Here is a 115,343-nt window from a genome sequence, read left to right on the forward strand (position 1 = left end):
AGGAGTTCGTGGACGACGGCACCGGTCAGGTGCGGGCGGTGCGGATCGCCGAGGTGACCGTGGAGAAGCGCGACGGCCGACGGGTGGTCACCGCGGTGCCGGGCTCAGAGCGGGAGCTACCGGCGGACCTGGTGCTGCTGGCGATCGGCTTCGAGGGCACCGAGGAGCAGCCGCTGTTGGCCCAGTTCGGGGTGACCCGTAACCATCGGGGCGCCATCGACGCCCGGGACGACTGGCAGGCCGACGCCGACGGGGTGTTCGTCGCCGGTGACATGCACCGGGGCGCCTCCCTGATCGTCTGGGCCATCGCCGAGGGGCGTGCGGCGGCCGCCGCCATCCACGGCTACCTCGGCGGTGCCGGGGCGCTGCCGGCCCCGGTCGCACCGGCCGCGCAGCCGCTCGCCGCGCGCTGATCCGGGGGCGTTAGCCGGCGGCTCCACTGAACCGACTGGGATGTCCGGCCGGCAGGGCAGCTTGCTGCCCGCCGGCCGGCTGTCCCAGTTCGGTGTCCGACGCGTGGTGGGGCCGGTGAGACCGCTCACAGATGTAGTCAAATCGGTTTAAGTCGGCAAGACTTGCCGGCTGCTGAACCGCGCCTGAGTGGGCGCGATGATCATGCCGTCGATCGTTCGGGAGATTCGTCGTGGCCAAGGGTGCCACCTTCGCCGCGCTGCGCCACCGCAACTACCGGATCTGGGCCTTCGCCGGCTTCGTCTCCGTCATCGGGACGTGGATGCAGGTACTCGGTGTCAACTGGTACGTGCTGAAGGAGACCGGCTCCGCGACGTCCATGGGCTTTGCCGTGCTGCTCCAGGCGGCGCCCACGCTGCTGCTCAGCGTCTGGGGCGGTGTGCTGGCCGACCGGCTCCCCGCCCGTCCGCTGCTGATCACCGCCCAGGTGGCCCACGCCGCACTGGCCGCGGGGTTGGCAGCGGTCGCCCTGACCGGCGTCGGCGGCCTGCCGGTGATCTTCGCAATCTCCCTGTGCACCGGCGCCGTCTCGGCGATCGAGGGCCCGATGATGGGGCGCTGGGCATCCACGCTGGTGGACCGGGAGACGCTCGGCAACGCGCTGGCGCTCGGCTCGCTCACCAACTCCGCCGGCCGCATCCTCGGCATGAGCCTCGGCGCCGTCGTGGTGGCCGCCGTCGGCCCCGCGCTGCTCTTTGGCATCAACGCGGCGAGCTTCGCCGCCGTGGTGGTGGCGCTGTTCGCCGTACGCCCGGCGAGCCTGCAGGATCAGCCGGAGGCGGTGCCGGACGGTGGTTCGAGCCACCGGGGCGGCGCACGGGCCGGGTTCGCCTACCTGCGCCGGCAGCCGGTGCTGCTCCTCGCGCTCGCCCTCTCTTTCGTGCTCGGCAGCCTCGGCCGCAACTACCAGGTGACGATGGCCGCGATGAGCGACGGGCCGCTCGCCGCCGGGGCATCCGGCTACGGCTTCCTGTCGACCGTCTTCGCGGTCGGGACGGTGGTGGGTGCGCTCGTCGCGGCCCGCAGGCGCACCCTGGGCTACCGGACGCTGGTCGCCGCGGGCCTGCTGGCCAGCGGGCTGCAGATCATCGCCGGCCTCGCTCCGGGAACCTGGAGCTTCGCCGCCGTGATCCTGCCGATCGCCGCCGCCGCCGTGGTCATCGACACCACCGTCGGCACCCGCGCCCAACTCGACACCGACGCTGCGATGCGCGGCCGGGTACTCGCCGCGTTGGCGGTGACCGGCTCGGTCTCCGCCGCGGTCGGCGCGCCGCTGCTCGGCTGGCTCGCCGAACACGCCGGACCCCGGCAGACGCTCGTCCTGGCCGGATCCGTCGCGGCGATCGCCACGACGGCGGCGGCGGTGGCCCTGGACCGGCAGCGCGGTCGCCGACTGCCCGGACGGGTCGCCCAGGTGCTGGTCGCGCCGCCGCTGCGGCGTCCGGTACGGCAGGTGGCGCGGACGGCGGCCCGCATCGTCCGGCCCGCCGGGGCGTTCGGTGGCGTCCGGTCGACGCCACGTCCGGTGCCGGCGAGCCTGGGTCGGTCGATCCGGCTGGCCCGGGAGTGCCCCGTCTGCGCATCGTCGCCCGCTCCGAGTCGACCGGCGCAGCCGCCTCGGGACGTCCGGCACGCCGCCGGCTGCGCCAGCCTGTGCTGACCGGCCCGGCTCGCGGGCGTTGCTGCCCCTGAGACAGCGGTCACCCCGGGCGGGCGGTCCACGGGACCGAACGATACGAAGATCATCGTTACGCTGCGATCATGGACATCGAGGAGCGGCTGCGGCGGACCCGCCGGTGGCTGTGGATCGTGCTGATCGGGCTCTTCCTGAGCGGTGTGACCGCGTTCCCGCTGGAGATCGAGGTGCGCTGGCTGCTGCGCGCGCTGGACCCGCTCGCCGGCCAACTGCCGGCGCTGGTCGACTGGATCGAGCGCGTCCACACCGGGCTCGTGACGGCCGGCGAGGACTACCCCTTCCTGCTCTACGGCACCGACTGGCTGGCCTTCGCCCACCTGGTGCTGGCGGTGGCGTTCTGGGGGCCGCTGCGCGACCCGGTGCGCAACGTCTGGGTGGTGCAGGTCGGCATGATCGCCTGTGCGGGGATCATCCCGCTGGCGCTGATCTGCGGCCCGATCCGAGACATCCCCTGGTTCTGGACGCTGATCGACCTTTCCTTCGCGGTCGGTGCGTTCCCGCCGCTCTGGTTCGCCTACCGGCACATCCGCGCCATCGAGGCGAGAACGGCCGAGACGGCCGGTGCCGCCCCGGTGCCGGTGCCCGCCTCACCGGGGCAGGCGTCCTGAATCCAGCGAGCGCCCGGCCTGTTTAGCCTGCGCTACCGCTGGCTGCGCCCGCGTCGGCACATTCCTGAGGGCAGCTGCACCGGAGCGGGCCCGGCTCGGCTCGGGTCGGCTCGGCTCGGCCCGGCTCGGTCGGCTGGGCTCGGTCCGGCCCGGTGGGCTTGGCTGGGCTGGGCCCGGCCCGACTCGGCTCGGTCGGCTGGGGTCGGCTGGGGTCGGCTGGGGTCGGCCCGGCCCGGCTCGGGTCGTGCCTGTCGAGCTGCCCCATATCTGGACCGACGATCGCCGCGCATGAACGCGATGGGACGCCGCCCGCCATCCGCCGGCGCCATCCATCCGCCGCCAGTAAGCCAGCGATCGCACCGTGTCAATCAAAGGCGATGGGACGGCGTCCGCGTCGCCGGTCCGGCCGTCGCAAGAGACCGGTGCAGTTGCCGGTGCGTGCGGTGCGGTGCCGGTGCCGGCAGGCGCGGGGGCGCCCCATTTTTGGGGCAGCTCGACAGGCGTGTAGGGGGTGGGTTGGACTCGCTGTGCCAGTGCAGCGAGGTGGCCGGGGCTGGCGGGAGGAACGCCGCGCGGGCGGACGCGGGGATGCCCCATTTTTGGGGCAGCTCGACAGGCGTGTAGGGGGTGGGTTGGACTCGCTGTGCCAGTGCAGCGAGGTGGCCGGGGCTGGCGGGAGGAACGCCGCGCGGGCGGACGCCGGCTGCCCCGTTATTGCGGCAGCTCGACAGGCACGCTGTGCGGTTCGGGGAGGCCCGCCGCGCGTGGGCGGCGGGCCTCCCATCCGATGTCGGAACTCAGTGCATCAGTTCGTGGGCCTCACGGATCTTGGCCCAGGACTTCGGTTCGGCCGGCGGGGCGGCCTTGCGCGCGGCCGAGGCCACGTCGGGCCGGCCGGCGGTGAACAGCCAGGTGGTGAAGAGATCGTCCAGGTCCAGCCCGGAGATCCGCTCGGCCAGGGCCTGGAACTGCGCGATGGTGCCGTTGCCGTACCGGTGCTCTGCGGTCCAGGCAGGCAGGATCTCGAAGAACGCGTCGTCGCCGACCGCCAGCCGCAGCTGGTGCAGCGTCATCGCGCCCCGGTCGTAGACGGCGTTGTCGAAGACCCGACCAGCGCCCGGGTCACCCGGCAGCACCTGCCAGAACTCGGAGTCGGCCGGGTAGCTGGCATAGGTGAAGTCGAACACCTCCTGGGCGGTGCCCTCGCCCTGCTCCTCCGACCAGAGCCACTCCGCGTACGAGGCGAAGCCCTCGTTGAGCCAGATGTTGCGCCAGTCGGCCACCGAGACCGAGTCGCCGAACCACTGGTGCGCGAGTTCGTGCGCCACCACGTACGTGTTGGCGCCGCGCCGCCAGAAGCCCGGGCCGTACACCGGTCGGGTCTGCGTCTCCAGCGCGAAGCCGATGCCGTCCACCGGCCCGGCCACGCCGCCCTGCGCCTCGAACGGGTACGGGCCGAAGATCCCGCTCTCCCAGTCGACGATCTCGGCGGTGCGCTCGATGCTGGCCCGCGCGGCCGGCCCGAGCTCGCCGAGCGAGGTGCTGTACGCGTTGATCACCGGCTGGCCACCCGGCGTGGTGTCGGTGACGATGTCGTACTGGCCGATGGCCATGAATGCCAGGTAGGTGGCGGTGGGGGAGGTGGTCCGCCAGATCCACCGGGTGCGGTTGCCGGCCTCGGCCAGCGGCGGCCGTGGCTGCACGCCGTTGCTGATCACCTCGACGCCGGTGGGCACCGACACGGAGATGTCGAAGGTGGCCTTGTCCAACGGGTGGTCGTTGCTCGGGAACCACCACCACGCCGACTCCGGCTCGTTGACCGCCAGCGCCCCGTCGTCGGTACGCGTCCAGCCGGTGTAGCCGTTGACCAGGGTCTCCGACGGGATGCCGTCGTAGCGCACCACGATGGTGAGCTGCTGGCCCCGGGTCACCGTGCGAGCCGGGGTGACCACCAGCTCGTGCGCGCCCGCGGTGCTGGTGCTCGCCGCCCAGCCGTTGACCCGCACCGACTCGACGCCGAGCAGGAAGTCCAGGTTGAACCGGGAGAGGTCCTGGGTGGCGGTGGCGAGGATGGTGGTGGTGCCGGTGAGCCGGTCGGTGGCCGGGTCGTAGCGCAGCCGGACGTCGTAGTGCGAGACGTCGTAGCCGCCGTTGCCGTAGTCGGGGAAGTAGCTGTCGCCCAGGCCGGGCGCGCCGGGTTGCGGCGCGACCGTGACGACGGGCCGGCCCCAGCCCGTCGGGGCGGCCTGGCCAGGGGTGCCGGCGAGCATGGTGCCGGCGGTGGTGAGGGTCAGGGCGGCGGTGGCCGCCCTGAGGACTCGTCGCACGAGGTGGACTCCCTCCATCGGGGTGTTCGCCCCGCCAACCTAATCGACAACTGTGAACGTCGCCGGCCCGCCGCGCGGTGTCGTCGCGCTATTCCATTGATCTGAATGTTTCGATAGCATTACCGACTAGTAACAAGAGACCCACCCCTGGCCACGCGCGCGGTCGCAGGATCCCACCCCCCTGTCCTGTGGAGGTCCGTCATGCCCCACCGCCCGCTGGCCCGCGCACTGGCCGCGCTGGTCGCACTCTTCACCGCCGCCCTCGGCGCCGTGCTCGTCCCTGGCACCGCGCAGGCCGCTGCCGTCAACTACGTCGCGCTCGGCGGCTCGTACTCCTCCGGCGTCGGCGCCGGCCCGTACGACCTGTCCGGCTGCCTCCGCAGCCAGAAGTCGTACGCCCCGCTCTGGGCGGCCGCCCACGGCGTGACCAGCTTCAACTTCCGGGCCTGCGGCGGTGCGGTCACCGCCGACGTGCTCAACGACCAGGTCAGCGCGCTCAGCGCCAGCACCACCCTGGTCACCATCACCATCGGTGGCAACGACGCCGGCTTCGTCAACGTCATCACCAGTTGCCGGTTCGGCAGCACCTCGTCGTGCACCAACGCGGTCAACACCGCCAAGGCCTTCGCCACGTCGACGCTGGCCGGCCGGCTCGACGCCACCTACGCCGCCATCCGTAACCGGGCTCCCAACGCCCGACTGATCGTCCTCGGCTACCCGCGACTGTTCGAGACCAGCTCCTGCGGATGGCTGGCGATGAGCACCTACAAGCGCACGATCCTCAACGAGGCCGCCGACGTGCTCGCCTCGGTCACCGCCAGTCGGGCCAGGGCGGCCGGCGCCACCTTCGCCGACACCCGGTCCACCTTCGCCGGGCACGGCGTCTGCGCCGGCGACCCGTGGATCAACGACATCTCCGGGATCATCGAGGCGTACCACCCGGACGCCGACGGCTACCGCTACGGCTACCTGCCGGCGCTGAACGCGGTCACCGGCTGACCCGCACACCCCTCCCTGACGGCCGACGGTCCACCCCGGACCGTCGGCCGCCGCGCGCCGACCCGACCCGGTCGCGTCGGTACTGTCCCGGTGCCACCGCCGTCCGTTAGGGTTTCCGCGAACCGGACAGCCGTGGCGTGGGAGGCAGAGCGTGGGCAGGCTCGCGTCGGCGTACGGGCAGGCGGTCAGCGCCCACCGGGCGGCCCGGTCACACCTGGACACCGCCCGGGGCGCGCTCGGCGCGGCACCGGCTCCCGTCGCGCCGGTCGGCGCCGACGAGCTGGTGGCCCGACTGGCCCGGGTCGGCGGCGCGCTGGCCACCCCCACCCCGGGCGCCACCCCGCTGACCGACGTGCCGACCGCGGTCCGGGTCGGCGAGGCGTCCACTCCCGACGGCGGTTTCCCGGTGCTGCTGCCGCTCGGCGGCGGCCACCACCTGGCGCTGGACACCGACGCCCGGGATCCGCGGGTCGCGGGACTGCTGCGGGCGCTGGTGCTGCGCCTGGTCGCCACCGCCCCGGCCGGGCAGGTCCGGGTCGTCGGCATCGACACCGCTGCGCTGGGCGCCACCTTCGGCCCGCTGCGCCCGCTGCTCGACGCCGGGGTCCTCGACCCGCCAGCGACCGGTGAGGGCGAGGTGGCGGCACTGCTGGACGCCGTCGAACAACACGCCCGCGCCGCGCAGCACGCCGAGCCCGACACCCGGCAGCTCCTGGTGGTCGTCGCCACCGCGGCCCCGCCGCCGCGCGAGCTGGCCCGGCTCGCCGCGCTCACCCACGCCGGCCCGTCCGCCGCCGTCTGCGTGCTGCTCGCCGGTCACCCGTCCCGGCTGCCCGGCGAGACCTCGCCACCACTGGGCGGCACCACCGCGGTGCGGCTCACCGAGCGGTACGCGTACGTCGGCGATCCGCCCGGCGTCCCGTTCAGCGCCGACGGCAGTGGCCTCGCCGCGCCGGTCCTGCTCGACGGCGACCCGCCGCCGGCCTCGGTGCGCGCCCTCGCCGAACACCTGGGCGCCGCCGCCCGTCGCGCTGACGCGCTGCACTTCGCCGAGCTGCTGCCGGAGCGACGCTGGGCCGAGTCCGCCGGCAACGGCCTGCGGACCGTCATCGGCCGGGTCGGCCGCGCCCCGCTGACCGGCGACACTTCACCGACGGGCGCCTTCGACTCTCCACTGACGGGCGCCTTCGACTCTCGGCTGACGGTCGCCTTCGACACTGCAATGACGGTCGCCTTCGACGACGCCACCCCGCACTGGCTGGTCGGCGGGCGCACCGGCGCCGGTAAGACCGTCTTCCTGCTCGACGTTCTGTACGGGCTGGCCGCCCGCTACTCGCCGGCCGAGCTGCAGCTCTACCTGCTTGACTTCAAGGAGGGCGTGAGTTTCACCGAGTTCGTGCCCACCGGGCGGGACCCGTCCTGGCTGCCGCACGCCCGCGCCGTCGGCATCGAGTCCGACCGCGAGTACGGCCTCGCCGTGCTGCGCGAGCTGCGCCGGGAGGCGCAACGCCGGGCCACCGCCCTCAAGCGGCACGGCGTCACCAAGCTCGCCGACCTGCCCCGGGACAATCCGCTGCCCCGCATCGTGGCGGTCATCGACGAGTTCCACGTGCTGCTCGCCGGCAACGACGCGCTGGCCCGCGAGTCCGTCGACCTGTTGGAGGAGTTGGCCCGCAAGGGCCGCTCCTACGGCGTACACCTGGTGTTGGCCAGCCAGAGCATGACCGGCATCGAGGCGCTCTACGGTCGAGCCGAGGCGATCTTCGGGCAGTTCGCGCTCCGCGTGGCGCTGCCCGGTGGTGGCGGGGTGCTCGACCCGCTCAACGACGCCGCCGCGGCCCTGCCAATCGGCTCCGCCGTGGTCAACACCGCCGCCGGCGCGGTCGGCGCCAACACCGTGCTGCGGTTCCCCGACGCGCACGCCGCCACCGCCGACCTCGCCGCGCTGCGCCACGAGCTGTGGCAGGCCCGCCCGCAGGGCTCGCGCGCGCCGGCGGTCTTCAAGGGGTACGAGGCGGCGCGAGTCGAGGACGACACCACCTTCGCCGGCCTACGCCCCGGTGGCCGACGCCCGATGGCCCTGGTCGGCCGGACGGTCGACGTGCACGGCACCACCGCGCTGTTCCTGATGGACACCACTCCCGGCCGGCACCTCGCCGTGGTGGGCACTGCGCCGGCCGGCGCGGACGTGCTGCGCGCCGCGACGCTGAGCCTGGCCCGCCAGCACGCCGCCGGCGACGCCCGATTCCTGCTGGCCTCGCTGGTCACCGCCGCCGACCCGGTTGCCGACGAGACCGAGACCGCGCTGCGGGCCGCCGGCCACCAGGTGCAGCGCCTCGACGCGGCGGGGCTGCGCGACCGGATCGCGGCACTCGCCGAGGCGCCCGACGGGCGCGAGTACCTGGTGGTGTTCGGGATGGACGCCGCCGCGCCGGTGCTCGGGGCGGCCGACCCGGTCACCTTCCGCTCGGGCCTGGACGACCTGCGTACCGTGCTGCGGCAGGACCCCGGGCAGGGGGTGCACCTGCTCGGCTGGTGGCGCGGGCTGCGTCGGCTCGCCGACGACCTCGGCGGCACGCAGAACCGCGACGACGTCGCCTGCCTGGTCGTGCTCAACGTGCCCGGGGCCGAGCTGGCCCTGCACCTCGGGGTGCACGACCTGGCCTACACGCCGCGCGCCGACCGGGCGCTGCTGATCGACCGGCACGACCAGCGCACCCGGCTGATCGTGCCGTTCGCCCGGGACGGGCACGAGCTGGACGGGGAGCACTGACGGTGTCCTTCGAGGAGTACGCGGCGCTGGCCCGACAACTCGCCGAGCAGCGTCGAGTCGGCGAGCGGAATGCCGCGGCCGAGTCCGAGCGCCGCCGTGACCTGCACGCCGCCGTCGACTACCTGCACCAGCGGCTGACCGCCCAGGGGCACCGCCTCGACCAGCTCGGCCGGGCGATCGGCATCGACCAGCCAGCCGCTGTCGCGAGGCCCCAGCAGGGGCACCCGGGCTCCGGGCCGGGTGCGGCCGGTACCTGGCCGAGCCCGCCACCCGGGACCGGGTCACCCGGCGACTCCGCTGTGGTGTCCGGCCCGCCCGCCGGCCCTGGACCTGGGGGCGGCGGGCCCGACGGCGCAGCCGGCGCGCCGGGGCGGGCGGATGTCGGGGCGTACCCCGAGCTGCCGGTGGGTGAAGCGCGGCTGGCGCTGCCGACGGCGGTGAGCCCGGCGGGCGCCGGGGTGCCGGCGCAGCGTGCGGCGGCGGTCGACCCGGCGGTGGAGCTGGAGTTGGCCCGGCGGATGGCCGACGAGGCGGACCGGCACGGGCACCAGGCGGAGCTGCTGGCCCAGCGTCCGGCGCTGCTGCCGACGTGGTCACCGCTGGCGCGGGCGGTCGCTGTCTACGCCGGGTGCGGGGCGGCGGCGGGAGTGCTCATGCTGACCCTGGTGCTCGCCTCCGGGGTCGGCCTGGTCGACGGGTTCACCCTCGGCGCGTGGATCTGCGCCGGGTTGCCCGCGCTGGCGTTCTTCGGCGGGTACCTGGTGCTCGGCCGGTGGGGGCGGCCCGCCATGGTCGCCGGCAACCCGCCCCGCTACCTGCCGCTCGGGTTCCTGATCTGTTTCCTGCTGGTCCCGATGGGCTACTGCGCGTACCTGCTGCTCTTTCGCACCCTGCGCTGACCCGTCGGCGGCGTGCGCGGCGGCCGCGAGGATCTCGTCCCGTTCCCGGTCGGTGAGGCCCTCGTCCTCCAGCAGCCCGAGCAGCAGCACCGTCCGGGCGACGATCGCCGCCGCGCTGTCCGGCACCGATGGGTGCTCGCCCAGCGCCGCCCAGACCAGCGCCTCGGCCAGCGCCGGGTCCACGTCCTGTCCGGAGGCGTCGTAGCGTTCCCGGGCGGACGCCACGAACCGGATCACCGGCGCCCGGTCCTGCCCGGCCACGAACCGCCGCCGCACCGCCACCAGCAACGCCCCGGCGAGCAGGTCGGCGTACCGCCGCCAGTCCGGCTCGCCGAACCGCCGCAACCGCCGGTCGTGGCCGCGCAACCGGCCGGACAGCAGGCCGCGTAACGCCTGGTGAGGGTCCGTCAGCATCGTCGCTCCCTGATCATCGTGAATCGGGTGAGTGCCCGCCTATTTCGGCGTCTCCTGGTCACCAGTGCGCTCGCCGCGTGGCAGCCGCGTGCGATCTCCTCGGTGGTGGTGCTTACGAGCCGGTTGGGTGCGGGTGCCACCGGCTCGCCGGTCAGCGCCGCCACCGAGCGGTCGATGCGGCAGCCGCCGACCGCGAGCCGAGCGGCGACCAGGTCCAGTCGGGTGATCGCCGCCGAAAAGTGCCGGGCCGCGACCGCGTCCGCCACTTTTCGGGTACGTCGGAGCCGGTCCTCGGTCACCGCCAGCCGCCAGCGGACCCGGGCAGCCAGCGCGGCGGCCCGGTCCGCGTCGGCGCGGGCCGTGCGCAGCCCGGCGATCAGCTCGCCGGCCGAGTTGCCTTCCAGGGGCGCGCTGGTTGAGTCACGGGTCGCGGCCAAGCCGGCGTAGACCAGACTCAGCGCTCGCCAGCACTCGGTGACCGCGTCCTGCCAGGGCAGCCGCCGACCGGGCGGCCCCGCGCCGTGCGGGTGTGCGCTGGCACGATCGGCGGCGGCGATCGTGGCAAGCCAGGCGTCGCGCAGGTCGTCCACCGCGTCTGCGTTCATTCACCCGCCTCGGCGGTGGACTTGACCAGGAGGGCGAAGCGCACCTCGGGGCAGGGGTAGTCCGCGCCGCACTCGCAGAGCCAGCGCCGCACCACGCGGGGCGGATGGGCGAAGAGGATGTCGTCGGCGTCCTCGACGTCCTGATCGGACACGAGGCGATGGTCTGGCCCCTGTCGGGCGGGTGGGTCGTCGGGTCCTTCGTCGGGTTGATCGGCCATCGGCTGGCTCCCGTCGGGTCGGTCTCCTTGCTGCTCATGGCGTTGCGTCGGGGCGGCGTGCGGGCGCGCCCCGGCACGCCCGGCCGGACGGGGGGACCGGCCGGCCGGGCGCTCTCTGCGCGGTGGGGAAGAACCAACTCCGGGTTTGCAGACCTGGGAGCCGGTCGATTGGAGCTTTACACAACTAGTCACAGATAGCAAGCATGACAACACGTTACTTGTCATGAGTAGTTGCGCGTGATCAAATGGCGGGGCAGACCTGGGAGTCCACATGCCCGTCAAACCGAAGTGGGAACAGCTCGCGGATCACATCCGGGGCCAGATCGAGTCGGGAGAACTCGCACCGGGGGACCAATTGCCGTCCACGGTGCAGCTCAAGACTCAGCACGGCGTTTCAACGACCGTGGTCCGGCAAGCCATCCTGGTTCTTCAGACTCAGGGTTGGGTGCAGGGCGTTCACGGGCTTGGCGTGTTCGTCGCCGACCGCTGAATTCGCCCATGCCGTCAGGCATCGCTCCAGATCTTGGAAGGAAACTGGCCTCTGAGGGGCCGAAACCCTTCCAAGATTCACTGCCTCAGGGTCACGAGTGAGCGAGCGGGCGGTCGCGGAGGGTGCGCGGATCTCGTACGCTCCCTTGTGGTCTCCGCCGGTGCGGTGGTGGAGGCGATGGTCGACCACGGGGAGGATGCGCGTGAGCGCAGCACAGATCATCGCGAGGTTGGCGGCGGCGTCGCAGAAGCTGGACGAGGCGAAGGCCAAGACCGCAGCGGCAGCGCAGGACGCCGCCGAAGCGCGGGCGCTCGTCGCCGGCGCGCTGGAGGGTGTGGCCGCCGGCCCGCTTATCGGCATGATCGACGCGTACCGTCAGGCACTCGCGCAGGCGTCCCAGGGCGGCGACCCGGCCAAACAGCACGTCCAGGAGACGATCGCCAAGGTCCGAGCGCTGGGAAACTGACCACGGGTGGTGGTAGCACAGCCCACCAACCACCCGTGGCCGCCGACTTCACATTGCGACCAGCGATTCCAGGGACGGAATCAGCGCTGCCCAACCGAGAAGCCAGACGCGAGGCGCGGAGCCGAGAAGACTCCGAGGCTCCACCGCCCGCACGGCGCAGGAGCGTCAGGCCGGAGGCAATTGCTGTTGGCGGGTCAGCGGCAGCAACAGCGTGGGCGACTGTCGCAGAGTTTTTACCGGCTCTGCCGAAAGCGGTAGCCGGCGTCGTCCTCGGTGTCGTGGCAACCTGGGGATCCCTCAAGGCTTACAAGGCAAGATCGCAAGATAGCGGAGGTTCCGTTGAAGATCGATGAGCGAGTTGAGCAACTCGTCCGAGATGCGTTGCACTGGGCCGTCAAGCGGCAGCCGGTTGAGTTTGATGAGGCGCTCAAAGCGTTCTCCGACGAATCAACGCGGCAGTCGGCCATGGAGTTGCTCGTTGCTATCTCGACCTTCGTCAGTGCTGACATCTGTGGAGGCAGGCCATCGCCCGGGCAGGTCCAGGAGTTGGCCACCGAGGTCGCCGAAGCGGAGACCTGGAGTTCGGCAACCTCTCCGGAAATCGAGACTTTCCTCAGCACGATTCTGGCCGGCCGCCCGCTGTCGGGTGTCCTACCCGCCAGCAGCGCAGTTGTCCTTGCCTTCGTTGTGGCCGCAAGCCTGTTGTCCGCACGCCCAAAGAGTGAGGGGGAGTGGTGGTTCAACTACCTGGACAAGGTGGAGGCGGCGATCGAGGCGGCGGGGTGACGGGCGTACCTGATCCGGCTGATCGGAGCGGCGGCGAGCTGGACGGCTACCACATCGGCCATCTGCCGGCGGGCATCCGCGATCTGGTCTCGGACTTCGCCTCCGAGTGGGAGGGCGTCAGTTTCGCCACCCGGGTCTGGGAGCGCCGAGTCGAGGGTGGCCATCGGGTCGACCTGCGCGTGCACGTGCTCCGGGGCGACCGGCTGGGCACTTTCGTCGAGCTACGCGACTTCTTGGCCGAGTACCACGAGCGCGATCCTGCCGACTGGGCGCAGGCTGAGTTTCGCCACGGTGAGGCTCCCGGCCTCATCGGTGCCGCCGAGGCGTTCTGGCTCGACCGGCCCGGCCTGGCTGTCAACGTGCTGATCGACTCGGAGCGCTTCGTCTCGGGCGACCTGTCGACGATTGTGCAGTCAATCACCGCCGCTCACGGAGGCGCGGGCGTTTCCGCATTGCCGTAGCGCAGCGTCAGCTCAGACGGCGGACGACCGGCCGCAGGACGGTGACAAGAAGGCTCGTGTCGGTGGTAGTCAGGTGGGCGCGGCACGCAGCGATGTTGTCAGTCTCGTTGAGCTCCGACCAGTCGAGTAGATAGCCCGCTGCGGCACCGAACTGTCGGAGGAACGACCGTGTTGTCCGGCCGTTGCCCTCACGAAAGGGGTGACACACGTTCAACTCGCCATAGTAGTGGGCAAGTGTATCGACGAACGCTTCGGGCTTCAGGCCGAGAAGGAAGCCGTCGGTGCTAAGTCCACCGAGGATCGTGCTGACTTGATCGTCGATGAACCGCCAGTGACAGAAGCGTGCTCCTGGCTTGCCGATATCGACGGGGCTGGTTTGTCCGGCCCACTCGTAGAGATCGCCGAAGAGCTTCTGGTGAAACGTCTGCAGATGGCTAAAGCGACGTGGTCACCGCCGACCTCCATGTCGGCCGGGCTTCGCGGCGGCGGATCCACCCGAGTCGCACGGATCACGTACGAAGATGTGGTCCTAAGTGGACGAATACCGATTAGGATCTTGACCCGTGACAGTTGTCGAACCATCCCTCGCGAAGGTCATCGCCGCGCACCGTACGTGTGAGTTCACCACCCTCGCCCGCGATGGCACACCGCTCACCTGGCCCACCGCGGTGTGGTTCCGGCCGGACGGTACGTTTCTGGTCACCACGTCGTTGGGCTTCCCGCAGAAGGCGTTGAATGTACGCCGGGACGGGCGGGTCGCGCTGCTCTTCTCCGACCCGACCGGCAGCGGGCTCACCGATCCTCCCCAGGTACTCGTGACCGGTACGGCCGCCTGCCCGGACGAGATCGTGACCAGCCCCGAGGGGATCGAGCCGTACTGGGCGACGATGTTCGAGCGGCAGCCGGACAGCCGCTCCTACCTCCGGGCGTCGGCGCGCTGGCTGACGGACTGGTACTACCTCCGACTACTGATCACCGTGACGCCGAGCAGCATCCGGTCCATGGCCGCGCATCCGGCAGCCGCCGAGGCCGCTCCGGCCGGTACGTCGGCTGCGGCCGGCCGGATCCTCGGGTCGGAACTGCTCGCCGAATTTCCCAGCGCGGTGCTCGGCGCACGGGACGTAGACGGCGCTCCGATCCTGTCGCGCACCCGCCCGGTCCCCCGCGCCGGCGGGTACTCACTCGACGTTCCCACCGACGCCAAGATCGCGCCGGGGCCGGCCAGCCTGCTCGTGCACCGTCATGACGACCGGCTCGGCAACCTGCGGAACGCGCTGGTCAAGGGTGATCTGGTACGCGACGACGGCGGCTGGCTGCTGGTGCCCCAGCGGGTGGTGGAACCGTCCCCCGGCAATGGCGCACGGGCGGTCCTGCGTACTTTGCGCGCGACCCGCCGGAGCACGCGATCCTACTTGGCACGCCGTGGCCTCGCCCGGCCACGCGTGCAATGGGACCAGTTCCAGAATATCGTCGACAGCCGCCCGTCCTGACCGCTCCCCCGCCACCGACCGTCCGGCCCGCGTGGCGCCGATTGCCGATGCCGCCGACCGGAGCGGGACGGGGCTCCGGCTCGAGGTCCTGATCAAAGTGGAGATCCGGGCGTGCCGGAGACCGAACTGCCCCCGGACCACGAGCCATTCGATCTCGGCCGGCTGTTCAACCGGGGTGCCGACGAGCCACTGACACCGAGACACCGTACGGAGCCGCCGAACGGCGGTGGCCGCCGAACCCGGGTAGGGTCCGACGGCCACCGCCATCAGCCAACGACAACCGCCGCCAGGGTGATCGGGCAGGATCCGGGCCGGATGGTCAGATCCCACCGACCCGCGTGTCGCAGGGCGAATCCGGATCCAGCGTGACGTCGTGCGTCAGCGTGAGGCCGACAGCGACCTTCTGTTGCTTGACCTTCGGGGTCCAGCCCTCCCGGCTCACCACCGCCTGGTAAGTCCCGGCCGGCAGCCAGTAGACGTAGTGTCCCTGGCCGTCGGCCCGCAGGGTGTATCTGGTCTTGCCACCCGTGCCGGCATCGGAGTGGACGCCTATCTGCGGAAACCGTAGCTATCGATGTCTGCGGGGTGCACCAGCCGGAAGCGCTTGGTCAGCACCAACGTGTCGTCGTTCACGGTGAAACCAGGGTCGCCCAGCTCCGCCCGAACCTCCGCACTGTGCCAGAACCTCTCGTGACCGGCCCGCCACTGTGCCACTGTCTCATCACCCTCACCCTCGTCGAGGGCGTGCTGAAGGTCCACATCCGCGAGCCGGACCACCCGCACCTCGGTCACCTCGATCGCCGCGACCCGCCGTTCCTGCGAGTCCACCACCGCCATTCGCTGGCCGACCCGGGGCAACGGCTCATTCTCGCGCTCGTATCCGAGCAGCAGCCCAGAGGTCGTGGTCTTCGCGCCGGACAGGATCGCGGCCACCAGTTGATCCCGTAGCGGCCCGGGGAACGCGAACTCCACCAATGGCAGATCATCGAGTTTCATGCCGTACATGCTTCCCCGGCCGGTCCGCAGAGGTGGCCCCGGGTCACCTGCCGACAAGCTCAGCGAGTCACGCGGATCGTTTCGTCGAACTGCAGGAACTCACAGTTTTCCTGGGCACACAGTTCGAAGGATCCGGTGGCCAGCGCCACGCCCTTGTTGAAGGCGAAGCCGCCCGCCTCCGCAAACACCCGTCCCGTCACAGCCTGAGGCTCGCCCGTGCAGGAGACAGGCGCCCAGCCCGACCCGTACGCCACCCGGTCGCCCGACCGCTGCCTGAGGATCAGCTCCGAGCCGCCGGACATGCCGTTTTGGCATGTCACGGTAAGGGTGAGGTCCACGGCGACGCCTCGCGCGACCAGAGTCGCCGACGTGACATCGACGGTACTCGCCGCGCTCGCCGGCGTCGGCGCAAGCAACACGAACAGCGACAGCCCGAGCAGTGCGATGGTGGTTGCGATGCGGCGCACAGTCGTTCTCCTTGTCGGAGTGGGTGCTTACCTGCGGTCACCATAGCGCTCATCGACGCTCTTGTATCGACCCTTGTCGCGCGGGCGTCTTCATCACCGTCCAGATCGGCCTCAGGAGGCCGTGCGGATGACCGGCGTCAGGCGCGTTCGACGATGACCACGGGGATCTCGCGGTCGGTGTCCTTTTGATAGCGGGCGTACGTCGGGAAGACCGCCGTCATCACGGGCCACAGCCGGGCGCGTTCCTCGGCTGTCGCGGTGCGGGCGCGCCCGGTGAACCGCTCGGCGTCGACCTGGATCTCCACCGCGGGGTCGGCGTTCAGATTCAGGTACCAGGCGGGGTGCTTCGCCGCGCCGCCGGCCGACGCCGCCAGCAGATAGCTGTCGCCGTCACGGCCGTAGATCAGCGCGGTCCGGTGCAGCCTCCCGGACCGGCGGCCCCGCGTGGTGAGCAGCAGTGCCGGGTACCCGTGGTATTTACCGCCGTCGGCGCCGTCGGTCTCCACGTAGCGCCGGATGTGGCTGGCGACCCAGCCGACAGGGCTGTCCTCGATCGTCTCGTCCTGCTCAGCCGCGGTCACGGGACCACCTCCTCGGCGGAGCCTAGCCGTCCAGGGAGTGTCGGGGTGGCCCCGCGAAGGGCGGCTGAGCGCGGGGCGGGGCAGTGACAGCAGCCCTCTGACCTCAGACCGCGTCGTAGGCGTCAAGGCTTACATCCGTAAATATCGACAGTGCTGCGCGTGCAGGTCGTCGCGGTCGGAAACGGGGCAGGCAGCATGAGCTGCCTGCCCCGTTCCGACCCGGGGGCCGGTGCGGTTCAGCGGGTCGACGGCATGGTGGCGAACTCGCCGGCTAGCTCCGACTCGACGATCGTCGCGGTGGACGGCCGGCGACCGGACGTCGCCCGCCGGGCGGACGGGACGGCCAGGGCCGCGAGCGCGGCGGCGAGGGCGATCGCGGTGAGGACCAGAAAGCCCATCGTGAAGCCGGCCTCCCGGGGCAGGCCGTTGGCCTGCGGGTGGGCGGTGATCACGCCGCTGACCACGGCGGCGCCGATCGCGCCGCCGATGGTGCGGATGTTGGCGTTCATGCCGGTCGCCACGCCGGTCTGGCTGGCGGGCACGCTGCCCACGATGAGGTTGGCCATCGAGGCGAAGGCCAGGCCGATGCCGAGGCCGACCAGGCCACCGGCGATGGCGACCTCCCAGCGGGTGTCGTGCGCGAGGGCCAGCATCGCGGAGGCGGCCACGTTGAACGCGGCACCGGTGGCGAGCTGCGCCTTCGCGCTGAAGACCGCCTGGAGCCGGCCGGCGACCAGGCCGGCGATGAACATCGCGACCAGCATCGGCAGCATGAGCAGGCCGGCCTGGCTGATGGTGGCGCCGAAGCCGTAGCCCGCGGCCGTCGGGGTCTGCACGAACTGCGGGAGGAACGCGTACACGGAGAACATCGACGCGCCGTAGAGCAGGGCGACCAGGTTGGTGGTCCAGACGCCGGGCAGCCGCATCATCCGCATGTCGATCAGCGGGTTGGTCGACCGAACCTCGGCGACCAGCCAGCCGACCAGCAGCACCACGGCGAGCGCCAGCAGGCCGAGCACCCGGCCGGAGGTCCAGCCCCAGGCCGCGCCCTGGCTGATCGGCAGCAGCAGTGCGACCAGCCAGCCGGAGAGCAGCAGCGTGGCCCGCCAGTCGATCCGCCCGGGGGTACGCACCGGCGACTCGGGCACGAACAGGTGGGCGGCGACGGCGGTCAGCCCCACCACGACCATCGGGATCCAGAACAGCCACCGGTAGTCCAGTGCGGCCACGATCGGGCCCGCGAGGACGACGCCCAGGCCACCGCCGGCGGCGACGATCGCCGAGATGGCGGCGACGGCGGAGGAGACCCGCGCGGCGGGGAACTCGTCACGGATGATGCCGAACGACAGCGGGAATACCGCCCCGCCGACACCCTGCACGACCCGGGCGATGATGAGCACGCTGATGTTCGGCGCGATGGCGGCCAGCAGACAGCCGATGGCGAGCGCGGCGAGCGAGACGACCAGCATCCGCTCCTTGCCGACCATGTCGCCGACCCGGCCGAGGATCGGCGTGAAGATCGACGCCGACAGCAGGTAGGCGGTCAGTACCCAGGTCACGGTGTTCTGGGAGGTGTGCAGGTCGTGCTGGATGGTCGGCAGCACCGGGGTGATCAGCGACTGGAGCATCGCGAAGAACCCGGCGCCGGCGGCCAGCACGGAGAAGGTGAGCCGACGCGAGCCGCGTCGGGAGGTCACTGCCACGAAAGGAAACTCCCTGATTGGCGTACGGAAGGAGGTTTTGACGCCCGTCGTGCGCGGCGGGCAGGCTGTCGGGTCCGGGCGATCGGGTGGCCAGGCGGATCGGGCGGTCCCGAGGTAAGCTAACCGGAGGTATGCCTCCGGGATTCCGGAGGGGTGCCTCCACTAAGCTAGCGGAGGGTTCCCTCCGGATGCAACCAAGGTGAGGTGACGCACGTCATGACCAGCGCGGGGCAGGTGCCCGAGGTCTTCGCCCGGCGGCCCAAGCGGGCTGACGCGCGGCGCAACTACGACGCGCTGGTGGCCGCTGCCCGCGAGGCGTTCGCCGAAAACGGCGCGTCCGCATCGCTGGAGGACGTGGCCCGCCGAGCCGGCGTCGGCATCGGCACCCTCTACCGGAACTTCGCCAACCGCCAGGAGCTGTTCGAGGCCGTCTACGTCGAGGAGGTCCGGACACTCTGCCGGTCCGCCGAGGACCTGGCCGAGCTGCCCCCGTGGGACGCCCTCGTGGCCTGGCTGCACCGGTTCGTCGCGTACGTGGCCACCAAGCGGGCGCTCGCCGAGGAGCTGCTGCGCGACTCCGAGGTCTTCCGGAGCTGTCGGACGGAGATCTACGCCGCCGGCGAGCCGATGATGCACCGTGCCCAGGCGGCCGGGACGGTCCGCGAGGACGTCGGCTTCGACGACGTGGTGCGGCTGATCAGCGGCCTCACCATGGCCCAGTTCCCGTCGACCGAGCAGCGTGACAGGGTGCTTGGCGTGGCCCTCGACGGCCTGCGGCCTGCGCCCGCCGCCCACTGACTCATCCGCCGCGCTGGCGGCCGTGCCGGGCTGACCGGCGACGTGTCGAGCTGACCGGCGGCGCTCGGTGCGCCATCGTGCCGGCGTCAGCGGTCGACGAGCAGTAGCCACTCGTCGTCGAGTCGTTCGACCGTCGTCCCGGCGGGCCAGGCGTGTCCGCCGCCGGCCACCGCCCGCGCCTGGTCGACCTGCGGCGGCTGGCCGAACTGGGCGCCGTCGAACCTGCCCGCGCCGTGGAACCGGGCCCGGCCGAAGTTCGCCGCCCCCTCGAAACGCGCCTGCTCGAAGCACGCGTCGGCCGCGAACACGGTCCACCGGAAGAGGGCCATGTCCGCGAAACGGACCGAGCGGAACCCGGCGTACCCGGCGAACTCGGTGTGCTCCATGGACAGCCCGCCGAGGAACGTGGCCTGCCGGAACCTGCTCCCGTCGCCGAAGCGGGTCGCGTCGAAGCTGGTCGGCTGGTGGAAGGTCGCCCGGTGAAATGACGTCGGGCCGGCGAAGCCGGCCCGACGGCAGGACAGGCCGGCGGTGAAAACGGCCCGGTCGAAGCTGGCTTGACCGTCGAAGCGGGCGTCGTCCAGGACCACCTCCGCCTCGGCGGTGAGGTCGTCGAACGTGACGGCGCCGAAGACCGCCCCGAGGCGGAGCCGCCCCCGGGCGGTCGCACCGGCGAAGCTGGTGACACCGGTGAACACCGCCCCGGTGAAGTCCGCGTCGACCAGCGTGCAGCCGGCAGCGTCGAAGTCGACCAGTCGGGCCCCGGTCAGATCAAGCGTGATCTGCGGCCAGTGGGCCGGGTCGTCCGCGCGCAGGTGCCGGGTGAGCACCCGCTGCGCGGTGCGTCGGACCTCCGTCTCGCGCGGCTCGTCGTCCGGCGCCGGCATGCGCAGGTACGCGCAGAGCACCGCCGCGATCGTCGGCCGCTGCGCCGGATTGTCCTGGCCGAGGCGTTCCAGCGCGTGCAGCCCGCCGAGGCGTACCGCGGCGCTGTCGTTGCCGAGCAGCTCGACAGCGCGGGTGTAGAGCTCGGTCAGCCGGCGCTCGGCGGCGTCGTGCTCGGCCGCTCCGGACTGCCGGTCCTGGTGCCGCTGCGCGACCTCGGCCGCCGACTCGGCGTGCGCCTGCACCCGGTCCCGGTGGGCCTGGTCCCGGGCGGCGACGCTCTCCTGGTGCCGCTGGGCGCGTTCGGTGATCCACTGCCGGCGGGCGGCCAGCAGGAGCGCCAGCCCGCCACCGGTGCCAGCGACCACGGTCAGGCCGGTGCGGATCGCGTCGATGCGCAGCGTGGCGCGGGTGTCCGGCTGGGTGGCCCGGTCAGCCTCGGTGAGCAGCAGGTCCAGCACCAGCCAGCCCAGGGCGGCAGCGAGGAGCAGGCCGACCAGGACCAGCCACCACGGCATCACCCGCAACTGGCGCTCGGTGAGTTCGTCGGCGGCCACGGCCACAGCATGCCATCCGCCGTTCCGAGCCGGGGTACGCGCGGCCGGCCGGGGGTCCGATGTGGAGTCCGCCGATTTGCCGGTTTGCGCCCCCGCCGGAACAACGGGTTACCGGCGCGTAACAAGTCATTGACGTTTCCAAATTGTTGCGCGCATCATCGTCGCACGGTCGATCGGACACCCCCACCCACCTGCCCGGCTCGCCGGGTGCCTCCCCCCGGAGGTGCAGCCATGCTGCTCCGAAAGACCGCCCTCGTCCTGGCCCTCGCCACCGCCGCCCTGCTTGCCACCACCGCCACGGCCACCGCCGCCCCCGCTGAACCCGCCGCACCCGCGGCCGCCCCGGTTGCCGCCGCCGCGGCGGCCAACCCCGTCATCGTGGTCGGCGGGCTCACCGGCGTCGCCGTCGCGTACGAGCCGATCGCCGCCCGACTGCGCGCGGACGGCTACCGGACCTTCATCTACCAACTCCCCGGGCTGGGCTTCGGCGACATCCCCACCTCCGCCCGGGCGTTCGCCACCTACGTCGGCCAGGTGCGCGCCAGCACCGGCGCGGCCACCGTGGACGTCGTGGGTCACTCCGAGGGCGGCCTCGTCGCCCGCTACTACCTCAAGCGGCTCGGCGGCACCGCCAACGTCGGCCGGTACGTCAGCCTGGGCTCGCCGCAGTACGGGACCTACGTGGCGAACATCCTGGCGTTCCTGGGTCTCGGCAGCTGCGCCGGCGTCGTGGCCTGCCAGCAGATGACCATCGGCTCGGCCTTCCTCGCCGACCTCAACGCCGGCGACGACACCCCGGGCGCGGTGCGCTACACCACCATTCGCACGCTGCAGGACGAGCTGGTCCGGCCGACCGGGAACGCCGCCGTCAACGACGGCGCGACCAACGTGCTGATCCAGGCGTACTGCCCGGTGCGGGTGGTCGGGCACCTCGGGTTGGTGCTCGACGGCACCTCGTACACCATCGTGCGCGGCGCCCTGGCCGACGGCCCGGTGCGACCCAACTGCCTCGCGCTCTGACCCGGTCCGCGCGGGTGGCCCCGGCCGGGACCACCCGCGCGCCGCACGCCACCGGCGTCGGTCGGGTTTTCAGCTCGCCTTGGCCAGCGCCTCGAACTCGTCATCGGTGAGCCGCACGTCGCCCGCGGCCACGTTCTCCTCCAGGTGCGCCACCGAGGACGTACCGGGGATCGGCAGCATCACCGGCGACCGGCGCAGCAGCCAGGCCAGCGCGAGCTGCGCGGGCGTCGCGCCGTGCGCGGAGGAGATCGCGTCCAGCGGGCCGCCCGGGCGGGCCAGCTCACCGGTGGCGATCGGGAACCACGGGATGAACGCGATGTCGTTGCGCTCGCAGTACTCCAGCACGTCCTCGGCGCTGCGGTTCGCGAGGTTGTACAGGTTCTGCACCGACGCGATGGTGGTGATCGCGCGGGACTCCTCGATCTGCGCGACGCTCACCTCAGACAGTCCGATGTGCTGGATCTTGCCCTCCTGCTGCAACAGCGCCAGCTCGCCCAGCTGGTCGGCGAGTGGCACCTGCGGGTCGATCCGGTGCAGCTGGTAGAGCGGGATGGTGTCCAGGCCGAGGTGACGCAGGCTCAGCTCGCACTGCTGGCGCAGGTACTCCGGGCGGCCCACCACGCGCCAGTCGCCCGGCCCGGCCCGGGTGAACCCACCCTTGGTCGCGATGACCAGATCATCGGCGTACGGGTGCAGGGCCTCGCGGATCAGCAGCTCGGAGACGAACGGGCCGTACGAGTCGGCGGTGTCGATGAAGGTCACGCCCAGCTCCACCGCCCGGCGCAGCACCCGGAGCGCCTCGGCCGGGTCCTTCGGGTCTCCCCAGACGCCCGGCCCGGTGATCTGCATGGCCCCGTAGCCGAGCCGGTTGACGGTGACGTCGCCCCCGATCCGGTACGTGCCGGAAGCCTTCGCGGGCTGCTTGCTGATGTCGGTCGCCATACGCGGATCCCCAATCGTTGTCGTCGTGGCGGGATGGAAACCTCCACCACCAGGTGATCATCCCCCGGAATCCGACCGTCATACCGGGTGTCGGCCGACTGTGTGCGGCGACACGGCACGACCGGATCCGCGTCGCCTTACCGCTAGCGCCCACCGTGTCCGGTCTGCTACGCCTGATCCCAATCGGTGTGGCCGGTCGGGGGAGGCACGATGTGGCGACGGTTCAGGTCGGACCCGGTGGATCGGCTGCGGGCGCGGCTGGACCGCTTCGGCACGACCAGGGACGCTCGCGCGGTGCTTGACTCCGGGGCGATGCGCGACGCCGAGGCGGTCAAGGAGCTGGTGACCTCCACGCCCCCCGACGGGTCGATGTCGGAGTCGGTCGTCGAGGGCCTCTTCCTGCTCGCCTGTCTGCACTGGTACCGCTACCAACTGCTGCCGCCCGGTGAGGACGCCGACGATCTCGGCCGGGCGGTCACGCTCACCGAGATCCTGCTGCGCATCGCCCCGGAGCTGGTACCGCCGTCGCTGCTGGCGCTGCTGCACGCGCACCGACCGCCGTCGGACACCGGCCGGGTCCCCGGCCCACGCGTCCCCGGCCGTCCGGCGTCCGCGCCGACCCGTTCGGACCGGGGCGCCGGTCCCGGTCGCGGCGGGCGTACGGCCGGGTCGGCCTCCGGCGAGGCCGGCGCGCTGTTCCTCGAGGCCGTCATGCTGATGGGCGGCGCGGAGACCAACCGCGACTACCGGGTTGCCGACCGGGCGGCGGCGCTGCTGCAACGAGCGGTGGACGGCACACCAGCGGGCGAGCCGGAGCGGCTGCACTACCTGTCCGCCCTCGGCAAGGTGCACCGCGACCAGTTCCGGCACCTCGGCCGGCGGAGTGCCCTGCCGCCCGCCATCGAGGCGCACCGGGAGAGCCTGGAGTCCACCCCGGCCGGTGACCCGGAACGTCCGACCCGGCTGTTCAACCTCGGCAACGTGCTCGGCGACCGGTACGAGGTCGACGGCGCGCCGGCGGACCTGGACGAGTCGATCACGCTGCTGCGCGACGCCGCCCGGGCCGCCGGCGTCAGCCCGTCGGTGCGTGCCATGGCGCGGGCCAACCTCGGGCAGCGGCTGCGGGACCGGTGGCGGCTGCGGAGCCGACCGGCCGACCTCGACGAGGCGGTCGACGCGTTCGCCGCGGCCCGAGCCGGCGGCGATCCCCGGGTCGCCGCGCTGCACGGCACGGCGCTTGCCGAACGGTTCCTGCGTGACCAGGCGCCGGCCGACCGGGATGCCGGAATCGAGGCGTACCGGGTGGCGCTGACCGGGTTCGGCGGGCTCGAACCGGAGCTGGCCGGCACCGCACAGGCCGGCCTGGCCACCCTGCTCGCCGAGCGGCACCAGGCCGACGCCGACCCGGCCGACCTCGACGCGGCGATCGAGGCGTACCGGGCGGCCGCCGGTTCCGGCTCGCCACACGGCGGCTTGGATCCGGCCGAGATCCGGCGCGCGGTGGGCGGCCTGCTGGTGAGCCGGTACGAGCAGCGGCGGCGGACCGAAGACATCACCGAGGCGGTGCGGCTGCTGCGCGACGCGGTCACCGTCGCCAGGGAACCGGGTCAGCGGGCCCGCCGCCTCGCCGACCTCGGCTACGCGCTGGGCCGGGGGTACGCCGACCTGGGCGGGGTGACCGCGCTGCGGGCCGCCCGGGAGGCGCTCACCGAGGCGGAGTCGCTGGTTCCCCGTACCGACCCGCTGCACCATCAAGTGCTCAACAACCTGGGCAACACCCTGCGCGAGCTGTCCGACCTGGCGGGGGAACCGGCGCTGCTGGAGCCGGCCGCCGTGGCGCTGCGGGCCGCGGTCGCCGCCGTCGCGCCGGACGCCGTCCTGCTGCCCCGGTACCGCTCGAACCTGGGCCTGGTGTTGCAGGCCCTGTTCGCCTCCACCCAGGACCTGGCCACCCTGACCGAGGCGATCCAGGTGCTGGCGCAGGTGACCGAGATCGCGCCGCCCGGGCACCCCGACCGGCTGCCGGCGTTGACCAACTACGGCTCCGCGTTGAACCGCCGGGTGGAGCTCGCCCTGGACGGCGCGCTGCCCGCCGGTGGCGAGCCCGCCGACCAGGTCGCGGCCGGCGTCGCCCGAGACTCCGAGGCCGCGGTGACCGCGCTCCGCGAGGCGGCGGAGCTGGCCGAGCGGGAGGCCGAGCCGGCCGAGTACGTCCAGGCGCTCGCCACCCTCGCCCTGGCCCACCTGCTGCGACACCGTCTGCACGACAACCCGACCGCCCTGGACGAGGCGATCCGGCTGCTGCAGCAGCTGAGCGAGCGCCCGCCATCGGTCGACGGGGAGCGGTACCGGGTCCTCACCAACCTCGGTAACGCGCTGGTGCTGCGCTACCAGGCCGGCCGGGACGACGCGGACGCCACCGCCATGCTCGCGGCCTACCGGGGAGCGGTCGAGGAGCTGCCGGCCGAGCATCCCGCCCGCACCATGTGCCTGAGCAACCTGGCCACCGCCCTGGAGGCGGTCGCGTCCTCCGCCGACGACCCGGTGACCGGCCCCGCCGCCGTCGCCGTCGCCAACTCTGCTGTCGCCGCTGCTGCCGTCAGTGATTCGGCCATACTGGCCGAGGCGACCGCCGCGCTCCACGCCGCCGCAGCGGTGGAGTCCGCGCCGTCGCTGCTCCGGGCGAGTGCCGCCAGCCGGTACGCGGAACACGCCGCGGCGGCCGGCGACCTGCCGGCCGCGCTCGACGGGTACGCCACCGCGATCGAGCTGATCGACCTGGTGGCCTGGCACGGCATGGACTCCGACGACCAAACCCGCCTGCTCGGGCTGTTCCCCGGGCTGGCCAGCGACGCGGCGGCGGTCGCCATCGACCTCGACCGCCCGGAACGCGCCGTCGAGCTGCTGGAGTACGGCCGCGGCGTCCTGCTGACCCGGGCCCACGACGCGAGCACCGACCTGGCCGCGCTGCGCACGCGGGCCCCACGGCTGGCGGCCCGCCTCGTTGACCTTCAGGCCGCCCTCGACGGCTTCACCGCGCTGCCGCCCGCCGGCATCGACGGTCCGAGCAGCCGTGTGTCGGCCGGCCCGGTGTCGTCGGTCGACGCGGTGCCCCCGGGTGGGGTGCTGTCGCCGGCCGGGTGGGGGAGTGGCGTGGCGTCCGCCGAGGGTTCGGCGTCGACGGCCGGGGCTGGGCCGACCCCGGAGCAGCGGTACGACCTCGCCATGCGCCGCCGCGACCTGCTCGCCGTGATCCGCGACCAACCCGCCTTCGCCGACTTCCTCCGCCCGCCGCCGTTCGCCGCCCTGGCCCGGGCCGCTGTCGGTGGCCCGGTGGTGCTGGTCAACGTCGCCAGCCGGCGCTGCGACGCACTGGTGGTCGCCGACGGCCAGGTCACCGTGGTGCCGCTGCCCGGGCTGACCCTGGCCGACCTGCTCGCCCGGACGGCCGGTTTCCTGACCGCGATCGCGGTGCTCACCGGAGCGGCGACGCCGGACGGCCCGGAGCCGGCGGTGCAGCGCCGCCGGGCGGCGGCACGGACCGAGGTCGGCCAGACGCTGGACTGGCTGTGGCGGGTCGTCGCCACACCGGTGCTCGACGCGGCCACCCCCGCCCCGGCACCGTCCGGCTCGGCGGCCGCCGACCCGGACGGACCCGTACCGGACGCCGGGGCGGACTGGCCACGACTGTGGTGGTGCCCGACCGGGCTGCTCACCCTGCTGCCGTTGCACGCGGCCGGCCCCCTCGACGGTGGTGACGGGGTGCTGGACCGGGTGGTCTCGTCGTACACCGCGTCGCTGCGGGCGCTGGCGCACGCCCGGCGCGGCGTCCCGGCCCGGCCCGAGCCGGTCGACTCGGCGCTGGTCGTCGGCATGCCGCAGACCCCCGGCCTGTCCGACCTGCCCGGCGTCGACCAGGAGGTGGAGATCGTCCGCCGGCACCTGCCGCGGGTCCGCTCACTGCTCGGCCCGGCGGCCACCCCGGCGGCAGTGCTCGCCGCGCTGCCCGGCCAGCCGATCGCCCACCTGTCCTGTCACGGCACCCAGGATCTGGGCGCCCCGGCCTGGGGTCGCCTCGCGCTGGCCGGCGGCCCGCTGCACGTGCGGGACCTGTGGCGGCCCGCCGGCAGCCCGGCCGCGCTGGCCGTCCTGTCCGCGTGCGAGACGGTGCGCGGCGGAGCGGCCCTGCCCGACGAGGCGCTCACCCTCGGCACCGCGTTCCAGCTCGCCGGGTTCCGGCACGTCATCGGTGCGCTCTGGTCCATCTCGGACGCGCTGACCGTGCGACTCTGCGCCGACCTGTACGCCGGCCTGGCGGTGCCCGGCGGAATCGCCCCGGACCGGGCGGCGGTGGCTCTGCACGAGGCGGTCCGCCGGCTCCGCGCCGCCCTACCCGACCGGCCCGACACCTGGGCGAGCTACGCCCACCTGGGCCCCTGACCAGCTCAGACGTCAGGAAGAGCCCCTCCAGGAGCCGTCCTTACCTCTGGCCCGCAGAGACGGCGGCGGGCGGTGCCTGGCTGGCGGGCGCGTACCAGGTCACCCCCACCGCGGCGACCAGCAGAGCGGTGCAGAGCAGCACCAGCCGCACCCCGGTCCGCAGCGACCGGACCGCCGCCATCGCCTCCAGATGGTCGCCGAGCGGGGCCGGTGGGAGCGTCGCCACCGGGGTCACCGCCAGCCGTCCGTGCGCCGCGCGCAGCAGCGCCAGCGCCCCGCCCACGCCCGCCACCAGCGCGGCGAGCAGCAGGATGCCCACCAGCGCGCCCCACCCCGACGCGAGCGTGGTGACGTCGGTGCGGCCCCGGATCAAACTGAACCCGAACAGTGCCACCAGCAGCCCGCCGAGCCCGTTGCGCCAGGCCACCGCCGCAGCGCGGACCCGCTCCAGCTCGCCGCGCAGCAGCCCGGCCAACTGCTGCGCCCGGTGCAGGTCGGCGACGGTCGCGGGCGGCCCCGGGTGGAGCCGGATCACGCCTCGACCTCCAGCCGCAACGTCCAGTACGCGCCGCAGCCGCGCAGCCCGGCGGGGCGCGCGGGGTGGTCGGTCTCGCACTCGCAGAGCACCGTCCGGTAGCCGGGGTCCTGGGCCGCTGCCGGCGTGTCCCGCCGGTACAGCTCGTCGACCACCGTGCTGGTGGTCGTGTGGTCGCACCGGGGGCACCGCCCGCTGAGCAGCACGGCGAACTCGAACTCCCGCACCGTGAAACTCGCCGCGGTCTGCGCCGCGTACGCCTCGTCGGTGACCTCGGCGTACGGCAGCACGCCCGCCGCCGGCTCGTCGTCGCGCATCCCGACCTCCCCCTGCCCGCGCCCGGACCGTCCACCGTAGCCGGTACCGGCAGCCGGGTCGGCCGACGTGTCGGAGTGCCGCCAGCGACTGGTCGTTCGGGGCGTGCGGCGCGCCCGAGCACCCGTGTCGGCGGTCAGCGGGAGGTCCGACCGGGGCCAGTTGAGCGGAGCGACCGGTGCGACCGCCACCGGCGTGCGACGCTGGGCGCGTGCCGGCGACGCCGGCCCGGGCCGGTGCGTTCCCGGCCCGACGGCGGAGGGAGCACCCATGGCGGGAGTGCCGCAGGTCGACTTCGCGCTCGACACGTACGAGTGCATCGTGCTCTATCCCGGCGCGGCCGGACGGGCCCTGCCCTCGGAGACCGTGCAGCGGTTGCAGGCCGAGCACGCCGAGCACATGCAGGCGTTGCAGCGACGCGGGATCATCCTGGTCGCCGGCTCGATCGACGGGACCACCAGCAACCCGGAGCCGCCGATCGGCTTCGGGCTGGCCCGCACCGGCAGTGTCGACGACGTCCGCAGCGTGCTGGAGGCCGACCCGGCGGTGCAGGCCGGGCTCTACCGCATCGACGTGCTGACCTTTCTCTGCCCGGCCGGCTCGTTGGAGTTCCCGCTGGTCAAGACCCAGAGCTGACCGGTCGATCCATCGGCGGCTGTCGTGATGGTGACGGTGGTCGGCCGCCCGCTGGTGCTACGGTCGCGCCCACCGAGGACCGCCGTCGGGGTGCACCCGGCACCACCGGCCGGCCCCGGTCGAGGAGTCGCCATGAGCTCCGTCGCCAACCCCGATGTCGCCTCGGCCACCGCCCGGCTGCGCGCCCCGCTCGGTGACCGGCTCCACGAGCCGGGAGATCCCGGATTCGCCGCCGCCACCCGCCTCTGGAACGCCGCCGTGGACCGCGCGCCCGCGCTGGTCGCCCGGTGCCTGGACGCCGAGGAGGTGGCCGGTGCGGTCGGCATCGCCGCCCGGTGCCACCTGCCGGTGTCGGTCCGCTCCGGCGGGCACGACTGGGCCGGTCGGGCGCTGCGTGACGGCGGGCTGGTGCTCGACCTGACCGGTTTGCGCGCGGTCCAGGTCGACCCGGACGCGGCCACGGTGACCGTGGCCGGCGGCGCCACCGCCGCCGACCTGCTGACCGCCACCCGCCCGTACGACCTGGTGGTGCCCACCGGAGTGGTTCGCGACGTGGGCATGGCCGGGCTCACCCTGGCCGGCGGGTACGGCCCGCTCTGCGGCCGGTTCGGCCTGGCCCTGGACAACCTGATCGGCGCGGAGGTGGTTCTCGCCGACGGCCGTCGGGTCGCCGCCGACCCCCGGCACGACGCCGAGCTGTTCTGGGCGCTGCGTGGCGGCGGCGGCAACTTCGGCGTGGTCACCGCGCTGCGCTACCAGGCACATCGGCTGCCCGCCGTCCTCGCCGGCATGATCATGTTCGCGCTGGCCGAGGCGCCGGCCGTGCTGCGCGGGTACTCCGCGCTGCTCGCCGAGGCCCCGGACGAGCTCACCGTGATGGCGGGCTTCCTGCCCGGCCCGGCCGGCGAGCCGGTGATCTTCGTCTGCCCGTTCTACAGCGGCCCGGACCTGGACCTCGGGCGGCCCTGGGTGGACCGGTTGCGGGCGCTGGGCGTCCCACTGCTCGACCAGGTCGGCCCACTGCCGTACGCGGACGCGCTGCGGATGTTCGACGGCGGGATGGTCGACGGCAACCACTACCTGCTGCGGACCCGCTGGCTGCCCACGCTCGCCGACGGTGCCGTGGACGCGCTGGTCGACGCCGCCCGGAAGGTCAGCTCGCCCTTCTCCGCGGTGGCCCTGCACCACTTCCACGGCGCGGCCAGCCGGGTCCGGCTCGCCGACACGGCGTTCGGCCTGCGCGCCGATCACCTGCTGACCGAGATCATCGCGGTGTGGCCGCCGGGCGGGGCGGCCGGGCCGCACCGGGACTGGGCCGAGCGCACCTCGGCGGCCCTCGCCCCGCACGCCCTGCCCGGGGGCTACCCGAACCTGCTCGCCCCGGAGGAGACCGACCGGGTCCGGCTGGCCTACGGCGCGAACTGGACGCGACTGCGCCGGGCCAAGCGGCGCTACGACCCGCGTGACCTGCTCACCGCGGTGCCCACCCTGCCGCCCGCGGTGCACTCCGGGTGAGCCGCCGGCGGGAGCACCCCGAGGGTGTGTGCCAGCGGAGGCGTACGATTCCCGGCGCGCGGTCGCCGATGCCCGTCGCCACAACGTTCCCGGTGCGGTTCTGCCCGCCGGCCCGACGCGCACCGCGCGTTGTTGGACACACGTTCCGCTGCCTGCAAGGGGTCGGCCCCGGGTCCGACCTGAAGGAGAGACTAACCTGATGGGCGTGACACGCCGCGCGAAGATCGTCTGCACTCTTGGTCCCGCCACCTCGTCCCCGGAGCGCATCCGGGGCCTCGTCGAGGCCGGCATGAACGTGGCGAGGCTCAACTTCAGCCACGGCAGCCACGCTGACCACGAGGCGGTCTACCGACTGGTCCGGGAGGCGTCCGAGGCGGCCGGTAAGCCGGTGGCCGTCCTCGCCGATCTTCAGGGTCCCAAGATCCGGCTCGGCCGGTTCGCCGACGGCCCGCACGAGTGGCGCACCGGCGACTCGGTCGTGATCACCGGCGACGAGATCATCGGCACCAAGGATCGGGTCTCCTGCACGTACAGCAAGCTACCGCAGGAGGTGAAGCCCGGTGACCGGCTGCTGATCGACGACGGCCGGGTCGCCGTCGAGGTCACCGACGTCACCGGCAACGACATCCGCTGCCTGGTCACCGAGGGTGGCCCGGTCTCCAACAACAAGGGCGTCTCGCTGCCCAACGTGGCGGTCAGCGTGCCCGCCATGTCGGAGAAGGACGCCGAGGACCTGCGCTTCGCCCTGGGGCTCGGCGTCGACCTGGTCGCCCTCTCCTTCGTCCGCTCGGCCGAGGACATCAAGCTCGTGCACGGCATCATGGCCGAGGAGGGCGTGTTCCGGCCGGTGCTGGCCAAGGTCGAGAAGCCGGAGGCGGTGGAGCACCTCGAGGCCATCGTGCTCGCCTTCGACGGCGTCATGGTCGCCCGCGGTGACCTCGGTGTCGAGATGCCGCTGGACGAGGTTCCGCTGGTGCAGAAGCGGGCCGTGCAGCTCTGCCGGGAGAACGCCAAGCCGGTCATCGTGGCCACCCAGATGCTCGACTCCATGATCGAGAATTCCCGCCCCACCCGGGCAGAGGCCTCCGACGTGGCCAACGCGGTGCTCGACGGCGCGGACGCGGTGATGCTCTCCGGCGAGACCAGCGTGGGCAAGTACCCCGTGCTGACCGTCAGCACGATGGCCAAGATCGTGATGACCACCGAGTCCGGCTCGATCGGGGTGCCCCGGTTGCAGCACGACCCGCGTACCCACGGTGGCGCGCTCACCGTGGCCGCCTCGTCGATCGCCCGGGCCATCAACGCCAAGGCACTGGTCGCCTTCTCGCAGACCGGTGACACCGTCCGGCGGCTGTCCCGGCTGCACTGCGACCTGCCGCTGCTGGCCTTCACCCCGGTCCCCGAGGTGCGCGACCAGCTCGCCCTGACCTGGGGCGTGGAGACCTTCCTGATGCCGTTCGTGCAGCACACTGATGACATGTTCCGTCAGGTCGACCAGGCGCTGCTCGGTCTCAACCGGGCCAACCCGGGTGACTACGTGGTGATCGTGGCGGGCAGCCCGCCCGGCACTCCCGGCTCGACCAACACGCTGCGCGTACACCAGCTCGGCTCACTGGTCGACGCGGCGTCGGCGCGGGCGCTGCAGTGAGCGACAACCCGGTCGCGGTCGGCCAGGCGGCGGTGGACCAGCTGCTGGAAGTGCTGGACCTCGACCCGATCGGGGAGATGACCTTCCGGGGGATGAGCCCCCCGGTCGGCCCGCAGCGGGTGTACGGCGGCCAGGTCGCGGGCCAGGCCCTGGTCGCCGCCGGCCGTACGGTCGACCCGGAGCGGTTCGTGCACTCGTTGCACGGCTACTTCGTCCGCCCCGGCGACCCGGTCGAGCCGATCGAGTACCAGGTGGAGAACATCCGCGACGGTCGGTCGTTCTCGGTCCGCCGCGCGGTCGCGCTCCAGCACGACAAGCCGATCTTCTTCATGTCGGCGTCCTTCCAGCGGGCCGAGGAGGGTCTGGACCACCAGGCCACGTCTCCGCTGGACGTGCCCGCGCCGCAGGACGTGCCGACGATGTCCGACCGGCTCGCCCGCTACCCGGAGCGGCTGGGCATCTGGGGTCAGATCCCGCGTCCGATCGACGTGCGCTACGTCGGTGAGCCCGGCTGGGTCCGCCCGGGCGACCGGCCCGCCGACCCGCACCAGAGGGTGTGGATGCGCATCGACGGCAAGCTGCCGGACGACCCGCTGCTGCACGCCTGCGCGCTCACCTACGCCTCCGACCTCACCCTGCTGGACTCGGTGCTCTCCATGCACGGCGAGGTGTGGGGGCCGGGCGGTGTCGTCGGCGCGAGCCTCGACCACGCGCTCTGGTTCCACCGGCCGTTCCGCGCCGACGAGTGGTTCCTCTACGACTGCTGGAGCCCGTCGGCGTCCGGAGCGCGCGGGCTGGCCACCGGCCGGATGTTCACCACCGACGGCGCGCAGATCGCCAGCGCCGTCCAGGAGGGTCTGCTGCGCCGCGTCGGCGCGTGAGGCTGTCGGTCATCCCCGCCAGGCATGCACCTGCACCTGGGTGCGTCTTGGCGGGGACGACTGTCTGGGCGAGCCGTCACGGCTGATGGATGGCCTCGCCGGCGATCTCGATCTGCACGGTCTTCCCCACCAGAACTCCGCCACTTTCGAGCAGGACGTTCCAGAGCAGACCGTAGTCCTCGCGGTTGATTTCCGCTGTCGCGCTGAATCCGAAAATGTTCTGTCCGTACGGATCGCGACGGGCGCCACCGAAATTCACCTGAAGGTCGACCGCGCGGGTGATCCCCTTCACCGTCAACTCACCGGTGAGGACGAATCGGTCCGGAGCGGGTTCGGACTGTGGCGGGACATTGTGACTTCTGCCTCTTCCGCCGAGTCGGTGGTTTCGCAGCCGGGCCCACTGGAAGATCGGGTCTTCGTTGCCCTTCCAGTTGATGCCCGTGCTTCGATATTCGAGGGTGGGAAAGCGTTCCACGTCAAGGAAATCGGCACTCATCAGGTGCGTGTCCCGGTCAGTGCTCCCGGTGGTGATGCTCGCCGTCTCGATGGTTGCGGTCACCGAGGAGAGCAGGGGATCCTCCGCTACGTAGATCTGCGCCGTCGCCTTGGCGAACTCGCCGCGCACCGGGCTCACCATCATGTGCCGGGACAGGAAACCGATCCGCTTGTGCGCCTGATCGAGCTGATAGGTGCCGGCCACCGGGATGGTCATGCCGTCCCAGGTGCGTGTCGCGATATCGGTCATCGTGTTGCCTTCCCCCCCGAGCTGTACCCGGGTGTTTATCAATATGCTGCCGGGGCCCGCGCAAACGGTCAGACAGTCGTACTTCACGCCCAGCATAAGGACGCTCCGGAGCAGCTGTCGGGGCCCCACCTAACGGTGGTTCATGACGCACTTCACCATTTCTCGAAGGCCTCCGGCGACGGGTCCGAGCAGACCGGGTTTTCGTCGATGCGTGGCCGATCGGCCCAGGGTCGCCCACCCGGTTGGCGGAGCAGCGGGCTAACCTTGCCGGCATGCGCCTCTCCGCCCGGGTTGACTACGCCCTCCGCGCGGCCGCCGAGCTCGCCGCGACGGCCAGTGGCCCCGGGCGGGGCCGGCCGGTCACGGCTGACCAGCTTGCCCGGGCCCAGGAGATCCCGCCGAAGTTCCTGGAAAGCATCCTGCTCCAGCTTCGCCGGGGCGGCATCGTGCACGCTCAGCGCGGCCCGGAGGGCGGCTACTGGCTGGCCCGCCCGGCTGAGGAGATCTCGCTGGCCGACGTGATCCGGGTGATCGACGGGCCGCTCGCGCACGTCCGCGGGCAGCGCCCGGAGCAGCTCGGCTACCACGGCCCGGCCCGCGCGCTTCAGGAGGTCTGGATCGCGTTGCGGGCCAGCGAGCGGGAGATCCTGGAGTTGGTCAGCGTCGCCGACGTGGCCGCGGGCACGCTGCCCGAACGGGTCACCGAGCTGGTCGCCGACCCGCGCGCCTGGATCTGACCGCCGGCCCGCCGTCCGGCCGTGTCACCCACCCACCCCGTCCGTCCTGGCCGGTCCTCCGTGCTCCGACGCTGACCGCCGGCATCCCATCCACCGATCAGGGTCTTGACCCCGGCCACCCCGTGCCGCATTGTCGACCAAGTCGATAGGAGATGTCGAAAAGACAGGGGGCGCTCGTGCGTAAGCTGCTGGTCCTCGCTCTGGTCGGGCTTGCCGCGCAGCTGGTCGACGGCTCGCTCGGCATGGCGTACGGGCTGACGTCGTCCACCCTGCTGCTGGTCGTCGGGGTCGCCCCGGCCGCCGCCTCCGCGTCGGTGCACCTGGCCGAGATCGGCACCACGCTCGCCGCCGGGGTGGCGCACTGGCGGTTCGGCAACGTCGACTGGCGGGTGGTGACCCGCATCGCGCTGCCCGGCGCGATCGGCGCGTTCGCCGGCGCCACCCTGCTCAGCTCGATCTCCACCGAGTCGGCCGCGCCGTGGATGGCCGGCATCCTCTTCACGCTCGGCGCGTACCTGCTGGTCCGCTTCGCCCGACCGCTGCGTACCGACCGGGTCGGCGGGCGGCTGCGCGGGCGCTTCCTCGGCCCCCTCGGCCTGGTCGCCGGGTTCGTCGACGCCACCGGCGGTGGGGGCTGGGGCCCGGTGGCCACCCCGGCGCTGCTGGTCTCCGGCCGCCTGGAGCCGCGCAAGGTGATCGGCTCGGTGGACACCGCCGAGTTCGTGGTGGCCGGCGCGGCCAGCATCGGCTTCCTGATCGGGCTGGGCACCGAGGGATTCCTGCTGCCCACCGTGGCCGCGCTGCTGATCGGCGGGCTCATCGCCGCCCCGCTGGCCGCCTGGCTGGTGCGCATCGTGCCGGCCCAACTGCTCGGCGCGGCGGTCGGTGGCGTGATTGTGCTGACCAACGCCCGTACCCTGATCCGCGCGGGCGACCTGGGCGGCGCCGTGCCGCCCCTGGTCTACGCCCTGCTCACCGCCGGTTGGCTGGCCGCGCTGGTGTTCGCCGTGCGCGCCCTGCGCCGAACCCGCCGCGCCCACGTCACCGCCACCGACGTCGCTCCCACCCCAGCACCCGCCAGCGCAGTCCCGGCTGACCTGGCCACAACGGGTACGCCCACCACGCGCTGAACCTCGCGACAACATCGCCCAGGCGCTCCACGGCGAGGGCGGGTGTGGTCGCGTCGATCATGGAGTCGTGGTGGCCAGAATGTCGTCACTTGCCCGCTTTGCGAGGCACCACAACCCCATGATCGACGCGCGGGAGGCGGGAGGCGGGCGCGGGGGGGCGGGGGAGGGCGGTCAGTGGGGGAGTAGGTCGTTGGTGGTGGAGGTCAGCAGCGTCCAGGCCTCGTCGATGTGCCGCTCGGTGGTCTGTGGCGAGCCGACCGCCAGCCGCAGCGTGTACCGGCCGGCCACCCGGGTGTGCGTCAGGTGCACCCGCCCGGTGCGGTTCATCCGGGCCAGCAGTTCGGCGTTGACGTCGTCGTCGGCGCGCAACCGGAAGCAGACCAGCGAGAACGGGTGCGCCGCCGCCAGCTCGAACCGGTCGTCGGCCCGGAGCCGGTCGGCGAACCGGGCGGCCAGCGCCACTCCGGAGCGGATGTGTGCCCGCAGTCCCTCGGCGCCGTACCAGCGCAGCACGAACCACAGCTTCAGGGATCGGAACCGGCGGCCCAGCGGGACCTGCCAGTCCCGGTAGTCGATCACCGCGCCGGACTCGCTGGCCGCGTTGCGCAGGAACTCCGGCAGCACGGTCAGCGCCTCGACCAGCTCAGCGCGGTCGGCCACCCAGAACGCGTCGCAGTCGAAGCCGGTGAGCAGCCACTTGTGCGGGTCGAAGCAGTACGAGTCGGCGTACTCCAGACCGGCGTGCGACCAGCGCAGCTCGGGGCAGACGGCGGCGGCGCCCGCGTACGCGGCATCCACGTGCAGCCAGATCCCGTACTCGGCGCAGATCGCGCCGATCTCGGGCAGCGGGTCGACGGCGGTGGTGGAGGTGGTGCCGATGGTGGCCACCACGATGGCGGGCACGTCCCCGGTGGCCAGGTCGGCCTCGATCGCGGCGCGCAGTGCGGCCGGCCGGAGCGCCTGGGTGTCCGGGTCCACCTCGATCGTGCGGACCCCGTCGGCGCCCAGCCCGGCGATCCGTACGGCCTTCTCGATGGAGGAGTGCCCGTGGGTGGAGGTGTACGCGCGGTAGCGCCGGTCGATGCCGGTGTCGCGCCAGCGGCCCCCGCTGGCCCGGTGCAGTGCGGCCAGCGTGGCCACCAGGGTCGCCGAGGAGGCCGAGTCCTGGATCACCCCGCCACCGGTACCGGTCGAGCGGAACCGTGGCGGCAGGTCCAGCAGTTGGGCCAGCCAGTCCATCATCACGGTCTCCAGCTCGGTGCAGGCCGGGCTGGCGGCCCAGAGCATGCCCTGCACACCGAGCCCGGAGCTGACCAGGTCGCCGAGCACGCTCGGGCCGGAGGTGTTGGCCGGGAAGTAGCCGAAGAAGCCCGGGTGCTGCCAGTGGGTCAGCCCCGGTACGACGATCGCGTCCAGGTCGGCGAGGACCGCCTCGACCGGCTCGCCGGCGGTGGGCGGCGCGACCGGCAGGGCGGCCGCCACGGTGCCCGGCGGGTCGGCCGGGGTGATCGGGCGCTGCTCCAGCGTGGCCCAGTAGTCGGCGATCCAGTCGACCACGGCGTGGCCGGCGCGGCGGAACTCGTCGGGATCCATATGTGGGGCGCTCACCCGGACGAGTTGATCAGGCATCGTCCGCCGGGGCAAGACGTCACCGGGCCATCAATACAGCAACGGGCATCGATATTGCGCCGTGGAAAGCGCTTGCCTTACGATGCGCGGTGAGTCGGATCCGTGAGTTCCAGGGCGTTCATCCCCGATCAGGTCGCCGCCCGCCGCCGTCGCGGCGGACCAGTTCACCGCGCTTTCCCGGGCAGGGCAGGTGGACCCACAGCGGTCACCCCACCGGATCCCCGGAGGCAGTTCATGCACCCGTCCAGACATCGTCTGATCCTGCTCGCCGGCACGACGGTGACAGTCGTCGTGGCCGGCACCCTCGGTACGGTCGTCGCCTCGGCCGCCGCCGTCGGCTGCCGGGTCGACTACCAGGTCACCAACCAGTGGCAGGGCGGCTTCGGCGCCAACGTCACCGTCACCAACCTCGGCGACCCGGTCACCGGCTGGGCCCTCACCTGGTCGTACACCGCCGGCCAGCAGGTCACCCAGGCGTGGAACGCCGCCGTCACCCAGTCCGGCGCCCAGGTCACCGCGCGCAACGTCGACTACAACGCCACCATCGGCACCAACGGCACCGTCGCGTTCGGTTTCAACGGCTCGTGGACCAGCGGCAACCCCGGCCCGGCCAGCTTCGCGCTCAACGGCGTCACCTGCACCGGCGCGCCGCCCACCGACGGTCCGACCACCCCGCCGCCCACCACCCCGCCGCCGACCACGCCGCCCCCGACCACGCCGCCGCCCACCGGGGGCGGGCTGCAGATGGAGGACCTGGACCGAGGGCTGATCAGCGTCCGTTCCGGCAGCGGCAACCTGGTCTCCTGGCGGCTGCTCGGCACCGAGACCTCCGGCGTCGCGTTCAACCTCTACCGGGGCTCCACCAGGGTCAACGCCAGCCCGATCACCGGCGCCACCACGTACCTCGACAGCGGTGCGGCGGTCGGCTCGGCGTACACCGTCTGCGCCGTGGTGGGCGGCGCCGAGCAGGCCGCGTCGGCACCCGCCCTCCAGTTCGGCGCCGGCTACCTGGACGTGCCGTTGCAGGTTCCGCCGGGCGGCAGCACCCCCAGCGGGGAGAGCTACACCTACAGCGCCAGCGACGCCTCCGTCGGCGACCTCGACGGCGACGGCAGCTACGAGATCGTGCTCAAGTGGGAGCCGTCGAACGCCAAGGACAACTCCCAGTCCGGCTACACGGGCGTCGTCTACGTGGACGCGTACACCCTTGCCGGGGCTCGGTTGTGGCGCGTCGACCTGGGCCGCAACATCCGCGCCGGCGCCCACTACACCCAGTTCCAGGTGTACGACTACGACGGCGACGGGCGCGCCGAGGTGGCCATGAAGACCGCCGACGGCACCCGCTCCGGCACCGGCCAAGTGATCGGGTCCGCCTCGGCGGACCACCGCAACTCCAGCGGCTACGTGCTGGCCGGCCCGGAGTACCTGACCATATTCGACGGGCAGACCGGGGCCGTGCTGTCCACCGTCACCTACGACCCGCCGCGCGGCACCGTGTCGTCCTGGGGTGACTCGTACGGCAACCGGGTGGACCGGTTCCTGGCCGGCACCGCGTACCTGGACGGGCAGCGCCCCTCCCTGATCATGGCCCGGGGCTACTACACCCGGGCGGTCGTCGCGGCATGGGACTTCCGCGACGGCACGCTGCGCAAGCGCTGGACGTTCGACTCGAACGCCTCCGGCAACGGCGCCGCGGCCGGTCAGGGCAACCATCAACTCTCCGTCGCCGACGTCGACGGCGACGGTCGCCAGGAGATCGTCTACGGCGCCGCCACCATCGACGACAACGGTCGGCTGCTCTACTCGACCGGCAACGGGCACGGCGACGCGCTGCACGTCGGCGACCTCGACCCGAGCCGCTCCGGCCTAGAGGTGTTCAAGGTCGACGAGGATGCCAGCAAGCCCAGTTCCTGGTTCGCCGACGCGCGTACCGGTCAGATCCTCTGGTCCACGCCGGCCTCGGGCGACAACGGCCGGGGAGTCTCGGCGGACATCTGGGCGGGCAGCCCCGGCGCGGAGTCGTGGTCGTCCGCCGTCACCGGGCTGGCCAACACCAGGGGGCAGAACGTCGGCCGTAAGCCGTCGTCGGCCAACTTCCTCGCCTGGTGGGATGGTGACCCGGTGCGTGAGCTGCTCGACGGCACGAAGATCGACAAGTACGGCACCGGCGGTGAGACCCGGCTGCTCACCGGCAGCGACGTGGCGTCCAACAACGGCACCAAGTCCACGCCGGCGCTCTCCGGAGACATCCTGGGCGACTGGCGCGAGGAGGTGCTCTGGCGGACCACCGACAGCCGGGCGTTGCGTATCTACAGCACGCCCACCCCGACCAGCACCCGGATCCACACCCTGATGCACGACCCGCAGTATCGGGTGGCGATCGCCTGGCAGAACACCGCCTACAACCAGCCGCCGCACCCGGGGTTCTTCATCGGCGACGGAATGGCCAACCCGCCCACCCCGAACATCTACCTACGCTGATCTGATCCTGGCGGCCCCGAGCGGGGTCGCCTAGGGTGGCAGGCACCGGGCCGCAGCCGCGGAATCCGCTCAGCTCCGGCCCGGTGCGCCACACCGCGGCATTCCCGACCCGTCCCGACCGGAAATGCCGTACCACCACCGGCACCAACGTTAGGCACCGTCCGGGTCGCGGCGGTGACGCTGACATGAAGATCGTGTTTCACGCCTCCCGGCGTAGACCGCCCGCTACCTGCTCGGCGATCAGCTCGTACGAGCGCACCCGGTCCTGCACGTCGTAGACGAGCGTGGTCAGCATCAGCTCGTCCGCACCGGTGCGTTCCTGCAACTCGGTCAGCTGTCGCCGGACGGTCTCCGGCGAGCCCATCGCCTGACCATCGCGGCGCTGCAGCACGAACTCCCGCTCGATCTCGGTGTACGGGTAGGCCGCCGCCTCCTCGGGCGTGGAGAGGGGTTCCGGCCGGCCGGAGCGCAGCTTCAGGAACGACAGGGCGCTCGGCCCGGCCAGCCACTCGGCCCGCTCGTCGGTCTCCGCGCAGACGGCGTTGACCGCCACCATCGCGTATGGCTTGTCCAGCCACTGGGAGGGCCGGAAGTTCTGCCGATAGAGCGCGAGCGCCGGCAGCGTGTTCGCCGAGCTGAAGTGGTGCGCGAAGGAGAACGGCAGGCCGAGCAGGCCGGCCAGTTGGGCGCTGAAGCCGCTGGAGCCGAGCAGCCAGACCGCCGGTTGCTCACCGTGCCCGGGGGTGGCGATGATCTGCCCGGGCCGCTCTCCGCTGAAGTAGTTCATCAGGTCGTTCAGCTCGCGCGGGAAGCCCTCGGCCGAGAGCCCTTCCATGGTGCGGCGCAGGGCCAGCGCGGTCACCTGGTCGGTGCCCGGCGCCCGGCCGATCCCGAGGTCGATCCGGCCAGGGTGCAGCGCCTCCAGGGTGCCGAACTGCTCGGCCACCACCAGCGGCGCGTGGTTGGGCAGCATCACCCCGCCCGACCCGAGCCGGATCGTGGAGGTGTTCGCGGCCAGGTGGGCGAGCAGCACCGCGGGGGCGGAGCTGGCGATCGCCGGCATGTTGTGGTGCTCGGCCACCCAGAACCGGTGGTAGCCCAGCTCCTCGGTGCGGCGGGCCAGCTCGGTGGTGGCCCGCAGTGCCGCGCCAGCGGTGGTGCCCTTGGCGACCGGGGCAAGATCAAGAACAGACAACGGTACGGTGATCACAGGGTCAACCAACCCGTCGGCGACCGATTTTGTTCCGCTTGGCCGGCATCCGTCGGGTTATTCACCGCCCCTGCCGCTGCTCAGCCCATCCCGCGGGCCTGCTCGAAGATCAGGCTGGTCTGGGTGTGCTGCACCACCGGATCGACGGCGAGGTGGTCCAGCACGAAGTCGCGCAGCGCGTCCCCGGACGCGGCCCGCACATGTAGCACGTAGTCCTCCGCGCCGGCGACGTGGAACACCGACACCACCCCGGGCAGCCGCACCGACCGGGCCCGGAACGCGTCGACCGCCGCCCGCTCGTGCGCGGTCAGCCGTACCGACACCAGCGCCTGCAACGGCAGACCGAGCGCGGCCGGATCCACCTCGGCGTGGAAGCCGCGGATCGCGCCGCGGTCGCGCAGTGCCCGGGTGCGGGTCAGGCAGGTCGACGGCGCCACCCCCACCCGCTCGGCGAGGGCGTTGTTCGGTAGCCGGCCATCCGCGGCCAACTCGGTGAGGATCGCGCGGTCCACCTCGTCCAGGCTTGGGTGGGACCGCACATCGTTCGGCTCAGGGGGCATCCCGCCATCCTCGCCCGAATCTGTCAACAAAACCAGCCCACCGGACAGAATTATGTTCCAGGCTATTGCTCATTAGTTGGCGGATGTTCGACGCTACCGCCATGACGACGGTGGACACCCGGGCCGTGCACGCCGGCCGCGACGACCTACGGACGCTCGGCGTGCACGTACCGCCGATCGACCTGTCCACCACCAACCCGCTGCCCTCGGTCGAGGACGGCGGGAACGCCTACGAGCAGCTCGCCACCGGCGGCCTTCGCCCAGCCGAGGGCGGCTCCGTCTACCAGCGGCTGTGGAACCCCACGGTGGCCCGCTTCGAGACCGCCCTCGCCGAGCTGGAGGGCACCGCGCAGGCCGTCGCCTTCGCCAGCGGCATGGCCGCCCTCACCGCCGCCCTGCTCGCCGCCGGCCGGGACGGCCGTCGGCACGTCGTCGCCGTCCGACCGCTGTACGGCGGCACCGACCACGTGCTGGCCACCGGGCTGCTCGGCACCACCGTCAGTTGGGCCCGCCCCGACGAGGTCGCCGCCGCCGTCCGTCCGGACACCGCGCTGGTCATCGTCGAGACGCCCGCCAACCCCACCCTCGACCTGGTGGACATCGCCGCCGTCGCCACCGCCGCCGGGGACGTCCCGCTGCTGGTCGACAACACGGTCGCCACCCCCGTGCTGCAACAGCCGGCCCGGCACGGTGCCGCCCTCGTGCTGCACAGCGCCACCAAGAGCATCGGCGGGCACGGCGACGTGCTCGCCGGCGTCGTCGCCTGCGACGCGGAGTGGGGCGCCCGGCTGCGCCAGGTCCGCGCGGTCACCGGCGCGATCCTGCACCCGCTCGGTGGCTACCTGTTGCACCGCGGGCTGCAGACCCTGCCGCTGCGCGTCCGCGCCCAGCAGGCCAACGCCGAGAAGCTCGCCGGCTGGCTCACCGACCACCCGGCCGTACATCGCGTGTACCACCCGTCGGTGCACGACCCAGCGGCGTTGGTCGGCCGGCAGATGGCCGGCCCCGGCAGCCTGCTCGCCTTCGAGGTACGCGGCGGCGCACCCGCCGCGGCCGCCGTCGCCGGCGCCTGCCGGCTGATCACCCACGCGGTGTCCCTCGGCGGCGTGGACACCCTGATCCAGCACCCCGCCTCGCTCACCCACCGGCCGGTCGAGGGCGACGCGAAGCCCGTCGGCGGTCTGCTGCGCCTCTCGGTCGGGCTGGAGGACACCGAGGACCTGCGCGCTGACCTCGCCCAGGCGCTCGACATCCTCGGCTGACCGGCCGGGCCGGTCGGCTCAGGCCAGGTCCTTGCCGGCCAGCACCCGCCGGGGCGAGCCCTCCCGGGCCACCCGCAGCATTGCCTGGCCGAGTCGGTCGGTGCTGGTCACCTGGTTCGGGAAGAGCCGGCTCACCACCGGGAACAGCGGGCTGGTCACCGCGTAGAGCACCCGGTACCAGCGCGTCCGTGACACGGCGCCGTGCGTCGGCTGGATGAAGCCCGGCCGGGCCGCGTAGCCGTTGGGCAGGAGATCGCGGACCGCGTTCTCGGTGCGGCCCTTGACCCGCGCCCACATCACCCGGCCCCGCCCGGTGGAGTCGGTGCCGACGCCGGAGACGTAGACGAAGGTGACGCTCGGGCTCACCTCCGCCAGCAGCCGCGCCGCCGCGAGCGGATAGTCATAGCTGATCTTGGTGTACGCGGCCTCGTCGAGGCCCAACGAGGAGACGCCGAGGCAGTAGAAGCAGGCGTCGACGCCGGTCAGTTCGGCGCGCACCGCGTCCAGCTCGCCGACGTCGGCGACGACGAGCTCGCGCAGCTTCGGATGCCGCTGCCCGGTCGGCTTCCGGCCGACGGTCAGCACCTCCCGCACGTCCTCGGCGAGCAGGCACTCGCGCAGCACGCCCTGACCGACCATGCCGGTCGCGCCGAAGATGACCACCCGCATCAGTTCGCACCCCTGTCGTCGATCTCGTCGCCCGGCCGGTCCGGTCGGGCCAGCCGTAGGCGGCGGGGTCCGTCGGATTGTCGACACCGTGCGATCGGCGGAAGCAACGGATGAGAGTACGCGTGCTGCCGACCGGATGCGGTGGCGGCGAGCGCGGTGGACGCGGGCTCGAGCCCGCGTCTGAGGTGGGTGCCGGGAGCGGGATTCGAACCCGCAAGCCCTTTCGGGCAGAAGTGTTTGAGACTTCCGTGTATGCCGTTCCACCATCCCGGCGAGTGCCGCTTACTGTACCCGACTACGCTTCTGCGGGAGCATGGGTGGTAGCCGTGCAGGAACGATGGTGGGGGTAGGGCTGGTGGCCGAGACGCCGACGGATGCCGAGCGCAGGCGGGTGCTGATCGCCGAGGACGAGGCGCTGATCCGGCTGGACCTCGCCGAGATGCTGGTCGAGGAGGGCTACGAGGTGGTGGGCGAGGCCGGCGACGGCGAGACCGCCGTCCGCCTCGCCGAGGAGTTGAAGCCCGACCTGGTCATCCTCGACATCAAGATGCCGATCATGGATGGGCTGGCCGCCGCCGAGCGGATCGCCGGCGCCCGCATCGCCCCGGTGATCATCCTGACCGCGTTTAGCCAGCGTGACCTGGTCGAGCGCGCGCGGGCGGCGGGCGCGATGGCGTACCTGGTGAAGCCCTTCCAGAAGAGCGACCTGGTCCCGGCGGTGGAGATCGCGCTGTCGCGCTACTCGGAGGTCGCCGCGCTGGAGGCGGAGGTCGCCGGCCTGACCGACCGCCTGGAGATCCGCAAGACGGTGGAGCGCGCCAAGGGTGCGCTGATGACCACGTACGGGATGACCGAACCGCAGGCGTTCAAGTGGATCCAGCGCACGGCGATGGACCACCGGATGACCATGAAGGAGGTCGCCGAGCGGATCCTCGCCGAGACCGCCGGCGGCGAGGTGGCGCAGCCGACCGTCTGATCGGCGTCCGCTTCCCGACTGCCCCGTCGGATCGGTTCCGGTCGTGCGGCAGGTCGGGGGCCACCGCGCGGCGGCTGCGGGGCATAACATCGAGGCGTGTCCGTCCGACGGGTCATCGCGGTGTTCGGTCTCTTCGTGCTGCTGCTCTCCGGCTGCGACGGGCCCGCCGATCCGGCCGCCGAGACGTCGACCAGCGTGGGGCCGACCGCCGCCGCGCCGGTGCTCCGGCCGGGGTGGCAGCCTCTGACGGTGCCGGCGCCGCCGGGTGGCGAGGGCCGCCTGCTGCTCCGCGACGCGGCGGCCTGCGCGGGCCGTTGGTTCCTGGTCGGTGGTGTCGTCGACGCCGCTGGCGGCACCCGCCCGGCGGCCTGGACCAGCGTGGACGGTACGACCTGGACGGTCGTGCCGGTGCGCGCTGATTCCTTCTACGGCCGGCAGAACGTGCTCTCGTCGGTGGCCTGCCGCGACGGGAGGGCGGCGGTGATCGGCGCCAAGACCGGTGGGGCGCACGGCTATCCGCGGATCAGCACCTGGCGGCAGTTGCCCGACGGCACGCTGGTCGAGGTGCAGGCGTCGTTCGAGACGTTCGGCGGGCCGACGGCGGTCAACGTGTCCCGGTTGGCGGCTGGCGCCCCGGGCTGGCTGATCGTCGGCAATCGCTCGGCGGGCGCGGCCTCCTGGGTGTCTTCGCCGGACGCGGCGGAGTTCGCACTGGTGGAGGGTGCACCGGAGCTGGCCAGCGACCCGGTCGGGGTGACCTGGGCGTTCGACGCCGTGGCGGCGCCGCCGGGCTGGCTGGCGGTGGGTGGCCTGCTGCCGGCCGGCCGGATCGACCGGGATCCGGCGGTCTGGTCATCGCCGGACGGGCGGTCGTGGCGGCGCACGGTGCTGCCGGGCGGCCCGGAGTACGAGGAGATGCAGCGGGTGACGCTCGTCGGCGGGGTGCCGGTGGCGGTCGGGCTGCGCGGGGCGACGTTCGGCACGTGGCGGCAGGAGGCGTCGGGCTGGGTGGCCGCCGGGACGTTCGGCCGGCGGGCCGGGGCCGGGGTGCCCGGGGTGGCCTCGCTGGTCGCCGCCGGGGATCGGCTGGTCGCCGCCGTGACCGACGGTGCGCGGCACTCGGTGTGGGTCTCGGCCGATCGCGGCGGGTCGTGGCGGGAGGCCGCGATGCCGCTTGATGTGTCGGCGGGGGTCGATCGGGACGTGGCGCTGGTGGCGGTGGGCGACCGGTGGTGGTTGGCGGCGGACGACGGCACGCGGGCGGGGTTGTGGTCGGCGGCTGGCGTGGGCGCCTGAGCACCGGTGGTCGCGCGGCGCTCTGCCCCGGGTGGGATGTGCCGAGCCGTTTCCGCAGGTCAGGTGGCCTTTCGCCAGGGGATCCCGGTCCGGGCGGGTGCGGGTGAGCTCCGACCGGACGCCGGCTTAAGGACCGACCGGCGGATTCACCTGTTACGGACATCGACAAGATTGCGCTCGTCTTCGTAACGGTTTCGCAGACCCCCCGTTCAGGCCTTCCGGGACGGTGTGCCGTGTCGGTACGCTCCGCCATCACGAGCCGTAACGCAGGGGAAGTCCCTGCGGGGTGGGTGGAATTGCGGGCCTGCTGCTGTCGCCGTCGTTTCGGGTCAGCCGCGTCCGCATCTGGAGGAGGTCAGGAAGCCGTGAGGCGAAGCTATGTACGGGCGCTGGGTACCGTTGCGCTCGCCGCGACCCTAGTGGTCGCGGCTGGTTGCCAGGATTCCGGTGGAGGCGATGATGGGACCGCGTCCGGTGACTGCGGTGGCAAGATCGCGATCTTCGGCGCGTTCACGGGTGACAACGCGGGTCTGGTGATCCCGTCGCTGAACGGCGCGAAGCTCGCCGTGAAGCAGTTCAACGAGGCGAACCCGAACTGCAAGGTCACCATGCAGGAGTTCGACACCCAGGGTGACCCCGCGGTGGCGACCCCGTTCGCGAACCAGATCGCTGGGGACAACTCGTTCCTCGGTGTCATCGGTGGTCACTTCTCCGGTGAGTCGGACGCCACGATGCCGATCTACCAGGCCGCGGGCCTGGCGATGATCAGCCCGTCGGCGACCCGGACGGACCTGACCCAGAAGGGCAACACGTCCTTCTACCGCGTCGTCGGCAACGACGGCACGCAGGCCGGTGCGGTGGCGAGCTACCTGAAGACGCAGAGCGCGCAGAAGGTCTTCCTCGTCGATGACGCCAGCGCGTACGGCGCGGGCATCACCGAGGAGCTGGGCAAGCAGCTCGGCCCGCTGGTGGTGAACAAGGACAAGATCCAGGAGCGGCAGGCGCAGTTCGACGCCACCATCTCCAAGATCAAGTCTGCGCAGGCGGACTTCGTCTTCTACGGCGGCTACACCCGTGAGGCCGCTCCGCTGGTGAAGCAGATGCGCGCTGCCGGTGTCCAGGCCAAGTTCGTCGGCCCGGACGGTCTCTACGACCCGGCGTTCCCGGCGGGTGCCTCCGGCGGTGCCGAGGGCGCGATCATCACCTGCCCGTGCCTCCCGGCTGACAAGGCCGGCGGCACCTTCTCCGCCGACTACCAGAAGGAGTACGGCATCGCGCCGGGCTCCTACGGTGCGGAGGGCTTCGACGGCGCCAAGGTCTACCTGGACGCCTTCAAGGACGGCAAGAAGAGCCGGGCCGACATCCTGGCGTACGTGAAGGCGTACGACAAGCAGGGCGTGTCGAAGTACATCAAGTTCGATGCCAAGGGTGACGTCGACCCGTCGAAGGTCGTCATCTGGGCCTACCAGATCAAGGGCACGGCTATCGAGCCGCTGCAGGAGCTCAAGCTCAGCTGACGCCCAGGCACTGGAGTGCGGCCGGGGTGTCTCACCCCGGCCGCGCTCGATTCAAGGAGACCCCCGGTGCATTTCGATGAACTGATCGGCCATCTCGGCCAGCACACGGTCGATGGCCTGTCCAAGGGCGCTATCTACGCCCTGATCGCCCTTGGTTACACCCTCGTCTATGGCGTCCTTCGTCTGATCAACTTCGCGCACTCCGAGGTCTTCATGGTCGGTACCTTCGCGGTGCTGATCCTTTGGACCCAGCTCGGGGTGCAAAATAACCCCCCTGTCGGCCAGGCGATCCTGTTCCTGGTGCTCGGTCTGATCGTCGCGGCGGTCGCCTCCGGCGGTACGGCTCTGGCGCTTGAGCGGATCGCGTACCGGCCGTTGCGGCGTAAGAACGCGCCGCCGCTGATCTTCCTGATCACCGCGATCGGTCTGTCGCTGGTCTTCGTCGAGCTCTTCGGCCAGGTGCTGCCCAAGCTGCTCGGTGGCGTGTTGCCGGAGGCGTTCGGCCGGCCCCGGCAGATCGTCGGTATGCCGACGATCATCCAGCAGGAGACCCTGTTCACCATCGGCAACACGGCGATCACGAACATCCAGGTGATCGTCTTCGTCGCGGCCGTGGCGATGATGGCGCTGCTGGACTGGTTCATCAACCGCACCCGGTATGGCCGGGGCGTGCGGGCGGTGGCCCAGAACCCGGAGACCGCCGCGCTGATGGGCGTCAACCAGGAGCGCGTGATCATGCTGATCTTCGTGCTCGGTGGGATCATGGCCGGCGCCGCCGCTCTGTTGTGGAGCATGCGGTTCGGCTTCACCCAGAACAGCATCGGCTTCGTGCTCGGCCTCAAGGCGTTCACCGCCGCGGTCCTGGGCGGCATCGGTAACCTGCGCGGCGCGCTGCTGGGTGGCCTCTTCCTCGGCATCGTCGAGGTCTACGGCGCCACGCTCTTCGCGTCCAACTGGGAGGACGTCATCGCCTTCGTGGTGCTGATCGTGGTGCTGATGTTCCGGCCGACCGGTCTGTTGGGCGAGTCGCTCGGGAGGGCCCGCGCATGATCGACAAGATTCGCTCCGCTGATCGCCGCCGGGTGAGCCTGCTGACCACGGTCGGCGACCGCTGGCGGGCGCTGACGAAGTGGCAGCAGGCCCTCGGGCTGGCCGCCTTCGTGGCGGTCCTCTACTACCTGCCGCTGCTCGGCATTCCGGGCCTGACCTGGTTGCGTACCGACTCGATCGAGGGCGGTAACAACTGGGCGGGTGTGCTCTTCGTCTGCGCCATCTACGTGCTGGTCGCGATCGGCCTGAACGTGGTGGTCGGCCTCGCCGGCCTGCTCGACCTGGGCTACATCGGCTTCTTCGCCATCGGGGCGTACAGCGTGGCGCTGTTCGGTTCGGTGAACTCGCCGGTGGTGAAGTGGATCCAGCAGGAGTTCGACCTGCCGGCGACCTGGGCGGTGACCTGGGCGATCTGCCTGTTCATCGCGATCGTGCTGACGATGATCTCCGGGGTGCTGCTGGGCTGGCCGACGCTGCGGCTGCGCGGTGACTACCTGGCCATCGTGACCCTGGGCTTCGGCGAGATCATCCGGATCGTGGCCCGCAACGCCACCGGGCTGACCAACGGCCCGGTGGGCATCTCGGCCATCCCCGGCCCGGAGGGTGCGCCGTCAGCGGACAACAAGGTCTTCGGTCTGATCGACGCGAAGCCCTGGTACTGGCTGGCGATCACCTTCGTGCTGATCATGGTTTTCCTGGTCCGCCGGCTGGAGCACAGCCGGGTCGGCCGGGCATGGCTGGCCGTGCGGGAGGACGAGGACGCCGCCGCGGTGATGGGTGTGTACCCGTTCAAGTTCAAGCTCTGGGCGTTCGCCATCGGTGCGGCCCTCGGCGGCCTGTCGGGCTTCCTGTTCGGCAGCCGGAACGCGTTCATCGACCCGACCCAGTTCAACGCGAACCTGTCCATCCTCTTCGTCGCCATGGTGGTCGTCGGTGGCTCCGGCAACATGATCGGCGTCTCGCTCGGCGCGGTGCTGCTGGCGTACCTGCCGGAACGGTTCCGCGACTTCGCCGACTACCGGTGGTTGGTCTTCGGTCTGGCCATGGTGCTGGTGATGATCCTGCGTCCGCAGGGCCTTGTCCCGAGCCGGCGGCGTGCCCGCGAGTTGAAGGACCGCGCGGCGGAGGCAGAGGAGGCACCAGCTCATGTCTGACCAGACCACCAGCACCGCAGCGCCGAAGATCCCGACTCAGGCGGGACCGCGGCCGATACTGCTCGAGGTCGACGACGTCACGCTCCGCTTCGGCGGTGTGGTCGCCCTTGACAAGATCAATTTCCAGATCTACGAGGGCGAGATCCTCGGCCTCATCGGGCCGAACGGCGCCGGCAAGACCACCAGCTTCAACGTGATGACCGGGGTGTACAAGCCGACGTCCGGGGCCGTCCGGTTCCGGGGCCAGAAGGTGACCGGTCGCAAGCCGCACCAGATCAGCCAGCTCGGCATCTCCCGGACGTTCCAGAACATCCGTCTCTTCCCGGAGATGACGGCGCTGGAGAACGTCATGGTCGGCACGGACTCGCGGCACAAGACGAGCGTGCCCGGGGCGCTGTTCCGGCTCTACCGGGTTCGCCCGAAGCCGGAGGAGCTGCCGCAGGTCACCGCCGCGTCCGGGATCGTCCGGACCTGGCAGCAGGTGCGCCTGTCGGCCGCGAAGATCTTCGGCCTGTCCCGGCACATCCTCGAGGAGCGGGCGGCCGAGTCCAAGGCGCTCGAGCTGCTGCGCTTTGTCGGGATCGCCGACCGGGCCAACGACGAGGCGCGCAACCTGCCGTACGGCTACCAGCGCCGATTGGAGATCGCCCGGGCGCTGGCCACCGAGCCGAAGCTGATCTGCCTGGACGAGCCGGCCGCCGGCTTCAACCCGGCGGAGAAGGAGGAGCTCCTCACCCTGATTCGCAGGATCCGTGACAAGGGCCTGACCGTCCTGCTCATCGAGCACGACATGCGGCTGGTCATGGGGGTCACCGACCGGATCGTGGTGCTGGAGTTCGGCCGCAAGATCGCCGAGGGTGCGCCCGCGGAGGTCAGCCGCGATCCGAAGGTGATCGCCGCATACCTGGGGGAGCCCGCCGATGACGCTGCTTGAGCTCGAGAACGTCGCCGTTGCCTACGGCCGGATCGAGGCGCTGCACGGCATCAGCCTGAGCGTCAACGAGGGTGAGGTGGTGGCCCTGATCGGCGCGAACGGCGCCGGTAAGACCACCACCATGCGGGCCATCTCCGGGACCCGGGCGCTCGCCAGCGGGAAGATCACGTTCAACGGTGAGGACATCAGCAAGCTCCGGGCCGACCTGCGGGTGGTCCGGGGGCTGTGTCAGTCGCCGGAGGGGCGGCAGATCTTCCCGGGTATGACGGTGATGGAGAACCTGGACATGGGGGCGTACACCCGGCGGGACTCCGCCGGCATCGCCTCCGACCTGGACCGGGTGCTGACCCTGTTTCCGCGGCTGGCCGAGCGGCGCAAGCAGGCCGGCGGCACGCTCTCCGGCGGCGAGCAGCAGATGCTCGCGGTCGGCCGGGCGCTGATGAGCCGGCCGAAGCTGCTGCTGCTCGACGAGCCGTCGATGGGTCTGGCCCCGTTGGTGATCCGGCAGATCTTCGACATCATCACGGAGATCAACCAGCAGGGCACCACGATCCTGCTGGTGGAGCAGAACGCCCAGCAGGCGCTCTCCCGGGCGCACCGCGGCTACGTGCTGGAGACCGGTCAGATCGTGAAGGAAGGGACCGGTCAGGAGTTGCTGCACGACCCGTCGGTCAAGGAGGCGTACCTCGGCGTGGCCTGAGCCATCCGACCAACCAGCGGCCGGCCATCCCTCACGGGGTGGCCGGCCGCCGGCGTTCCGGCCGGCCGTCTGTTCCGCCGTCGGACGCGCGGTGCCGCCACCCGGGGATGTCGGTGCGACGGACTAGAGTCGCTGCCGTGACAGCTACGACGCCGCGCCTACTTCTCGTCGACGGACACTCCCTGGCATACCGGGCGTTCTTCGCCCTGCCGGTGGAAAACTTCTCCACCACGACGGGCCAGCCCACCAACGCGGTCTACGGCTTCACCTCGATGCTGATCAACGTGCTGCGCGACGAGCAGCCCACCCACATCGTCGTCGCGTTCGACGTCTCCCGCCGCTCCTTCCGCACCGACCGGTACGCGGAGTACAAGGCCGGCCGCAGCGAGACCCCGACCGACTTCAAGGGCCAGGTCAGCCTGGTCAAGGAGGTCCTGGCCGCGCTGCAGATCCCGGTGGTGGAGATGGAGGGCTACGAGGCCGACGACGTCATCGCCACGCTCGCCTGCCAGGCCCGCGACCAGGGCATGACGGTGCTGATCAGCAGCGGTGACCGGGATGCCTTCCAGTTGGTCGGCGACCAGGTCACCGTGTTGTACCCGCGCAAGGGTGTCTCCGACCTGGCCCGGATGGACCCGGCGGCGATCGAGGCGAAGTACGGCGTCGGTCCGGAGCGTTACCGGGACCTGGCCGCGCTGGTCGGCGAGACCAGCGACAACCTGCCCGGCGTCCCGGGCGTCGGCCCGAAGACCGCGGCAAAGTGGATCGCCACGTACGGCGGGGTGGAGGGCGTGATCGCCCGCGCCGACGAGATCAAGGGCAAGGCCGGCGACAGCCTGCGCGAGCGGCTCGCCGACGTGATCCGTAACTACGAGATCAACTGCCTGGTCTCCGACCTTGAGCTGCCGCTGCGCCCGGAGGACGCCAGGTGGGCCGGTTGGGACCGGGAGGCGGTGCACCAGGTCTTCGACACCCTGGAGTTCCGCATCCTGCGCGACCGGCTCTACCAGTACCTGGAGGCGGTCGAGCCGGAGGCCGAGTCAGGCTTCGACCTCACCGGCGAGGTGCTCACCGAGCCGGGCGCGCTGACCGCGTGGCTTTCCGCGCACGCCCCGACCGGCACCCCGGTCGGGTTGGCGATCAAGCTCGACACCGGCCCCAACCGCCGGCACACCGCCTCGATCACCGGCCTGGCGCTGGCCACCGCCGGCGGAGCGGCGGCCTGGGTGGACCCGGCGCGACTCGACGCGGCCGACGAGGGCGCGCTGGCCGGCTGGTTGACCGACGCGCAGCGGCCCAAGGTGCTGCACGACAGCAAGCCGGCCGTGCTGGCCTGTTCCGCGCACGGCTGGGAGCTGTCCGGCATCGTCCGCGACACCCAGATCGCCGCGTACCTGGCCCGCCCCGACCAGCGCTCCTACGACCTGACCGACCTGGCGCTGCGCTACCTGCACCGGGAGCTGCGGGTCGACGCGCCGGAGACCGGCCAGCTCACCCTCGACGGGCTGGGTGACGAGAGCGTGGCCGAGCAAAATCTGATGCTCCAGGCCCGGGCCACCCTCGACCTGGCCGACGCCATCGACGCCGAGCTGTCCCGCGACGGCGAGCAGTCGGCCCGGCTGATGGCCGGCGTGGAGCTGCCGCTGATGCGGGTCCTGGCCGACATGGAGCGCACCGGCATCGCCGCCGACACGCATTATCTGTCCGAGCTGGAGGCGCACTTCGCCGCCGAGGTGAAGGCCGCCGCGCAGGGCGCGTACGAGGCGGTGGGCCGGGAGTTCAACCTGGGCTCGCCCAAGCAGCTACAGGAGATCCTCTTCACCGAGCTGGGCCTGCCGAAGACCAAGAAGATCAAGACGGGCTACACCACCGACGCCGACGCCCTGCAGTGGCTCTACGCGCAGACCCCGCACCCGGTGCTGGCCCACCTGCTGCGCCACCGGGACGTGGCCAAGCTCAAGTCGACCGTCGACGGACTGCTCAAGTCGGTCTCCGACGACGGCCGGATCCACACCACCTTCAACCAGACGGTCGCGGCCACTGGGCGGCTCTCCTCCACCGAGCCCAACCTGCAGAACATCCCGATCCGCACCGAGGAGGGCCGGCGCATCCGCCGGGCCTTCGTGGTGGGTGAGGGCTACGAGTGCCTGCTCACCGCCGACTACAGCCAGATCGAGATGCGCATCATGGCGCACCTTTCATCGGACGACGCGCTCATCGAAGCCTTCAACTCCGGCGCCGACTTCCACGCCGCCACCGCATCGTCGGTCTTCGGGGTGCCGCTCGACGAGGTCACCCCGGACCAGCGCCGCAAGATCAAGGCGATGAACTACGGCCTGGCGTACGGGCTGAGCGCGTTCGGCCTGTCCCAGCAGCTCGGCATCGGCACCGAAGAGGCGCGCGGGCTGATGGAAAACTACTTCGCCGGCTTTGGCGGGGTGCGCGACTACCTGCAGCAGGTGGTCGCCCGAGCCCGCCAGGACGGCTACACCTCGACCATCCTGGGTCGCCGCCGCTACCTGCCGGACCTGGTCAGCGACAACCGGCAGCGCCGGGACATCGCCGAGCGGATGGCGCTCAACGCCCCGATCCAGGGCTCCGCGGCCGACATCATCAAGGTGGCGATGCTGCACGTCGACACCGCGCTGGGCGAGGCCGGGCTGCGCTCCCGGATGCTGTTGCAGGTGCACGACGAGCTGGTCTTCGAGGTCGCGCCGGGTGAGCGGGACGCGCTGGAGGCGCTGGTCCGGCGGGAGATGGGCGGGGCGTACCCGTTGTCGGTGCCGCTGGAGGTGTCGGTCGGCAACGGCCGGGACTGGAACAGCGCCGACCACTGATCCTGTCTTGCGGTGGTGGGGTTCCGGGGCAGCCCGACCCGCTCCGGGCGGTCAGGCTTGATCCCTGCGCGGGTCGGGCTGCCCTGGAACCCCGACTGGGTCTCTGTGGTCGGTGCTGTTCGGCGTTGTGATTCAGGTGGTTGGGCTGGGCCAGCCTGGTGGGTTACTTGAGGGGGTCGTGGCCCCAGTTCATGAGGGACCAGCGCCATTTGGTGTCGCGGACGTTGCCGGAGGGGCGCTGGGCCATGTGCCGGCGTACGTAGCCGACCACCTTGCGCATGTGCTTGTAGTCGCCCTCGGACAGCTCGCCGCGCTTGCGGCGCAACAGGTTGATGATCTTGCGCCCGGATTCGTGGCCGACTGACTCGCCGCCGCCGGAGCGACCGCCCTTGTGCCAGCCGACCTGCTTCGACTCGTCGGTCTCCAGCCAGGTGGACAGCTCGCCGGGCTTCATGTTCACCGCCTCGGTGAACTCCCGGTGGGTGTCCCGTCCATCGTCACGACCCCTCATGACGCAGCACCTCGGGCCGGTGGGCCACGTCGCGGCCCGAGTCGTCGTTGCGGATCCGGTACTGCGGTTCGTCCTCCGTCGCGTTCACGGCGTGTCCGCGTACGTGCGTCCGGTCGGTCAGCTTCTCCTTGACCACGCCGTGTGCCCGGCCGCTGTGACTGGCCCAGGAGACGTGGTCGCCCTCGCGGAATTCCCTCTGCTCGGCCATGCTCCTCGGCTACCCGGCACCGCCGGGGCGAAACGGCCAGCCGAACCGGTCGACTACGGCGTGATCTCGGCGATCGGTAGTTTGATCTCGAACGGCTCGGTCAACTCGATCACGTCAGCGCCGTCGGCGACCAGCTCGTACTGCCGCTCACCGCCGGGCCCCACCCGGTCGCCGATCCGGTACGCGTAGACGTGCACCGGGTCCTGCTCGATCCGCCAGTAGAAGGGAATGCCGGCGGCGGCGTACTCGCCGGGCTTGGCGAAGCGGTCGATCCGTCGGGTGCCCGGCGAGACAATCTCCACGGCGAGGACGACATCCGCTGGCCGCAGCATGGACCGGTCGGACGGCACCTCGGCGCGGTACAGCAGGACATCCGGCTGTCGGCTGGTGTTGAAGCCGAGCCCGACGCCAACGGCCTGGGCGACCCGGAGGTCGCTGGGCGCGTGGGAGTGTAGCCACAGACGTACCAGGAACGAGATGTCCTGATGGCCCAGGGTGGGGGAGGGTGTCACCTGGATGACTCCATCGACGAGTTCGACGCGGGGGGCGTCATCCGGCAGATTGAGCAGATCCTCGACCGTGTAGTCGGCGCGCTGCTGCCGCATCGGGTCCGGACACCAGGGGCCAGGTGGTGTCGGGATGGGCTCCGCGCTCATGGGGCGAGCCTACCGCCCATCGATGGGGTGGGGTCGCACCGCGCGTGCGACGCGGTCATCCGGCGGGCTTCTCGGTGACGAAGATGGCGGTGCCCGGGAAGAGCCGTCCGCGCAGCGGGCTCCACTGCCCCCAGATCCCCTCGTGCCCCGCCGGCCACTCCGGCTCCACCAGGTCCAGCAGCCGGAACCCGGCGCCGACCAGTTCGCGGATCCGGTCGCCAAGGGTCCGGTGCTGCTCGACGTAGGTGGCCACGCCGGACTCGTCCTGTTCCACGTAGGGGGAGCGGTCGAAGTACGAGTGCACGGCGGTCAGCCCACCCTCGCCCGGATCGTCGAGGAAGATCCAGCGCATCGGATGGGTCACCGAGAACACCCACCGGCCGCCGGGGCGCAGCACCCGGTGCACCTCGGCCAGCAGGGCCGCCGAGTCGTCCACGAACGGGATTGCGCCGAACGCGGTGCAGGCGAGGTTGAACGACTGGTCGGCGAACGGCAGGGCGAGCGCGTCGGCCTGCACCAGCGGTACGCGTACCCCGGTGCGGTCGGCGGCTTCGGCGGCGTGCCGCAACATGCCGGCGGACAGGTCGAAGGCGACCGGCCGGGCGCCCTGGGTGGCCAGCCAGCGGGCAGCGGCCGCGGCGCCGCAGCCGACCTCCAGCACCCGCCGCCCGGGCAGGTCACCGAGCAGCCGGGCGTCGGCCTCGCGCAGCCCTTCGGGGCACCAGACGAAGTCGACGTCACCGAGGAACGCGCCGTGCTCGGCTTGGTAGTCGTCGGCGTCGGTGTCCCACCAGCCGCGGTTTGCCCGCCGGGCCTCGGCGTCACCCACCCGGCGCCGGGTAACCCGGCTGTCGTCATCCACCCGCTCACGCTAGGCCCCGGGGCGGCTCCTGCGGGCGGTGGGCAGGGCCGACCCGCCGGCACGGTCGCGCCGCCGCCGGGCCACCGGTTGGGTGGGGCCGGTGGGGCCGGTGTGACCCAGGAGACAGCAGGGGTGTTTTCCGGGCGATTGTTCGGCTTTCGCAGGTCATCGAACGGCGAGAAGCTGGGAGGGCTTGCACGCTGTGGTAATGCGCACGGTAGGCTAGACGATGCGCTCGCGGATCGTGTGTCTCGGCAGGGAGCAGGTGCGCGGTCGACGGAGCCACATCATGATCTCACTGTGATCGTTCGGTGTGCCCGGCGACGGATCCGCTGGCGCGAACAGGTCACTGCGACACCAGCCTGCTGTGACAACCCATCCGACCGGAGCAACCGCCCACATGACGAGCAGCATCGAGGCCCCCTCGAGCGCCACCCGGGTCACCCACGACGATCTCGGTTCCGAGGAGGCATTCCTCGCCGCGATCGACGAGACCATCAAGTACTTCAACGACGGCGACATTGTCGAAGGCACCGTCGTCAAGGTCGATCGGGACGAGGTCCTGCTCGACATCGGCTACAAGACCGAGGGTGTCATCCCCTCTCGGGAGTTGTCGATCAAGCACGACGTGGACCCCGCCGAGGTTGTGACGGTTGGTGACCACATCGAGGCCCTGGTTCTCCAGAAGGAGGACAAGGAGGGTCGTCTGATCCTCTCCAAGAAGCGGGCGCAGTACGAGCGGGCCTGGGGCACGATCGAGAAGATCAAGGACGAGGACGGCGTCGTCCGCGGCTCGGTCATCGAGGTGGTCAAGGGTGGCCTCATCCTCGACATCGGGCTTCGCGGCTTCCTGCCCGCGTCCCTGGTCGAGATGCGGCGCGTGCGCGACCTGCAGCCGTACGTCGGGCGGGAGCTCGAGGCCAAGATCATCGAGCTGGACAAGAACCGCAACAACGTGGTCCTGTCCCGCCGGGCCTGGCTGGAGCAGACGCAGTCCGAGGTGCGCACCGAGTTCCTCAACAAGCTGCAGAAGGGCCAGGTCCGCAAGGGCGTCGTGTCCTCGATCGTCAACTTCGGCGCATTCGTGGACCTCGGCGGCGTCGACGGTCTGGTGCACGTCTCCGAGCTGTCCTGGAAGCACATCGACCACCCGTCCGAGGTCGTCGAGGTGGGCCAGGAGGTCGAGGTCGAGGTCCTGGACGTCGACCTGGACCGCGAGCGGGTTTCGCTGTCGCTGAAGGCGACCCAGGAGGACCCGTGGCGGCAGTTCGCCCGCACCCACGCGATCCAGCAGATCGTGCCGGGTAAGGTCACCAAGCTGGTGCCGTTCGGTGCGTTCGTCCGGGTGGACGACGGCATCGAGGGCCTGGTCCACATCTCCGAGCTGGCCGAGCGCCACGTGGAGATCCCGGAGCAGGTCGTCCAGGTTGGCTCCGAGGTCATGGTCAAGGTCATCGACATCGACCTGGAGCGTCGCCGGATCTCGCTGTCGCTCAAGCAGGCCAACGAGGGCTTCGTCGAGGGCGAGGAGCACTTCGACCCGACCCTCTACGGCATGGCCGCGACGTACGACACCGAGGGCAACTACATTTACCCGGAGGGCTTCGACCCGGAGACGGGCGAGTGGCTCGAGGGGTACGACAAGCAGCGCGAGACCTGGGAGAACCAGTACGCCGAGGCTCGTGTGCGCTGGGAGGCCCACACCAAGCAGGTGCAGACCTCTCGGGCCGCCGACGCCGAGGCCGCTGCCAACCCGACTCCGGTCGTTCCGGCCGCCGCTGGGGGCACCACCTCCTCGACCAGCCCGGCCCCGAGCCGGCAGGCCGAGGAGCCGGCCGGCACCCTGGCCACCGACGAGGCGCTCGCCGCTCTGCGGGAGAAGCTCGCCGGCGGTAAGTGACCCGCTGAACGACGAAGGGCCCCGTCCCCGCGATCTTCGGATCGCCGGGGGCGGGGCCCTCGCCGTACCCTCGGCCGGCCGCCGGGTCAGCTACGCATTCGCTGCGGCGGCGACGGTGACCGGTTGCCTCAGGATGGTGCGTTGCTTGTCGGGTGCGACCTTGCGGAAGTCGCTGAGGTAGATCTCGTGGTGCCTGCCGACCATCCGTAACCCGTTGCCCGGCACGAACTTGTGGTGCAGGTGCGCCAGTACCTCGGCTTCCTCGTCGAAGGACCCGATGTGCAGCGTCTGTACGCACCGCCCCTCGGAGAGCGTCTCCAGTCGGGTGTCGTCGAGACGCGCCGGGCGATTCCTGGCTCCGGCCTGCTCCACGGCGGCGGTGACCATGTCCTGGTTGATCCAGTCCGGGGCCATGATCATCAGCGTCCAGTCCCACCGTGACTTGTCGCGTTCCGCGGTGAAGGAGTCCATGTCATCGGCCCACCACAGGCCCTCCAGGGGCGGGACGACGTAGTCGCGCAGTAGGTCTCGTTTGCTGGCGAACTTCAGCTTGTAGGCCACTGGGTAGAGGGCTTCGACGGCGTCGGTGAACGCCGGTGAGGTGTTCGGGTCGCCGTGGCCGTCGATCATGAGGTACTGCATGTCGGGCACGTCCACGATCCGGAACTGGCCTCGTCTGGCCTGATAGGCGTCGGTGGTCTTCTTGAAGTCAGTCTTGTCCGTCATCAGGCACCTGGGCTCGGGCGGCGAGCCACTGCCTTTCTGCCTCGAGGAGGCTCAGCGAGTACGAGAACACCTCACGCGCCGGTCGCGGGAGGGGGGCTTGCGCCTGCTGCGCCACCTGGACCGCCTCGATGCGGGCTTCGACCCGCGCCAACCGGGTGCGTAGCGCCTGTGCGTACTCCTGATCGGAGAGCAGGGGCAGGTTGGCGATACCGACGAGAAACGGGTGCGGGGCCGGCCGTGGTTCCTCGATGAGAGCCAGCGCGGTGCGCGCCGCAGCCTCTCGGCCCTGGGCGGTGGCGTGGTACACGCGGCGGGACTTTGGGGCGGCGGGAGCCTCGGGAACGTGGACCAGGCCGCGCTTCTCCAGCTTGGCGAGCAGGTAGTAGATCGAGGAGAACCCGACGTCGGACCACTGCCGGATGCCGCGTTGCTCGATCACCTGCTCCAGGTCGTAGCCGTGCCGGGCGCGTTCGATGATCAAGCCCAGCACGGTCAGCTCGGCTGGAGTCAGCTCCATGGCAGTATTCAATTACTAGAATAGAGACACTTGGGATGTCCCTTCAGGAGGTTGCCCGGCCCCGAGCCGGCAGGCCGAGGAGCCGGTCGCCGCGCTGCCGGCGCCAACGAGCACGATCTCGCCGGGCCGCGGGCGAGTTTGGCGACAGGGCTCGTGATCCGGTTGACTGGTCCGGTGCTGAGGGTGGGATTGACCGGCGGTATCGGGTCGGGCAAGAGCGCGGTGGCCGCGCGGCTGGTCGAGCGGGGTGCGGTGCTCATCGACTCCGACCGGGTGGCCCGGGAGGTCGTCGCACCGGGCACCGAGGGCCTGGCCGAGATCGTCGCCACGTTCTCCACCGAGGTGCTGGACGCCGACGGCGCACTGGACCGCGCCGCACTGGGTGCGGTGGTGTTCGCCGACGAGACCGCCCGTCGGCAGTTGGAGGCGATCACCCATCCCCGGGTCCGTGCCCGCACCGCCGAGCTGGCCGCCGCGGCGGCACCCGACGCGATCGTCGTGAACGACGTACCGCTGCTGGTCGAGGTGGGTCTCGCGCCGACGTACCACCTGGTGGTCGTGGTGCAGACGGACGTGGCGGCCCGACTCGAACGCCTGGCGCGCGATCGTGGGATGGACCGTGCGGAGGCCGAGCGGCGGATCGCCGCGCAGGCCGACGACGCCCGTCGCCGCGCCGTGGCGGACGTGGTGCTGACCAACGACGGAAGCCTGGCGGAGCTGCACGCCGCCGTCGACACACTCTGGCACCAGCGGCTGCTGCCCTACGAGCACAACCTGCGGGAGCGGCGGGTGGTTCCGCCGGGCCGGGTCGACCCGACCGGGACTGACCCGAACTGGCCCGAGCAGTACGCCCGGCTGGCCGCCCGGATCCGACACGCGCTCGCCCCGGCCGACCTGCGGATCGACCACATCGGCTCGACCGCGGTGCCCGGCCTCGCCGCCGAGGACGTCATCGACGTGCAGGTGGCCGTGCCCAGCCTCGCCGACGCCGACAGGGTGCTGGCCGACCGGCTGGCGAACGCCGGGTTCCCGCCGGTGCCGGGGCAGTGGTGGGACGATCCCCGTCCGGCCGGCAGCGGCCGGTGGGAGAAGCGGTTGCACGGCAGCGCCGACCCTGCCCGCCCGGTGCGCGTGCACGTGCGGGCCGCCGGCTCGCCGGGCTGGCGGTACGCGCTGCTGATGCGCGACCACCTGCGCGCCGACCCGGACCAGCGTGCGGCTTACCTGCTGCTCAAGCGCGAGTTGGTCGACGCGGCGCCGGACGGCACCGGATCCGGTACGGCCCGCGACCCGTGGTTCGACGAGGAGTACCTGCGGGCCGAGCAGTGGGCCGCGCAGACCGGATGGCGGCCCTGAGCGGCACGGCTGACACCGGGGCGTTTCACCGGGCGCGTGCCGCCCGCGTCGCGGGGGATCAGGGTGCGCCGGGACGCCGGGTGGGGGCTGCCGGGCGGGGCACCGGGGTCAGTCGGGGCACCGAGGCGGGGTTGAGGTCCAGCTGCGCCCACGCGCCGGGGGCGGTGTGCAGCTCCAGCCGCCGCAGCGACCCGACCCGGTCGATCCAGTAGCGCAGCCGCGCGTCGGCCGTGCGCAGCTCGACGACGTCCACGGTCCGCCCGCCGGCGACGTCCTCGCGTACCCGCACGGCCGCACCACGCTGCCCGGATGACCCGGCGGCGGCCACCGCGGCCCCGACCAGCAGGCTCAGGTCGTCCGTGCCGGACCGGGTGAACCGCCACGCCCCGGCAGGGGGCGGCAGCGGCGGCCGACCGGGCGTTTCCGCGGTGCCGCCGCCACCGGCCGCGGCCGGCACGTCCACCCGGGCCAGGCCGGCGGTGTCCCGCCGCAGCAGGGTCCGGCGATCCGGTACGCCCAGGTCGGCGGCGGCCAGGTAGGCGGTGCGGGCGGTCCAGTTCAACCAGCCGGCGCCTCGCAGGTTGGTGTCCGTGCCCGTCGGCGCCGTCAAGGTCAGCGCGGCACCGCCCTGGGCGCGCAGCCGGGCCGGCAGCCGGTCCAGTCGATCCTGTTCGGCGCCGGTGAGCGCGCGGGGTTGCCCGGGCCGGCCACCGAGTGCGTCCACCGGGCGCAGCGTCGGCCGGTCCGCCCGGTTGAGGGTCACCGTGATCGAGCCGACGTCGCGCAGCCGGAGGACCAGCTTGTGCAGCCGGGCGTCCTGGTCGAGCCAGTAGCGGGGCTGCCCGTCGACGTCGCCCCCTGCCCTGGTCGTCAGTGCTGTACTTCCCGGCGCTGTGCCGCTGGCGGTGGGTGAGGTCCCGCCGGGTAGCGGCGCCTCAAGGACGTCCACCGGCCCGGCCGCGACGGTGTCCCGGGCCACCCAGCGGGCACCGCTGTCCCGCAGCGCCTGGGCGGGGTCCGGGCGGTCGGCGGCGAGGCCGAGAAGCAGGTCGAGCACGGGTGCCAGGCCCGCGCCGGGTGCCAGGTGGTGCAGCCGCCAGCGGTCCGCCGGGGGCACCAGTGGTGGCGCGGCGGGGGTGGGCACCGCGGCCGGGTCCGGTCGGATCACCAGCAACGGGCCGGCTCTCTGCAACAGGCCCCGCTCGGCGCCCGCGCCCGGACCACCCACGTCGAGGTAGAGCAGCGTCCGCGACCAGTCCACCCAGCCGACCAGTTCGGTATGGGCGGCACCGGCGCCGATCGTGACATGGACCCCGGCGCGCAGGTCCCGCAGGTTGGTGACCCGCATCGCGGCCAACCGCTCGCCCTCGGCGACGGTCAGCGGCCGGGCCGGCTCGGGCGGGTCGGGAGCCCAGCTCAACAGCCCGATCACCAGCGCCGTCGCGGACGTCACCGCGGTCAGGCCGAGCATCAGCAGGATTGTCCGTCGACGGCGGCTGGCCGGGGACGGACCGGCGGTGTCGGTGGGCCGGGACGTGTCCCCGGGATCGATGTCGCGTGCCGGCTTCGGAGAGGTGTCCACGGATGTGAAACGGGCGGGGCGGCGCCGGGGTGACGAGCAGGGCGCTCGCGGCGGCCGGTCTGCGCCTCGAGCGCGACCACACGGGTGCGCACGCCGGACGCGCCGGGTGCTGCGACCCGCTGTGCCGGGGGCGGCCGGCCGAGATGACGGCCTGGCCACCGGCCCGGTCGGCCGCCGCGAGCGGCCTCCAGCGAGAGCCTAGTGCCGGTGACATGCGCCACACAATGGGAATATTGAAGCTGATCACGTACCCGGCGTGACGGCCGTTCCTGTCGGACCTCCGGCGTACCGTTGAGGTCATGGCGCTCGACATTCCTCGGCTGGACGGCCGCTTCCAGGTCGTCAGTGAGTTTCAGCCGGCCGGCGACCAGCCGGCCGCCATCGACGATCTGGAGCGTCGGGTTCGGCGCGGCGACCGCAACACGGTGCTGCTCGGCGCGACCGGCACCGGCAAGAGCGCCACCACCGCGTGGCTGATCGAGCGGCTGCAGCGCCCGACCCTGGTGCTCGCCCCGAACAAGACGCTCTGCGCGCAGCTGGCCAAGGAGTTCAGCGAGCTGCTGCCGGACAACGCCGTCGAATACTTCGTCTCGTACTACGACTACTACCAGCCCGAGGCGTACATCCCGCAGACCGACACCTACATCGAGAAGGACTCCTCGATCAACGAGGAGGTCGAGCGGCTGCGGCACTCGGCGACGATGTCGCTGCTCACCCGCCGCGATGTGGTCGTGGTGGCCACCGTGTCGGCGATCTACGGCCTGGGCACCCCGGAGGAGTACCTCGACCGGGCGATCCGGGTCGGCGTCGGCCAGGAGGTCGACCGCGACCAGTTGCTGCGGCGGCTGGTCGACATCCGCTACACCCGCAACGACATGGCCTTCCAGCGGGGGACGTTCCGGGTCCGCGGCGACACGCTGGAGATCATCCCGGCGTACGAGGAGTTGGCGGTCCGCATCGAGCTGTTCGGCGACGAGGTGGAGAAGCTCTACTACCTCAACCCGCTGACCGGTGACGTGGTCCGCGAGGTCGACCAGCTGGTCATCTTCCCGGCCACGCACTACGCGGCCGGCCCGGAGCGGATGGAGCGGGCGATCCGCGACATCGAGGTGGAGCTGGCCGAACGGCTCGCTGAGCTGGAGCGACAGGGCAAGCTGCTGGAGGCGCAGCGGCTGCGGATGCGCACCACCTACGACATCGAGATGATGCGGCAGGTGGGCTTCTGCTCGGGCATCGAGAACTACTCGATGCACATGGATGGGCGGCTGCCCGGCAGCCCGCCGCACTGCCTGCTCGACTACTTCCCGGACGACTTCCTCACCGTCGTCGACGAGTCGCACGTGACGATCCCGCAGATCGGCGGCATGTACGAGGGCGACGCGTCCCGCAAGCGGATGCTCATCGACCACGGCTTCCGGCTGCCCAGCGCGGCCGACAACCGGCCGCTGCGCTTCGACGAGTTCCTGGAGCGGGTCGGCCAGATGGTCTACCTCTCCGCGACCCCCGGCCCGTGGGAGCTGGAGCAGGCCCAGGGTGAGTTCGTCGAGCAGGTCATCCGGCCCACCGGGCTGGTCGACCCGGAGGTCGTGATCAAGCCGACCAAGGGCCAGATCGACGACCTGATGCACGAGATCAAGCTGCGTACCGATCGGGACGAACGGGTGCTGGTCACCACGCTGACCAAGAAGATGGCCGAGGACCTGTCGGACTACCTGCTGGAGAACGGCATCCGGGTGCGTTACCTGCACTCGGAGGTCGACACGCTGCGCCGGGTGGAGCTGCTGCGCGAGCTGCGCAAGGGCGACTACGACGTGCTGGTCGGCATCAACCTGCTCCGCGAAGGTCTGGACCTGCCCGAGGTGTCGTTGGTGGCGATCCTCGACGCTGACAAGGAGGGCTTCCTGCGCAGCGGCCGGTCGCTGATCCAGACCATCGGGCGGGCCGCCCGTAACGTCTCCGGTCAGGTGCACATGTACGCCGACAAGATCACTCCGTCGATGGCGAACGCGATCGACGAGACCGATCGGCGGCGGGCCAAGCAGATCGCGCACAACGAGGCGCACGGGGTCAGCCCGGAGCCGCTGCGCAAGAAGATCCACGACATCCTGGACGACATCTACCGCGAGGCGGAGGACACCGAAAACTCCCGGGTCGGCGGTGCGGTGCGCCAGCTCTCCCGGGGCAAGGCGCCGGTCAAGGAGACCCGCAGCCGGAGTCGGGCGGCCGCCACCACCACCTCGCGGGAGGGGATGGCCCGCGCCGACCTGGCCCAGCTCATCCAGGAGCTGAACGACCAGATGCTGGCCGCCGCCCGCGAGCTGCAGTTCGAGCTGGCGGCCCGGATCCGCGACGAGGTCTCCGACCTGAAGAAGGAGCTGCGCGGAATGGACGCGACCGGCGTGAAGTGACGGCCGCCCCGGCGGCCACAGCGGGTGCGGAACGGCAGGTACGGGCCGGTCCGATCGGTCGCCGGGAGAGGTCAGTCCGGTAGCGGTGTGCGAGCGTGGTATTGCACTGGGTGACCGTCCTGCGTACTCTCCCTCGGTGGGGAGGCGGGGATGCCGTTGCCAACGAGTCCTGTCATTCGACGTGTGCGGCTCGGTGCCGAGCTGCGCCAGCTACGCCGGCGCGAGGCGTTGACCTTGGAGCAGGTCTGCGACCGGCTGGGCTGGGCCTCGACGTCGAAACTGTCCCGCATCGAGCTGGGCCAGAGCCGACCGGACCTCGCCGACGTGCTAGATCTGCTGGACATCTACCAGGTGCCGGCGCCGGCCCGGGACGCGCTGATCGTGATCGCCCGGGACGCGGCCACCAGTCGCGGCTGGTGGAAGACGCTGGGCGAGATGAGCGAGCGGCAGCGTACGTACGCCGAGCTGGAGGCGGGCGCTGCCCACATCGTCGAGTACCAGCCGGCGGTCGTGCCGGGGCTGCTCCAGACGCCGGAGTACGCCCGGTTCCGGGTCTCCGCCGGCGCTCTGTTCACGCCGGAGATCGACGTGGACGCCGAGGTGCGTGCCCGGGGTCTGCGGCAGGAGGTGCTGCGTCGCGCCGACCCAGCGCGCTACACGGTGGTGCTCGCCGAGGCGGCCTGCGACCCGGGCGATTTGCCGGTCCCGGTCTGGCGTGAGCAACTGCGGCACCTGGTCGCCGTGACCGGGCTGGCCCACGTGACGATCCGGCTGTTGCCTCGCGGCACGGCGGCCGACGGCGGGCTGCACCCGCTCACCCCGTACTCCTGGTATGCCTTCCCCGACCCGGCGGACCCGCGGACGGTGATGCTGGAGGCGTTGACCACCGACGTCCGGTTGGCCACCGTGCTGGACGTCGACCGGTACGAGCGGATGACCGAGGCGCTGCTGGCCGCCGCGTTGTCACCGGCGGAGACGGTCACCGCGCTGGCCCGACGCGTCGGGGAATGAGGGTAGCGGCGCCGCGCGGCCACCGGGCCCGGCGCCCCCGAGCCCGTCGGGACCGGCGGCCGGCGCGTGCGGTGGGCACGATAACCGCGGGGTACGACAGCTCCGCTCAGGCCGGTACGTCGATGAAGTGCTCGACGAGGGGAGGCCCGGCGAAGTGCGGCCCGATCAGCTCACGCCACCGGGTGAACCGCTCGGTGGCCCGGAAGTTGTCGTTGTGCGCGTCGACCGAGTCCCACTCGACCAGCAGCACGAACCGGGTCGGGGACTCGATCCCCCGGGTCATCCGCACCGACCGGCAGCCGGGTGCGCCGGCGAGCACCGGGTGACCCTGGGCGTACGCGGCGGCGAACTCGTCCTCGTGTCCGGGCAGTACGTCGATCAACGCGACCTCAAGCACCATGTCGGAAGCCTCCCACGGCGGGCCGGCCCGACGGCGTGGTGGGGTCTGTTCCGGTGTCGACAGTGGCCCTAGGGTGGGTGCCCGGGAGGGCGCTGTGATGATCGACTGGCTCACCGGCACCGCGTTCCGGGTGGCCGGCACCGGGACCACGTGGGCGGAACTGCTCGGGTTCGCCACCGGCGTGCTGAACGTCTGGCTGGTGGCCCGGCAGCGGATCGCGAACTGGCCGGTCGGCATCGCCAACGTGCTGCTGCTCATGCTGCTGTTCTGGACCGCCGGCCTGTACGCCGACGCCGGGCTCCAGGTCGTCTACGTCGCGCTCGGCTGCTACGGCTGGTGGCACTGGCTGTTCGGTGGCGAGCGGCGGACCCGGCTCACGGTGAGCCGGACCGGGCGGCGGGAGTGGCTGGCGCTGGCCGTCGCAGGGGTACTGCTCACCGGCGCGCTCTGGGTCCTGCTGGACCGGGCCACCGACTCGACGGTGCCGATGCCGGACGCGCTGACCACCGCGCTGTCCCTGCTGGCCACATACGGGCAGACCCGCAAGCGGGTGGAGAGCTGGTGGCTCTGGATCGCCGCCGACCTGATCTACATCCCGCTCTACGCGTACAAGGGGCTGCACCTGACCGCCGTCCTGTACCTGGTGTTCCTCGCCCTCTGCGTGCTCGGGCTGCGGGCCTGGCGTGCGGACCTGCGCCGGGCCGACCGGCCGACCCCGGTCCCGCCCGGCCCGGCCCGGGTCACCGCGTGACCGAGCGGGCACCGGACCGCCGGCCGACACCCCGCCCGCCGACACCCCGCTCGCCGGAGCAGGCGGACGATGCGGAGTTCCGGCACGGGATGGTGGTGGGGAAGTTCTATCCGCCGCACGCCGGGCACCACGCGCTGATCGCGGCCGCGGCTGCCCGGTGCGCCACGGTCACCGTGGTGGTGGCGCCCTCGCGCCGCGAGTCCATCCCGCTCGAGGTGCGGCTGGACTGGCTGCGGGAGGTGCACGCGGACACCCCGTGGGTCCGGTTCGTCGGCCGGTACGACGACCACCCGGTGGACTACGCCGACCCGGTGGTCTGGGACGCGCACTGCGCGGTGTTCCGCGAGGCGGTCGGACCGGGGGCGGTGGACGCCGTCTTCTCCTCTGAGGCGTACGGCGCCGAGCTGGCCCGCCGCTTCGACGCCGTACCCGTGTCGGTGGATCCGGAGCGGCGGACCGTGCCGGTCTCCGGGACCGCCGTGCGGGCGGACCCGGTGGGTCACTGGCGGTGGCTGAGCCCGCCGGTGCGCGCCTGGTTCGTCCGGCGGGTGGTGGTGGTCGGTGCCGAGTCGACCGGCACCACCACGATGGCGATGGCGCTCGCCGCGCGCTACCGCACCGGCTGGGTGCCGGAGTACGGCCGGGAGCTGACCGCCCGCAAGCTGGCCCGGCTGCGGGAAGACTCGCCCGGGGCGAGCGTCTTCGACGTGAGCTGGGATCGGGATGACTTCCGCACGGTGGTCCGCGAGCAGCAGGCGGCCGAGGACGCGGCGGCCCGCTCGTCCGGGCCGCTGCTCTTCTGCGACACCGACGCGCGGGCCACCGCTGTCTGGGAGGAGCGCTACCTCGGTAGTACGTCTCCGGCGGTCCGGGCGGCGGCCCGTCGACCTGCGCTGTACCTGCTGACCGACCACCGGGGCGTGCCCTTCGCCGACGACGGGCTGCGCGACGGGGAGCACCTGCGGGGCTGGATGACCGAGCGGTTCCGCACCGAACTGGCCGGGTGCGGCGTGCCGGTGGTGGAGCTGGTGGGACCGCACGCCGAGCGGCTGACCCGGGCGGTGGCTGCCTGCGACGCGTTGCTCGCCGCCGGCTGGTCGCTCGCCGACCCGCTCGCCGCACCCGACACGCACTAGCCTCCTAGGACGCGTTAGACCGTGTGTCGCGGGGTATTCCTGGCCGGCGGGTGGCCGGTAACACCGGCTACCCGGGGTGCGATCACACGGCGTGGTGGGCAAGAATGGTCATCGAGGAGGGGAGTATTCCCTCGCGACGGAGTCGTCAGCACGGTCGACCGCCGGTTTTCGGCGTACGACCCGGCGCCGTCGGTCGCCGTCCCGCTCGCGGGCGGTGGCGGAAGAGACCTCCGACAGTCACCAGAGTGAGCGTGAGCGGCACGCCGGGACCCGCAGGGGCGTACGGTGTGCCCGACGCCGCGTGTCTGCCGGAGGAATGAACGTTGGACGTGTCCGGATTGGTGTGGGCGGGGACCCTCGTCGCACTGACTGCGGTCCTGCTCGTCGACCTGTTGATCATCGGTCGACGCCCGCACGAGCCGAGCGTGCGTGAGTCGAGTCTCTGGGTCAGCTTCTACGTCGGCCTGGCCCTGCTCTTCGGCGCCGGTGTCTGGTTGACCTCCGGGGCCAGCGCGGCCGGGCAGTTCTACACCGGCTGGCTCACCGAGTACAGCCTCTCGGTGGACAACCTCTTCGTCTTCGTGATCATCATGGCCCGCTTCGGTGTGCCCCGGCAGTACCAGCAGAAGGTGTTGCTGGTCGGCATCGTGCTGGCGTTGGTGATGCGCGGCGGGTTCATCGCCGCCGGCGCCGCCTTGATCTCGCAGTTCTCCTGGGTCTTCTACATCTTCGGCGCCTTCCTGATCTACACCGCGGTCAACCTGGCCCGGCAGGGTGAGCCGGACGAGGACGAGTTCTCCGAGAACCTGTTGATCCGGTGGAGCCGCAAGGCACTGCCGATCTCCAAGGACTACGACGGCGCGAAGCTGACCACGCACTTCAACGGCCGGCGGCTGTTCACCCCGATGCTGATCGTGATGATCGCGATCGGCACCACCGACCTGATCTTCGCGCTGGACTCGATCCCGGCGATCTTCGGCATCACCCAGGAGCCGTACCTGGTCTTCACCGCGAACGTCTTCGCGCTGATGGGCCTGCGCCAGCTCTACTTCCTGCTCGGTGGCCTGCTCGACCGGCTGATCTACCTGAGCTACGGGCTGGCCGTGGTGCTCGGCTTCATCGGGGTGAAGCTGGTGCTGGAGGCGCTGGCCGACAACAACCTGCCGTTCATCAACGGCGGGGAGCACGTGGGCTGGGCGCCGCACATCCCGATCTGGCTGTCCCTGCTGATCATCCTCGGCACGCTCGGCGTCGCCACGATCGCCAGTCTGGTGAAGTCCTCCCGGGACCGGCGGCGCGAGCTGGCCGAGGCCCGGCGCTGACCACCGCCGGCCGGGCGCGGGGACGCGCCCGGCCGGTCAGACCCGGTGCACGCCGACCAGGGTCGCGGTCCGATCGGCCGGCATTGGCTCCTCCACGACCCGCCGCCGCCGGTAGCAGGCGTGCAGCATCCGCCGGTTCTCGTGGTCGCCGGGGACGGCGGTGACGATTCCGATGTGGTGGATCTTCCGGCCGGGGCGGGCGAAGAAGTAGAGGTCTCCGGGGCGTTCCGCGCCCAGCGGCAGCGGGGTGGTCGCCGCCGCCTGGTCGGCCGCGTCGCGGGGCAGCAGCACCCCGAACCGGCGCCAGGCCAGGTGCACCAGCCCGGAGCAGTCGATGCCGTACGAGGAGAGCCCGCCCCAGACGTAGGCCACGTGCAGCAGCCGCTGCGCCACCGCCAGCGCATCGGCGGCGCTGGGCGGCTCGGCCGGTGCCGGGACCAACTGGCCGTCGGGCAGCCAGAGCGGTGCGGCCTGACCGGGGACGTGCACCGGCTGCCAACCGTTGAGCGCCGGACCGGCCGGGACGAGACGGGTGCCGACGACCACGCCGGGCAGCACGACCGGCCCGTCCGGCGCGGCGCGCAGCCCGATGACCGTGGCGTCCACCACCAGCGGGCGGCCGGTGACGGCCGGGTCGACGGGGGCCAGTTGGTCGGCCGGTAGCCAGCCCGGGTAGCCGCGCGGATCCAGCGTGGCGGCGGGCTGCTCGACGGCCACCACCCGCGCCCAACCGTCCGGGCGCAGCTCGCTGATGAGCACCCGCTCACCCAGCAGCAGTTGGCTCAGCACGCAGTCGCCGACCTGCTGGTCGGTGTCCAGGCCGGAGACCCAGGCCGGGATGTCGGCGCGCGCGGTGAGCGCCGGCCCGTCGACGGCGCGGACCGCCTCGGGGCAGGTCCAGAGCGTCGCCACCGCGACCCGGACGACGGCCTCGCGGCCCGGTTGCAGCTCCACGTCAACCCCCAGCTCGTGTCGGCCGTCCTCCGGAAACCATATGAAAGAAACTAACGATCATCAACTGCGGGTCTGTATCTTTGCTTCAGCCAAGCCGGAAATGCCCAGGCCGGGGGCGTCCGGAAGCACCACGGTGGCTGCCTCGTAGTGCAGCCCGCCGTGCACCGGCGACCAGGCCAGCCACCAGGCGGCGTCCAGGTCGGAGACTGCGGTGGTGCCGTACGCGGCGACCAGGCTCGCGGCCGCGCCGATGCCGATCTGGGTCTCCATCATCGACCCCACCACCGTGCCGAGCCCGTGCGCGGAGGCCAGATCCAGCAGGGTGCGCGCCGGGTGCAGCCCGCCGCACTTGGCCAGCTTGACGTTGACCAGGTCGGCGGCCCGGCGGCGGATCACCTCCACCAGGTCACGAACCCCGAAGACCGCCTCGTCGGCCAGGATCGGCACGGACACCCGGTCGCTGACCCAGGCCATCCCGTCCAGGTCCCAGCGGGCCACCGGCTGCTCGACCAGCTCCACATCGAGCCCCGCGTCCTCGATGCCGCGGATCACCCGGACCGCCTCCCGGGGCGTCCAGCCCTGGTTGGCGTCGAGGCGGATCTGGACCCCGGCGCCGACCGCCGAGCGGACCGCCCGCACCCGGTCCAGGTCGCCGGCCGCGTCGGTGCCGACCTTCAGCTTGAGCACGCCGAAGCCGTCGGCCTGTCGCTGCCGCGCGGCCGCCGCCAGGTCCACCGCGTCGCCCGCGGCCAGCGTGACGTCCGTGGGCACCCGCAGCCTGGTGCCGCCGAGCAGCCGCACCAGGGGTACGCCCAGCCGCCGGGCGGCCAGGTCGTGCAGGGCCACGTCCACCGCGGCCTTCGCCGCCTCGTTGCCGACCACCGCGCGCTGTACCTCGGCGCAGCGGGTCACCAGGTCGTCCGGGTCGCGTCCGGTGAGCAGCGGCCCGAGCAGCTCCCGCACGCACGCCTCAGCTCCGGCGACCGACGCGCCGGTGACCTGCCAGACCTGCGGCGCCTCGCCGAAGCCGGACCGGCCGTCGGCGTCGACCAGCTCGACGACCAGCGTGTCCACTGTGGTGGTACGGCGCAGCGCGGTGACGAAAGGGGTGTGGAGGGGTGCGGAAACCCGGTGGGTGCGTACCGCCGAGATCGTCATGTGGGGCACCCTATACGCAGGCACGCGGCGGGAGGGGAGACCGGATGACCGGGCGGGACTGGGAGATGGTGGGTGCGCCGAACGCGCGTGACCTGGGCGGCCTGGTCGGTGCCGACGGCCGACGAGTGCGCGCCGGACGGCTGATCCGTACCCCGGCGTTGGGCCGGCTCACCGACGAGGACCTGCCGGTGCTCGCGAAGCTCGGGCCGGCCTGCGTGCTCGACCTGCGCGACGGCTCGGAGATCGCGGTGGCTCCGGCGGACCGGATCGTCGGGGAGCCCCGGATGGTGCATCTGCCGGTGCACGACCCGGAGCATCCGGTCTTCACGTACGTCTCGGCGGTGCTGCTCGGCCACGACCTGGACTCGTACGCGGAGTTGGCCCGGCAGGGCACAGCGGGGGCGATGGCGGAGATCTACCGGTGGTTCGTCACCGGAGCGTCGGCGCGGGTCGGCTTCGCCGAGGCGGTACGGCTGGCGACCCGGCCGGAGAACCTGCCGCTGGTCTACCACTGCTCCGCCGGCAAGGACCGCACCGGTTGGCTCACCGTCATCCTGCTGACCGCGCTCGGAGTGGACGAGGCCACGATCCGCGCCGAGTACCTGCGCAACAACCAGCTGACCGACAGCCTCCGCGCGGTGATCATCGAGGCGATGCGGCGGCGGCAGCCCGAGCTGGACGTCGACGCGGTGCTGCCGGTGCTGGAGGTCCGCCCGGAGTACCTCGACGCCGGCTACCAGGAGGTCCGCCGGGTGCACGGCTCGTTCGACGGCTACCTGCGCGACGGGCTCGGGCTGACCGACGAGATCCTCACCGGGCTACGGGCGCAGTTGTTGGAGTGACCGGTGCGTCGGCCGGCGTTCTGGCGCGGCCGGCCCGGCCGATGACGATCAGCGCCTGGCCGGCCGCGTAACTCGCCATGACCAGCACCGGCGCGCCGGGTGGCTGTGCCACTCCAGCCACCCCGGTGGCGATCAACAGGTCGGACCCGAGGAACAGTGCGGCGCCGAGACCGACCCGCCAGCCCTGGGTGACGGCGGTGCTGGCCATCGCGGCCAGCGCGAGCGCGTACCCGGCCACCGGAACGGCCAGCCCGGCGTCCGTCAGCCCGGCCCACATCCAGGTCAGCGCGACGACGGTCAGCACCGCGTACACCAGCGGGACCACGACCAGCGGCGCACGGCGCAGCGCGGTCGCGGCGCCGTGCCGGGTGAACGCCGCGAGGTAGCAGAGATGGGCGGCGAGGAAGCAGACCATGCCGGCCATGAACCAGCCGGTGCCGTCGCCCAGCAGCGCCACGTCGCCGCCGGTGGAGAAGGCCAGCGCGGCGAGCACCAACCGGTCCGGACGGGCACCGCGCTCGGCGGTGGCCCGCCAGAGGTACGCGGCCAGCAGCGGCATCAGCAGCGGCTTGGTGAGCAACTCGGCCACCCCGCCACCGGTGGCGTTGGCCAGCAGGTTCGCCACCGTCACGGCGAGGAACGCGGCCAGGAGAGTACGACTGCGCGGCATCAGCGGCTCCGGGGTGGGGGTGCGAGCAGCCTAGCCGGGATCGGCGGGTGCGGGTCAGAGCTGGTGGCGGGCCGCCCAGACCTGCGCCGAGACGTTGGCGATCAGCCGGCAGGCGTCGTCCTCGACCTCGTCTCCGCTCGGGCCGCCGTCGGCCAGGTCGGTGGTGGTGCAGACGACGATCAGGTACGGCGGGGCGTCGTCGGGCAGCACCACCCCGGCGCCATGCCGGACGCCGCGCACCCAACCGCCCTTGTGCGCGATCCGGGTGCCCTCGGGCAGGCCGGCGGCCAGGTCCTCGCGGTGCTCCTGGGCGAGCAGGACGTCCAGCATGGCCGCGCAGCCGGCCGGCGATGCGAGCCGGCCGGGGGTGGTGGCCCCGGTGGCCAGTGCGCCGAGCAGGGCGGCCAGGTCGGCGGCGGTGACCAGGTTGGTGATGCCGGCCTCGCGGGCGGCGAAGTCCTCGATGCCCCGGCCGGTGACGCTGTACCGGGCACCGGCCAGCGCCCACACCTCGGCCACCGCCGGCAGCCCGACCTGCCCGATGACCAGGTTCGTGGCCAGGTTGCTGGACCGCACGATCATCCGGTCGGCCAGCCAGCGCAGCGGCGCGGTGCCACCCACCCGGTCCCAGACCGCGTCGTCGTTGTCGTAGTGCTGCGCGCAGGAGAATCGGGGCGCGCCGGGCTGGGCCGAGTCGAACTCGTTGACCACCGGGACCGGGGCGTCCAACTCCAGCGTGCCGGCTTCGGCGGCGCGGTGCAGCGCGGCGAGCACCCCCGCCTTCATGGTGCTGGCGGCGTAGTGGGCGGCGTCGGCGTGGCGGGTCCAGGTCGGGGGCGCGTCGAGCCGGCCTACGTACGCCGAGACGGTGCCGGGCACCTTGTCCAGGTGGGCGTCGAGATCATCCCAGGTCATGCCGGTGACCGTAGCCGATCAACGGCGGGCCGACCGAGTGGGGCCGGCGTACCCCCGCTGAGAAGCGGCCGGGCGCGCCGGCCGCAAGCGGCCGACGCGCCCGGTGCCGGGTGCTGGTGGGTCAGCCGGCGTGCTTACGGCGGGCCGCCGCCCGACCACGCAACTGCTGGTCGAGCATCACCTTGCGGATCCGGACGGCGGTCGGGGTGACCTCGACGCACTCGTCCTCGCGGCAGAACTCGAGCGCCTGCTCCAGCGACAGCTTGCGCGGCGGGATCAGCTTCTCGGTCTCGTCCGAGGTCGACGCCCGCATGTTGGTGAGCTTCTTCTCCTTGGTGATGTTGACGTCCATGTCGTCGGAGCGGGAATTCTCCCCGACGATCATGCCCTCGTACACCTCGGTGGTCGGGTCGACGAAGAGCTGCCCGCGCTCCTGCAGGTTGATCATCGCGAAGGCGGTGACCGCGCCGGAGCGGTCGGCGACCAGCGAACCGTTGTTGCGGGTACGCAGCTCACCGAACCACGGCTCGTAGGACTCGAAGACGTGGTGCAGGATGCCGGTGCCCCGGGTGTCGGTGAGGAACTCGGTGCGGAAGCCGATCAGGCCGCGCGCCGGGACCAGCCACTCCATCCGGATCCAGCCGGTGCCGTGGTTGACCAACTGCTCCATCCGGCCCTTGCGGGTGGCCAGCAGCTGGGTGATCGCACCCAGGTACTCCTCCGGCGCGTCGATGGTCAGCCGCTCGACCGGCTCGCAGGTCTTGCCGTCGATCTCCCGGGTGACCACCTGCGGCTTGCCGACGGTCAGCTCGTAGCTCTCCCGGCGCATCTGCTCGACCAGGATGGCCAGCGCCAGCTCACCACGGCCCTGCACCTCCCAGGCGTCCGGCCGCTCGGTGGGCAGCACCCGCAGCGAGACGTTGCCGATCAGTTCCTTGTCCAGCCGGTCCTTCACCATCCGCGCGGTGACCTTGGAGCCCTTGACCCGGCCGACCAGCGGCGAGGTGTTGGTGCCGATGGTCATCGAGATGGCCGGCTCGTCGACGGTGATCAGCGGCAGCGCCACCGGGTGCTCCGCGTCGGCCAGCGTCTCACCGATCATGATCTCGGGGATGCCGGCGACGGCGATGATGTCGCCAGGGCCGGCCGAGTCGGCCGGCTTGCGCTCCAGGCCCTCGGTCATCAGCATCTCGGAGATGCGGACCCGCTGGGTGCTGCCGTCGGTGCGGCACCAGGCCACCGTCTGACCCTTGTTGATCGTGCCCTGGCGGACCCGGCACAGCGCCAGCCGGCCGAGGAACGGCGAGGCGTCGAGGTTGGTGACGTGTGCCTGCAGCGGCGCGCCGTCCTCGTACGCGGGCGGCGGGATGGTGTCCAGCAGGGTGCGGAACAGCGGCTCCAGCGAGGTGCTGTCGTCCGGCACCGAGCCGTCGGCGGGCTGGGTCAGCGAGGCGATGCCGTCGCGGGCGCAGGCGTAGACGATCGGGAAGTCGATCTGCTCCTCGTCGGCGTCCAGGTCGAGGAAGAGCTCGTAGGTGTCGTCCACGACCTCCTTGATCCGGGCGTCCGGCCGGTCCACCTTGTTGATCACGAGGATGATCGGGAGTCGCGCCCGCAGCGCCTTACGCAGCACGAAGCGGGTCTGCGGCAGCGGGCCCTCGCTCGCGTCGACCAGGAGCACCACACCGTCGACCATGGTCAGGCCGCGCTCCACCTCGCCACCGAAGTCGGCGTGGCCGGGGGTGTCGATGATGTTGATGGTGACCGGGTCGGAGCCGTCCGCCGGCAGGTAGTGCACGCCGGTGTTCTTGGCCAGGATGGTGATGCCCTTCTCCCGTTCCAGGTCACCGGAGTCCATCACCCGCTCGGTCGTCTCACCCCGGGCGCCGTACGCGCCAGCCTGCCGCAACATGGCGTCGACCAGGGTGGTCTTGCCGTGGTCGACGTGAGCGATGATGGCGACGTTGCGGAGGTCGGTGCGAAGCTGCATACCCTCTATCCTTCCGCCTGCGCTCGCGCAGGCTGCGTCGGGGTCACCCCCAGGTGCCCCTGATCTCTGGTGAAACTGCTGTCCGGGTCGTTCCCCCGGCTGGCATGCTGACTCCCGTGTCCCGGGGGCCTGAGTGCACGATCTGCTGACCTTGGTGCAGGGTCTGCCCACCCTGTGGATCTACCTGGTCGCCGCGTTGATCGTGATGGGCGAGACCGCGGTGATCTTCGGCCTGCTGGTGCCGGGTGAGGCTACCCTGCTGCTCGTCGGCTTCCTCACCTACAACGGTACCTTGCGGCTGGGCCCGGCGTTGCTCGCGATGATCGTCGCGGCGGTCCTGGGTGATGGGCTGGCGTTCCGCGCCGGACGGCGGTACGGCCCGCGGCTGCGTGCCCGGCTGGGCCACCGGGTCGGGCCCGCGCGGTGGAGCCGGGCGGACGCCATGCTCGCGCGGCTCGGGGGGCGGGGCGTGTTCGCCGCGCGCTGGGTGGCCTTCGCCCGCACTCTGGTGCCCCGGTTGGCCGGGGCGTCCGACATGCCGTACCGACGGTTCGCGCCGTGGAACCTGGCCGGCGTGGTGACCTGGGTGGGCGGGTCGGTGCTGCTCGGTCACCTCGCCGGTGAGTCGTACGACACGGTCTCCCGGTTGCTCGGCCGGGCCACCGGCGCGGCACTGGTGTTGCTGGCCGGGCTGTTGGGGGTGGTGCTCGCCGGCCGGTGGCTGGGCCGCAACCCCGACCCGGTACGGGCGTTGCTCTCCCGGGCCGGCGCGTTGCCCCCGGTGCGCTGGCTCAGCGCCCGCTACGGGGTGCTGTTCTTCCTGGTGGCTATGCGGATCGGACCGGCCTGGACGCTGCTGCTCAACCTCGCCGCCGGGCTGCTGCTGCTCTTCGCCGCCGGGCTCGCCATCGCCGGCCTGCTCGCCGTCGGGGTGCGCAGCAGCGGGCTGGCCACGCTGGACGGGGCGATCGAGGCCTGGTTCGCCGCCCGCCGGACTCCGGGCGCCGCCGACGCCACCATGGTCGTGGTGTCGTTGGTGCGCGGGTGGGTGTTGATCGTGCTGGTGGCCATGGTGGCCGCGGTGCTGGCGTGGCGGAACCGGCCGTGGCGGGCGGACCTGCTCAGCGTGGTCGGCACGGTGGGCGCGTTCGTGCCGCTGCTGGTACTCGCCGTGGTGGCGGAGCTGACCGGTTCGCCGGGGGCCGGCCCGGACGGCGGCGAGTCGGTCCCGTTCCCGACCCAGAACGCGGTGGTCGCGGCGAGCTTCTGCACCCTGGCCTGGCTCGTGTCCCGGGGCGCCCGGTGGCCGGTGGCGGTGGCAACCTGGACAGCCGCCGCCGCAGGCGTGGTCGGTGTCGGCGGCGCGCGGCTCTACCTCGGGCTGGACACGACGAGCGGGACTGCGGCAGCGGTGCTGCTCGGGGTGCTCTGGACGGTGGTGTTCATGGTCGCCTGGGCCACCCGGGACCGGGCGATGGGGGATCGGGAGCAGCCGGCGGACGGGGTCCGGCCACCGTCGCAGGGGCCTCGCCGCCCGGTCGAACCTTGCTAGGGTGCGGCGACGATCACATGGGGGAGGAACGGCATGCATCGACGGAATGGTCGGGTGGGCGCCGGTTTGCTCGCCGGGCTGCTGCTGGCGGGCACGCTGGTCGGCTGCGGCCCTGCGAAGGAACGCCCGCAGGACCAGACCGCGCCAGTCGCGGTGACCGAGGTACCGGTGGAGGCGCCGGCGGAGGTCCCGCTCGATGACGCCGCCGGGGAGCCGAGCCCGTCGGCGACCGGGGCGGCGGGTGCCGCCCCGCAACGCCTCGCGTCCCCGAGCCCGGCAGCGCCGAAGGCGGCGACTCGCACGGCCACCGCGGCGCCGAGGCCGCGCCTGGTGCCCAGACGGCCCACCGAGACCTGGGCTCCGCCGCCGCCGCCACGTCCGCGAGCGAGCCCCTGCACGCCCAGCTACCGGGGCACCCAGGCGACCAGGGCCGAGGCGAAGGCGGCGCTGACCGACGCGGCGGCGCGCACCTACTGGCCGGTGTCCGCCCCGGCCCTGAAGATTCCGCTGAACCTGGTCAAGGCCACCGCCTGGCAGGAGAGCGGCTGGCAGTCCAACATCTACGCCTGCGACGGCGGTGTCGGGCTGATGCAGGTGATGCCGGACACCGCGACCTGGATGAACCAGCGGTTCGAGCAGAGCTACGACATCGACAACTACCGGGACAACGCGTACCTCGGCGGCACCTACCTGGCCTGGCTGACCAAGTACATCGGCGACATGTACTTCGAGTCCGACTACCGGCTCGACGCCGCCCTGTGCAGCACCGAGCTGAATTCCTGCCTGCTCAACGCGGTCATCGCCGCGTACAACTTCGGGCACGGTGCGGTGGCGCAGGAGGGACAGCCGCTGGCCATCCCCAACCCGTCGTACGTGCGCAACGTGCGGGCGCTGATGACCGAGTGCGTCTGCCTGGCGTACTGAGCACGCCGACCGACGCGACGGGGGCGGGGCCGGGGAGACCCGGCCCCGCCCCCGTCGCGGTGCCCGGTCAGTCCCGGGCGGCGGCGACCAGCTCGGGTGGCGCCGGGGCCTCCGCCACGCGCTCGCGGGCGATCCGGCCGGGCCACCAGAAGCGGTCGCCGAGCATGAACGCCAGCGCCGGGACCAGGACCGTGCGGACCAGCAGGGTGTCAAGCAGGACGCCGATGCACACGATGATGCCGATCTGGGTCAGCGTGATCAGGGGCAGCACCCCGAGCACCGCGAAGACCGCGGCGAGCAGGACACCCGCACTCGTGATCACCCCGCCGGTGACCCGCAGCGCGGAGAGCATCCCGTCCCGGGTGCCCGCCTTGCGGGCGTCCTCCCGGGCCCTGGTGACCAGGAAGATGTTGTAGTCCACGCCGAGTGCCACCAGGAACACGAAGGCGAGCAGCAGCACGCCGCTGTCCAGCGCCGGGAAGTCCAGCACGTGGTCGAAGAGCAGCCACGCCGCACCGAGGCTGGCGAAGAACGACGCGATCACGGTGAGCACCAGCAGCACCGGCGCGAGCAGGCCCCGCAGCAGGAGTACGAGCACCGCGCCGACCAGCAGCAGGATGATCGGCAGGATCAGCCGCAGGTCCCGGTCGTTGGCCTCCTCGGAGTCGTAGGTGGCGGCCACGCTGCCGCCGACGATCGCCCCGGACGGGGCGTCGGCGCCCTCTGCCGCAGGTGGCGCGGAGTTGGGGATCGCGGCGACCGCGTCGCGCAGCGCCTCGATCGTCCGGTTGGAGGCGGTGGTCCCGGGTTCGGAGGCCAGCACCACGTCGACCTGGGCGACGGCCTGGCCGGCGTCGCCGGGGCGGGCCGAGGCGACCCCAGGCACGGTGGAGGCCGCGTCGGTGACCGCCCGCACGGCCGTCGGGGTGGTGAGCACGGCCACCGGCTGGGTGGTGCCGGCGGGGAACGCCCGGGCCAGGGTCTGCGCGCCGGCCACCGCCTCGGGCTGGGCCCGGAACTGCTCGGTCTCGGACAGCCCGGTGCGGATCCCGAGCCCACCCAGCGCCAGGCCGGCGAGCAGCAGCGTGGCCAGCACCGCGACCGGCGCCGGACGGCGTTGCACGGCGGTGCCGAGCCGCCCCCAGAGCCGGCCCTCGCGGACCGCGCCACCAACCTTGGGTACGAACGGCCAGAACAGGCCGCGGCCGAAGAGCAGCAACAGGGCGGGAAGCACGAACAGCGCCGAGAGCATGGCGAAGACCACACCGGTGGCGCAGGCCACGGCCAGTGCCCGGTTCGTCTCCTGCTCACTGAGCAGCAGGGTGAGCACGCCGAGCACCACGGTGCCGCCGCTGGCCAGGATGGGCTCGGCCGTCCGGCGCAGCGCGGCGCGCATCGCCGCGAACCGGTCCTCCTCGCGGCGTAGCTCCTCCCGGTAGCGGGCGATGAGCAGCAGGGCGTAGTCGGTGGCGGCGCCGAAGACCAGCACGCTGGCGATGCCGGTGACCTGGCCCTGCTGGAGGGTGATGCCGACGGCCGGCACGATCGTGTCCACCGCGCGCAGGGTGAGCTGCTCGGTCGCCGCGACCACGACCAGCGGCACGATCCACAGGAACGGGCTGCGGTAGGTGATCAGCAACAGCAGCGCGACCACGGCGGCGGTCACCGCGAGCAGGGTGATGTCGGCGCCCTCGAAGACCGAGGCGAGGTCGGCGGTGAAGGCGGGAGCGCCGGTCACCTCGACGGTGAGGCCGTCGGGCAGGTCCGCCAGCGCGGCGCGTACCTGGCTGACCGTCCCGGTGACCTCGTCCTGGCCACCGGCGGTGCTGAGCGGCACGGCGACCAGCGCCACGGTCCCGTCCGGGGAGAGCTGCGGGGGGCTGACCTGCCCGGTCACCGCGAAGCGGCCCAGATCGCCGGAGCGGGCGGCGACGGCGTCCCGGTCGGCCTCGCTCAGCACGCCGCCGCCGCCGCGGCTCACCACCACGATGGCCGGCTGGACCTCGCTGGACGGGAGCTCATCTTGCAACCGTTCCACCTGGGTCGACTGCCACTGCACGGACAGGCCGCTGGCGGAGACCGGCGCCGGGTTGTTCGGTTGGGGTAGCCCGAAGACCGCCGCGCCGACGACGATCGCGGCGGCCACGGTGAGCCAGGCGGCCAACCGGCCGCGGGCGACTCTGGTGAAGACAGACATCAGGTGACCTCAGGGTCCTTCAGGTGGTCAAGTATCTCGACTATCGAGATTATCGACGGTTGCTCTATGCTGCAACCTGGGGACCGACGACGGGAAGAAGCGGCGCGAGGTGGCGACTCACGGCATGTACCGACGGCGCGACACGCGCCGCGAGCAGCTGGTCGCGGAGATCACCAACAACCTGCGGCGGTACGCGGCGGACGCCCAGCAGGTCGGGCACGCCTTCGCCAACCTGCACGGGCTCAACCCGACCGACCTGCAGGCGCTGATCGCGGTGATGGACGCCGAGCTGTTCGGTGACCCGATCACCCCCGGCCGCCTCGGTGAGCAGCTCAACCTCTCCTCCGGTTCGGTCACCGCCCTGATCGACCGGCTGGAGCGTGCCGGCCACATCCGCCGGGACCGGGACACCGTCGACCGACGCAAGGTGTTCCTGCACTACGCCGACCAGGGGGCCGCGCTGGCCATGCAGTTCTTCCAGCCGCTGGGCGCCCGTACCGACTCGGTGATGGCCCACTTCAGCGACGACGAGCTGGAGGTGCTGCACCGGTTCATGGGGGAGATGAGCCAGTCGTTACGCGCGCACCGTGACGCGGTTCGCGCCGCCCGGCCCCAGTCGCCCCGACGGCCGACGGACTGACCGGTGCCGCACCGGCTCGTCGCCCGCCTCGCCGGCGCCGCGCTGCGGCTGCCCGCGACCAGCCCCGGCCCGGTGCGGGTCACCCGTGACATCCCGGTCCGGGTCCGCGACGGCGTGGTGCTGCGCACCGACCACTACGCCCCGGCCGGCCGGGACGCACCCACCGTGCTGATCCGCACCCCGTACGGGCGGGGTGGCCCGCTGCGGCTGCTCGGCCGGCTGCTCGCCGCGCGAGGCTGGCACGCGGTGATCCAGTCCTGTCGGGGCACCGGCGGCTCCGGTGGGACGTTCGCCCCGCTGGTGCACGAGCGCGACGACGGGCTGGACACCCTGGACTGGCTGCGTCGCCAGCCCTGGTGGTCCGGTGCGCTCGGCATGTTCGGGGTCAGCTACCAGGGCTTCGCGCAGTGGGCGCTGGCCGCCGACGCCGGCGAGGAGCTGCGCGCGATGGTCGCGGTGGTGACCGCCTCGGCCACCCGGGATTCGACGTACGCGGGGGAGTCCTTCGCCCTGGACACGGTGCTGACCTGGGCGGAGCTGCTGCACGCGCAGACCGTGCCGTGGCTGGCCCGGCAGTGGGAGCTCAAGCGTGGGCAGCCCCGGCTGGTCGCCGCTCTGGAGCACCTGCCACTGGCCGGGGCGGATCGGGTGGCCACCGGGGTGACCATCCCGTTCTTCCAGGAGTGGCTGCGCCACCACACGCCGGACGCCGTGTACTGGCGGACCCGGGTCTTCGACGACCGGGTGGCCCGGGTGCAGGCACCGGTGGTCATGGTCACCGGCTGGCACGACATCTTCCTGCCCGCCCAGCTCGATGACCACGCCACCCTGCGCGCCGCCGGCGCCCGGCCGCGCCTGGTGATCGGCCCGTGGACGCATGGCAGTCCCGGCCTGTTCGTGGCCGCCCTGCGGGAGGGCCTGGCCTGGCTCGACGAGCACCTGACCGGCCCGGCCACGGCGAGCGGGCCGGCGGTCCGCGTCGACCGGTCCGCGTCGGCCCCGGTCCGGCTCTACGTGAGCGGCGCCGGCGGTGGCTGGCGGGACCTGCCGGACTGGCCACCGCCGGCGGTCGACACCGCCTGGCACCTGCATCCCGGCGGTGTGCTGGCCGCGCGCCCGCCGGTTGCATCGGCGCCGGACGAGTTCCGGTACGACCCGAGCGACCCCACCCCGTCGCTGGGTGGGCCGCTGCTCGTCGCGCAGCGGGCCGGCCCGGTCGACAACCGGCGTGTCGAGGCCCGCCCCGACGTGCTGACGTACACCAGCACCCCGCTGACCCGGCCGATCGAGGTGATCGGCCCGGTGCGCGCCGAGATCCACGTCCGCAGTGAGCTGCCGTACCTGGATGTCTTCGTACGGCTGTGCGACGTGGACCACCGCGGTCGCTCGTGGAACGTGTGCGACGGTCTGGTCCGGGTCACGCCCGATCGGTTCGCGGCCGACCCGTCCGGGGTGTGCCGGGTCCCGGTGCCGCTGTGGCCGACCGCGTACCGGTTCGGCGCCGGGCACCGCCTGCGGGTGCAGGTGACCGGTGGTGCCCATCCGCGCTGGGCGCGCAACCCGGGTAGCGGGGAACCCCTCGGTGCAGCCGTGACGCTGCGTGCCGGTTGGCGACAGGTCCTGCACGACCCGGCGTACCCCTCGGCGTTGTTCCTGCCGATCGTCCACTCTGGCTCTGCGCAACCTCCAATCTGAACTGACCCCCTCTGAGCTGGGCATTCATCGAAAACGCGGGCTATCGTTGAGTCAACGCCCGGCGCCGTGCACCAGTAAGACCGGCCGCGTTCGCAGCCCTGCACCGCGTACGCGGTGTGACGTCGTGCCCGGTCCCCGCCCGTTGGAGAGGGGGACCCCATGACCCGGGCCCCGGCGAATCTGTTGGCCGTCCGCACCCTGCTCCTGACCCACCTCGACAACGCCCCCGGGCCCGACGACCTGGAGCCAGCGGAAGTCGGCATCGTCGGCGATCCGGCGCACCGGGGCGGCTACCACTGTGGATCGGACCGGGTGGTCACCAACGACTACTCGGTGGTGGAGTCACCCCGGGACCGGGCCGGCCTGACCCTCGACGCGGCGGCACTGGACGTCGGCGGCTTCGACGTCCGCTCCGCTGGCCGGACGCACACCCTGCGCAGCTTCTCGCTCTGGTGCGTGGGGCAGTGCGTCGCGAACTCGGCCGACACCCGGGACATCCGCGAGATCATCTACAGCCCCGACGGTACGACCGTGAAGCGGTGGGACCGGCTCGGCAAGCGGAGCACCGGCGACAGTTCGCACCGCTGGCACACCCACATCAGCTTCTTCCGTGACGCCATCAAGGCGGGCCGCGACCAGCGGCCGTTGTTCCGCCGCTACCTCAGCTCCATCGGACTCCTGGAGGAGAACGACATGACTCCCGAAGAACACGCCTGGCTGGCCACCGTCCACCGGAACCTGACTGTGCTGGACGGCCGCAACCCGGTCGGGCAGATCTACACCCGGATGGCGATGGGTGAAGATGCCGCCGTCCAGAACTACGTGCCGGCGCACCCGACGCTGAAGTCGCTCGCCGCGCAGGTGACCGCCCTGCAGACCGCGCTGACCGCGCTGGCCGGTCGCGACTTCACCGACGAGCCAGCGATCATCCAGGGCGTGCTGGCCGGGTTGACCCCGGAGAAGATCGCCGCGGCCATCCCGCCGACGATGGCCAAGCAGGTCGCCGACGAATTGGCCCGCCGGCTGGTCGCCTGAGCCGCCCCCGGCCGCGTCGGTTGGTCCGAACCCTGCCGATCCGCAACGACTGGTTAGCAATATCTGTTGCGCAACAGATGTTGCGGATGGCAGGGTCGGTGGCATGGAGAGTCCCGACGTACGACAGGTCACCGACTCGCGGGTGCTGGCCGCCATGGCCCACCCGCTGCGCCGCCGGCTCATGGACGTGTTCAAGGTGCACGGGCCCTCGACCGTCGGCCTGCTCGCCGCGCGCACCGACCAGGCGCCCGCGAACGTCAGTCACCACCTCAAGGTGCTCGCCGCCGCCGGGCTGGTCACCGAGGCCCCCGATCTGGTCCGGGACCGGCGCGAGCGGTGGTGGCGCCTGGTCACCCGGGGGGTGCGCTGGTCCAACAGCGACTTCGACGCCGACCCGGCCGCCCGGGCGGTCGCCGACGCCGCCACGTCGCTCAACCTGGACCGGCACGTCGCCCTGGCCCGAGCCTGGCACGCCGCCGACGAGTCGGCGCAGGCCGCCTGGCAGGACGGCCCGTTCTCGACCGACAAGTGGCTGCACCTCACCCCCGACGAACTGGCCGAGCTGAGCCGCGAAATGATCGACCTGCTGGCCCGCTGGGCCGACCGGCCGCTGCCCGACGACGGCCGCGAACGGCAGCCCGTGTTCGTGTTCGTCCACGGCGTTCCGGCCCGGCCGTGACCGCGGCCACCCGCACCGATCCGGGTCCGGTTCGGCCGGCCGGTGGCCTGTTGCGGCACCGGGACTTCCGGTTGCTCTGGGCCGGTCAGGCGGTCAGCAGCATCGGCAGCAACGTCACCACGGTCGCGCTGCCGCTGGTCGCGGTGGCCGTGCTCGACGCCGGCACCTTCCAGGTGGCGGTGCTCACCGCCGCGGCCTGGCTGCCCTGGTTGCTGATCGGCCTGCCGGCCGGCGCGTGGGTGGACCGCCTGCCGCGCCGTCCGGTGATGGTCGCCTGCGACGTGTTCTGCGCCCTGGCCTTCCTCAGTGTGCCGCTGGCCGCCGCGCTGGATCGGCTCACCGTCTGGCACCTGCTGCTGGTCGCGCTCGGCGCCGGCACCGCGCGGGTCTTCTTCGAGACCGCCGACCAGGTGTACCTGCCGGTCGTGCTGCGACCCGAGCAGCTACCGGAGGGCAACGCGAAGCTGCACGCCACCCAGACCGTGAGCTACGTCGTCGGACCCGGAGTCGCGGGCCTGATCGCCCAGCTCACCGGGGCGGTCGCCGCGCTGCTGCTGGACGCGCTCACCTTCCTGCTCTCCGCGGCCTTCCTGCTGCGGATCCGCACCGTCGAGCCGCGCGCCCGGCGGGCGGACCCATCCCGGTCGCTGCGCCGGGACATCGCCGAGGGGCTGCGCTTCGTCGTCCGCGACCCGTACCTGCGGGTGCTGGCGGTCTTCGGTGCGGCCAGCAACATCGGGCTGATCGGCTACCAGGCCGTCCTGGTGGTCTTCCTGGTCCGGGAGCTGCGGCTCGAACCGGGCCTGGTGGGCGTCCTGATCGCGGTGATGAGCGCCGGCGGGATCGTCGGTGCGTTGCTGGCCACCACGCTGGCCCGGCGTTGCGGCACCGCGCGGGCCCTGCTGCTCGGTGCGGCTCTCACTGGCCCGCCCGCGCTGCTCATTCCGCTGGCCGCGCCCGGTGTCGGGCTGGTCTGGCCGGCCCTCGGCGGGGTGCTGATCGGCCTCGGAGTGGCCGTCGGAAACGTGGTCAAGGGCAGCTTCCGACAGATGTACACCCCGCATCACCTGCTCGGCCGGGTGACGGTGAGCATGCACCTGCTCAACTACGGCACCATCCCGCTGGCGGCCGTGCTGGCTGGCGCCCTCGGCGCGCGGTACGGCGTCGAGACGGCGATCGGGGTGATGACCACCTGGTTGGCGCTCACCCCGTTGATCCTGCTGATGGGGCCGCTCCGGCGGCGGCGGGACCTGCCCGCCGCCCCGGCGGCGTATTGAGTGCGCTGCGGCGGCGGCCGTCGACCGGCCGCCGCCACCGGCACGGAGCTACATCGGGCGGACGTTGTCCGCCTGCGGACCCTTCTGCCCCTGGGTCACCTCGAACTCGACCTTCTGGCCCTCGTTGAGCTCCCGGTAGCCGCTCGAGGCAATGGCGGAGTAGTGGACGAACACGTCCGGCCCTCCACCGTCCTGCTCGATGAAGCCAAAGCCCTTTTCCGAGTTGAACCACTTAACCGTGCCGGTTGCCATGCATCTCTCCCTGTTCAAAGCGGCTGACCCTCGGCCTGTGGCCGATGATCGCCCGTACCAGTCCGACAGTAACGGGCAAAACCCGGATCCGCCGGCCGAAGTGCCGTAGGCACTCGGGTGAAGTCGGGTGAACTCTACGTGCCGCCATGCGAAACCCCGCCCCCGCCACCCGGCACTGGGGCATGCTTGCGCCGATGAGGGGTGCCGCAGCCACCGCGCTGTCCGAGCTGGAGCGCGAGATCGACGCGCCCGGCGACGGCCTGGACCGGCTCCGACTGGTACCCACTCCGTTCGTCCCCGAGGTGCGGCTGCACCTGGCCGAGGACGCGATCGTCTGGTGGGCCCGGATGGAGGCCGCCGCCGGGCACGCCCTGCCGCCGCCGTACTGGGCCTCCGCCTGGGCCGGGGGTCAGGCCCTGGCCCGCCACCTGCTGGACCATCCGGAGCTGGTCGCCGGCCGGCGGGTACTCGACCTCGCCGCCGGGTCCGGGCTGGTGGCCATCGCCGCCGCGCTGGCCGGCGCGGCCAAAGTGGTCGCCAACGACATTGACCCGTACGCCGTCGCGGCGGTCACGGTCAACGCGCGGGCCAACCGGGTCGCCGTCGACGCCAGCGGGAGTGACCTGCTGGACAGCGGCGACGCGGAGGCGGACGTGGTCCTCGCCGGTGATGCCTTCTACAGCCGCGCACTGGCCGACCGGATGCTGCCGTTCCTGCAACGGGCCGCGGCCCGCGGTGCCGAGGTGCTGGTCGGCGACCCCGACCGGGGGCACCTGCCGGCGGACCGGTTGACGGTGCTGGCCGACTATCCGGTGCCCACCACGGAACCGTCCGTGGACTCGTCGCTGCGCCGGGTGCAGGTGCTGCGACCCGACTGAGGTGGGATCCCGATCTCAGGGGCGACCCTGAGGCGGACACCAGGGGTCGCTGGGGGGTGCGACCTGATGTCGGGGGTGGTGCGGCGGTCATAGCGTACGGGGTATGACGCAATGGCTGGCCGAGGTCGGAGAACTGCCCATCCTGCTGCTGATGGGCGCGCTCGGGTTGGTCATGCTCTTCGACGCCATCCCACTGCTCGGCGTCCTGGTCCCCGGTGACGTGGCGATCCTGGCCGCGGTCGGGGTGGGTCGCCCGGCCACCGGGCTGGCCACCTTCACCGCGGTGCTGGTCGGCTGCCTGGCCGGGTGGTCGCTGAGCTTCCTGGTCGGTCGCCGGTACTCGGAGCGGCTGCGACGCAGTCGGGTCGGCGGCTGGATCGGCGAGGCGCGCTGGACGGCGGCGGAGGGGATCCTGCGGGGTGGTGGTGGCCGGATGATGGTGGTGGCGCCGTTCCTGCCGGTGTTCAACGCGCTGCTGCCGCTGGCCGCGGGCGGGCTGCGCATGTCGTACCGGCGGTTCCTGGGCTGCGCGGCGCTCGGCGCGGCGGCCTGGGCGGGTCTCTACCTCGCGCTGGGCACCGCGTCCCGCTCGCTGGCCGGGCTGCTGCCGGGGGAGTCGAGCCCGCTGCTGGTCACCATGGGCGTGGGGCTGGTGCTCGCGACTGTGGTGCTGCTGGGCACCCGACGCCGGCTGCGGGCCGTCACCGCGGCGCCGACGCCCTGACCGGTTCGGCCCGACGGCGGGTGCGGGGTGCGTCCGCGCGTCGGGTGGGGGGAGCGGGGCCGGCCGGGGGGCCGGCCCCGCACAGGGTTACCAGCCGCGGGCGCGCCACTGGGGCAGGGCCGGGCGTTCCGCGCCGAGCGTGCTGTCCTTGCCGTGACCCGGATAGAACCAGGTCTCGTCCGGCAGCCGGTCGAACAGCTTCCCCTCGACGTCGTCGATCAGCGCGGCGAAGCGCACCGGGTCCTTGTCGGTGTTGCCCACGCCGCCGGGGAAGAGACTGTCGCCCGTGAACAGGTGCGGGGTGCCGGTCGGGTCGCGGTAGAGCAGCGCGATCGAGCCCGGTGTGTGCCCCTTGATGTGGACGACCTCCAACGCGCAGTCGCCGACCGGCACGCTGTCACCGTCGGCGAGCCGCTCCGCCTCGATCGGCAGCCCGGCCGCGTCGTCGGCGTGCACCAGCGCCCGGGCGCCGGTCTTGGCCACCACCTCCTCCAGCGCCACCCAGTGATCCATGTGCTGGTGGGTGGTCACCACGGCGGTGAGCCCCCGGTCGCCGATCAGGTCCAGCAGCCGGGGCGCCTCGTTGGCGGCGTCGATCAGCACCTGCTCGCCGGTGGCCGTGCAGCGCAGCAGGTAGGCGTTGTTGTCCATCGGGCCCACCGACAGCTTGCTGATGGTGAGCCCGTCCAGCTCCCGCACCGCTGGCGCACCGCCGTTGGTGACGTCTCCGCTGTATGTCATCAGGTGTCTATATCCATTCCGGTGGAGTAGGCAGGGGACCGTCGGGAGTGACGGCGAGCGCGTCGCCGCCGTCGCGGCCGATCAGCCAGGCGGCGAGGTCGGGGGCGGGACCGGCGATGATCGGGGCGTCGGCCCGCTCCCCAATCACCAACTCGTGCCCGGCGCCGTCGAAGCGCAGCACCATCGACGGCGGTGCTGGCTGGTCGGCGTGATGTGCGGCCACCTCGTGCAGCAGCCGGTGGGCGAACGCCTCCGACCAGTCGGCGGGCCGGTAGTCGGCCGCCAGGTCGAGGTGGTGCACCTCGATCTCGCGCAGCCGGCCCCAGACGAGCAGGGCGGCGGGCCACGGGCCCCGGCGGGTCTGCACCGTCGCCGCCCACGCCTCGACCGGCATGGCCGCGACGGCCTCGGTGAACCGGTCCGCGCTGCGTCGCAGGTCGTCCAGGTGCTCGGCTGGCGGCCGGCCCGCGCCGGCCTCGATGTCCGCCGCCCGGGCCTCCGGCGACGCGTACATCGGCACCGGCTCGCCGGTGCGGGCCGCGGTGAGCAGGTTGACGAAGCCGTCGGCGTTGCGCGCCAGGTGGGCCAGCACGTGGCCGCGTGTCCAGTCGGGCAGCAGCGACGCGGCCGCCAGGTCCGCGGCGTCGAAGGAGGCCGCGGTACGCAGCAGCCGGCTGGTCGCGTCGTCCACCTCGCCCGTGAGCAGGAGCGGATCGGTGGTCACGCGTCGACCCTAGCGGTCCGCCGTCGCGCCGTCGCCGGGGAAATCGCTTTCGGCGCGTCGGCGCGCGTCCTACCGTCGGCGACATACGCGGCACCGGGACGTCGGACGGAGGTGGTGATCATGCCGGCCGTGACACGCGTGTTCCGCCATCACCAGCTTCGACACCGATGAGGATGCCATGACGATCGATCTGACCGCCCTCGGCTGGGACGCCGAACGGGCGGCGTACGCCGCGCGGCGCGGTGAGCACCACCCGGGCCGGGTGGCCCGGGTGGACCGGGGGGTCTGCACGGTGCTCACCGCGGCCGGCCCGGTCCGGGCCAGCCTGGGCGGGGCGGTGCTTGCCGCCGCCGTCCGGGACCCCTCCGCGCTGCCCTGCGCGGGGGACTGGGTGCTGCTCACCCACTGGCCGGACCGCCGCACCACCGTGGAGGCGGTGCTGCCCCGGCGGGCCGCGCTGATCCGCCGTACCGCCGGCAAGGACGCCAGCGGCCAGGTGCTGGCCGCCAACCTCGACGCCGCCGCCGTGGTGGAGCCGGTGCACCCGGAGCCGGACGTCGGCCGGATCGAGCGGCTGCTGTCCCTGGCCCACGAATCCGGGGCCCGGCCGCTGGTCGTGCTGACCAAGGCCGACCTCGCGGCCGATCCGGCCGCGCTGGCCCGTCAGCTCGCCGCGGTCGCCCCCGGGGTGCCGGTGCTGCCGGTCAGCGCCGAGCACGGCGTCGGGCTGGAGCCACTGCGCGCGGAGGTGGCGCCGGGCCGCACGCTCGGCCTGCTCGGGCCGTCCGGGGCGGGCAAGTCGAGCCTGGTCAACGCGCTGGCCGGCGCGGTGATGATGCCGACCCAGGCGATCCGCCGGGTCGACGGCAAGGGTCGGCACACCACCACCTGGCGGGCCCTGGTGCCGATCCCCGGTGGCGGCGCGGTGATCGACACGCCCGGCGTGCGGGCGGTCGGCCTGCTGGACGGCGTGGCCGGGCTCGACCGGGCGTTCGCCGACATCGCCGGGCTTGCCGAGGGCTGCCGGTACGCCGACTGCGGGCACGACGGCGAGCCCGCCTGCGCGGTCGGCGAGGCGCTGCGCACCGGGGAGCTCTCCACCCGCCGTTGGGAGAGCTGGCGGCGGCTGCAGCGGGAGGTGGCTCAGGAGAGCCGGCGGCGGGAGGCGCGGCTGGCCGCGGAGCGGCGCGGTGGGTGGCGCTCGGCCCGGCGTCGGGCAGCCCGACCGCCGACGCCCGGGGGCTACTGACCGGCCCGGCCGACCGGGCTGAGCTGGGGGAATGTGCGGGCGGGGAAAACTGTCATACCTCGGGGCTAGAGTTGCCGAGGCGTGTTTTCCGCGCCCGCACCACCGCTCAGAACCACCCCAGAGCGGGACAGATTCTCCGCTTCATCTTCTCCCGGGAGTACACGAACCGTGGCCGACCGACTGATCATCCGTGGCGCGCGCGAGCACAATCTGCGTGACGTCAGTCTCGACCTGCCCCGGGACGCACTCATCGTGTTCACCGGGCTGTCCGGGTCGGGCAAGTCGAGCCTGGCCTTCGACACGATCTTCGCCGAGGGGCAGCGGCGGTACGTGGAGTCGCTCTCGTCGTACGCCCGGCAGTTCCTCGGCCAGATGGACAAGCCCGACGTCGACTTCATCGAGGGGCTGAGTCCGGCCGTCTCGATCGACCAGAAGTCGACCTCGCGCAACCCTCGTTCGACCGTCGGCACCATCACCGAGGTCTACGACTACCTGCGGCTGCTCTACGCCCGCATCGGCGAGCCGCACTGCCCGGTCTGTGGCGAGCGGATCTCCCGGCAGAGCCCGCAGCAGATCGTCGACCGGGTGCTGTCGATGGCCGAGGGCACCAAGTTCATGGTGCTCGCCCCGGTCATCCGCGGCCGCAAGGGCGAGTACGTCGACCTCTTCTCCGAGCTGCAGGCCAAGGGTTACGCCCGGGCCCGGGTCGACGGCGTGGTGCACCCACTGACCGAGCCGCCGAAGCTCAAGAAGCAGGAGAAGCACACCATCGAGGTGGTGATCGACCGACTCACCGTCAAGCCGAGCGCCAAGCAGCGGCTGACCGACTCGGTCGAGGCCGCCCTGGGCCTGTCCAGCGGCCTGGTGCTGCTCGACTTCGTCGACCTCCCGGAGGACGACCCGGACCGGGAGCGCCGCTACTCCGAGCACCTGGCCTGCCCCAACGACCACCCGCTCGCCATCGAGGACCTGGAGCCCCGGGTCTTCTCCTTCAACGCGCCGTACGGCGCGTGCCCGGAGTGCACCGGCCTGGGCACCAAGAAGGAGGTCGACCCGGAGCTGCTGGTGCCCGACCCGGAGCGCAGCCTGCGCGAGGGCGCCATCCAGCCCTGGTCCACCGGGCACAACCTCGAATACTTCCTGCGCCTGCTGGAGGCGCTCGGCGAGGCCCAGCACTTCGACGTCGACACCCCATGGCGGGCGTTGCCGGCGCGGGCGCAGAAGACGATCCTGCACGGTTCCGACGACCAGGTGCACGTGCGGTACCGCAACAAGTACGGCCGCGAGCGCTCCTACTACACCGGCTTCGAGGGCGTGGTGCAGTGGATCGAGCGTCGGCACTCCGACACCGAGTCCGAGTGGTCCCGCGACAAGTACGAGGGCTACATGCGCGACGTGCCGTGTGCGGCGTGCGGCGGCGCCCGGCTCAAGCCCGAGGTGCTCGCGGTGACCCTGGCCGGCAAGAGCATCGCCGAGGTCTGCAACCTGTCCGTGGGGGAGTGCGCCGACCTGCTCGCCGGCATCGAGCTGACCGACCGGCAGAAGATGATCGCCGAGCGGGTGCTCAAGGAGATCAACGCCCGGCTGCGGTTCCTGCTCGACGTCGGCCTGGACTACCTCTCCCTGGACCGTCCGGCCGGCACCCTCTCCGGTGGCGAGGCGCAGCGCATCCGGCTGGCCACCCAGATCGGCTCCGGCCTGGTGGGTGTGCTCTACGTGCTCGACGAGCCGTCGATCGGGCTGCACCAGCGCGACAACCACCGGCTGATCGAGACTCTGATCCGGCTGCGCGGGCTGGGCAACACGCTGATCGTGGTGGAGCACGACGAGGACACCATCCGTACCGCCGACTGGATCGTCGACATCGGGCCCGGCGCCGGCGAGCACGGCGGCGAGATCGTGCACAGCGGCTCGGTGCCGGCGCTCCTGGAAAACCCAGAGTCGATCACCGGGGCGTACCTGTCCGGGCGCCGGTCGATCCCGACGCCGAAGAAGCGTCGTCCGCAGACCCCGGATCGGGAGCTCGTGGTGCACGGCGCACGCGAGCACAACCTGCGCAACCTGACCGTCTCCTTCCCGCTGGGCCAGCTCATCGCGGTCACCGGGGTCAGCGGCTCGGGCAAGTCGACACTGGTCAACGACATCCTGTACGCGGTGCTGGCCAACCAGATCAACGGCGCGCGGCTGGTGCCCGGCCGGCACACCCGGGTCGCCGGTCTCGACCACGTGGACAAGGTCGTCGGCGTGGACCAGTCGCCGATCGGCCGGACGCCGCGCTCCAACCCGGCCACCTACACCGGGGTCTGGGACCACGTCCGCAAGCTCTTCGCCGAGACCACCGAGGCCAAGGTGCGCGGGTACGGCCCGGGCCGGTTCTCGTTCAACGTCAAGGGCGGGCGCTGCGAGGCGTGCTCCGGCGACGGCACCATCAAGATCGAGATGAACTTCCTGCCCGACGTGTACGTCCCGTGTGAGGTCTGCAAGGGCGCCCGGTACAACCGGGAGACCCTGGAGGTGCACTACAAGGGCAAGACCGTCTCGGACGTGTTGGAGATGCCGATCGAGGAGGCGGCCGAGTTCTTTTCCGCCATCCCGGCCATCCACCGGCACCTCAAGACGCTGGTCGACGTCGGCCTCGGCTACGTCCGTCTCGGCCAGCCCGCCCCGACTCTCTCCGGCGGTGAGGCGCAGCGCGTCAAGCTCGCCTCCGAGCTGCAGAAGCGTTCCACCGGGCGGACGGTCTACGTGCTCGACGAGCCGACCACCGGCCTGCACTTCGAGGACATTCGCAAGCTGCTGATGGTGCTGGAAGGGCTGGTCGACAAGGGCAACACGGTGATCACCATCGAGCACAACCTCGACGTGATCAAGACGGCCGACTGGCTGATCGACATGGGCCCGGAGGGGGGCCACCGGGGCGGCACCGTGCTCGCCACCGGCACCCCGGAGGAGGTCGCCGAGGTGCCCGAGAGTCACACCGGCGAGTTCCTGCGCCAGGTGCTCAAGCTCGACGGCGAGGCCAAGGGCGCGGCGGCGGCCACCAAGCGGGCCGCCCAGGCCAACGGCGTCACCAAGACTCGGGCGCCGCGCAAGGTCGCGGCCACCGCGCGCTGAGCGGACCAGACGCCGGCGGTGCCCCACCGGGCATCGCCGGCGTTTCCCATTTCCGGGTCGAGGCCACACCGCTGTGAACCATCCGGCACAGTTGCCCGTGTTGACCAATGTGGCCGGCTGATCGGGACCGGCGCAGCAGCCCAGAGAGAGGCGAGGCATGAGTGACGATCAGGCGCTGACCGGTCCGGGTACGCAGACCCGTCGGACCCTGCTCACCGGTGTCGGGGCGATCGGCGCAGCCGTCGTACTGGCTGCCTGCGGCAGCGACAACGACGCCGGCAGTGGCGCTCCCACCAGCGGCGGCCCGGCGGTGCCCAGCACCGGCGACGCTGGCGGCGGTGACCGGCAGGACGCGCAGTCGGTGGCCACCACCACCGACATCCCGGTCGGCGGCGGCAAGATCCTCCCCGCGGGCGTGGTCATCACCCAGCCGACTGCCGGCCAGTTCAAGGGCTTCAGCGCCATCTGCACCCACCAGAACTGCCCGGTGACGAACGTCGACGGCGGCACCATCAACTGCACCTGCCACGGCAGCAAGTTCTCGATCGAGGACGGTTCGGTGAAGGCCGGTCCGGCCACCAAGCCGCTGCCGCCCAAGAACATCAAGGTCACCGGCGACCAGATCTCGCTGGCCTGACCGGCCGGCGCGTCCAGCCCGGCCCCGTCGGTTCGGGCCGGCGCGGCTCAGCCGCTTGATCGACTCGCGTTCCGGGAAGTCGGGGTGTGCGGCGCCCGTCGGCACGCCGACTTCCCGGAGACCGAGTGGATCTTGCGTGATGGTGCCGGACGGGGTCGGTGTCGGGGGGCCGGACTAGGCTTGCTGGCGTGGCTGACCCCTCGACGTACCGTCCCGCACCCGGCACCATTCCGGAGTCGCCGGGGGTCTACCGCTTCCGGGACGGCACCGGTCGGGTGATCTACGTCGGCAAGGCGAAGAACCTGCGCAGCCGGCTCAACTCCTACTTCGGCGACGTCTGGAATCTGCACGAGCGCACCCGGCAGATGGTCACCACCGCCGAGTCGGTTGACTGGATCACCGTCGGCACCGAGGTCGAGGCGCTCCAGCAGGAGTTCACCTGGATCAAGCAGTACGACCCGCGGTTCAACGTCCGCTACCGCGACGACAAGTCCTACCCCTACCTGGCCGTCACCCTCGACGAGGAGTACCCGCGGCTGCAGGTGATGCGCGGCGCCAAGCGCAAGGGGGTGCGCTACTTCGGGCCGTACTCGCATGCCTGGGCGATCCGGGAGACCCTCGACCTGCTGCTCCGGGTGTTCCCGGCCCGGACGTGCTCCGCCGGGGTGTTCAAGCGGGCTGGCCAGGTCGGTCGCCCCTGCCTGCTCGGCTACATCGGCAAATGCTCGGCGCCCTGCGTCGGCACCGTCTCCGCCGACGAGCACCGAGCCATCGTCGACGACTTCTGCGACTTCATGGCCGGTCGCACCGACACCATGGTCCGCAAGATCGAACGTGAGATGACCGAGGCGAGCGAGCAGTTGGAGTTCGAGCGGGCCGCCCGGCTGCGGGACGACGTGGCGGCGTTGCGCCGGGCGATGGAGAAGCAGACCGTGGTGCTGGGCGACGGCACCGACGCCGACGTGGTCGCGTTCGCCGACGACCCGCTCGAGGCGGCCGTGCAGGTCTTCCACGTCCGCGACGGCCGGGTCCGCGGCCAGCGCGGCTGGGTGGTGGAGAAGACCGAGGAGTTGAGCACCGGCGACCTGGTGCACCACTTCTGCACCCAGGTGTACGGCGGCGAGCACGGCGAGGCGGACGTGCCCCGAGAGCTGCTGGTTCCCGAGCTGCCCGCGGACGCCGACGCACTGGCCGACTGGCTCTCCACCCACCGGGGCAGCCGAGTGTCGCTGCGGGTGCCCCAGCGTGGCGACAAGCGCTCGCTGATGGAGACCGTGGAGCGCAACGCCAAGGACGCGCTGGCCCGGCACAAGCTCAAGCGGTCCGGTGATCTGACCACCCGGGGAAAGGCGCTGGACGAGATCAGCGAGGCGCTGGGCATGCGCACCTCGCCGCTGCGCATCGAGTGCTTCGACATCTCCCAGATCCAGGGCACCGACGTGGTGGCCAGCATGGTCGTCTTCGAGGACGGGCTGCCCCGCAAGAGCGAGTACCGGCGGTTCATCGTCCGGGGCGCCACCGACGACCTCTCCGCGATGTCCGAGGTGCTGCGCCGTCGCTTCGCCCGCTATCTGGACGCGCGTTCGGAGACCGGCGAGGTGGGGGTGGAGTCGGCCGACGAGCTGGAGGCCCCGTCCGGCGCTGAGGAGCCACGGATCGGCACCCTCGTCGACCCCACCACTGGCCGGCCACGCAAGTTCGCGTACCCGCCGCAGTTGGTGGTCGTGGACGGCGGCGCGCCGCAGGTCGCGGCGGCCGCCCAGGCCCTCGCGGGGCTGGGCATCGAGGACGTGGCGCTGTGCGGGCTGGCCAAGCGGCTGGAGGAGGTCTGGCTCCCCGACGACGAGTTCCCGGTCATCCTGCCGCGTACGTCGGAGGGGCTCTACCTGCTGCAACGGATCCGCGACGAGGCGCACCGGTTCGCCATCACCTTCCACCGGCAGCGCCGCTCCAAGCGGATGACCGAGTCCGCGCTGGACCACGTGCCCGGCCTGGGGGAGGTGCGGCGCAAGGCGCTGCTGCGGCACTTCGGCTCGCTCAAGCGGCTCTCCGCCGCCACGGTCGAGGAGATCACCGAGGTGCCCGGGGTGGGCAGGCGCACGGCCGAAGCGATCCTTGCCGCGCTCGACAAGGGCACGGGGGTCGTCGAGGGCGTCGAGGCGACGCCGAGTTCGTGAACCCGCCGCCATTCGGCATTACCACCACACTCTGACCCACCCGGCGCGGGCGAACCCACCGCCAGCCGCCGAACGGTGCGCGTTTGCCTCATGATCGTGCTGGATCCTGGATGTAGTGGCCTCGTTCGCGCCGCGTGGGGACTGTTTCCTGGATCGAGCACGATCTCGCCCGGGCAGCCCGCCTGTCCGCGTGCCCCGCGCCGTTTGCGTGCCCCGCGCTGTCCCGGTACCGCGCGCTGTACGCGTGCCGCGTGGTCTGTGGACGCGGCGCACCCGCGCTGTCCGCGTGCCGCGTGCCGTCCGCGCACCCGTGCGGTCTGTGGACGCGGCGCGGTCTGCGCACCCCGTGCTGTGTGCCCCCGTGCCGTCTGTGGCCGCGCGCCGTCGGGGCAATCGCGTCGGCTGCGAACGCGCCGTTTGCACCAGGCACGACGCGAGCGGCGGCCAAGATCTGTGCAGTCCGTGCCGTCTGTGGCCCCGCGTCCGTGGCCCGCGCCGTCGGCGCACCTGCGTCGTCTGCCAACCCCGCACTGCGTTCCGCGTCGCGCCTGCGGCCTCGCCTCACCCGTCACCCAGTCCCTCGCGGGCGGTGAGCCCGGCTGGGAGACCGACAGTCGGGCGGGTCGACGGCGGGGGGACATCCGCACTGTTGAGCGTGATGCCTGAGAGTCATATTGATACCTCAGAGTCATCACGCTCAAAAGCACGCGCCCGCCCGCCGAGCGACGGCCTCCTAGGTCTGCGCACTTCCGGGAAGGTGTGGGCGTCGGCGTGTCGGGAGGCAGCGCTTTCCCGGAAGTGTGTGGCTCGACGCCCGGTCGACGTGGGGCGGGTGGGTGGGTGTGGTGTCCGGTTCGGGAGGCGAGCCGGACGGGTGCGCGCGCTCGGGGTAGATCGCCGGTGGGTCCGGGTTGTGGGGCGGAGGGGCGGGTTGGGGTTGTCGGCCCGTGGCGGGCTGGGGGTGTCGTCCCGTTTGGGGGTGGCCGTCCCGTGGTTGGGGCCACCCTCAGCGTGGAATCGGGGGCCGGCCCGGGTCGTTATACCTGGCATGCGACTGTGGCCCCCTGGCCCGGTGCGCGGCAGCCGCCGGGAACACCGGCCAGGCCGCCCCGGTTACATCCCCCTGTAGCCAGCCGCCAGGAACACCCGCCAGGCCGGCACGGTTACATCCCCGGAACCCCGAGCAGGTCCCCTCCGATCGCCGGACCGTTCCCCCCTTCTTGAACTTCCTTGACGCGGCACCCCCTGCCGCGTGCACCCCCGATGCAGAGGAGCACGCCATCATGCGTACCGATCTGATTCGTAAGACCGCTCTGACCGCTGCTGGACTCGCCTTCACCGGCGGCGCGATCGCCGGCCCCGTCACCGCCGCTTACGCCGCGTCGGATGCCAAGCCCGCTACGCAAACCCAGTCGGACCGGAAGTCGTCGGGTGAGCGTCAGCTGGGTGTGCGCTACGAGGCGCAGCCGAACTTCTACTACTGCGGTCCCGCCGCCGCCCGCAACGCCCTGTCCGTGCAGGGCAAGGACATCAGCGTCGACGCCATGGCCAAGGAAATGGGCACCACCGAGGCCGGCACGAACTCCATCAACGACATCACCCCGGTGCTGAACAAGGAAACCGGTAAGAACGACGCCTACCGCAGCGTCGAGATCAGCACCCCCAACGCTGACGGCAAGCAGACCGACAAGCTGCGCGCCGACGTGGTGAAGACCGTGGATGACGGTCGGGCTGTGGTCGCGAACATCGCCGGCACCAGCGTCGACACCGACGGCGTGAGCCACTCGTTCGAGGGTGGGCACTACATCAGCGTCGTGGGCTACCGCGACAACGGCAACATCGTGAAGATCGCCGACTCGGCCGATCCGAACCAGGCCTCCTACGAGGTCACCGTCGAGCACCTCGCCGACTGGATCGCCACCCGCGGCTACGCCACCAGCTGACACCCAGCAACCAACAACGAAGGGCCGGACCCCCACCAGGGGCCCGGCCCTTCGTCACGCCTAAGTCATGGACGCGGTCAGGCCGGGGTGGTGTCGGTGCCGAGGACGGCCAGGATCTGCTCGCCGTACTTGGCGAGCTTGTTCTCGCCGACCCCGCTGACCCGGGACAGCTCGGCCGGCGAGCCGGGCGCGTCGCTCGCGATCTGCCGCAGCGTCGCGTCGTGGAAGATGACGTACGCCGGGACGCCCTGTTCCTTGGCGGTGGCCGCCCGCCAGCCGCGCAGCCGCTCGAAGACCGACGCGGCGGCCGGGGCCAGCTCGGCGACCACGGTGGCCGAGCCGCGTGGCTTTGCCGACCGGCTCGACGCCGGCCTCTCCGGCTCGCGGCGCATCGTGACGGTGCGCCGGCGGCCCAGCACGTCGGCGCTCGCCTCGGTCAGTGCGAGCGTGCCGTAGTCGCCCTCCACGGCGAGCAGTCCTTCGGCGAGCAGTTGCCGGACCACGCCCCGCCACTCGGCCTCACGCAGCTCGGTGCCGATGCCGAAGACGGTCAGCGAGTCGTGGCCGTACTGGCTGATCTTGTCGGTCTGCTTGCCGAGCAGGATGTCGATGCAGTGCCCGGCGCCGAACCGCTGGTTGCGTTCGCGGTCGAGGCGGAAGATGGCGGAGAGCAGCTTCTGCGCGGCCACCGTGCCGTCCCAGGACTCCGGCGGGGTGAGGCAGGTGTCGCAGTTGCCGCACGCCGTCGCCGTCGTCTCGCCGAAGTATTCGAGCAGCTGGACCCGCCGGCAGCGCACCGTCTCGCAGAGTGCGAGCATCGCGTCCAGGTGCGCGGCGAGGTTGCGGCGATGCGCGAGGTCGCCGTCGGACGTCTCGATCATCTTGCGCTGCTGGACCACGTCCTGGAGCCCGTACGCCAGCCAGGCGGTGGACGGCAGGCCGTCCCGGCCGGCGCGGCCGGTCTCCTGGTAGTAGCCCTCGACGGACTTGGGCAGGTCGAGGTGGGCGACGAAGCGGACGTCGGGCTTGTCGATGCCCATCCCGAAGGCGATGGTGGCCACCATCACCAGGCCCTCCTCGCGCAGGAAGCGCTGCTGGTTGGCGGCGCGGGTCCCCGCGTCCAGCCCTGCGTGGTAGGGCAGCGCGGCGACCCCGTTGGCGGTGAGGAACTCGGCCGTCTTGTCCACCGAGGCCCGGGACAGGCAGTAGACGATGCCGGCGTCGCCGGGGTGCTCGTCGCGCAGGAGGGCCAGCAGTTGCTTGCGCGGCTCGTGCTTGGGCACGATCCGGTACTGGATGTTGGGCCGGTCGAAGCTGGCCACGAAGTGCCGGGCGTCGTCGAGCTTGAGCCGGGTGGCGATCTCGGTGCGGGTGGCGCTGGTCGCGGTGGCGGTCAGCGCGATCCGGGGGACCTGCGGCCACCTCTCGTGCAGCATCGACAGCGCCAGGTAGTCGGGGCGGAAGTCGTGCCCCCACTGGGACACGCAGTGCGCCTCGTCGATCGCGAACAGGCCGATCCGGCCACGGTCCAGCAGGGCGAGGGTGGACCGGACGCCGAGCGCCTCCGGGGCCAGGTAGAGCAGATCCAGCTCGCCGGCCAGGAAGGCTGCCTCGACCCGGCGTCGAGCGTCGAGCGTCTGGGTCGAGTTGAGGAAGCCGGCCCGTACGCCGACCGCGGTGAGCGCGTCCACCTGGTCCTGCATGAGCGCGATCAGCGGGGACACGACGACCGCGACACCGTCGCGGACCAGGGCCGGGATCTGGTAGCACAGCGACTTGCCGCCACCGGTGGGCATCAGCACCAGCGCGTCACCGCCAGCGACCACGTGGTCGATCACCTCCTGCTGGAAGCCGCGGAAGGCGTCGTAGCCGAACACCCGGCGCAGCACCGGCAGCGCGTCCTCGGTACGCAGGTCGGTGGGGGAAGCCATCCGCGGAGTCTACGAGCCATCCCCGACAGCGCCCGCCCGGCGCACCCACGGGCGGGTGTGCCGGACGGGCGGCGCGGTCAGCCGGGCTGGCTGGACCGGTTGGCCAGCCCGCGGGGCGGTGCCTTCATCCCCACCACGATGTCGACGATCTCGATGTAGCGGGCCTTGTTGCCCATCCGGAACGCGGTTGCGGCCGCGTTGATCTCCTCCAGGGTGTCGCCCTCGACCATGGTGACCTGGTCGTACTTGCCGTTCACCCCGGTGCAGACGACGTGGGTGAGCTGTTTGGCGAAGCGGCCCAGGTCCCGAGCGTGCTCGGCGGAGACCTCGTGGATGCCCTCCCGGCCGAGGGTGAAGTACTCCGGGCTGATCCGCATGAACAGGAAGCCGATGTACTTGTTCTTGTCCGCCAGATCGTGCATCGCACCCTCCCAGATGTCGGCCTTGACCTGCGACGATCACGATGAGCGTATTTACAACTACAGATCGTCATCAAGGGTGGCGGCTGTCGGGAGGGCGACCCGAGACCGTGGATCGCCCGCCGAGGCGCGACGGGTCCCGGACCTTGGCCGGGCGGCGGGATAGAGTCGCTGATTGACCAATCGCGGCCGAGGGCGGCCGCGGCGCCACGGCTTGGGGGTACGGGTGAGCGAGGCGCGCACAGCCGGCGACGGGATCGACGTCCCGGCGGCCACCGATGGGTCACCGGCGGCGGAGTCGGAGACCACGCTCGTGGTGGTCACCGGGCTCTCCGGTGGCGGCCGCAGCACGGTCGCCCGGGCGCTGGAGAATGTCGGCTACTACGTGGTGGACAACCTGCCGCAGGCGCTGATGCTCGACATGGCCGAGCTGGCGTTCAAGGCAGGCGGCGCGGCCCGGCGTACCGCGATGGTGCTGGACGTGCGCTCGCGCGCCTTCTCCACCGACCTCGTCGGGGCGATCCGGGAGCTCAAGGAGCGCGGTTTCTCGCCCCGGGTGGTCTTCGTCGATGCCGACGACGAGGTGCTGATCCGGCGGTTCGAGAGCGTCCGGCGCTCGCACCCGTTGCAGGGTGACGGGCGGCTGGCCGACGGCATCGCCGTGGAGCGTGGGCTGCTCGAGGAGGCCCGCGACCAGGCCGACGTGATCATCGACACCAGCCACCTGAACGTCAACCAGCTCCGCCGGCGCATCGAGGAGCTGTTCGGCGGGGAGGACGCCCGCCGGCTGCGGGTCACCGTGCTGTCGTTCGGCTTCAAGTACGGCCTGCCGCCGGACGCCGACTTCGTGCTGGACGCCCGCTTCCTGCCCAATCCGTACTGGGTGCCGGAGCTGCGCGAGCACACCGGACGGGAGGAGGCGGTCAGCGCGTACGTGCTGGGCCAGGAGGGCGCGGATGCCTTCGTCGCCTCGTACGCCGACCTGGTCAACGCCACCACCGCCGGCTTCGAGCGGGAGGGCAAGCGGTACCTGACGGTCGCCGTGGGCTGCACCGGCGGCAAGCACCGCAGCGTGGCCATCGCCGAGGAGCTGGCCGGCCGACTGCGCCAGTCCGGGCTGGCGGCCAACGCCCAGCACCGCGACCTGGGGCGCGAATGACGTCCCGCCGGGTGGTCGCGTTCGGCGGTGGGCACGGCCTGTCCGCGTCGCTGCGTGCGCTGCGTCACTGCGCTCCCGAACTCGACCTGGACATCACCGCCGTGGTCACGGTCGGCGACGACGGCGGCTCCAGCGGCCGGCTGCGCGCCGAGCGGGGCGGCCTGCCCCCCGGCGATCTGCGGCAGGCCCTGGTCGCGCTGGCCGGGGACCACCCGGCCACGCGCCGCAGCGCCGGGCTGTTCCAGCACCGCTTCGCCACGCCGCCCGCGGACGCGGCGCAGTACACGGACCCGGCATCGGGCGGCCCGGACGGCGGCACTGGCCCGGCGGCGGGCGGCCCGGCCGGTGGTGCCGGCCTGGCGACCGGCGGCCCGACCGGCGGCCCGGCCGGTGGTGCCGGCCCGGCGGCGGCCCGCCCCGACGGGCTGGCCGGGCACGCGGTGGGCAACCTGGTGCTCTGCGGGCTGATGGAGCTGCTCGGCGACCCGGTGGCCGCGCTGGAGCACGCCGGGGCGATGCTCGGCGCGGTCGGCCGGGTGCTGCCCATGTCTCGCCAGCCGGTGGGCATCGAGGCGCAGGTGCGTGGCGTCGATCCGGCCGCTCCGGACGAGGTGCGCACGGTGCGCGGTCAGCACCAGGTGGCGGTCACCACCGGGCGGGTCGAGTCGCTGCGGCTCACCCCGGCCGCCCCGGCGGCCTGCGCCGAGGCCCTCGCGGCGATCGGCGCGGCGGACTGGTTGATCTTCGGGCCGGGCAGCTGGTACACCAGCGTGCTGCCGCACCTGCTGGTGCCGCAGTTGGCCGACGCGATCGTGTCCAGCCCGGCCCGGCGACTGGTCACCCTGAACCTCGCCGCGGAGAAGGAGACCCTCCAGCTCTCCGTCGCCGATCACCTCGCGGCGCTGCACTGGTACCTTCCCGAGCTCAAGGTGGATCTCGTGCTGGCTGACGCCAAGGCGGTGGGTGACCCCGAACCGGTCGAACGTGCGGCAGAATCGCTGGGTGCCCGCCTGGTCCTCGCCCCCGTCGCCATCACTGACGGGACTCCCCGCCATGATCCGGCTGCCCTGGGCGCCGCGCTGGTGCCTGTACTGGGTGCCGATCGTTAGACACGTACGTAATCTCCGGCGACACGCCGGAACCGGTCCGTGAGGGGACGCACAATGGCGATGACGGCTGCGGTCAAGGACGAGCTGAGTCGGGTCGACGTGCCCAAGCCCTGCTGTCGGCGGGCGGAGATGGCCGCGCTGCTGCGTTTCGCCGGCGGCCTGCACATCGTCTCCGGCCGCGTGGTGGTGGAGGCGGAGTTGGACACCGGGGCGGTGGCCCGCCGGCTGCGCCGGGAGATCGCAGAGGTCTACGGGTACCCCAGTGAGATCCACGTGCTGGCCTCCGGCGGCCTGCGCAAGGGCAGCCACTTCATCGTCCGGGTGGTGAAGGACGGCGAGGCCCTGGCCCGGCAGACCGGCCTGCTGGACGTGCGCGGTCGCCCGGTGCGCGGGCTGCCCCCGCACGTGGTGGCGGCGAACGTCTGCTGCGCGGTCTCGGCCTGGCGGGGCGCGTTCATGGCGCACGGCTCGCTCACCGAGCCGGGCCGGTCCAGCGCCCTGGAGATCACCTGTCCGGGGCCGGAGTCGGCGCTGGCGCTGGTCGGCGCGGCCCGCCGGATCGGCATCACCGCCAAGAACCGCGAGGTGCGCGGGGTGGACCGGGTGGTGGTCAAGGACGGCGACGCGATCGCCGCGTTGCTCACCCGGATCGGCGCGCACTCCAGCGTGCTGGCCTGGGAGGAGCGCCGGGTCCGCCGCGAGGTGCGGGCCACCGCCAACCGGCTGGCGAACTTCGACGACGCCAACCTGCGCCGCTCGGCGCGCGCGGCCGTGGCCGCCGCCGCCCGGGTGACCCGGGCGCTGGAGATCCTCGCCGACGAGGCGCCCAACCACCTGACCGACGCCGGTCGGCTGCGCCTGGAGCACCGGCAGGCGTCGCTGGAGGAGCTGGGCGCCCTGGCCGAGCCGCCGCTGACCAAGGACGCCATCGCCGGGCGGATCCGCCGGCTGCTGGCACTGGCCGACAAGCGTGCCCGGGACCTCGGCATCCCGGATACCGAAGCAGCCGTCACGCCCGACATGCTCGTGGTCTGATAGGACGGTAAGGCCGCACGGTGCGCCCGGGAGCACGACCCGGCGCAGCGTGGCCTCGCACGCTCGGATATGGTCGCTGCGTACGGCAAGGGGGCCGACACAGGCACACCTCGTCGTGCCACCGCCTCGGGCGGTCAGGTCCTCAGACCGCGGCGGGGTGGCCGAGATGAACCGTCAACGGCCGGCTCCAACGGTCGGCGCACACCACTCCGCCGGCCCGTTGTCTGAAGCCGGCGGACCAGAACGCGAGGAGATGGGACCTGTGACCATCCGGGTTGGCATCAACGGCTTCGGCCGGATCGGCCGTAACTTCTTCCGGGCAGTGCTGGCGTCCGACGCCGACATCGAGGTCGTGGCGGTGAACGACCTGACCGACAACGCCACGCTTGCCCACCTGCTCAAGTACGACAGCATCCTGGGTCGCCTGCCCTACGAGGTCAAGGCCACCGCCGACGAGATCACCGTCGGTGGCAAGACCATCAAGGCGTACGCGGAGAAGGACCCGGCGTCGCTGCCGTGGGGCGAGGTCGGCGCCGACGTCGTCATCGAGTCGACCGGCTTCTTCACCGACGCCACCAAGGCCAAGGCGCACGTCGCCGGTGGGGCCAAGAAGGTCATCATCTCCGCCCCGGCGAAGAACGAGGACGTCACGGTCGTCATGGGCGTCAACCACGACCAGTACGACCCGGCGAAGCACACCATCATCTCCAACGCTTCGTGCACCACCAACTGCCTCGCGCCGATGGCGAAGGTCCTGCACGACACGTTCGGCATCCAGCACGGCCTGATGACGACGATCCACGCGTACACCCAGGACCAGAACCTCCAGGACGCCCCGCACAAGGACCTCCGCCGGGCCCGGGCCGCCGCGCTGAACATCGTGCCGACCTCGACCGGTGCGGCCAAGGCCATCGGCCTGGTGCTGCCGGAGCTCAAGGGCAAGCTCGACGGGTACGCCCTGCGGGTGCCGATCCCGACCGGCTCGGTCACCGACCTCACCGTCAACGTGGGTCGCGAGACCACCGTGGACGAGGTCAACGCTGCGCTGAAGGCCGCCGCGGACGGCCCGCTCAAGGGCATCCTCGTCTACAACGAGGACCCGATCGTCTCCACCGACATCGTCACCGACCCGGCGTCGTGCATCTTCGACGCGCCGCTGACCAAGGTGGTCGGCAACCAGGTCAAGGTCGTCGGCTGGTACGACAACGAGTGGGGCTACTCCAACCGCCTGGTCGACCTGGTCAAGCTGGTCGGTTCGTCGCTGTGAGCATCCGGACCCTCGACGACCTGCTCGCCGAGGGGGTGTCGGGTCGGCGCGTGCTGGTGCGCGCCGACCTGAACGTCCCGCTCGACAAGCAGACCGGCGACATCACGGATGACGGCCGGATCCGCGCGGTGCTGCCGACGCTCGGTGCGCTGGTCGAGGCCGGCGCCAAGGTGGTCGTCTGCTCGCACCTGGGCCGCCCGAAGGGCAAGCCGGACCCGCAGTTCAGCCTCCGCCCGGTCGCCGGGCGGCTCGGTGAGCTGCTCGGCGCGCCGGTGCACTTCGCCACCGACACCGTCGGTGACTCCGCCCGGTCCACCGTCGCGGGCCTGGCCGACGGTCAGGTCGCCCTGCTGGAGAACCTGCGCTTCAACGCCGGCGAGACCAGCAAGGACGACGCCGAGCGGGGTGCCTTCGCCGACCAGCTCGTCGCGTTCGGCGACGCGTACGTGGACGACGCGTTCGGTGCCGTGCACCGCAAGCACGCCAGCGTCTACGACGTGCCAGCCCGGCTGCCGCACGTGGCCGGCCGGCTGGTGCTGCGCGAGGTCGAGGTCCTCTCCAGGCTCACCAGCGACCCCGAGCGGCCGTACGTGGTGGTGCTCGGCGGGTCCAAGGTCTCCGACAAGCTGGCGGTGATCGAGGCCCTGCTGCCCACGGTCGACCGACTGCTCATCGGTGGCGGGATGTGCTTCACCTTCCTCAAGGCCCAGGGCCTGGAGGTGGGCACCTCGCTGCTGGAGAAGGACATGGTCGAGACCTGCGGCAACCTGCTGGAGCGGGCTGCGGGCAAGATTCTGCTCCCGGTCGACGTGGTGGTCGCGGACGCGTTCGCCCCGGACGCCGCGCACGACACGGTCCGCGTCGACGGCATCCCGAGTCACCGGCTCGGGTTGGACATCGGCCCGGAGACGGTGGCCGGTTTCGCCGCCGCGCTGTCCCAGGCGAAGACGATCTTCTGGAACGGCCCGATGGGCGTGTTCGAGATGGCGGCGTTCGCCAACGGCACCCGCGGCGTCGCCGAGGCGATCACCAAGACCGACGCGTTCACCGTCGTCGGTGGCGGCGACTCGGCGGCGGCAGTGCGTGCGTTGGGGCTGGACGAGTCGTCCTTCGGGCACATCTCCACCGGCGGTGGCGCCTCCCTGGAATACCTCGAGGGCAAGACCCTCCCCGGCATCGCGGCCCTGGAGAACTGAATGGCGAGCACCACCCGTCGGCCCCTGATGGCCGGCAACTGGAAGATGAACCTCAACCACCTCGAGGCCAACCTGCTCATGCAGAAGCTGGCCGCGAGCCTCACCGAGAAGCAGCTCACCGCGGTGGAGACGGTCGTGTTGCCGCCCTTCACCGACCTGCGCACGGTGCAGACCGCCGTGGACGGGGACAAGCTGCTGATCGGCTACGGCGGGCAGGACCTCTCCCCGCACGCCGCGGGCGCGTACACCGGGGAGATCTCCGGCCAGATGCTGGCCAAGCTCGGCTGCACGTACGTTGTGGTCGGGCACTCCGAGCGGCGGGCCTACCACCACGAGGACGACGCGCTGGTCAACGCCAAGGTCAAGGCGGCGCTGACGCACGGCCTGACCCCGATCCTCTGTGTGGGGGAGGGGCTGGACGTGCGCGAGCAGGGCACCCACGTGGCGCACTGCTCGGAGCAGCTCGCCGGGGGCCTCGCCGGGCTCACCGCCGAGCAGGTCCGCCAGGTGGTGATCGCGTACGAGCCGGTGTGGGCGATCGGTACCGGCAAGACCGCGACGCCGGAGGACGCCCAGGAGGTCTGCGGGGCGGTTCGCCAGCGGCTGGCGGAGCGCTTCGACCAGGACACCGCCGACCAGGTCCGGGTCCTCTACGGCGGCTCGGTCAAGGCGTCCAACATTGCCTCGATCATGGCCCAGCCGGACGTGGACGGCGGCCTGGTGGGGGGCGCCAGCCTGGACGCGGAGGAATTCGCGCAGATCTGCCGGTTCCCGGAGCACATCACCCGCTGACCGCTCGGTATCCTTGACCCCGCCCGTCCGCCGGTCGGTGCCGCCGTGCCCGATCAGACCGGGCGAGGATCGCTACGAGAGGACTGACCCCAGCCATGCCGATCTGGTTCGCATACACGTTGATCGTGTTGCTGATCATCACGAGCGTTCTGCTCACCTTGCTCATCCTGCTGCACCGCGGCAAGGGCGGCGGTCTGTCGAGCATGTTCGGCGGTGGCGTCAGCTCCAGCCTCGCCGGCTCGTCCGTGGCGGAGAAGAACCTGGACCGCTACACCGTTCTGGTGAGCATTGTCTGGTTCGCTGCCATCGTCGGGCTGGGGCTCTGGCTCCGCCTCCAGATGAACAGCGGCGCCTGAGCAGGCCCGTCAAGTCGTACAATCTGCGCGCGGTCCGTTACGACGGGCCGCGCGCAGGCTTTTCTCCGCTGCACCGCGTCGCCCGCCGCCCTACCCCCTCCGGCGGCGGGTCCCTCCGACGACAGGAGCGAGCAGCCGTGCCGAGTGGCAACGTCATCCGCGGCGCCCGGGTCGGGTCCGGGCCCATCCGCCCGGACGAGCGGCACCATCCCGCCCCCCGACAGGACGTCACCTACTGGTGCCGCAACGACCACCGGATCAACATCCGGATCGCTGCGGACGCCGCCGCGCCGCCGCTGTGGGACTGCCCCCGCTGCGGCCTGCCCGCGGGCCAGGACGCGCAGAACCCGCCGGGCCGGACCCGCGCCGAGCCCTACAAGAGCCACCTGGCGTACGTGAAGGAGCGGCGCACCGCCGAGGAGGGCGAGGCGCTGCTGGCCGAGGCACTGGCCGCGCTGCGCCGCCGCCGAGGCGAGTGAAGGAAGGGCCCGTCAGCAACGCCAGGCGTTGACGACGGGCCCTTTCTCTCAGCGCAGGCTGCGCAGGCGGGCGGGCACGTCGGCCGCTGCAGCCCGGTCCAACAGCCAGCGGGTACGGTCCACGCCGTGCACTCCGGCGGCCGGCAACTGCACCGGCCCGGCGCCGGCCAGCGCCATGCCCACCGCCCGAGCCTTGTCCCCGCCGCCGGCCACCAGCCAGACCTCCTCCGCCGTGTTGATCGCTGGCAGGGTGAGCGTGGTCCGCACCGGCGGCGGCTTGGGGCTGCCCCGCACCGCGCTGACCGTCCGGCTCTCGTAGTGCACCGGGTGCTCCGGGAAGACCGAGGCGACGTGCCCGTCCTCCCCGACGCCCAGCATCAGCACGTCGAAGTGCGGCAGCGCGGCATGCCCGGGGCGGGCGGCGCGCGCCAACTCCTCGGCGTACCCGGCGGCGGCCCTCTCCGGGTCGTTGCCGGCCGGGCCATCGGAGGCCGGCATCGGGTGCACCCGGGCCGGGTCCAGCGGCACCACGTCCAGCAGGGCGGCCCGCGCCTGGGTCTCGTTGCGCTCCGGATCGCCGGCGGGCAGGAACCGCTCGTCGCCCCACCACACGTCGACCCGGGACCAGTCCACCGCGTCGCGGGCCGGTAGCTGTGCCACCGCCCGGTACACGGCGGCGGCGACCCGCCCACCGGTGAGCACCACCGAGGCCTCGCCGCGGTCGGCCTGTGCGTCGAGCAGCTTCACCAGCAGCCGGGCCGCCACGGCCTGCGCCAGCAGGTCGGCGTCGGCGTGTACGGCGACACTCGCCTCACTCATCGGTTGTGCCTTCGTTTCCCGACCGCGGGGCGGTCGCTGTCGCGTCGTGCCCGGGCCGGTACGCCCGGAGGTGGCGGGGCGGGATGCCCCGGAGGTGCCGGGGTAGGGGCCGGGGTCGCCCGAGCCCTGCCCCGATGACGTACACCGGACGGCGCCGGGCTCAGAGCTCGCCGCTGGTGCCGGAGTGCGCGGCGACACCGGCCTCGGCGCGCTGAGCGGTGGCCGGATCCTTCCAGACGTGCACCCGCTGCGGGGACCGCTGCTCCAGCCCGCGCAGCCCGGCGGTGGCGCCCAACGCCTCCGCGTACACCTGGTCGGCGTCCAGCCGGCGCAGCTCCTCGGCCAGTTCGTCACCGAGCGGCCGACGGACCAGCGGCAGGGCGCGGTCGTCCTGGCCGGTCCGCCGGAACACCGCCATGCTGTCCTCGCGGGTCAGCGTCAACTGGTCGCCGTTGGCGCAGCTCAGCTGCACCTCACGCATCCGCGGGAACTCGGTGCTGTCCACCCGACGGGGGGTGATGCCGAGCCGGCTGGCCAGCCAACCGACCATCAGCGCCGCCGTCGGGTCGCTGGGCGGCGCGACCACGGTCGCCTCGGTGACCCGCTCCTCGGTGGTGTCGAACGCCCCTGCGACCAGGGTCCGCCACGGGGTGATCCGGGTCCACGCCAGGTCGGTGTCTCCCGGGGCGTAGTCCCGGGCACGCTGCCGCAGCGCCTCCACCGGGTCCGTGGCCTGCGCCGTGTCGGTGATCCGCCGATCGGCGACCACGCCGAGGAAGTCGGTGGCGATCTCGGCCGGCGGCTCGCCGTGCCACCAGGTGACCACCGGCACGTCCGGGACCAGCAGCGGCATCACCACCGACTCGGCGTGCAGGGCCAGCCGCCCGTACATCCGGGTGACCACCGCCTCGCACGGGCCGAGCCGGCCACCGACCACGATCTCCGCGTCCAGCCGGTTGCGGTCCCGCTCGATCTCGGAGCGGACCACCACCACCAGCCGGCACGGGTGGGCGGCGGCGGCGATGGTCGCCGCCGCCTCCGCCTCGCGGACCCGCTTCTCGTCCACCACGACGATGAGGGTGAGCGCCATGCCGCTGGCCACCCCGCCGGCGCTTCGCCGCTCGGCGGCGAGCGCCTTGACCACCTCACTGCCGGTGGTGTCCCACAGCCCGATCACTGGAGCCTCCTGCTTCGCTCGTTGCGCTCGGTCACGCGCGTCGCCACGCGCGGCCCTCGCGGCCCAGCATCTCGTCGGACGCCCGCGGCCCCCACTCGCCGGCGCGGTACGGCTCCGGCTTGGTGCCCACCCAGGCATGCTCCAGCGGGTCGATGACCTGCCAGCTCTGCTCGACCTCCGCCGCGTCCGGGAACAGGGTGCGGTCGCCGATCAGCACGTCCAGCACCAGCCGTTCGTACGCCTCCGGGCTGGACTCGGTGAACGCCTCGCCGTACTGGAAGTCCATCGCGATGTCGCGGACCTCCATCGTGGTGCCCGGTACCTTCGAGCCGAACTTGAGCACCACGCCCTCGTCCGGCTGCACCCGGATGACCAACTGGTTGTTGCCCAGCGACTCCATGTCGGCGTCGTTGAACGGCAGGTGCGGCGCCTTCTTGAACATGATGGCCACCTCGGTGACCCGCCGGGGGAGGCGCTTGCCGGCCCGGATGTAGAACGGCACGCCGGCCCAGCGGCGATTCTGGATGCCGAGCCGCACCGCCACGTACGTCTCGGTGGTGGAGTCGGGCGGGACGCCCTGCTCCTCCAGGTAGCCGACCGCACGCTCGCCGCCGACCCAGCCGGGCAGGTACTGGCCGCGTACGGTGTCCCGGGCCACGTCCCTGGGCAGGGTGATCGCCTTGAGTACCTTCAGCTTCTCGGTCCGGATCTCGTCGGCGTCGAAGCTGGTCGGCTCCTCCATGGCCACCAGGGCGAGGAGCTGGAGCAGGTGGTTCTGGAGCACGTCCCGGGCCGTGCCGACGGTGTCGTAGAAGCCGGCTCGGCTGCCGATGCCGACGTCCTCGGCCATGGTGATCTGCACCGAGTCGACGTACTTGGAGTTCCACAGCGGCTCGAACAGGTTGTTGGCGAACCGCAGGGCGAGGATGTTCTGGACCGTCTCCTTGCCCAGGTAGTGGTCGATCCGGAAGACGTCCTGGCGGGTGAAGACGTCGTCGACGAGGTCGTTGAGCGCCTTCGCCGAGGGCAGGTCGTTACCGAACGGCTTCTCCACCACCACCCGGCGCCAGCCGCCGGACTTCTCGTTGTCGGCCAGCCCGGTGCGGGCCAGCTGCTTGAGCACGACGGGGAACGCGGCCGGGGGGATGGAGAAGTAGAACGCCGCGTTGCCGGCGATGCCGTGGGTCTGCCGCAGCTCATCGAGCGTCGTGGCGAGCTGGTCGAAGGCGGCGTCGTCGTCGAACGACCCGCCGACGAACTTGATGTTGCCGGCCAGCCGCGCCCAGACCTCCTCCCGCCACGGGGTACGGGCGTGCTTGCGGGCCGCCTCGCAGGCCAGCGTCTCGAAGTCGCCGTCACCCCAGTCGCGGCGGGCGAAGCCCAGGACCACGAAACCGGGCGGCAGCAGCCCTCGGTTGGCCAGGTCGTAGACCGCGGGGAGCAGCTTCTTGCGGGCCAGGTCGCCGGTCACCCCGAAGATCACCAGAGCGCACGGCTCGGGGATCCGTGGCAACCGGCGGTCCTGGGGGTCGCGCAGCGGGTTCACGCCGCCTCCTCGCTCCGCTTGCGTCACGTCGTCCATCCTCACGCCCGGAGCTCACCGACCGCGTCGAGCAGTTGGGCGACACCGGCGGCCCGGTCGGTCAGGTGCAACCGCAGCAGCGGCCGCTCCCGGCCGGCCAGCGCCTGCCGGTCGCCGGCGGCCTGCGCCGCCTGCAACTCACCGAAGGTGTACGGCTTGCCCGGCACCTCCAGGTCCTCGGCGACCGCGCCGGTCACCTGGAGGAAGCTGCCGACCTGCGGGCCGCCCTTGTGGTACTGGCCGGTGGAGTGCAGGAACCGCGGCCCCCAGCCGAAGGTGACCGGGCGGCCGGACGCTTCGGCCAGCAGCGACCGCAGGCGGGCCGTGTCGGCGTCGGCGAACCGGTCCAGGTACGCCATCACGGCGAGGTAGCCGTCGTCGCCCAGCCCGTCGAGCAGCCAGCGCAGCACGCCGGTCAGGTCACCGGGGGCACCCTGCGGCGCGTACACCTCGATCGCGCCCTCGGTGAACGACGGCGTCTCCGCCGGCAGGCCCGAGGCCAGGATCTTGTTGGTGTTCTCCTTCGACTCGGTGACGTTCGGCTGGTTGAACGGGTCGATGCCGAGCACCACGCCGGCCACCGCGGTGGCGTACTCCCAGGCCAGGAACTGCGCGCCGAGCGGGCCGTTGACCGCCACGTCCGGGTCGGCGCCGCCGCCCGGCACGTCGCCGGGGGCCAGCGCGCCGCCGTAGCTGATGGTCAGCACGTCCGGGCCGGTGGCGCCGGGGCTCTGCGGGGACTCCACTACGACGGGCAGGATGCCCACCCCGGCCTTGCCGGTCGACTCGGCGATCAGCTGCTCGGCCCAGTCGCCGAGCCCGTCGATGCCGGTGCCGTCGGAGACCAGCGCGACCTTGTCCCGGGCCAACGTGGCGGCCGCGCCGAGCGCGGCGCCCAGTGCCAGCGCCGGATTGTCCCGGTCGCTGCCGAGCGACGAGGCCAGCGCGTCGGCCTGGTCGATCAGCTCCGCCACCTGCACCCCGGCCAGCGCCGAGGGCACCAGCCCGAACGCGGTCAGCGCCGAGTACCGGCCGCCCACATTCGGGTCGGCCAGCACGGTGAACGCGCCCATCTCGGTCGCGGTGGTCTCCAGCGGCGAGCCCGGGTCGGTGACGATGACGAAGTGCCGGCCGGCCTCCGCCTCGGTCATCCCGGCGTCCAGGAACGCCTGCCAGTACGCGCGCCGGTGGCTGTCGGTCTCCACCGTCGAGCCGGACTTGCTGGCCACCACCACCACGGTGCGCTCCAGCCGGTCACGCAGCGCCGCCCGGACCTGGCCCGGGTCGGTGGTGTCCAGCACGGTCAGCGGCCGGCCCAGGGTCTGGGCGATCACCTCGGGGGCCAGCGACGAGCCGCCCATGCCGGCGAGCACCACGTGGTCCAGGTCGGCCAGCTCAGCGGTCAGTTCGGCCAGCTGCACCAGCAGCTCCCGGCTGCGCTGGTGGGTGTCCACCCAGCCGAGCCGGATCTTGGCCTCGGCCTCGGCGTCGGGGCCCCACAGGCTCGCGTCCCTGGCCGCCAGCCGGCCGGGGACCTCGGCCCGGACCAGCGCGTCCCGGGTCGAGGCGGGAGCGGACTTGTCGACCGCGTCCGCGCCGTACACCGCGAGCCCGGCGGCGGCCTCCACCGGCCCGGCGAGAAGGTCGCTCATGCGTTACCACCGGCCTTCGCGGCGGCCTTGGCGTTGCCCTTGGCGGCCTTGTTCGGCGCACCCTTGCCGGTGGCCGCCGCCTCCAGCGACTTGCGGACGCCGTCGATCAGCTCCTGCCAGCTGGCCTCGAACTTCTCCACGCCCTCGCGCTCCAGGGTGGCGATCACGTCGGCCATGTCCACCCCGGCCGACTCCAGGTCGGCGAAGACCTTGCGGGCCGCGTCGTAGGAGCCGGTGATGGTGTCGCCGCGGGTCTCGCCGTGGTCGGCGTACGCGTGGATGACCGACTCCGGCATGGTGTTGACCGTGCCGGGGGCGATCAGCTCCTCGACGTAGATGACGTCCCGGTAGTCCGGGTTCTTCGTGGAGGTGGAGGCCCACAGCGGCCGCTGCGGGTGCGCCCCGGCGTCGGCGAGCGCCTGCCAGCGGTCGGAGGAGAACACCTCGCCGTACCGCTCGTACGCCAGCTGGGCGTTGGCGATGGCGGCCTTGCCCTTCAGCGCCTTCGCCTGGTCGGAGCCGACCTTCTCGAGCCGCTTGTCGACCTCGGAGTCGACCCGGGAGACGAAGAACGACGCCACCGAGCCGATGGTGGACAGGTCGTGCCCGTTCGCCTTGGCCTGCTCCAGACCGGCCAGGAACGCCTCCATCACCGCCGAGTAGCGGTCCAGTCCGAAGATCAGCGTCACGTTGACGCTGATCCCCTCGGCCAGGGTGGCGGTGATCGCCGGCAGGCCCGCCTCGGTGGCCGGGATCTTGATGAAGAGGTTGGGCCGGTCAACCAGCCACCACAGCGCCTTGGCCTCGGCGACCGTCCGGTCGCTCTCGTGCGCCAGCCGCGGGTCCACCTCGATGGAGACGCGCCCGTCCACGCCGGCGCTCTTGTCGTACGACGGGTGCATCACGTCGCAGGCCCACCGCACGTCGTACGTGGTGAGCATGCGTACCGCCTCTTCGACGTCCACCCCACGCATGGCGAGATCCTGCAACTGCCAGTTGTACTCGTCGGCGTCGCTCAGCGCCTTCGCGAAGATCGTCGGGTTGGTGGTCACCCCGGCCACGTGCTTCTCCCGGCGGAGCTGGTCCAGCCCACCGGAGCTCAGTCGTACCCGGGAAAGATCGTCGAGCCAGATCGCCACGCCTGCGGCGGTGAGCTCACTCAGCCTGTCCGTCATGCCGTCCACGCTCCCTCAGTTGCCGGTCGTGAAACCGGTGATGTCGCCCACCCGGGCCAGCGAGGCGTGTGCCGCCGCCACGATCCGGTCGGGGGTGAACCCGAACTGCTCGAAGAGCACGGTGTGCGGGGCACTCGCGCCGTAGTGCTCCAGGCTGACGCTCTCGCCGAGGTCGCCGACGACGCCGCGCCAGGACATCGCGATGCCCGCCTCCACGCTCACCCGTGCCTTTACCCCGCGAGGGAGCACCGACTCCCGGTACGCCTCGTCCTGCTCGTAGAACCACTCCTGGCAGGGCATCGAGACCACTCGGGTCGGGGTGCCGTCGGCCTCCAGCCGCTCCCGGGCGGTCAGGCAGAGCTGCACCTCGGAGCCGGTGCCGACGATGATCACCTGCGGCTTGCCGCTGGACGCCTCGGCCAGCACGTAGCCGCCCTTGGCCACCCCGTCGGCGCCGCCCAGGACGTCGCGGTCCAGGGTCGGCAGCGGCTGGCGGCTCAGCGCCATCGCGGTCGGGCGGTCGGTGTGCTCCAGCGCCAGCCGCCAGGCCCAGGCGGTCTCGTTGGCGTCCGCCGGGCGGACCACGTCCAGGCCCGGGATGGCACGCAGCGCGGTCAGGTGCTCCACCGGCTGGTGGGTCGGGCCGTCCTCGCCGAGGCCGATCGAGTCGTGCGTCCAGACGTAGGTCACCGGCAGCTTCATCAGCGCGGCCAGCCGCACCGAGGGGCGCATGTAGTCGCTGAACACCAGGAACGTGCCGCCGTACGGGCGGGTGCCGCCGTGCAGGGCGATGCCGTTGAGGATCGCTCCCATGGCGTGCTCACGGATGCCGAAGTGCAGCGTGCGGCCGTACTCGTGGCCGGGGAAGTCCTTGGTGGCGTGCGCGGACGGGATGAAGGACGGCTCGCCCTTCATGGTGGTGTTGTTGCTCTCGGCGAGGTCGGCCGAGCCGCCCCACAGCTCCGGCAGCACCGGCGCGAGCGCCTCCAGCACCTTGCCGGAGGCGGCCCGGGTGGCCACACCCTTGGCGTCGGCGGGGAAGGTGGGCAGCGCGTCGGCCCAGCCCTCCGGCAGCACCCGACCGGCCATCCGCTCGTAGAGCGCGGCGCGCTCCGGGTTGGCCTTCTTCCAGGCGTCGAACGCGGTCGTCCACTCCTCCTCGGCGGCGGAGCCGCGACCCATCACCTTCCGGGCGTGGCTGAGCACCTCCTCGTCGACCTCGAAGGTCTGCTCCGGGTCGAAGCCGAGGATCCGCTTGGTGGCCTTCACCTCGTCGGCGCCGAGCGCCGAACCGTGGATCTTGCCGGTGTTCTTCTTGTTGGGCGCGGGCCAGCCGATGATGGTGCGCAGCGCGATGAAGGAGGGACGCCCGG

Annotated in this window: 102 protein-coding genes, 1 tRNA gene and 1 pseudogene (2 of these 104 running past the window's edge); 61 read left to right on the top strand and 43 right to left on the bottom strand. The window is 72.1% G+C overall.

Translation table 11 applies throughout. The features are described from left to right. The 3 genes from OG990_RS02695 to OG990_RS02705 all read left to right on the top strand — a co-directional run. Positions 1–413, top strand: the 3' portion of a protein-coding gene (locus OG990_RS02695) for a glutamate synthase subunit beta (protein WP_406078885.1). Its footprint begins 1,123 nt before the window's first position; the window shows 413 of its 1,536 coding nt (coding positions 1,124–1,536); the start codon falls outside the window, past its left edge; the stop codon is at positions 411–413. Positions 414–643: 230 nt separating this feature from the next. Beyond that, positions 644–2,131, top strand: coding sequence for an MFS transporter (locus OG990_RS02700; RefSeq protein ID WP_406078886.1), 1,488 nt, complete (start codon positions 644–646; stop codon positions 2,129–2,131). 101 nt (positions 2,132–2,232) lie between these two features. Beyond that, positions 2,233–2,775 carry a hypothetical protein gene (locus tag OG990_RS02705; protein ID WP_355609653.1) on the top strand — a complete coding sequence of 181 codons (543 nt, stop codon included), beginning with the start codon at positions 2,233–2,235 and terminating at the stop codon, positions 2,773–2,775. A gap of 797 nt (positions 2,776–3,572) precedes the next feature. Here the strand turns inward: OG990_RS02705 and OG990_RS02710 are convergent. Then, positions 3,573–5,102: a M1 family metallopeptidase gene (locus OG990_RS02710; protein WP_406078887.1), complete on the bottom strand. Its 1,530-nt coding sequence runs from the start codon at positions 5,100–5,102 to the stop codon at positions 3,573–3,575. A gap of 201 nt (positions 5,103–5,303) precedes the next feature. Between OG990_RS02710 and OG990_RS02715 the strand changes: the two genes are divergently transcribed. From OG990_RS02715 to OG990_RS02730, 4 genes are all read left to right on the top strand, one after another. Continuing rightward, positions 5,304–6,101 carry an SGNH/GDSL hydrolase family protein gene (locus tag OG990_RS02715; RefSeq protein ID WP_406078888.1) on the top strand — a complete coding sequence of 266 codons (798 nt, stop codon included), beginning with the start codon at positions 5,304–5,306 and terminating at the stop codon, positions 6,099–6,101. 151 nt (positions 6,102–6,252) lie between these two features. Beyond that, positions 6,253–8,874, top strand: coding sequence for an FtsK/SpoIIIE domain-containing protein (locus tag OG990_RS02720; protein ID WP_406078889.1), 2,622 nt, complete (start codon positions 6,253–6,255; stop codon positions 8,872–8,874). A 2-nt stretch (positions 8,875–8,876) separates the two neighbouring features. After that, on the top strand, positions 8,877–9,773 hold the full coding sequence (locus tag OG990_RS02725) for a hypothetical protein (RefSeq protein ID WP_406078890.1): 897 nt from the start codon (positions 8,877–8,879) through the stop codon (positions 9,771–9,773). Positions 9,774–9,785: 12 nt separating this feature from the next. Further along, the gene (locus OG990_RS02730) at positions 9,786–10,163 is read left to right on the top strand and encodes a hypothetical protein (RefSeq protein ID WP_406078891.1); all 378 of its coding nucleotides are present in this window, start codon (positions 9,786–9,788) and stop codon (positions 10,161–10,163) included. A 17-nt stretch (positions 10,164–10,180) separates the two neighbouring features. On the opposite strand, the gene OG990_RS02735 is transcribed toward OG990_RS02730, so the two are convergent. Both OG990_RS02735 and OG990_RS02740 read right to left on the bottom strand, forming a co-directional pair. Then, positions 10,181–10,792 (bottom strand): hypothetical protein, encoded by a 612-nt coding sequence (locus tag OG990_RS02735; protein ID WP_406078892.1) that lies wholly within the window; start codon positions 10,790–10,792, stop codon positions 10,181–10,183. Further along, positions 10,789–10,944 carry a hypothetical protein gene (locus tag OG990_RS02740; RefSeq protein WP_406078893.1) on the bottom strand — a complete coding sequence of 52 codons (156 nt, stop codon included), beginning with the start codon at positions 10,942–10,944 and terminating at the stop codon, positions 10,789–10,791. Before OG990_RS02740 ends, OG990_RS02735 begins: the two co-directional genes overlap by 4 nt. Before the next feature lie 337 nt (positions 10,945–11,281). Between OG990_RS02740 and OG990_RS02745 the strand changes: the two genes are divergently transcribed. The 4 genes from OG990_RS02745 (at position 11,282) to OG990_RS02760 (ending at position 13,213) form a co-directional block, all read left to right on the top strand. Then, entirely contained in the window at positions 11,282–11,500 is a 219-nt protein-coding gene (locus OG990_RS02745; protein ID WP_354861024.1) for a winged helix-turn-helix domain-containing protein, read from the top strand. Between the two features lie 196 nt (positions 11,501–11,696). Further along, entirely contained in the window at positions 11,697–11,966 is a 270-nt protein-coding gene (locus OG990_RS02750; protein ID WP_256483105.1) for a DUF6244 family protein, read from the top strand. Positions 11,967–12,305: 339 nt separating this feature from the next. Next, positions 12,306–12,752, top strand: coding sequence for a hypothetical protein (locus tag OG990_RS02755; protein ID WP_406078894.1), 447 nt, complete (start codon positions 12,306–12,308; stop codon positions 12,750–12,752). After that, positions 12,749–13,213, top strand: coding sequence for a hypothetical protein (locus tag OG990_RS02760; RefSeq protein WP_406078896.1), 465 nt, complete (start codon positions 12,749–12,751; stop codon positions 13,211–13,213). Before OG990_RS02755 ends, OG990_RS02760 begins: the two co-directional genes overlap by 4 nt. Before the next feature lie 7 nt (positions 13,214–13,220). Here OG990_RS02760 and OG990_RS02765 read toward each other — a convergent pair whose 3' ends face one another. Next, complete coding sequence (locus OG990_RS02765; RefSeq protein ID WP_406081628.1) at positions 13,221–13,643, bottom strand: Fic/DOC family protein; 423 nt, start codon at positions 13,641–13,643, stop codon at positions 13,221–13,223. A gap of 133 nt (positions 13,644–13,776) precedes the next feature. Between OG990_RS02765 and OG990_RS02770 the strand changes: the two genes are divergently transcribed. Beyond that, entirely contained in the window at positions 13,777–14,703 is a 927-nt protein-coding gene (locus OG990_RS02770) for a pyridoxamine 5'-phosphate oxidase family protein (RefSeq protein ID WP_406078897.1), read from the top strand. Positions 14,704–15,252: 549 nt separating this feature from the next. On the opposite strand, the gene OG990_RS02775 is transcribed toward OG990_RS02770, so the two are convergent. The 4 genes from OG990_RS02775 to OG990_RS02790 form a co-directional block, all read right to left on the bottom strand. Further along, complete coding sequence (locus tag OG990_RS02775) at positions 15,253–15,699, bottom strand: ASCH domain-containing protein (RefSeq protein WP_406078898.1); 447 nt, start codon at positions 15,697–15,699, stop codon at positions 15,253–15,255. Positions 15,700–15,758: 59 nt separating this feature from the next. After that, positions 15,759–16,166, bottom strand: a complete 408-nt coding sequence (locus tag OG990_RS02780; protein WP_328418821.1) for a hypothetical protein — start codon at positions 16,164–16,166, stop codon at positions 15,759–15,761. A 137-nt stretch (positions 16,167–16,303) separates the two neighbouring features. Further along, positions 16,304–16,747, bottom strand: a complete 444-nt coding sequence (locus OG990_RS02785; RefSeq protein ID WP_406078899.1) for a nitroreductase family deazaflavin-dependent oxidoreductase — start codon at positions 16,745–16,747, stop codon at positions 16,304–16,306. A gap of 236 nt (positions 16,748–16,983) precedes the next feature. Further along, a complete protein-coding gene (locus OG990_RS02790) occupies positions 16,984–18,450 on the bottom strand; it encodes an MFS transporter (protein WP_328418819.1) in 1,467 nt (488 codons plus the stop codon). A gap of 216 nt (positions 18,451–18,666) precedes the next feature. Here OG990_RS02790 and OG990_RS02795 point away from each other — a divergent pair, with 216 nt between their 5' ends. Then, positions 18,667–19,248 carry a TetR family transcriptional regulator gene (locus OG990_RS02795; protein WP_328418818.1) on the top strand — a complete coding sequence of 194 codons (582 nt, stop codon included), beginning with the start codon at positions 18,667–18,669 and terminating at the stop codon, positions 19,246–19,248. A gap of 86 nt (positions 19,249–19,334) precedes the next feature. On the opposite strand, the gene OG990_RS02800 is transcribed toward OG990_RS02795, so the two are convergent. Then, entirely contained in the window at positions 19,335–20,690 is a 1,356-nt protein-coding gene (locus tag OG990_RS02800; RefSeq protein WP_406078900.1) for a pentapeptide repeat-containing protein, read from the bottom strand. A 231-nt stretch (positions 20,691–20,921) separates the two neighbouring features. Here OG990_RS02800 and OG990_RS02805 point away from each other — a divergent pair, with 231 nt between their 5' ends. Then, on the top strand, positions 20,922–21,710 hold the full coding sequence (locus tag OG990_RS02805) for an alpha/beta fold hydrolase (protein ID WP_355609680.1): 789 nt from the start codon (positions 20,922–20,924) through the stop codon (positions 21,708–21,710). 69 nt (positions 21,711–21,779) lie between these two features. Here OG990_RS02805 and OG990_RS02810 read toward each other — a convergent pair whose 3' ends face one another. After that, on the bottom strand, positions 21,780–22,652 hold the full coding sequence (locus tag OG990_RS02810) for an aldo/keto reductase (RefSeq protein WP_328418815.1): 873 nt from the start codon (positions 22,650–22,652) through the stop codon (positions 21,780–21,782). Positions 22,653–22,862: 210 nt separating this feature from the next. On the opposite strand from OG990_RS02810, the gene OG990_RS02815 reads away from it, so the two are divergent. Beyond that, on the top strand, positions 22,863–27,092 hold the full coding sequence (locus OG990_RS02815) for a CHAT domain-containing protein (protein ID WP_406078901.1): 4,230 nt from the start codon (positions 22,863–22,865) through the stop codon (positions 27,090–27,092). A gap of 40 nt (positions 27,093–27,132) precedes the next feature. Here OG990_RS02815 and OG990_RS02820 read toward each other — a convergent pair whose 3' ends face one another. Together OG990_RS02820 and OG990_RS02825 are read right to left on the bottom strand one after the other, a co-directional pair. After that, positions 27,133–27,627 carry a hypothetical protein gene (locus tag OG990_RS02820; protein WP_328418813.1) on the bottom strand — a complete coding sequence of 165 codons (495 nt, stop codon included), beginning with the start codon at positions 27,625–27,627 and terminating at the stop codon, positions 27,133–27,135. Continuing rightward, positions 27,624–27,944, bottom strand: coding sequence for a hypothetical protein (locus OG990_RS02825; RefSeq protein ID WP_406078902.1), 321 nt, complete (start codon positions 27,942–27,944; stop codon positions 27,624–27,626). Before OG990_RS02825 ends, OG990_RS02820 begins: the two co-directional genes overlap by 4 nt. A 268-nt stretch (positions 27,945–28,212) precedes the next feature. Between OG990_RS02825 and OG990_RS02830 the strand changes: the two genes are divergently transcribed. The 4 genes from OG990_RS02830 (at position 28,213) to OG990_RS02845 (ending at position 32,622) form a co-directional block, all read left to right on the top strand. Further along, on the top strand, positions 28,213–28,578 hold the full coding sequence (locus OG990_RS02830) for a YciI family protein (RefSeq protein WP_328418811.1): 366 nt from the start codon (positions 28,213–28,215) through the stop codon (positions 28,576–28,578). 132 nt (positions 28,579–28,710) lie between these two features. Further along, the gene (locus tag OG990_RS02835; RefSeq protein WP_406078903.1) at positions 28,711–30,093 is read left to right on the top strand and encodes an FAD-binding oxidoreductase; all 1,383 of its coding nucleotides are present in this window, start codon (positions 28,711–28,713) and stop codon (positions 30,091–30,093) included. Positions 30,094–30,292: 199 nt separating this feature from the next. After that, positions 30,293–31,741 (top strand): pyruvate kinase, encoded by a 1,449-nt coding sequence (pyk, locus tag OG990_RS02840; protein WP_328418809.1) that lies wholly within the window; start codon positions 30,293–30,295, stop codon positions 31,739–31,741. Continuing rightward, complete coding sequence (locus OG990_RS02845; protein WP_328418808.1) at positions 31,738–32,622, top strand: acyl-CoA thioesterase II; 885 nt, start codon at positions 31,738–31,740, stop codon at positions 32,620–32,622. The genes pyk and OG990_RS02845 overlap by 4 nt, the downstream gene beginning before the upstream one ends. 76 nt (positions 32,623–32,698) lie before the next feature. Here OG990_RS02845 and OG990_RS02850 read toward each other — a convergent pair whose 3' ends face one another. Further along, positions 32,699–33,367 (bottom strand): YceI family protein, encoded by a 669-nt coding sequence (locus OG990_RS02850; protein WP_355609693.1) that lies wholly within the window; start codon positions 33,365–33,367, stop codon positions 32,699–32,701. A gap of 272 nt (positions 33,368–33,639) precedes the next feature. Between OG990_RS02850 and OG990_RS02855 the strand changes: the two genes are divergently transcribed. Together OG990_RS02855 and OG990_RS02860 are read left to right on the top strand one after the other, a co-directional pair. Next, on the top strand, positions 33,640–34,104 hold the full coding sequence (locus OG990_RS02855) for an RrF2 family transcriptional regulator (protein ID WP_386983947.1): 465 nt from the start codon (positions 33,640–33,642) through the stop codon (positions 34,102–34,104). A gap of 176 nt (positions 34,105–34,280) precedes the next feature. Beyond that, positions 34,281–35,234 (top strand): sulfite exporter TauE/SafE family protein, encoded by a 954-nt coding sequence (locus OG990_RS02860; protein ID WP_406078904.1) that lies wholly within the window; start codon positions 34,281–34,283, stop codon positions 35,232–35,234. A gap of 171 nt (positions 35,235–35,405) precedes the next feature. On the opposite strand, the gene OG990_RS02865 is transcribed toward OG990_RS02860, so the two are convergent. Beyond that, positions 35,406–36,842 (bottom strand): pyridoxal-dependent decarboxylase, encoded by a 1,437-nt coding sequence (locus tag OG990_RS02865; RefSeq protein WP_406078905.1) that lies wholly within the window; start codon positions 36,840–36,842, stop codon positions 35,406–35,408. 255 nt (positions 36,843–37,097) lie between these two features. Here OG990_RS02865 and OG990_RS02870 point away from each other — a divergent pair, with 255 nt between their 5' ends. Further along, positions 37,098–39,344: a cellulose binding domain-containing protein gene (locus OG990_RS02870; RefSeq protein WP_406078906.1), complete on the top strand. Its 2,247-nt coding sequence runs from the start codon at positions 37,098–37,100 to the stop codon at positions 39,342–39,344. 199 nt (positions 39,345–39,543) lie between these two features. Here the strand turns inward: OG990_RS02870 and OG990_RS02875 are convergent, their stop codons facing one another. Continuing rightward, positions 39,544–40,554 carry an LLM class flavin-dependent oxidoreductase gene (locus OG990_RS02875; RefSeq protein ID WP_328418803.1) on the bottom strand — a complete coding sequence of 337 codons (1,011 nt, stop codon included), beginning with the start codon at positions 40,552–40,554 and terminating at the stop codon, positions 39,544–39,546. 80 nt (positions 40,555–40,634) lie between these two features. Further along, a complete protein-coding gene (locus OG990_RS02880; protein ID WP_386983938.1) occupies positions 40,635–41,114 on the bottom strand; it encodes an Lrp/AsnC family transcriptional regulator in 480 nt (159 codons plus the stop codon). A gap of 83 nt (positions 41,115–41,197) precedes the next feature. On the opposite strand from OG990_RS02880, the gene OG990_RS02885 reads away from it, so the two are divergent. After that, positions 41,198–42,376 carry a trans-sulfuration enzyme family protein gene (locus OG990_RS02885; protein ID WP_406078907.1) on the top strand — a complete coding sequence of 393 codons (1,179 nt, stop codon included), beginning with the start codon at positions 41,198–41,200 and terminating at the stop codon, positions 42,374–42,376. Between the two features lie 18 nt (positions 42,377–42,394). On the opposite strand, the gene OG990_RS02890 is transcribed toward OG990_RS02885, so the two are convergent. Together OG990_RS02890 and OG990_RS02895 are read right to left on the bottom strand one after the other, a co-directional pair. Further along, a complete protein-coding gene (locus OG990_RS02890) occupies positions 42,395–43,045 on the bottom strand; it encodes an NAD-dependent epimerase/dehydratase family protein (RefSeq protein WP_328418800.1) in 651 nt (216 codons plus the stop codon). 190 nt (positions 43,046–43,235) lie between these two features. Beyond that, a tRNA-Leu gene (locus OG990_RS02895) sits at positions 43,236–43,318 on the bottom strand. Between the two features lie 82 nt (positions 43,319–43,400). Between OG990_RS02895 and OG990_RS02900 the strand changes: the two genes are divergently transcribed. The 8 genes from OG990_RS02900 to polA all read left to right on the top strand — a co-directional run bounded on the left by OG990_RS02900 (position 43,401) and on the right by polA (position 53,509). After that, complete coding sequence (locus OG990_RS02900; RefSeq protein WP_089019813.1) at positions 43,401–44,021, top strand: ANTAR domain-containing response regulator; 621 nt, start codon at positions 43,401–43,403, stop codon at positions 44,019–44,021. Positions 44,022–44,117: 96 nt separating this feature from the next. Further along, complete coding sequence (locus OG990_RS02905; protein WP_406078909.1) at positions 44,118–45,317, top strand: hypothetical protein; 1,200 nt, start codon at positions 44,118–44,120, stop codon at positions 45,315–45,317. A gap of 365 nt (positions 45,318–45,682) precedes the next feature. After that, positions 45,683–46,834 (top strand): branched-chain amino acid ABC transporter substrate-binding protein, encoded by a 1,152-nt coding sequence (locus OG990_RS02910; RefSeq protein ID WP_328418798.1) that lies wholly within the window; start codon positions 45,683–45,685, stop codon positions 46,832–46,834. A gap of 66 nt (positions 46,835–46,900) precedes the next feature. After that, the gene (locus OG990_RS02915) at positions 46,901–47,884 is read left to right on the top strand and encodes a branched-chain amino acid ABC transporter permease (RefSeq protein ID WP_355609709.1); all 984 of its coding nucleotides are present in this window, start codon (positions 46,901–46,903) and stop codon (positions 47,882–47,884) included. Next, the gene (locus OG990_RS02920) at positions 47,881–49,038 is read left to right on the top strand and encodes an ABC transporter permease subunit (protein WP_355609711.1); all 1,158 of its coding nucleotides are present in this window, start codon (positions 47,881–47,883) and stop codon (positions 49,036–49,038) included. The genes OG990_RS02915 and OG990_RS02920 overlap by 4 nt, the downstream gene beginning before the upstream one ends. After that, positions 49,031–49,972, top strand: a complete 942-nt coding sequence (locus OG990_RS02925; RefSeq protein WP_328418795.1) for an ABC transporter ATP-binding protein — start codon at positions 49,031–49,033, stop codon at positions 49,970–49,972. Before OG990_RS02920 ends, OG990_RS02925 begins: the two co-directional genes overlap by 8 nt. Then, entirely contained in the window at positions 49,959–50,672 is a 714-nt protein-coding gene (locus OG990_RS02930; RefSeq protein ID WP_406078910.1) for an ABC transporter ATP-binding protein, read from the top strand. The genes OG990_RS02925 and OG990_RS02930 overlap by 14 nt, the downstream gene beginning before the upstream one ends. Positions 50,673–50,809: 137 nt before the next feature. Continuing rightward, positions 50,810–53,509 carry a DNA polymerase I gene (gene polA, locus OG990_RS02935; RefSeq protein ID WP_406078911.1) on the top strand — a complete coding sequence of 900 codons (2,700 nt, stop codon included), beginning with the start codon at positions 50,810–50,812 and terminating at the stop codon, positions 53,507–53,509. A gap of 166 nt (positions 53,510–53,675) precedes the next feature. On the opposite strand, the pseudogene OG990_RS02940 reads toward polA, so the two are convergent. From OG990_RS02940 to OG990_RS02955, 4 genes and pseudogenes are all read right to left on the bottom strand, one after another. Further along, positions 53,676–54,020, bottom strand: a pseudogene (locus OG990_RS02940) (DUF3140 domain-containing protein); the annotation flags it as partial. After that, a complete protein-coding gene (locus tag OG990_RS02945) occupies positions 54,007–54,228 on the bottom strand; it encodes a DUF2945 domain-containing protein (RefSeq protein WP_328418792.1) in 222 nt (73 codons plus the stop codon). The pseudogene OG990_RS02940 and the gene OG990_RS02945, both read right to left, overlap by 14 nt. 53 nt (positions 54,229–54,281) lie before the next feature. Continuing rightward, a complete protein-coding gene (locus tag OG990_RS02950) occupies positions 54,282–54,884 on the bottom strand; it encodes a Uma2 family endonuclease (protein WP_406078912.1) in 603 nt (200 codons plus the stop codon). A 55-nt stretch (positions 54,885–54,939) separates the two neighbouring features. Continuing rightward, complete coding sequence (locus OG990_RS02955) at positions 54,940–55,746, bottom strand: class I SAM-dependent methyltransferase (RefSeq protein ID WP_406078913.1); 807 nt, start codon at positions 55,744–55,746, stop codon at positions 54,940–54,942. Between the two features lie 400 nt (positions 55,747–56,146). On the opposite strand from OG990_RS02955, the gene rpsA reads away from it, so the two are divergent. Further along, a complete protein-coding gene (gene rpsA, locus OG990_RS02960) occupies positions 56,147–57,646 on the top strand; it encodes a 30S ribosomal protein S1 (RefSeq protein WP_328418789.1) in 1,500 nt (499 codons plus the stop codon). Between the two features lie 90 nt (positions 57,647–57,736). Here the strand turns inward: rpsA and OG990_RS02965 are convergent, their stop codons facing one another. Further along, positions 57,737–58,372 carry a GyrI-like domain-containing protein gene (locus OG990_RS02965; RefSeq protein ID WP_406078915.1) on the bottom strand — a complete coding sequence of 212 codons (636 nt, stop codon included), beginning with the start codon at positions 58,370–58,372 and terminating at the stop codon, positions 57,737–57,739. After that, positions 58,356–58,889 (bottom strand): PadR family transcriptional regulator, encoded by a 534-nt coding sequence (locus OG990_RS02970; RefSeq protein ID WP_406078916.1) that lies wholly within the window; start codon positions 58,887–58,889, stop codon positions 58,356–58,358. The genes OG990_RS02965 and OG990_RS02970 overlap by 17 nt, the downstream gene beginning before the upstream one ends. A 174-nt stretch (positions 58,890–59,063) precedes the next feature. On the opposite strand from OG990_RS02970, the gene coaE reads away from it, so the two are divergent. Then, positions 59,064–60,245: a dephospho-CoA kinase gene (gene coaE / locus OG990_RS02975; RefSeq protein WP_406078917.1), complete on the top strand. Its 1,182-nt coding sequence runs from the start codon at positions 59,064–59,066 to the stop codon at positions 60,243–60,245. Positions 60,246–60,303: 58 nt separating this feature from the next. Here coaE and OG990_RS02980 read toward each other — a convergent pair whose 3' ends face one another. Continuing rightward, complete coding sequence (locus OG990_RS02980; RefSeq protein WP_406078919.1) at positions 60,304–61,716, bottom strand: hypothetical protein; 1,413 nt, start codon at positions 61,714–61,716, stop codon at positions 60,304–60,306. Between the two features lie 410 nt (positions 61,717–62,126). On the opposite strand from OG990_RS02980, the gene uvrB reads away from it, so the two are divergent. Together uvrB and OG990_RS02990 are read left to right on the top strand one after the other, a co-directional pair. After that, on the top strand, positions 62,127–64,235 hold the full coding sequence (gene uvrB / locus OG990_RS02985) for an excinuclease ABC subunit UvrB (RefSeq protein WP_386983913.1): 2,109 nt from the start codon (positions 62,127–62,129) through the stop codon (positions 64,233–64,235). Positions 64,236–64,385: 150 nt separating this feature from the next. After that, entirely contained in the window at positions 64,386–65,246 is an 861-nt protein-coding gene (locus OG990_RS02990) for a helix-turn-helix domain-containing protein (protein ID WP_406078920.1), read from the top strand. A 106-nt stretch (positions 65,247–65,352) separates the two neighbouring features. Here the strand turns inward: OG990_RS02990 and OG990_RS02995 are convergent, their stop codons facing one another. Next, the gene (locus OG990_RS02995) at positions 65,353–65,646 is read right to left on the bottom strand and encodes an antibiotic biosynthesis monooxygenase family protein (RefSeq protein ID WP_406078921.1); all 294 of its coding nucleotides are present in this window, start codon (positions 65,644–65,646) and stop codon (positions 65,353–65,355) included. Between the two features lie 97 nt (positions 65,647–65,743). Between OG990_RS02995 and pnuC the strand changes: the two genes are divergently transcribed. The 3 genes from pnuC to OG990_RS03010 all read left to right on the top strand — a co-directional run bounded on the left by pnuC (position 65,744) and on the right by OG990_RS03010 (position 68,855). After that, positions 65,744–66,397: a nicotinamide riboside transporter PnuC gene (gene pnuC, locus OG990_RS03000; protein ID WP_406081630.1), complete on the top strand. Its 654-nt coding sequence runs from the start codon at positions 65,744–65,746 to the stop codon at positions 66,395–66,397. Beyond that, positions 66,394–67,533 (top strand): AAA family ATPase, encoded by a 1,140-nt coding sequence (locus tag OG990_RS03005; RefSeq protein ID WP_406078922.1) that lies wholly within the window; start codon positions 66,394–66,396, stop codon positions 67,531–67,533. Before pnuC ends, OG990_RS03005 begins: the two co-directional genes overlap by 4 nt. Positions 67,534–67,856: 323 nt before the next feature. Then, a complete protein-coding gene (locus OG990_RS03010) occupies positions 67,857–68,855 on the top strand; it encodes a TerC family protein (RefSeq protein WP_328418781.1) in 999 nt (332 codons plus the stop codon). A 36-nt stretch (positions 68,856–68,891) separates the two neighbouring features. Here the strand turns inward: OG990_RS03010 and OG990_RS03015 are convergent, their stop codons facing one another. Continuing rightward, positions 68,892–69,809, bottom strand: a complete 918-nt coding sequence (locus OG990_RS03015; protein WP_386983906.1) for an NlpC/P60 family protein — start codon at positions 69,807–69,809, stop codon at positions 68,892–68,894. A gap of 60 nt (positions 69,810–69,869) precedes the next feature. Further along, complete coding sequence (locus OG990_RS03020; RefSeq protein WP_355609736.1) at positions 69,870–70,967, bottom strand: dipeptide epimerase; 1,098 nt, start codon at positions 70,965–70,967, stop codon at positions 69,870–69,872. Between the two features lie 44 nt (positions 70,968–71,011). Here OG990_RS03020 and OG990_RS03025 point away from each other — a divergent pair, with 44 nt between their 5' ends. Then, complete coding sequence (locus OG990_RS03025) at positions 71,012–71,809, top strand: tyrosine-protein phosphatase (protein WP_406078923.1); 798 nt, start codon at positions 71,012–71,014, stop codon at positions 71,807–71,809. Here OG990_RS03025 and OG990_RS03030 read toward each other — a convergent pair. The 3 genes from OG990_RS03030 to typA form a co-directional block, all read right to left on the bottom strand. Continuing rightward, positions 71,778–72,479: a lysoplasmalogenase gene (locus OG990_RS03030; protein ID WP_406078924.1), complete on the bottom strand. Its 702-nt coding sequence runs from the start codon at positions 72,477–72,479 to the stop codon at positions 71,778–71,780. The two genes, OG990_RS03025 and OG990_RS03030, sit on opposite strands and share 32 nt — an antisense overlap. Before the next feature lie 54 nt (positions 72,480–72,533). Then, on the bottom strand, positions 72,534–73,394 hold the full coding sequence (locus OG990_RS03035) for a serine hydrolase (RefSeq protein ID WP_406078925.1): 861 nt from the start codon (positions 73,392–73,394) through the stop codon (positions 72,534–72,536). Positions 73,395–73,515: 121 nt separating this feature from the next. Continuing rightward, positions 73,516–75,384: a translational GTPase TypA gene (gene typA / locus OG990_RS03040; protein ID WP_328418775.1), complete on the bottom strand. Its 1,869-nt coding sequence runs from the start codon at positions 75,382–75,384 to the stop codon at positions 73,516–73,518. Positions 75,385–75,517: 133 nt separating this feature from the next. Here typA and OG990_RS03045 point away from each other — a divergent pair, with 133 nt between their 5' ends. Together OG990_RS03045 and OG990_RS03050 are read left to right on the top strand one after the other, a co-directional pair. Beyond that, a complete protein-coding gene (locus OG990_RS03045) occupies positions 75,518–76,936 on the top strand; it encodes a DedA family protein (RefSeq protein ID WP_386983899.1) in 1,419 nt (472 codons plus the stop codon). 33 nt (positions 76,937–76,969) lie between these two features. Beyond that, positions 76,970–77,860, top strand: a complete 891-nt coding sequence (locus OG990_RS03050) for a lytic transglycosylase domain-containing protein (RefSeq protein ID WP_328418773.1) — start codon at positions 76,970–76,972, stop codon at positions 77,858–77,860. Positions 77,861–77,927: 67 nt separating this feature from the next. Here the strand turns inward: OG990_RS03050 and OG990_RS03055 are convergent, their stop codons facing one another. After that, a complete protein-coding gene (locus OG990_RS03055; RefSeq protein WP_406078926.1) occupies positions 77,928–80,057 on the bottom strand; it encodes an MMPL family transporter in 2,130 nt (709 codons plus the stop codon). 124 nt (positions 80,058–80,181) lie between these two features. Between OG990_RS03055 and OG990_RS03060 the strand changes: the two genes are divergently transcribed. The 5 genes from OG990_RS03060 (at position 80,182) to OG990_RS03080 (ending at position 85,383) form a co-directional block, all read left to right on the top strand. After that, positions 80,182–80,697 (top strand): MarR family transcriptional regulator, encoded by a 516-nt coding sequence (locus tag OG990_RS03060; RefSeq protein ID WP_328418771.1) that lies wholly within the window; start codon positions 80,182–80,184, stop codon positions 80,695–80,697. A 3-nt stretch (positions 80,698–80,700) separates the two neighbouring features. Beyond that, the gene (locus OG990_RS03065) at positions 80,701–82,392 is read left to right on the top strand and encodes a CocE/NonD family hydrolase (protein ID WP_406078927.1); all 1,692 of its coding nucleotides are present in this window, start codon (positions 80,701–80,703) and stop codon (positions 82,390–82,392) included. Between the two features lie 159 nt (positions 82,393–82,551). Continuing rightward, positions 82,552–83,427, top strand: coding sequence for a hypothetical protein (locus OG990_RS03070; protein ID WP_406078928.1), 876 nt, complete (start codon positions 82,552–82,554; stop codon positions 83,425–83,427). Positions 83,428–83,530: 103 nt separating this feature from the next. Beyond that, entirely contained in the window at positions 83,531–84,106 is a 576-nt protein-coding gene (locus OG990_RS03075; RefSeq protein ID WP_406078929.1) for an ArsR/SmtB family transcription factor, read from the top strand. After that, positions 84,103–85,383, top strand: coding sequence for an MFS transporter (locus OG990_RS03080; RefSeq protein ID WP_328418768.1), 1,281 nt, complete (start codon positions 84,103–84,105; stop codon positions 85,381–85,383). The genes OG990_RS03075 and OG990_RS03080 overlap by 4 nt, the downstream gene beginning before the upstream one ends. A gap of 48 nt (positions 85,384–85,431) precedes the next feature. Here OG990_RS03080 and OG990_RS03085 read toward each other — a convergent pair whose 3' ends face one another. Beyond that, entirely contained in the window at positions 85,432–85,635 is a 204-nt protein-coding gene (locus OG990_RS03085; RefSeq protein WP_007462771.1) for a cold-shock protein, read from the bottom strand. 182 nt (positions 85,636–85,817) lie between these two features. Here OG990_RS03085 and OG990_RS03090 point away from each other — a divergent pair, with 182 nt between their 5' ends. Both OG990_RS03090 and OG990_RS03095 read left to right on the top strand, forming a co-directional pair. Continuing rightward, positions 85,818–86,513 carry a 50S ribosomal protein L11 methyltransferase gene (locus OG990_RS03090; RefSeq protein ID WP_355609775.1) on the top strand — a complete coding sequence of 232 codons (696 nt, stop codon included), beginning with the start codon at positions 85,818–85,820 and terminating at the stop codon, positions 86,511–86,513. A gap of 103 nt (positions 86,514–86,616) precedes the next feature. Then, complete coding sequence (locus OG990_RS03095; protein WP_328418767.1) at positions 86,617–87,237, top strand: VTT domain-containing protein; 621 nt, start codon at positions 86,617–86,619, stop codon at positions 87,235–87,237. An 87-nt stretch (positions 87,238–87,324) separates the two neighbouring features. Here the strand turns inward: OG990_RS03095 and OG990_RS03100 are convergent, their stop codons facing one another. Continuing rightward, positions 87,325–87,978 carry an MBL fold metallo-hydrolase gene (locus tag OG990_RS03100; protein WP_328418766.1) on the bottom strand — a complete coding sequence of 218 codons (654 nt, stop codon included), beginning with the start codon at positions 87,976–87,978 and terminating at the stop codon, positions 87,325–87,327. Between the two features lie 7 nt (positions 87,979–87,985). Continuing rightward, positions 87,986–88,702, bottom strand: a complete 717-nt coding sequence (locus OG990_RS03105) for a maleylpyruvate isomerase family mycothiol-dependent enzyme (RefSeq protein ID WP_386983884.1) — start codon at positions 88,700–88,702, stop codon at positions 87,986–87,988. A gap of 178 nt (positions 88,703–88,880) precedes the next feature. On the opposite strand from OG990_RS03105, the gene rsgA reads away from it, so the two are divergent. The 5 genes from rsgA (at position 88,881) to OG990_RS03130 (ending at position 97,822) form a co-directional block, all read left to right on the top strand. After that, a complete protein-coding gene (gene rsgA, locus OG990_RS03110; RefSeq protein WP_406078930.1) occupies positions 88,881–89,951 on the top strand; it encodes a ribosome small subunit-dependent GTPase A in 1,071 nt (356 codons plus the stop codon). A 168-nt stretch (positions 89,952–90,119) separates the two neighbouring features. Further along, positions 90,120–93,065, top strand: a complete 2,946-nt coding sequence (gene uvrA / locus OG990_RS03115) for an excinuclease ABC subunit UvrA (RefSeq protein ID WP_328418763.1) — start codon at positions 90,120–90,122, stop codon at positions 93,063–93,065. Between the two features lie 157 nt (positions 93,066–93,222). After that, entirely contained in the window at positions 93,223–93,702 is a 480-nt protein-coding gene (locus OG990_RS03120; RefSeq protein ID WP_406078931.1) for a Rieske 2Fe-2S domain-containing protein, read from the top strand. Between the two features lie 188 nt (positions 93,703–93,890). Next, the gene (uvrC, locus tag OG990_RS03125) at positions 93,891–95,879 is read left to right on the top strand and encodes an excinuclease ABC subunit UvrC (protein WP_386983880.1); all 1,989 of its coding nucleotides are present in this window, start codon (positions 93,891–93,893) and stop codon (positions 95,877–95,879) included. Between the two features lie 1,283 nt (positions 95,880–97,162). After that, complete coding sequence (locus OG990_RS03130; RefSeq protein WP_406078932.1) at positions 97,163–97,822, top strand: C39 family peptidase; 660 nt, start codon at positions 97,163–97,165, stop codon at positions 97,820–97,822. A 77-nt stretch (positions 97,823–97,899) separates the two neighbouring features. Here OG990_RS03130 and recQ read toward each other — a convergent pair whose 3' ends face one another. Then, on the bottom strand, positions 97,900–99,753 hold the full coding sequence (gene recQ / locus OG990_RS03135; protein WP_406078933.1) for a DNA helicase RecQ: 1,854 nt from the start codon (positions 99,751–99,753) through the stop codon (positions 97,900–97,902). A 77-nt stretch (positions 99,754–99,830) separates the two neighbouring features. Next, on the bottom strand, positions 99,831–100,175 hold the full coding sequence (locus OG990_RS03140; RefSeq protein ID WP_406078935.1) for a hypothetical protein: 345 nt from the start codon (positions 100,173–100,175) through the stop codon (positions 99,831–99,833). A gap of 223 nt (positions 100,176–100,398) precedes the next feature. On the opposite strand from OG990_RS03140, the gene rapZ reads away from it, so the two are divergent. The 8 genes from rapZ to OG990_RS03180 all read left to right on the top strand — a co-directional run bounded on the left by rapZ (position 100,399) and on the right by OG990_RS03180 (position 107,565). Next, positions 100,399–101,331, top strand: coding sequence for an RNase adapter RapZ (rapZ, locus tag OG990_RS03145; protein WP_406078936.1), 933 nt, complete (start codon positions 100,399–100,401; stop codon positions 101,329–101,331). Next, a complete protein-coding gene (locus OG990_RS03150) occupies positions 101,328–102,440 on the top strand; it encodes a 2-phospho-L-lactate transferase CofD family protein (RefSeq protein ID WP_406078937.1) in 1,113 nt (370 codons plus the stop codon). Before rapZ ends, OG990_RS03150 begins: the two co-directional genes overlap by 4 nt. A gap of 54 nt (positions 102,441–102,494) precedes the next feature. After that, positions 102,495–103,475: a DNA-binding protein WhiA gene (gene whiA, locus OG990_RS03155; protein WP_074312802.1), complete on the top strand. Its 981-nt coding sequence runs from the start codon at positions 102,495–102,497 to the stop codon at positions 103,473–103,475. Between the two features lie 262 nt (positions 103,476–103,737). Further along, positions 103,738–104,742, top strand: coding sequence for a type I glyceraldehyde-3-phosphate dehydrogenase (gene gap / locus OG990_RS03160; protein ID WP_328418756.1), 1,005 nt, complete (start codon positions 103,738–103,740; stop codon positions 104,740–104,742). Then, positions 104,739–105,938, top strand: coding sequence for a phosphoglycerate kinase (locus OG990_RS03165; RefSeq protein WP_386983867.1), 1,200 nt, complete (start codon positions 104,739–104,741; stop codon positions 105,936–105,938). The genes gap and OG990_RS03165 overlap by 4 nt, the downstream gene beginning before the upstream one ends. After that, the gene (tpiA, locus tag OG990_RS03170; protein WP_328418754.1) at positions 105,939–106,730 is read left to right on the top strand and encodes a triose-phosphate isomerase; all 792 of its coding nucleotides are present in this window, start codon (positions 105,939–105,941) and stop codon (positions 106,728–106,730) included. A 95-nt stretch (positions 106,731–106,825) separates the two neighbouring features. Then, entirely contained in the window at positions 106,826–107,086 is a 261-nt protein-coding gene (gene secG / locus OG990_RS03175) for a preprotein translocase subunit SecG (protein ID WP_252420214.1), read from the top strand. A gap of 137 nt (positions 107,087–107,223) precedes the next feature. Further along, positions 107,224–107,565 carry an RNA polymerase-binding protein RbpA gene (locus OG990_RS03180; RefSeq protein ID WP_386983862.1) on the top strand — a complete coding sequence of 114 codons (342 nt, stop codon included), beginning with the start codon at positions 107,224–107,226 and terminating at the stop codon, positions 107,563–107,565. 48 nt (positions 107,566–107,613) lie between these two features. Here the strand turns inward: OG990_RS03180 and pgl are convergent, their stop codons facing one another. The 6 genes from pgl to tkt form a co-directional block, all read right to left on the bottom strand. Then, positions 107,614–108,384, bottom strand: coding sequence for a 6-phosphogluconolactonase (gene pgl / locus OG990_RS03185; RefSeq protein WP_328418752.1), 771 nt, complete (start codon positions 108,382–108,384; stop codon positions 107,614–107,616). Between the two features lie 160 nt (positions 108,385–108,544). After that, positions 108,545–109,561, bottom strand: a complete 1,017-nt coding sequence (locus OG990_RS03190; RefSeq protein ID WP_328418751.1) for a glucose-6-phosphate dehydrogenase assembly protein OpcA — start codon at positions 109,559–109,561, stop codon at positions 108,545–108,547. A gap of 31 nt (positions 109,562–109,592) precedes the next feature. Then, positions 109,593–111,143, bottom strand: a complete 1,551-nt coding sequence (zwf, locus tag OG990_RS03195; RefSeq protein WP_386984660.1) for a glucose-6-phosphate dehydrogenase — start codon at positions 111,141–111,143, stop codon at positions 109,593–109,595. Between the two features lie 2 nt (positions 111,144–111,145). Then, positions 111,146–112,795 (bottom strand): glucose-6-phosphate isomerase, encoded by a 1,650-nt coding sequence (locus OG990_RS03200; RefSeq protein WP_328418750.1) that lies wholly within the window; start codon positions 112,793–112,795, stop codon positions 111,146–111,148. Continuing rightward, entirely contained in the window at positions 112,792–113,970 is a 1,179-nt protein-coding gene (tal, locus tag OG990_RS03205; RefSeq protein WP_406078938.1) for a transaldolase, read from the bottom strand. Before tal ends, OG990_RS03200 begins: the two co-directional genes overlap by 4 nt. A 15-nt stretch (positions 113,971–113,985) precedes the next feature. Continuing rightward, positions 113,986–115,343, bottom strand: partial view of a transketolase gene (tkt, locus tag OG990_RS03210; RefSeq protein ID WP_386983856.1) — the 3' portion only. Its footprint extends 781 nt past the window's final position; the window shows 1,358 of its 2,139 coding nt (coding positions 782–2,139); the start codon falls outside the window, past its right edge — the gene reads right to left on this strand; its stop codon occupies positions 113,986–113,988.

This window comes from Micromonospora sp. NBC_00858 (assembly GCF_045207365.1).
Taxonomy (GTDB): Bacteria; Actinomycetota; Actinomycetes; order Mycobacteriales; family Micromonosporaceae; genus Micromonospora.

What these genes read in the sequence shown, in the direction of transcription:
- recQ (WP_406078933.1), bottom strand. Translation starts at nt 99,753, where the DNA reads ATGGCTTCCCCCACCGACCTGCGTACCGAGGACGCGCTGCCGGTGCTG.
- OG990_RS02995 (WP_406078921.1), bottom strand. Translation starts at nt 65,646, where the DNA reads ATGGTGCTTGAGGTCGCGTTGATCGACGTACTGCCCGGACACGAGGAC.
- OG990_RS03055 (WP_406078926.1), bottom strand. Translation starts at nt 80,057, where the DNA reads ATGTCTGTCTTCACCAGAGTCGCCCGCGGCCGGTTGGCCGCCTGGCTC.
- OG990_RS03120 (WP_406078931.1), top strand. Translation starts at nt 93,223, where the DNA reads ATGAGTGACGATCAGGCGCTGACCGGTCCGGGTACGCAGACCCGTCGG.
- rpsA (WP_328418789.1), top strand. Translation starts at nt 56,147, where the DNA reads ATGACGAGCAGCATCGAGGCCCCCTCGAGCGCCACCCGGGTCACCCAC.
- OG990_RS02890 (WP_328418800.1), bottom strand. Translation starts at nt 43,045, where the DNA reads ATGCGGGTGGTCATCTTCGGCGCGACCGGCATGGTCGGTCAGGGCGTG.
- OG990_RS02925 (WP_328418795.1), top strand. Translation starts at nt 49,031, where the DNA reads ATGTCTGACCAGACCACCAGCACCGCAGCGCCGAAGATCCCGACTCAG.
- pnuC (WP_406081630.1), top strand. Translation starts at nt 65,744, where the DNA reads ATGATCGACTGGCTCACCGGCACCGCGTTCCGGGTGGCCGGCACCGGG.
- OG990_RS03030 (WP_406078924.1), bottom strand. Translation starts at nt 72,479, where the DNA reads ATGCCGCGCAGTCGTACTCTCCTGGCCGCGTTCCTCGCCGTGACGGTG.
- OG990_RS02810 (WP_328418815.1), bottom strand. Translation starts at nt 22,652, where the DNA reads ATGGCGACCGACATCAGCAAGCAGCCCGCGAAGGCTTCCGGCACGTAC.
- pyk (WP_328418809.1), top strand. Translation starts at nt 30,293, where the DNA reads ATGGGCGTGACACGCCGCGCGAAGATCGTCTGCACTCTTGGTCCCGCC.
- secG (WP_252420214.1), top strand. Translation starts at nt 106,826, where the DNA reads ATGCCGATCTGGTTCGCATACACGTTGATCGTGTTGCTGATCATCACG.
- OG990_RS02870 (WP_406078906.1), top strand. Translation starts at nt 37,098, where the DNA reads ATGCACCCGTCCAGACATCGTCTGATCCTGCTCGCCGGCACGACGGTG.
- rsgA (WP_406078930.1), top strand. Translation starts at nt 88,881, where the DNA reads ATGACGATCGATCTGACCGCCCTCGGCTGGGACGCCGAACGGGCGGCG.
- OG990_RS03100 (WP_328418766.1), bottom strand. Translation starts at nt 87,978, where the DNA reads ATGACATACAGCGGAGACGTCACCAACGGCGGTGCGCCAGCGGTGCGG.
- OG990_RS03035 (WP_406078925.1), bottom strand. Translation starts at nt 73,394, where the DNA reads ATGACCTGGGATGATCTCGACGCCCACCTGGACAAGGTGCCCGGCACC.
- OG990_RS02705 (WP_355609653.1), top strand. Translation starts at nt 2,233, where the DNA reads ATGGACATCGAGGAGCGGCTGCGGCGGACCCGCCGGTGGCTGTGGATC.
- OG990_RS03070 (WP_406078928.1), top strand. Translation starts at nt 82,552, where the DNA reads ATGACCCGGGCCCCGGCGAATCTGTTGGCCGTCCGCACCCTGCTCCTG.
- OG990_RS02980 (WP_406078919.1), bottom strand. Translation starts at nt 61,716, where the DNA reads ATGCTCGGCCTGACCGCGGTGACGTCCGCGACGGCGCTGGTGATCGGG.
- OG990_RS03140 (WP_406078935.1), bottom strand. Translation starts at nt 100,175, where the DNA reads ATGCACGATCTGGCGGACAAGAACAAGTACATCGGCTTCCTGTTCATG.
- OG990_RS02855 (WP_386983947.1), top strand. Translation starts at nt 33,640, where the DNA reads ATGCGCCTCTCCGCCCGGGTTGACTACGCCCTCCGCGCGGCCGCCGAG.
- OG990_RS02830 (WP_328418811.1), top strand. Translation starts at nt 28,213, where the DNA reads ATGGCGGGAGTGCCGCAGGTCGACTTCGCGCTCGACACGTACGAGTGC.
- OG990_RS02990 (WP_406078920.1), top strand. Translation starts at nt 64,386, where the DNA reads ATGCCGTTGCCAACGAGTCCTGTCATTCGACGTGTGCGGCTCGGTGCC.
- OG990_RS03060 (WP_328418771.1), top strand. Translation starts at nt 80,182, where the DNA reads ATGTACCGACGGCGCGACACGCGCCGCGAGCAGCTGGTCGCGGAGATC.
- OG990_RS02850 (WP_355609693.1), bottom strand. Translation starts at nt 33,367, where the DNA reads ATGACCGATATCGCGACACGCACCTGGGACGGCATGACCATCCCGGTG.
- OG990_RS03200 (WP_328418750.1), bottom strand. Translation starts at nt 112,795, where the DNA reads ATGAGCGACCTTCTCGCCGGGCCGGTGGAGGCCGCCGCCGGGCTCGCG.
- zwf (WP_386984660.1), bottom strand. Translation starts at nt 111,143, where the DNA reads ATGGACGACGTGACGCAAGCGGAGCGAGGAGGCGGCGTGAACCCGCTG.
- OG990_RS02835 (WP_406078903.1), top strand. Translation starts at nt 28,711, where the DNA reads ATGAGCTCCGTCGCCAACCCCGATGTCGCCTCGGCCACCGCCCGGCTG.
- OG990_RS02715 (WP_406078888.1), top strand. Translation starts at nt 5,304, where the DNA reads ATGCCCCACCGCCCGCTGGCCCGCGCACTGGCCGCGCTGGTCGCACTC.
- OG990_RS03025 (WP_406078923.1), top strand. Translation starts at nt 71,012, where the DNA reads ATGACCGGGCGGGACTGGGAGATGGTGGGTGCGCCGAACGCGCGTGAC.
- OG990_RS02775 (WP_406078898.1), bottom strand. Translation starts at nt 15,699, where the DNA reads ATGAAACTCGATGATCTGCCATTGGTGGAGTTCGCGTTCCCCGGGCCG.
- uvrB (WP_386983913.1), top strand. Translation starts at nt 62,127, where the DNA reads ATGGCGCTCGACATTCCTCGGCTGGACGGCCGCTTCCAGGTCGTCAGT.
- OG990_RS02815 (WP_406078901.1), top strand. Translation starts at nt 22,863, where the DNA reads ATGTGGCGACGGTTCAGGTCGGACCCGGTGGATCGGCTGCGGGCGCGG.
- OG990_RS03020 (WP_355609736.1), bottom strand. Translation starts at nt 70,967, where the DNA reads ATGACGATCTCGGCGGTACGCACCCACCGGGTTTCCGCACCCCTCCAC.
- pgl (WP_328418752.1), bottom strand. Translation starts at nt 108,384, where the DNA reads ATGAGTGAGGCGAGTGTCGCCGTACACGCCGACGCCGACCTGCTGGCG.
- OG990_RS03150 (WP_406078937.1), top strand. Translation starts at nt 101,328, where the DNA reads ATGACGTCCCGCCGGGTGGTCGCGTTCGGCGGTGGGCACGGCCTGTCC.
- OG990_RS02950 (WP_406078912.1), bottom strand. Translation starts at nt 54,884, where the DNA reads ATGAGCGCGGAGCCCATCCCGACACCACCTGGCCCCTGGTGTCCGGAC.
- tpiA (WP_328418754.1), top strand. Translation starts at nt 105,939, where the DNA reads ATGGCGAGCACCACCCGTCGGCCCCTGATGGCCGGCAACTGGAAGATG.
- typA (WP_328418775.1), bottom strand. Translation starts at nt 75,384, where the DNA reads ATGCAGCTTCGCACCGACCTCCGCAACGTCGCCATCATCGCTCACGTC.
- OG990_RS02930 (WP_406078910.1), top strand. Translation starts at nt 49,959, where the DNA reads ATGACGCTGCTTGAGCTCGAGAACGTCGCCGTTGCCTACGGCCGGATC.
- OG990_RS02805 (WP_355609680.1), top strand. Translation starts at nt 20,922, where the DNA reads ATGCTGCTCCGAAAGACCGCCCTCGTCCTGGCCCTCGCCACCGCCGCC.
- OG990_RS03050 (WP_328418773.1), top strand. Translation starts at nt 76,970, where the DNA reads ATGCATCGACGGAATGGTCGGGTGGGCGCCGGTTTGCTCGCCGGGCTG.
- OG990_RS02745 (WP_354861024.1), top strand. Translation starts at nt 11,282, where the DNA reads ATGCCCGTCAAACCGAAGTGGGAACAGCTCGCGGATCACATCCGGGGC.
- OG990_RS02735 (WP_406078892.1), bottom strand. Translation starts at nt 10,792, where the DNA reads ATGAACGCAGACGCGGTGGACGACCTGCGCGACGCCTGGCTTGCCACG.
- OG990_RS02880 (WP_386983938.1), bottom strand. Translation starts at nt 41,114, where the DNA reads ATGCCCCCTGAGCCGAACGATGTGCGGTCCCACCCAAGCCTGGACGAG.
- OG990_RS02750 (WP_256483105.1), top strand. Translation starts at nt 11,697, where the DNA reads ATGCGCGTGAGCGCAGCACAGATCATCGCGAGGTTGGCGGCGGCGTCG.
- whiA (WP_074312802.1), top strand. Translation starts at nt 102,495, where the DNA reads ATGGCGATGACGGCTGCGGTCAAGGACGAGCTGAGTCGGGTCGACGTG.
- tal (WP_406078938.1), bottom strand. Translation starts at nt 113,970, where the DNA reads ATGACGGACAGGCTGAGTGAGCTCACCGCCGCAGGCGTGGCGATCTGG.
- OG990_RS02920 (WP_355609711.1), top strand. Translation starts at nt 47,881, where the DNA reads ATGATCGACAAGATTCGCTCCGCTGATCGCCGCCGGGTGAGCCTGCTG.
- OG990_RS02795 (WP_328418818.1), top strand. Translation starts at nt 18,667, where the DNA reads ATGACCAGCGCGGGGCAGGTGCCCGAGGTCTTCGCCCGGCGGCCCAAG.
- OG990_RS02825 (WP_406078902.1), bottom strand. Translation starts at nt 27,944, where the DNA reads ATGCGCGACGACGAGCCGGCGGCGGGCGTGCTGCCGTACGCCGAGGTC.
- OG990_RS03090 (WP_355609775.1), top strand. Translation starts at nt 85,818, where the DNA reads ATGCTTGCGCCGATGAGGGGTGCCGCAGCCACCGCGCTGTCCGAGCTG.
- OG990_RS03095 (WP_328418767.1), top strand. Translation starts at nt 86,617, where the DNA reads ATGACGCAATGGCTGGCCGAGGTCGGAGAACTGCCCATCCTGCTGCTG.
- OG990_RS03085 (WP_007462771.1), bottom strand. Translation starts at nt 85,635, where the DNA reads ATGGCAACCGGCACGGTTAAGTGGTTCAACTCGGAAAAGGGCTTTGGC.
- OG990_RS02885 (WP_406078907.1), top strand. Translation starts at nt 41,198, where the DNA reads ATGTTCGACGCTACCGCCATGACGACGGTGGACACCCGGGCCGTGCAC.
- OG990_RS02965 (WP_406078915.1), bottom strand. Translation starts at nt 58,372, where the DNA reads ATGACGGACAAGACTGACTTCAAGAAGACCACCGACGCCTATCAGGCC.
- OG990_RS03130 (WP_406078932.1), top strand. Translation starts at nt 97,163, where the DNA reads ATGCGTACCGATCTGATTCGTAAGACCGCTCTGACCGCTGCTGGACTC.
- OG990_RS03075 (WP_406078929.1), top strand. Translation starts at nt 83,531, where the DNA reads ATGGAGAGTCCCGACGTACGACAGGTCACCGACTCGCGGGTGCTGGCC.
- OG990_RS02945 (WP_328418792.1), bottom strand. Translation starts at nt 54,228, where the DNA reads ATGGCCGAGCAGAGGGAATTCCGCGAGGGCGACCACGTCTCCTGGGCC.
- OG990_RS02970 (WP_406078916.1), bottom strand. Translation starts at nt 58,889, where the DNA reads ATGGAGCTGACTCCAGCCGAGCTGACCGTGCTGGGCTTGATCATCGAA.